The sequence below is a fragment of the Dyella tabacisoli genome (genome assembly GCF_003350925.1).
Classification (GTDB): domain Bacteria; phylum Pseudomonadota; class Gammaproteobacteria; order Xanthomonadales; family Rhodanobacteraceae; genus Dyella_C; species Dyella_C tabacisoli.
The window spans coordinates 70689-182996 of sequence record NZ_KZ857177.1; the positions used below are offsets into that span (position 1 = coordinate 70689).

Below are 112308 nucleotides of genomic sequence, written 5' to 3' on the forward strand. Positions count from 1 at the left end.
GTTCCCCGTTCCCCGTTCCCCGTTCCCCGTTCCCCGTTCCCCGTTCCCCGTTTACAGCCTCGCCGGGTGGTCAGATGCAAGATAAAGGCTGGGCGGTGCGCCAAGTACGCGCCGAAAGGCAGCGGTAAATGCGCTGGGGTTGCCGTAGCCGAGATCCAGGGCCACCTGGGTGATCGATGCGCCATTGCCCAGCCGGGTCAGCGCGGCGAGCAGGCAGGCCTGCTGGCGCCAATGGATGAAGCTCATGCCCGTCTGTGCCCGAAACAGTCGTGTGAAATTACGACGGCTCATGCCGGCGTGCGTCGCCATGTTGTCGATGGTTATTTCCAGTGACGGCGTTTCGAGCAATTGGCGGCACAGGCTGGCCAGACGCCGGTCGTGCGGTAATGGTGTACTCAGGGCGAGTGTGGGCATGCGTCTTATCTCGTCCAGCAACAAGGCCATCACGCGCCCATCGCGGCCGTCCAATTCGTATTCGGCAGGCAGATCCACCGCTTCCAGTAATAGCTCATGCAGCAGCGGCGAAACCGCGATGACCTGGCAATGCGCGGGCAGGCCGGCGGCCTCGACGGCTTCGCGCCGAACATAGGCACTGCGAGTGGATACCGGGCCGCTCATATGCACTTCGTGAGTGACGCCGGGGGGAATCCACAGTGCGCGCCGTGGTGGGACGACCCAGCTACCGGCGTTAGTGATGACGGTAACGACGCCAGTCGCTGCATAAAGTAGCTGGCCGCGCCGATGCGAGTGACCGGGCAACACGTAGTGCGGCGGGAATTCGTTGCCGGTAGCCACCACGTCACGTGGAGTGTCTTCGTAGCGGTCGACACGGGTGTTACGCACGATATGGCCCAAATTCGATAATTATTGACCCACTGATGCGAGCAGGCCGATGCCGCTCACTTTATGGTGACATCCCCACGGACGCAACGGCATGGCTCCGTTCCCCGCCCCCTCTAGCTCAAGGTAGCTCGTCAAACCGTCATGCAAACGCGCGTCGAAGAAGTGTCCTTGCCCGGAATAGCTCCACCCGAAGTCATTCAACCTGACACCGCTCAAGCTTCGCCGAGTGCGCCATCGGCCAAGGCCGATACCGAATTCGGCATTATCGGAGCGATCAGTTTTTCGCACTTGCTCAACGACATGATCCAGTCCTTGATCCTGGCGATTTATCCGATTCTCAAAGGCGATTTTTCGTTGAGCTTCGGTCAGGTCGGCTTGATTACGCTGACCTATCAGTTGACCGCTTCGCTCCTGCAACCATTGGTCGGTATGTATACCGACCGCAAGCCGATGCCGTTCTCGCTGCCGGTGGGTATGGGCTTTACCTTGTGCGGCTTGTTGCTGCTGGCTACGGCACAGACTTTTCCCGAGCTACTGTTCGCCGCGGCGCTGGTGGGTACGGGATCGTCGATATTCCATCCGGAATCTTCACGCGTAGCACGGCTGGCCTCGGGCGGACGACACGGATTGGCGCAGTCGCTATTTCAGGTCGGCGGCAATACCGGCGCTTCGCTAGGGCCCTTGCTGGCGGCCTGGATCATCGTGCCGCACGGGCGCGGCAGCGTGGCGTGGTTCGCGTTGGCGGCTTTGTTGGCGATGGTGGTGCTGCTGCACGTCAGTCGTTGGTACAAAGAGCATCACGTAAGTCGTAGCAAGAGCCGCGCGCATGGGGCGCCGCATACGTTGACTCGGCAGCAGGTGATTGGCGCCGTGTCGATTCTCGGCTTGCTGATTTTCTCCAAATACTTTTACCTGGCCAGTCTGAGCAGTTATTACACCTTCTACTTGATTCACAAGTTTGGTGTGTCGGTGCCGAATGCGCAGACCCATTTGTTTGTATTTCTGTTTGCGGTGGCGGCCGGTTCGCTGATCGGTGGCCCGATAGGCGACCGCATCGGGCGCAAGTGGGTGATCTGGGCATCGATTCTTGGTGTTGCGCCGTTCACCTTGTTGCTGCCGCATGCCAACTTGTTCTGGACCGGCGTGTTGACGGTGATTATCGGCCTGATCTTGTCGTCGGCGTTTTCGGCGATCTTGGTCTACGCACAAGAGTTGATCCCCGGACGAGTAGGCATGATCTCCGGTTTATTCTTCGGCTTCGCCTTCGGCATGGGCGGCATCGGTGCGGCGGTACTCGGTCATATCGCCGATGCCCGCGGTATCGAGTACGTGTATGGGCTATGTGCGTACTTGCCGTTGCTGGGGATGATTACGGTGTTGCTACCGAACCTGGAGCGGGCCTCCATCGCACGCTGATGAAGGGCCGTGCGCGGTGCATGTCGCCGCTCCGCGCACGGCGCCGGTCAATGCCAGATACCTTTGATTTGCGACAAGGTAAGGCCATTGATAACGCAATGATTGGGATTGTTGGTTTGAGGGTCGATCACGACTTTGCCGCCCAGATTGACGACCGTGGTTACTCCGCCAACGTTGCGCGCGGCGCCCCATACGCGAGTGGCATCAGTGGCGATCAGGGCATTCACGGTTACTGGAGTGTCGGCAATGTTCTTGCACAGAACAGATACGCCAGTGAGTCGACCGTTGATGTCGCTGTCTTCGTTGGCGTAGTTGGCGTTGGTGTTGGCAGCGCCGTCACGCACCATCAGCCAGCCTTTCGGGGCGTCGGCGGCATACACGGTGATGGCGAATGCCAACAGGCAGGACGTCACGGCGGTTATTCGAACCATATTTTTCACGGGATCACCTCGATCTCTCATTGCGCGACACAGGAGAGCGACGGCAGCCGGCGCCCGAGCTGCGGTCGGTCTAGCGCAACGGCCGGCAGCCCGAAACCAGCGTCACCGATGTCGATGGCGCGGCGTATCGGGCGAATGCTGATATCGAGGGTGGATAAAACGGAGCGGCTATCGAGATAGTTCAGATGACCAGCGGCTCGGCTTCCAGGGTGACGCCGAAGCGTGCGTGTACACCTTTGACTACCCGTTGCGCCAACGCCCACAACTCGGCGCCGGTGGCCTTGCCGTGATTGACCAGCACCAAGGCGTGCCGGTTGGAAATACCGGCATCGCCTTCGCGCAGTCCCTTGAAGCCGGCGGTTTCGATAAGCCACGCGGCCGAGAGCTTCCAGCGGCCGTCGGCACCGGGCCAGGCGACCAATGCCGGGTGTTCGCGCTTGAGCGCTTCACCTTGCGCGGCATCGATCATCGGATTCTTGAAGAAGCTGCCGGCGTTGCCGATCACCGCAGGATCGGGCAATTTGCGTGTGCGTAAATGCACGACGGCTTCAGCGACATGGAACGGGGCGGGTTTATCCACGCCCATTCGCGCCAACTCTTCGCGAATGCCGGCGTAGTCGAGCCGCAGTGCGTGCATGCGCGGCAGTACAAAGCGCACGGCGGTGACGATGTAACGGCCTGGCTCGCGTTTGAATACGGAGTCGCGATAAGCAAAGGCGCAGGCTTCGTGATCGAGAATAGCCACACGGCGTTCAACCGTGTCCCATGCCTCCACACTCTCGATAAATTCAGCGACCTCGGTGCCATAGGCGCCGATGTTCTGGATCGGCGCGGCGCCAACCGTGCCGGGAATCAGAATCAGGTTTTCCAGGCCGGCGAAGCCTTGGCCCAGTGCCCAGCGCACGAAGTCGTCCCAGCGCTCGCCGGCGGCTACCGCGATGCGGGCGTGATCGCCATCGTTCTCGATATGCACGCCGCGGGTGGCCATCGCCAGTACGGTGCCGTCGAAGTCGCCGGTGAACAGCATATTGCTGCCCTCGCCGAGTACCAGCAGCTTGTTTTGACGCACGGCTGGGAAATCGAGCAGTTCGGCCAGCCTGCTGGCATCGTGGACTTCGGCCAGCAGCTTCGCCTGCGCCGCAACGCGCAGCGTATTGCGGGTTGCCAGCGAGGCGTTTTCGATCAGCGTATAGCCGCCCATATCAATGCGTTCAGCCGGCATGAGTGTCCTCGCGCTGGCGACGAATCTCGTCGACGCATTCGCCGATCAGTTGTGGGCCGCGATACACCATGCCCGAATATAGCTGCACCAGCGAGGCGCCGGCATCGATCTTTTCGGCGGCATCGCTGCCATCGAGAATGCCGCCCACGCCGATAATCCCTATCCGCCCCTTCAGTCGTACGTGCATGCCACGCTGCACCGCGGTGGAGCGTGCAAACAAGGGCTTGCCGGAAAGACCGCCCATTTCGTTGCTTTGCGGGTCGCTGGCTACGGCGCTGCGGTCGATGGTGGTGTTGGTGCAGATCACCCCATCCACCTGCGCACTCAGCAGCACCTCGGCGATGGCGTCCAGCTCGGTCTCGGCCAGGTCAGGGGCGATCTTCAACAGCATGGGCTTGCGTGCGCCTTGCTGTGAGCCGAGCCGCTCTTGAGCTTCGCGCAGGGTTTCGATAAAGCGGCGCAGGGTGGCCTCCTCTTGCAAGTCGCGCAGGCCCTGCGTGTTCGGCGAAGAGATGTTTACCGTGATGTAGTGGGCGTGTGCATAGACGCGCTCAAGGCAGAACAGATAATCGTCCACCGAGCGTTCGTTCGGGGTGTCCTTGTTCTTGCCGATGTTGATACCGAGCACGCCGCGATAGCTGGAGTTCTGCACATTGCGAACCAAGGCATCGACACCATCGTTGTTAAAACCAAAGCGATTGATGATGGCCTCGTGGTTGGGCAGGCGAAACATGCGCGGCTTGTCGTTGCCCGGTTGCGGGCGCGGTGTGACCGTACCCACTTCGACAAAGCCAAAGCCCAGTGCGCCGAGCGCATCGAGATGATCGGCGTTTTTATCCAGCCCGGCTGCAAGGCCAACCGGATTCGGAAAGCGGATACCAAACGCGGTCACCGGCAACTCGGCTGGTGGCTTGGCAATGTATTGACTCAGATGGCTGCGATGAGCGACATCGAGCCCATACAGGGTGACGCGATGTGCTGTCTCGGGAGACAGCGCGAATAGCAACGGGCGAAGCCATTCATACATAGTTAGATCGCCTTATCCGGGTTGACGCAGCCGACGTAGATGCAAGTGTCATAGTCAAAGCTGATGCGGTCATGCTCGGCGCAGGCATCGAATAGTTCGCGCAAGCTGCGCAGCATGGGTTCGTGATTGATGTGGCCGGCTTGCGGCGCATACGACGAAGACATCAGCCGCCCGCGCAAGGCATCGAAATCCAGGCGCTGAGCATGCTCGAAACGGGCCGTGCCACGAAAGCCTGTGCCAAACCATTCACGCATTTGTGCTTCGTCAGGGTAGTGCTCGGCGACGCGGGCGTAATCGCTGCTGTAGTTGCGCAGCAGGGCTTCGTAACCTTCCAGGAAGGGCGTGCCGAGCAGGCGGCGCGAGTTCCAGTAGATCGCCGCGAGCCCCTTCGGCCGCAGGATGCGATGAAACTCGCATCGGCTGGCGACGGGGTCGAACCAATGAAAGGCCTGCGCCACTGAGATCAGATCGACACTGTGATCGTCGAGCCCGCTGGCGTCGGCGCGGCCGTCGATTGCACGAAAGTCAGGGTAATCGGCCAGCCAACGTTCGGCAGCGGCACGCATCGGTGTATTCGGCTCAACGGCGATCACCTGATGGCCGGCATCGAGAAACAGCTTGCTGGAAATACCCGTGCCGGCGCCGATATCGGCGACCTGCCAGCGAGCGCTTACGCCGTGTTCGCGATGTAGCCATTGGAGCAGGGCAGGCGGGTAATCGGGCCGGTAACGGACATAGTCCTCGACACGGTCGCTGAAGCGCTGGGTGGATTGAAGATCAGACATGGCAGTTCAGCCCGAAAATCGTTGGCCGCGCGCAAACCGGCACCGACGTGTGCCGATGCCGCACATTGGCAGTTAACGGATCACCGGCGGCTAGCCGGTGATCCGTCGGTATTACAGGTCGAACTTGATGCCCTGCGCCAGCGGCAACGCGTTCGAATAGTTGATGGTGTTGGTCTGGCGGCGCATATAGACCTTCCATGCATCCGAGCCCGATTCGCGACCACCGCCGGTTTCTTTTTCACCGCCAAAGGCGCCGCCGATCTCGGCGCCGGAGGTGCCGATGTTGACGTTGGCGATACCGCAGTCCGAACCGGCTGCCGAGAGGTACTGCTCGGCCACCTTCAGGTTCTGCGTAAAGATCGCCGAGGACAGGCCCTGCGGCACGCTGTTTTGCAGTTCGATCGCGTCGTCCAGGGTCTTGAACGGCATCACATAGAGAATTGGCGCGAAGGTTTCGGTCTGCACGACTTCGTCGCTGTTCTTCAGTCCGGTAACAATGGTCGGCAGCACGAAATTGCCCGGACGGTCGGAGAGTGCCTTGCCGCCGGTGCGCACGTTGCCACCGTTGGCTTTGGCTTTTTCGACCGCAGCAAGATAAGCGCTTACCGCGTCTTTGCTATTGAGCGGGCCCATCAGCGTGGTGGCCTGGGTCGGATCGCCGATCTTGCTTTCCACCTGAGCGTAAGCCTTGACCAGGGTCTCGACCACTTCGTCGTGAATCGATTCATGTACAAACAAGCGGCGCGTCGATGTACAGCGCTGGCCGGCCGTGCCGACGGCGCCGAACACGATGGCCGGAATCGCCAGTTTCAGGTCCGCGCTGTCGTCCACGATGATTGCGTTATTGCCACCCAGCTCCAGCAGCGAGCGGCCCATGCGCTGTGCCACACGCTCGCCTACCATGCGGCCGACCTTGGTCGAGCCGGTAAAGCTGATAAGCGGGATCCGCTTGTCGTCGACAAAGCCCTGCGACAAGTCAGTGCCGGCGTCGTTGAACATAAAGAACAGATCCGGGAAGCCCGCGGCACGCAATGCTTCGTTGCAAGCCTTCATGCTTGCGATAGCCGATAGTGGGGTCTTCGGCGACGGCTTCCAAATGCAGATATCGCCACAGACCGTGGCCAGGAACGCATTCCATGCCCACACTGCCACCGGGAAATTGAACGCGCTGATGATGCCGACCAGGCCCAGCGGCTGGTACTGCTCATACATGCGATGACCCGGACGCTCCGAGTGCATGGTGTAGCCATAGAGCATGCGGCTCTGGCCCACTGCGAAGTCGGCGATATCGATCATCTCCTGCACTTCGCCGTCGCCTTCGGGCTTGATCTTGCCCATCTCCAGCGCCACCAGCGAACCCAGGGCATCCTTGTGCTTGCGCAGTGCCTCGCCACACAAGCGAACCGCTTCGCCGCGCTGCGGTGCCGGCGTGCTGCGCCACACTTTAAAGGCTTCCTGCGCACGCTTGACGATGATTTCGTAGTCAGCCGCGCTGGATGCATGCACGGTAGCAATCACTTCGCCGGTGGCCGGATTCACCGGCTGCAAGGCACCCGCATCGGTGGTCTTGGACCACTCGCCCTGGCCGAGATAGGTACCGGACTGCTCACTACCAAGGCCGAGCGCCTTGAGGATTTCGTGGGACATGCTTGGCTCCTGCGCCTGGCGCCAGAGGCGCCGTGGGGAAAACGCCAATTCTAGCAGGCCGTGCGTTACTACCGGATCGGGCGAAATGGCGATCCATGCAGAAATTCCATAGCTGCCCTCACAGCTCGGTTGGATCGAGTGTTTCCCTCTTGAACATGGGGCGCAAGGCGTGGCGGCCTTACAAATCAATAGATTGTGATGGTCGGGTTGATCTGTCACTTGCAGATCAGGTCGTCGGCGCGCCTGGGCGATCTTCAACGAATCGTTCGCGATAGCCGAGGGCCATTCGTTTAGGTTGGATCGTTGGCAAGCACAGTGCTGGCGCTGGCTACTCGTCAGACATCATGTCGAATTTGCCGCTGCGTTCCTTCGCAGCGGCATTTGATGGCTATTAGCTGCCGATCAGGCCATGCGTTTTGAGATCTGCGATAAGTGCAGCGAGGGTTTGCGCGACTTTCAGCAGCGATACTGTATTTGGATCGAAACCGTCACGTGAAACCGAGTTTGGGTTGAGGCTTTCGCCCCAGCCGCTTTGACGAGAGGTGATGACCTGCTGTCCAAAAATTTGATACGCGCCAGTAATGCTTAATGTGCCGTCATCGTTGAAGTCGAAAACATGACTGTTAGGAGCCTCATAGCGGAGGCGGGTGGCAGACTGGATGTATTGCAGCGTGCGCGTGTTGTTGCCGTTGAAGGCGATGCTGTGATCGTGCTGAAGGAGAATGGCCGCGCCACCGGTATCGAAAACCGCATTCGTCGTATCAATGCAGTAGTCAAACGCGGTCGTATTTCCGATACGGCCGAAGGAAATGCCACGGCTAAATCTTGAATTAGCCTGGCCGCTGCTGTCGCCGGTGAGCGCCATGCCAATGCCTAGCGTCATCCCCGGGCCTGCCGGATTCTCCAGCTTGCCCATTATTGCGATACCTATGCGCTGAAGATGGGCATCCGTTCCATTCGCAAAGATATCCAACTCATATCCCAGCGTTCCAGTGGCTGGATCGGCGCTTGCGGACTTTTCATGCGTCTCCGTAACGAGGCCCCAGACAGGGCCGGTGCTGTATTTGTTTGCCTGTGAGCCCATCGCAAAATTTTGACCACCGGTGCTGTGGTTGTCCTGGATGACGAACAGGCCGGACTCGAATGGGTTGATGCTCGATTGAACATTGGATGTAACGAGTAAGGCCGAGTTGAGAAAGCCGGCACTGCCACCTTGATAACTGACGTCGCGCCGCACACTGAACGAATAAACGTCAGTCGCCGCTGCCATGCCATCATAAAAAATGGTTCTGTTGGTATTAATTGCAGGTCGGCCGGTGCCGCCGAGGTCATAAAACTGTGGAATCTTTCCAACTGCTGCCGTATTCGATACCTCGCTGCTATCAATAGGCGTCATGGGTAGCGACTGATAAGTATTCATGCTTCGATCCTTGGATTGCTTGACGTCGGTTGATTGCGGACGACCGGGAGACTGGGTGTACGTTGGGGCCTGCAGGAGACTCCTGCAGGCCAAGGAGGTTGGGATACTGCTGTCTCAAATGACGCGATCACCTATACTCTTGCCCCTTCGGCAAGGCTCGGGTTTGTACCGGCCTTTTGCAGAACCACAATCTGGCCCCCGTAGCTCAGTTGGATAGAGCGTCCCCCTCCTAAGGGGAAGGTCGTACGTTCGAATCGTATCGGGGGCACCATTCTTTCTCGCCTTGCAGGTTCAGGGCGCGCAGATATTTATCTGTAACAACAGGCTCCGGCGCCAAGTGTTGCCGATGGGTTGCCGTCAAAGTGCCTCTCATAGACTAGCTTCGTGATATATCCGGGTTCACCAGATAGCCACGACCGATGGAGAGCGTCATGACCCTTACCTCGCGATCAGGCCCTTTGCTGTGGACGACGGCCGTGCTGTTTTTCCTGCTTGGTCTGGCTATGGCTATGGGCGGCGTTTGGTTGGCCCTGCTGGGTGGTTCGTTCTATTACCTGATCGCCGGTGCGGGTGTGATCGCGACGGCGTGGCTGGTGTTGCGCCAGCGTCGTGCGGCGCTGTGGTTTTACGCGCTGGTATTGACTGGCACGGTGGTGTGGTCGTTGTTCGAGGTTCGTTTTGACTGGTGGCAGCTAGTGCCGCGCATAGCCGTATGGCTGGCGCTGGGCGTGTGGTTGCTGCTGCCTTGGCTGCATCGGCGTTTGTTGATTGGCTCGGCACGCACGGCTTCTTACGGCCAGGCCTCGTTGCCACTGTGGCTTGCGGTGGTGCTTGCCGTGGTTGTTGGGGGCGTCGGCTTCTTTACGGATTACTACACCATGGCCGGTGCGGTGCCTGAGGCGAGCATGGCTGCAAGCACGGCGGCCGACGCGCCCGGTGTGGCTCCGAATGACTGGGTGGCTTACGGCCGCTCCGCCTATGGCGATCGTTACGCGCCGGCGAAACAGATTACGCCGGCGAACGTCGCCCAACTGCAGGTGGCCTGGACGTTTCACACCGGTGATTTGAAAGGGGCGGGTGACCCCACTGAAATAGCCAATGAGGTCACTCCGCTCAAGGCCAATGGCAAGCTGTATATCTGCACGCCGCACAATATCGTCATTGCGCTCGATCCCGATACGGGCAAAGAGCTTTGGCGCTATGACCCGAAGATCAACCGCGACGCCAAGACCTATCAGCACATGATTTGTCGTGGCGTGGCCTATTACGACTCCAGCATTTATCCGGCATCGTCAACGGCTGCGGTGGCACCCAAGCCGACACCCAAGGGCGCGGTGGCGATGGAGGCGATTCATTTCGACAGTTGCCCGCGGCGTATTTTTGCGCCGACCGCCGATGCCACCATCGTCTCGATCAATGCCGATAACGGCCAGCCATGCACCGATTTCGGCGAGCGCGGCGTGATTGGCTTGTATCAAGGCATGTCGATGACTCAGCGCGGCTTTCTCAACCCGACCTCGCCGCCGCTGGTGACGCAGCATGTGTTGATCGTCTCGGCCAGCGTGACCGATAACGATTCCACCAACGAACCCTCGGGAGTGATTCGCGGCTACGACATCGATACCGGCCGCCTATTGTGGAACTGGGATGCCGCCAACCCCGAGGAAACCGCGCCGCTGCAGCCGGGACAAACCTACAAGCGCAACTCGCCTAATTCGTGGAGCGTGTCCAGCGCCGACGAAAAGCTGGGTCTGGTCTATATCCCGATGGGTAATCAGACGCCGGACATGTGGGGCGGTGATCGCTACCCGGAGGGTGAGCGTTTCAATAGCGCGATCGTCGCGCTGGATATCGCCACCGGCAAATTGCGTTGGGTTTATCAAACCGTGCACCACGATTTATGGGACATGGATATCGGCGGCCAGCCGAGTCTGGTCGACCTGGACCGGCCCGAGGGCAAAGTGCCGGCGCTGATCGCATCGACCAAGCGCGGCGACCTTTACGTGCTCGATCGCCGGGACGGCAAACTGATTGTGCCGGCACCTGAGCAAGCGGCGCCGCAAGGGGCTGCCGAAGGCGATCACAGCGCAGCGACTCAGCCGTTCTCGCAGTTGTCGTTCAAGCCTGAGCGCGCGTTGCGCGAGAGCGACATGTGGGGCACCAATCCCTTCGATCAATTGGTTTGCCGGATCAAGTTCAAGCAGTTGCGCTATGACGGCATATTTACCCCGCCATCGGAGCGCGGCTCGCTGGTTTATCCGGGTAACTACGGGGTATTTGATTGGGGCGGCATCACGATTGATCCGGTGCGGCAAGTGTTGGTCGGCAACCCCAATTACATGGCCTTCGTGTCCAAGCTGTATCGCCGCGATCAGGTCGATGCCAAGGGCGGTACGGGTATTGAGCATGGTCTGCAACCGATGACAGGCACACCTTTCGCCGTGGATTTGCAGCCGCTGTTGTCCCCGCTGGGCATTCCCTGCCAGGCGCCACCCTGGGGCTATGTCGCGGCGGTGGATCTGAAGACGATGCAGAAGGTATGGATGCACAAGAACGGTACGGTGGTCGACAACGCGCCCTTGCCGATTCCATTGCCATTGGGTGTACCCAGTCTTGGCGGCGCCATAATCACTGGCGGTGGCGTGGCCTTTATGAGCGCATCGCTGGATTACTACCTGCGCGCCTACGATGTGCGTACCGGCAAAACGTTGTGGGAGTCGCGTCTGCCTGCCGGTGGTCAGGCCACGCCGATGAGTTATGTATCGGATCAAAGCGGGCGTCAGTATGTGGTCATCATGGCGGGCGGGCATGGTTCGCTCGGCACCAAGATGGGCGATACGTTGATTGCCTACGCTTTGCCGCAAACAGCGGCTCCAGCCAAGTAGCTGTGCTATTTGCCGGTGGCCATGGATATGGCGTGTGCATTTCTGGATGCACCGCCGGCACGACCGGTTTTGTCAGACGCTAATCGTAAGAGATGCCATGTCGAATATCACCTCACCGAAACAAGTCGCCGCATCGCTCACCGAGCTTTGGTCTCCACGTGTGGTGGCCGAAGTGGACGATGCCTATATCAAAGTCGCCAAGGTTCATGGTTCGCTGGCGTGGCATAGCCATGAGAATGAAGACGAATTATTTCTGATACTCAAAGGCCATCTGCGTATCGAAATGGAAGAGGGGGCGGTGGAGCTCAAGGAGGGCGAAATGTTCGTTGTGCCGAAGGGAGTGCGGCATAATCCGGTCGCTGAGCAGGAATGCCACCTTATGCTGATTGAGCGTAAAACGACACTTCATACGGGCGACGTTGTTACTGAAAAGACGCGCTCGCTTGACGAGCAACTGCGTCCGTTGGAGCGGCTGGTCAACCCTGTGGACTGACGGCCAAAGCCGGCCTGCGGCATCCGGGCCGATCACCTGCGCCCGTGCAGGTTGAGAACTCGATCAAGCACGCGAACTGGCCCGTATTTGGGGTAGGGGTGCCAGCCACGCTGCTTTGTAACTAACGGGGGTATCTGCGCCCTCGCTGCGGCTTGCCTAAGACCACAACGGGCATTCACTGGATGGTTTTAGATCGAGTATCGCCGAAGATAGTCGGCCTTGGCTCGGCAAGATAATCATTTTGATCCCGTTTCGCAGTCTCTTGCTGCTGGAAAATGGGTTTTCTGCACATGTTCTTCACTTAATACAAGTTATGGATAAGGGCGGTGATACTGCATATCAATAATTTATTTATGTAGTGCGCATGAATTATGCATCTGGTCAATAAATGTCGTCACCTGATAGACGAGTAATGGCCTGGATCCTGTTCGTGTCTTTCGGTCGCAAGTGATATTTACGCTAAACGAATTGTCTGCACATCCGAGCGTTGACGGTATTAAGTGTCGATCAGATGAGGAATCAGCGCTCGCTTTGCCAATGGCGTCACGTCTTTATCATTTTCGGCTGCTTGGGGGCGCAGTCGAAACTCATTGCCTCTTCGCCCCTCTACAAGGAGAAGTGAGTATGAGCAAGCTGACTAATCAGTGCGCCTTGTGCTTCGCGGTGGCTGTATCGCTGATGGGGATATCGTCGGTAAGTTCCGCTGCTGAAGGTAAACCTTCGCCGGTTGATAATACTGCGGCAGTAAATCCCGGTGAGCCGATTGTGAATCAGGTCGACGCCAAGGACAGAACATCGGTTCCCCGCGGGAGTAAGGTGGCCTGTATGACGGGCCCGAATTCACCGCGGCCGGACGGGGAAAGTACTACATGCCCTGTCGTTGCGTACGACAACATACAGTTTTGGCCGCTAAGTTATGTCGATAATCGATTCGATATGAATCTCGTTGGATATAACGCTGATGGACGTATCGTTAGCCAGAGGCCGCTGGACGGAGCCCGTTATATCTGGAAAGTCACGGTCGATTCTACGGCACGAACTGTCACGTTCTGGGGGCAGAGCAACCATACCGTGGTTCTGCCGTGGGGTAGGTTGGAATAACCGGGATCAGCACAGCGGTGATCTTCGTGTAACGACGGAAGGGGAGTCGAAGATTCCCCTTCCGATGCAGGTCGGTCATTGATATTGGCCCAGTGCGTCAGGGTTGCTCCTGAGCATGGCAGGGCAGTGCGGAGTTTGGCTTCGGGCAACAAAAAGCCCCGGAAACAAGAGTTTCCGGGGCTTTTTGTTTGAATGACTTGGTGGAGCGGAGGAGGATCGAACTCCCGACCTCTGCATTGCGAACGCAGCGCTCTCCCAGCTGAGCTACCGCCCCACGCGAGCGGCAAATACTAGCAGCGGTATTTGCTTGTCGCCAGTACCTGCCCGGTGGTGAAAGTCAGCCTGGCAGCAGGTTGGTCAGGCGGTCGTAAAGGAGCCCGCGGCGCCAGCCGTCGAGCAGGTCCGGCCACTCGGTGGTGACTACGTATTCCTCAAGTGCTTTGCGTGGACATAGCAAGCCGGGCGGCAGGTCCAGTTCCACGGCAAGGGTATCGATCAGTGGCTTCATCGCCGCCAAGGCCTTTTTCGCCTCGCCCTGGGGGTGTCCGGGAATGATCGTGGTGGCGTCTATTTCATCGTCCGTGACCGGGGGCACGAGTAGTTCGAACAATTCTGTGCGCTGCGGTGAGCGTAGGGCGCGTTGTCCACGGCTGCGTTGCTCCAAGTCACTCGCCGTGGTTGGTGGCTGCAGGGCCAGGCTCATGGCCAGCGCATCTTCGATCAGCCAGGGGCGTGGCCGGTCGAGGGTGCGAGCGGTGCGATCGCGCCATAGCAGGATGCGCCGGAGACGGGCTTGCTGGGCTAGCGGCCATTCGGCGGCACCGCGGAAGTTGCGCTGTGGTTGCGGGTCGCCTTCGCGAAAGCACGAGCGCTGCTTAAGGCGTTCACAGTCTTCTGCATGCCATGCACTGCGCTCACGTTGAGCCAGGCGCTCGGTGAGTTGTTCGTGAATGGGCTTCAGGTGGACGACATCGAGCGTGGCGTAAATGCACTGCGACTCGGTGAGGGGGCGCTGCAGCCAATCGGAGCGGGTTTCGCCTTTGTCTAATTCCACGCCGACCAGTTCGGCGACCAGGGCGCGGTAACTGAGGCCTAAGCCCATGCCAACGAAGGCGGCGGCGATCTGGGTATCGAACAGCAGCTTCGGGCCGTTCGGTAGTAGCGGCGACAGCGTTTCAAGATCTTCACTGGCGCTGTGCATCACTGTCATGGCGGCGCTTTCGCCGACCAGCGGGCGCAACGCATCGCCGATATCGAAGGCCAGTGGGTCGATCAGGGCGTAGCGTTCGTTCCAGCCCAGTTGCAGCAAGGCGAGCTGTGGATAGAACGTATTGCGGCGCATGAATTCGGTATCTAAGCCGATGGAGGCGTCGCCGGGCACGCCCTCAAGCCAGTGCTCTAAAGCGTCGCGGGTGCTGATCCAGTCGGCGGCCGGGGTCATAGGGGGCATTTATGTTCCTTCAGAAGCGGAGCAACAGGCTCACTCACGGAGCTGTCATCGGCTATGGTAAGCGCCGCACCATAGCAGGCTTAAAGGAAGCCACCTCATGCCGAGCAAGGAAACCGTACATCGTCAGCGCACTCTTGGCGGGGCTGTCGGTGTGGCTGTGCTTGGCATGGCATTGGTCTATCACTTCTTTCCGCGGGTGTTTCACGTCGATCCATCGCAGGTTGCGCCTGGTCGGGCGATGAATCTAGGCCCCGCCTCGACGACGGCGTTCGGCAAGGCGGCCTTCAGTGCGACCAATACATCGGAGATCGACGCCGGGCCGCCGCTGATGCTGGCGCCGACCGAGGTCATTGCGGCGCGTCTGGATCACAAGAACACCCATCTGCCGGAACAGATCAGTGCCGATACGCCTGAGATACAGGCCTTATTGGAGCGCGCCGGCAAGGCTTTGCACGCCGGGCAACTGGTGGGTGACAGCGGCAGTGCCGCCGCTTTGTACGCGCAGGCCTTAAAGGACAAGCCCGATAGCCGCCGTGCTGCGCAGGGGCTTTATGAAGTCCGCGCTCGGCTGGTGGCCGAAATCGGCCAGGACATCGCGGTGGGGGATGCCGAATCGGCCAGCGATTTACTGACAGCGCTCAAGACCTTGCCGCATGCCGAGGAAGACGTCACCACACTTACGGCGCAACTGAAAACATTGAATCAGGCGCGTCCCTTGTTGGCGAAGGCTGCCAGCCTGCTGCAACAAGGCAAGGCCGATCAGCCCAAGGGCAATAATGCGCTGGAGCTTTACCGCGAAGTGCAGAAGCTTGATCCAGACAATGCGGTGGCGCAGCAGGGCGTCATGCAGGTTCAGCGCGCCGTGCTGGACCGTGCATTGGCCGCCGTGGCACAGAACGACTTCAGCGGCGCCGATCAGGCGCTGGCCGATGCCGAGGCGGTGCTGCCCGGATCGCTGCCATTGCATGATGTGCATACGCGTGTCGAAGGTATCCGTAATCAGCGCGCCAATGGCGTACTGGCCCAGGCACGTTCGGCTTTGGATGGCGGCAACCTGACCTTGGCGCAGCAGCTAGCCGGACAGGCGCAGGCGATCAGCCCGGAGCTGGCCGGGCTCGACGAGTTTCAGGTGCGCCTGACCAATGCCCGGCTCTACGCCAGCTACAAGCCTGGGCAAGTGTTCAATGACCATTATGTGGATATGCCTGGGCAGACTCCGGGCATGGTGGTGATCCCTACCGGCAGCTTCAAAATGGGCGCGCCCGATAATGAAGAGGGCCGTAGCGATACCGAGATTCCGCAGCGGGACGTGACGATGGACAAAGGTTTTGCGCTCGCTCGTTCGGCGATCACGGTGGGTCAGTTTCGCGAATTCGTACGCGCGAGCGGCTATCAGCCCGACTCGGTGAAATTAGGCGGCGCCAGCGTGTATGACGAGCGTAGCGGTGCGTTACGCGATGACCCCAATGCGAATTGGCAGGATGACTATGCGGGGCGTCCTGCCGACGACAAGCTGCCGGTGGTCAACATCTCCTGGAACGATGCCAAAGCGTATGCCGATTGGCTCACCGAGCGCACCGGCAAGCATTACCGGCTACCCAGCGAGGCCGAGTTCGAGTACGCCCTGCGCGGCGGTACGACGACGCGGTACTGGTGGGGCGGCGGTACTCCGAGCAGCAAGGTCGAAAACCTCACTGGCAGTGGCGATCGTTCACAAAGCGGACGGCGTTGGAGCAATGCCTTTGCCGGTTATCGCGACGGTTACTGGGGGCCGGCGCCGGTCATGAGCTTTGCCGCCAACCCGTTTGGCCTGTATGACATCAACGGCAATGTCTCCAGTTGGGTACAAGACTGCTGGCACGACAATTACATCCGAGCACCCCATAGCAGCAGTGCCTGGGTCAACCCAGGCTGTGCGGTGCGGGTGGTGCGTGGCGGCTCCTGGGGCAGTTCACCCGATCAGGTGCGCTCGGCGTATCGGCAAGGCGCCGATGCCAGCGTGCGCAGCGGCCGGGTCGGTTTTCGCGTTGTCCGCGAGCTGTAGCTTTAATGACGCCAAGCTGACACCAGCGATACCCTCTCTTGCCACAGTCTGTGGTGAAAATATGCCGAACCACACCGCGATGCGGTTGCTTCGAGCCGTGACTGTTCTTGTTTGACCTATGGTTGGCTTGACATGACCGTCTCCGCTTATGACGTTCTAAGGTGCGCCATGATTCCGGAAACTGTACGTTTGTTCGTGCCCTACAGCGCAAGCGCCATGTGGGTCGTCCGTGGCGAAGTGGCACGCATGGGAACCTACCCCAGCCGCACCGAAGCGGTATCCGCCGCGCTGGCCATGCGCTCAAGGCTCGCCCGCGCCTACGGCCGTCGGCACCCGCCGATACAGGTTCAGGAAAGCGATGGCAGTTGGCGTGACGTCTTAGAGCCTGCTGGCGATCTCTAAGTGGCTCGCGTTGAGGTAACGCAACGGCAAAGGCGTACAAGCTTTGTAGGCATCTGCCTACAGAACATTGATGCGAAAACGCGCGTAATAGCCCTGCTCGGGAACCATCCTGACTTGCATCCTTTGACGATGCACTCATCCGGAAGGCTCTGGCCCCGAGCATGCCCCCTGGGTGGTCGCCCCCGATCACCCAACTTTGGCGCCTCCTATGGGGCGCTTTTTTTTGTGCGGTGATTTTTCAGTTGCACCACCAAATTTTTACGAAACAACCTGCGGCCATATTCATTGGGCAGTAATCACGGCGGCAGCATGCTTCGACCTCCAATCAACGTAGAGGTCGTCATGGGAATTCTGGATACCTTGGGTGAAGTCGTAGGTGCAGTGGCTGCTGTCGAGGCTGCTGAAAAGCTTGATCCGAACGCCGGCCTGCTGACCAAAGGCCTTGCTGCTGTTGCCGGGTTCAAGGGCGCTGGCGCGCTTGAGTCATTAGTCGAAAAGAAGGAAGAGGGCGAGGCCGAGTCGAACAACGCCGATTCGCAAGCTACCGATTCGCAAGCCTGATCTTCTCAAACCTGATCTTCTCGATCGTCTAGGGCCAGCCATCTATCGGGGCTGGCCCTTTTGTTTATGGATATCGCCGGAAATACCGCCAAATACCGTTAGCTTCAGACATGAAAAAGCCCGCGGTTAGGCGGGCTTTTGTGTTTTCACGGGTCTGGCTGGTACGGCCGACCCTTACTTGGTACCGGTGATAGGACTCGAACCTACACGACATCGCTGCCAGTGGATTTTGAGTCCACCGCGTCTACCATTCCGCCACACCGGCATTCAAGCCGCGCATTATGCACGGTTCAATGGATCGGGTCGAGACCTAATTTGCGTTCTTGGCGTTCATAGCAAAGATTTTCTTCCAGCGGCTTGAACACGGCGCATTGGGTCATCTGGCCCGAGTAAATATGCAGGCTGACGGCGATCGCGTCGGTGCTGGGATTGCGGATGGTGTGATATTCGTGCGGCGGGATCAGGCTGCCGGCCGAGCCGGGGCCGGCCTGGATCGAGCCGACCGGTTGGAAGCGCCACTGTCCGTCTTTGTCGTTGAGCTGCTGGTACTGCACCACCTCAAGCTCGCCGCTCCAGACGCCTTCGACGCACCACATGCCCGAATGGTCGTGGATAGGGGTGCCTTGGCCTGGCCCCCAGGTCATCGCTACCACGCAATAACCGTGTTCTTCGCTGTGATATAGCTCGCGTCGGGCGTAGTGATCGGCAGCGGCTTCGAACACGCAGTCGGGCAAGAGCACCTCTTTACTGCGAATCAACTGGCACAGGCCATGACGCAGGCTATCGGTAATGGCGTGGGTGGAGCCTTCGGCTACCGCGGCGTCGATGGTGTCGATCAGCTTGCGATAACCGGGAAATTCGAGAGTAGACATGGTGTTCTCGTGTGCTTATTGCTGATGCATCTTAGCAGTGTGGTCGTGAGGGGGATGTCTGCTGCTCAAAGGCGATTCAGAAAGCCGCCGATGGCACGGCTGTAGTTGTCGATATCGACCAGGAAGGCGTCGTGTCCCTGTGGTGAATTGAGGGCGACGAATTCAACGGCCGCTCCGGCAGCCCGCAAGCCCTCGGCGATCTGCTCCTGCTGCTCCAGCGGAAACAAAATGTCGGTGCTGACGCCGATCACCATGGCTTGCTCGATGTGGATGAGCTTTAGGCCTTCGAGCACGCTGCCGTGGCCGTATTCGGCGATATCGAACCAATCGCTGGCACGTGACAGGTAGAGGTAGCTGTTGGGGTCGAAATTGCGCACAAAGCGTTGCGCGTGGCCTTCCAGATAGGACTCGACCTCGAACTCGCGCCCGAAGGGCCCTTCGTCGCGTTCTTCGGCATCGAGGCGGATGCGCGCGAAGCGGCCATTCCATTCCATGGCCGAGCGGTAAGTGATGACGCCCAATTTGCGCGCAATGCTCATGCCGGTGTCGGGATAGCGCGTGTTGTCGTAGTGGCCTTCGTTCCAGTGTGGATCGAGCCGGATCGCCTCACGTTGCAGCGAGCGGATCGCGATGGCGAACGGCTGCGCCTGCGGCGCGGTATCCACGCTGATATGCGTGCGAACGCTGCCGGGGTGCAGCAGCATATAAGCCAGCGCGCTCATGCCACCCATGGAGCAGCCGATCAGGCAGGCCAGTCGTTCGATACCCAGGCTGGTGACGGCAATATGGGCAGCGTTGGCGACATCTTCGAGCGCCAGCTCGGGAAAGCTCAGTCGATACGCTTCGCCGGTGGCGGGATCGATCGAGGCGGGGCACGTCGAGCCTTTGTCGCTGCCCAATGAGTTCACGCAGATGACGAACCAGCGCTGGGTGTCGATGGCCTTGCCTGGGCCGATCATCGCCTCCCACCAGCCCGGAGCGGGATCGTCCGCGCTCGACGTGGCATGCGCGCTCGGTGACAGGCCGGTAAGGATGAGGACCGCATTGTCGCGCGCGCCGCTCAATTCGCCCCAGGTTTCGTAGGCGACGTGGGCGCCGCGCAGATCGCCGCCGCGCTTCATCGCAAAGGGGGACGGCAGGGGGCAGTAGCGGCGGGCGTCGTTCATCAATGAACCTTGTCGATACTGATCTTGATGGGAGTCTTGCTGTTCACGTCGATCACCCCGGCATTGCCTTCCAGGTCGCCGGGTTGGGCGATCGGTTGGCCGCTCTTGCTGATACGCGCGCCGACGAAGACACGCGGTACCGACGAGAGCTTGAGTTGGGGTGTCATTGCCATTGCATCTGTCAGCGTAACGGTGGCTGGCAGTGCGTCGGCCTGCATCCGCACAACGGCTAGTGGCATCGGCGGGCCTTGTTCGGCACGCGCGTAGATAAACAGGGTATCGCCTGCGCCGAGCTTGTCCTTGAGTGCGGGGGCGAGTGCCACCTGTACTTGCAAGGCAGGCGTTGCCATCGCGGTTTGCGTGGCTTCGGCGGGGGCCGCAGTCGCGCCTGCGCGCGCATCGGCAAGGGCGATTTGCTGGGCGACCGATTTGGCGACGTTAGAGCCAGGTTCCAATAGCGGTAGTAGACGCCGCCAGGTAGCTGCGGCATCCGCGAAGTGCTCTTGTTGAAAATCGCTGATACCGAGCAGCCACAGGGCGCGTTGACTATTGGGCTCCAGCTTTACGGCTTGCTCCAATAATTCGCGCGAACGGCCATCAATGCGATGGTCATCGCGCTTCATCGAATCGGCCTCGGCCCAGCCGATCATCGCGGTCGTGTTGTTGGCATCGAGGCGCAATGCCTGGTCATAGGCATCGCGAGCATCGCCGGGGCGCCGCATAGCGCCATAGGTCTGTGCGAGCAACATCCAGCCTTGCAGGTCATCGGGCTTTTGCGCCAAGTGGTCGCGCATTTCAGCCACCGCCTGATCGATATCGAACGGTGACTCCTGCGGCGGTGAGATCACGCCGTTAAGAGCTACCGGCGTACCGATCTTGAGGTACAGGCCTACCGTCGCCAGCGGCAAGGCGAAGGCAACCAGCAGGGCGATCACGAACACACTGCGCGGCCGGCCAAGTCGACGGCCATGGCGTATCAGCGGTAGCAACAGCAGTGCCAGCGCCGTGGCGATCATCGCCGCGGCAGCAAGATAAAAAGCAAGCTTCACCAGTCGTCCTCTTCATTGATCGACGCGCTGTCCGTCGATTCGGCAGGTGCACCGGCACGGCTGCGTTTGCGCACGGTAATGACTACGACCGTGGCGCCGGCGAGCAGAATCAGCAGTGGGCCAAACCACAGCAGCCACGTGCCGGGTTTTACCGGCGGGTCGTACAGTACGAAATCGGAATAGCGGTCGACCAGATATTGCTTGATCTGAGCGTCGTTCTTGCCCGCCTGCATTTGCTCGAACACTTCGCGGCGAAGGTCGCGAGCAAGATCGGCATTAGAGTCGGCCAGATTCTCGTTCTGGCAGACCAGACAGCGTAATTCGCGGGTCAGATGCTGGAAGCGAACCTCTTCAGTGTGATTCTTGAACGGCAGCGGTTCGATCGCCTGAGCAAACAGCGCGCCGGCAAATAACATCAATAACAGGAGAAGCGCGCTCTGCGTGCGAAAAGCCAGCAGCGTTTTCCGGCCGGTCACGGCTGCACCTCTTTGGCCAGCACGGCAATGGCTGGCTTCAGCTCTTTTTCGATCACGGCGGGCGTCAGCGGGCCAATGCGCTTGTAGCGGATCACGCCTTTGCTATCGACCAGAAAGCTTTCCGGTGCGCCGTAAACCCCGAAGTCGATCGCGGTGCGCCCTTCGCGGTCGACAATAATCAGGCTGTATGGATTGCCGTGTTTTTCCAGCCAGGCCTTGGCCTCGTCCGGCGCATCTTTGTAGTTGTAGCCGACCAGGGGCACACCCAGTTGCGATGCTTCGCTCATCAAGACGGGATGCTCTTCGCCGCAGGCGACGCACCAGCTAGCGAACACATTGATGAGATACGGTTTGCCCAGCATGGATGCTTTGCTCACCGTATTGTCGGGAGCATCCAGGGTGGGTAGCGCGAAGGCCGGCGCTGGTTTGTTGATGAGCGGCGAGGGTACTTCGCGTTGGTCGTGCTGGGTGTTCCACCAAATGCCGAAACCGAGCAGTGCGACCAACAACAGAAAACCAAAGAACGGCAACAGCCGGTTCATGCGTGCGCCTCCTGCGTGGCGATCGCAGGTATCGCTTGGGTCGTGGCCTTCTCATCGACGCGGCTGGCGCGAAAGCGACGTTCGCCCGCGCTAACAAAGCCACCCAGCATCATCAGCAGGCCACCGCCCCAGATCCAGCGCACAAACGGTTTGTGATAAAGCCGTAGCGCCCAGGCGCCTTCGACGTTTTTCGGATCCATCGGCTCGCCCAAGGCCACGTACAGATCGCGGGTGAACCCTGCATCGATCGCCGATGCGGTTTGTACCTGGCCGCGTGTGTAGGTGCGCTTCTGCGGGTGCATCACCGCGATCTTGCGACCGTGTTTGGAGACCGTCACGACACCTTGATCGGCGCTCCAGTTGGGACCCGCTGCTTCATGCACGCCGTCGAAGCGGAAATCGTAACCGCCGACGTTTTCGGTCTGGCCGGGCGCCAGACGCACGTCGCGCTCGACACTCAGCGATTCGGTCAACAACACGCCGGCGAGAAACACGCCGAGGCCGAAATGCGCCAGCAACATGCCAGCCATTTCAGCCGGGTAGCGACGACCGCGCGGCATTTCGCGCCAGCGCTTGAATACATAGAGCAGGGTGCCGAAGCCGCACCAAACGGCCGCAGCTACCCCAGCGATGGCCTTGCCCTGGCCATCGGTCACAAAGGCCGCGACGATCGCGCACGCCACAGCCGCGATGCCGGCGCGTAGCAAGACACGCTTCAGCGGCGGCGAGTCGCTTTTGCCCCAGCGCAGGAACGGGCCGAACGGCATCAGCAACACTACCGGCAGCATCAGCAAGGTGAATAGAAAACCGAAATAGGGTGGGCCGACTGAAATCTTGCCCAGGTTGAGCGCATCACCAATCAACGGAAACAAGGTGCCGAGCAGCACCATCGCCGCCGCAACAGTGAACATCAGGTTGCCGATCAGGATGGCGGTTTCGCGCGAAACGACAGCGAATGGTTTGCCACCCGCGACTTTGGGTGCACGCAGCGCATAGAGCAGCAGCGAGCCGCCCACCACGATGACCAGGAAGCACAGAATGAACACGCCGCGTCTCGGGTCAGAGGCGAAGGCATGTACCGAAGTGAGCACGCCTGAGCGCACCAGGAAGGTGCCCAGCAGCGATAGCGAAAAAGCAAAAATCGACAGCAAGATAGTCCACGCGCGTAATGAACCGCGCTTTTCGGTCACGGCCTGTGCATGTACCAGGGCGGCGCCGACCAGCCAGGGCATAAAGCTGGCGTTTTCTACCGGATCCCAGAACCACCAGCCACCCCAGCCCAGCTCCGCATAGGCCCACCAGCTACCTGCGACGATGCCGGCCGAGAGAAAACCCCAGGCGATATTGGTCCAAGGCCGCGCCCAGCGTACCCAGGCCAGCTCCAGCTCGCCGCCGAGCAGGGCGGCGATGGAGAACGCGAACGCTACCGAGAAGCCGACATAGCCCATGTACAGCACGGGCGGATGGAAGGTCATGCCGGGATCTTGCAACACCGGGTTCAAATCGCCACCGTCCGGCGGCATCGGCAACAGACGGCCAAACGGATTGGAGGTGAAGATGATGAAGGCGAGAAAACCGACCGCAACCAGGCCTAAAACACCCAATACACGCGCTACGAATACCTCGGGCAGGTGCCTGCTGAATGCAGCCAGGGCAACCGTCCATAGATTGAGAATGAAGATCCACAGCAGCAGCGAACCTTCGTGCGCGCCCCATACCGCCGCGACGCGGTAATACCAGGGCAAGGCCAGATTGGAGTTGTCGGCGACGTAGCGCACCGAGAAGTCGAACTGCACAAAGGCCCAGGTGAGAATGCCGAAAGCCAACGCCACGAACACCGCCTGGCCGGCTGCCGCCGGGCGCGCCACCGCCATCAACGCGCGGTTGTCGCGCCAGGCGCCGAGCAGCGGCAAGACGCTCTGCGTCATAGCCAGGAGCAGGGCGAGAATGAGGGCGAGTTGGCCGAGTTCGGGGATCATTGGGCGGGAATCGGGAAGAGGGACGTGAAAATAGCGAGTCTGCTTGCGATGGGCATGGCAGATGCGTTCGGCTGAGACGACAGGCGATGGGACATGGCGGTTTTATCGACTCCCCATGTCGGCGGCTGCATGCTCGGCTTCATCGACTTTTTTGCCCTCATGCGCCTTGGCCATCGCGTCTTTCAGCTCTTTCGGCATATAGGTTTCGTCATGCTTGGCCAGCACTTCGGTGGCGATGAAACGGGCGCTGTCCATATGGCCGGCGGCGATCACCGATTGGTTATCGCGAAACAGGTCGGGAAGGATGCCGGTGTATTCGACCGGCATCTTGCCGTTGGCATCGATCACGGTGAAGGTGACCTTGAGCGAGTCACTGCTGCGCTGGATCGAGCCGGCCTTGACCATGCCGCCAAGACGAAAGGTCTTGTAACTGTTGGCTGCGCCGGCTTGGATCTGGCTCGGCGTGAACAAGTAATTCATGTTCTGCTGCAGCGCGAACACCGTCAGGCCGATCGCCACGGCCGCCGCCGCGAGAATCAAAAGTACGATGGTGAGTCGGCGTTTACGGGTGGGGTTCATGGTTTGCTCGTTGCGGCCGGCTTCAAGGCGAAGCTGGCGGAGTGCGGGTGGCGCGTGCGGCTTGACGGGCCAGGCGTGTGCGTAGTTCGCACAGATTGCGGCGACGGCGTAGCGAGGGCGCGATGAAGTCGGCGATCAACACGATAAAGAACACCGCGTAGGCAGGCCAGATATAGGCGGCGTAACCGCCCATCGCAAAGAACCCGCTCAAAGACAGCCCGCTCATTGGCGCCCCTCGCGCTCGGCGATCTGGCGCACCCAGTCTTTGCCGCTTTCCATCGCCAGCAGGTCAACGCGCACGCGGCTGAACAGGCTGGCGAGGTAATAGAACTTGGTAGCCGCCATCATCGTCAGCAATGGCCACAACATGTCGCCGCTCATCTTGGATGGGCCCAGAATGCGCACGGTCGAACCCTGATGCAGGGTGTTCCACCAGTTGACCGAAAAATGCACGATCGGCACGTTGATGATGCCGATAATGGCGAGAAACGCCGCTGCGCGCGCGCCTTGGCGGCGATCCTCGAACGAGTGATACAGGCCGATCACGCCCAGATACAGAAACAGCAGCACCAATTCCGAGGTGAGCCGGGCGTCCCAAGTCCACCAGGTCCCCCACATCGGTTTGCCCCATAGCGAACCGGTCACCAGGGTGATAAAGGTGAAGGCCGCACCGATCGGCGCCGATTCCATTGCCACCACTTCGGCCAGCTTGATTCGCCACACCAGGGCGATAAACGAGGCGACGGCCATCACGCCATAGATGAACAAGCTCATCCAGGCGCTGGGTACGTGGATAAAGATGATTCGATAAGCGTCGCTTTGCTGGTAGTCGGGCGGTGCCAGCACCAGGCCGCCGTACAGTGCGACGGCGCCAAGCAGTACGGCAAGCGCTAGCATCCAAGGGCGCAAGACGCCGGCAAAGCGATAAAAGATCGGCGGTGAGCCGAGCTTGTGCAACCAGAGTGGTATCCAGTTAGCCATGGGGCCTCATGCGTCCAGAGCAATACGAAGGGCGGCGGCGCAAGCCAACGGGGCAAGCACCAGGGCCAGTGCGAGTGCGGCACCCAGCCAAGCGATCGGTGCAAGCCATGGCAACCCCTGTTGAGCCGCTGCGACCGCACCGGCGGCGAAGATCACCACTGGCACGCATAGGGGCAGCAGCATCAAGGCCAGCAGCATACCAGAGCGCCGAGTGCCGGCCGTGAGGGCCACCAGCACGGCGCCAAGCAGGCTTAGTAGCGGTGTGGCCAACAGGAGCGCCAGCAGCAACACCGGCATCACTGGCGCGGGCAGGTGCAACATGCCGGCCAATAGCGGCGCAGCCAGAATCAACGGCAACGCGGTAGCCAGCCAATGCGCAAGAATTTTCATGCCGAGCATCAGCGCCAGCGGCTGCGGCGCCAGTACCAGTTGTTCCAGCGAACCGTCTTCGATATCGCTGCGGAACATGGCATCAAGGGCCAGCAGCATCGCCAGCAGCACCGTAACCAGTACCACGCCACCGGCGATTCGCTGCAGCAGTGCGTCTTCCGGCCCCAGTGCGAAGGGAAACAAGGTGGTGACGATCAATGCGTACAACACCGGCATGGCGATATCGCCGCGGCGGCGCCAGGCCAGGGTCAGGTCGCGGCGGAGCAAGGCAGCACAGGCGATGGAGAGCGGTGCGCTGCTCATGCTGCTATCCACTCCCTAGTTTGCCGGGGAGGGATAGAGAGGGGTTTATGTGCATGAAGTGCGAGCTTAGCCATGCATTCGAATCCGCTTGGGCTCGCCACTGAGAAAACTCACCGCACCATGGCTGGTGACCAGGGCCGCGCCGCCGCGCGCCGTATGTTGTTCGAGCAGGTGGTTCACCAGTTCGATGCCGGTGCGGTCGAGATTGGCATAGGGCTCATCGAGCAGCCATAGGGTGGCCGGCAGCAAAAGCAGGCGGGTCAGCGCGGCGCGTTTTTTCTGCCCGGCGGAAAGCCTGCGTACCGGTTCGTCTTCGTAGCCGCTCAGGCCGATTTCCGCCAAGACACGCGCGATATTGCCGCCAGCGCGTTGACCATAGAGGCCGATGGCTACGGCCAGATTCTCACGAGTGCTGAGATCAGCCTTCAAGCCCAGGTGGTGACCGAGGAAGAGGATGTCTCCGCTGTAGCTGTCGCGTTGCCAAGACGAGCCGCGCCAACGCAGCTCACCTTCGTCCAGATGCAGCAAGCCGGCCAGTACGCGCAGCAACGTGGTTTTGCCGCTGCCGTTGTCGCCCTCGACCAAGGCCACTTCGCCGGCATGCAGGCGAAAGTCCAACGGACCGAACACGGGTTCGTCCTGGCGATAAAAAGACAGAGCCCGCGCTTCGAGCAGAAGCGGAGCCGTTGCGGTGGCGGCAGTCATCCGGGCGATTGTCCGCAATGCTTGCCAGGCTTGTCCATGCGGCGCACTGCCGCCGGTAGGGGGGATCGATCATGGGTGGGCCGGGACGCAGCGAGCGGGGGTTTATCCATTTCGCAAGTTGGGCAGCGGCGGCAAAGTGGATTGCACGGTGGCGATGGCGGCATCCAGATCGACGCTACTGGCGTCGGTCGATCCTTGCAGCAACTGCTGCAGCAATTGATCCTGCGCGCGGCCGCGCTCCAGCGCATAGGCGTAGGGCAGATGGGTGAAGGTGACCATGCGGTAGCGCGCCATGAAATGTTGCGGCACCCGCTCGGCCAGCAGGGCACCGAGTTCACGTTTGGCCAGATAATGCGGATCGGCCACCGAGTCGCGCATTTCGACATAGTTCTCCAGCGCCATGGTCGCGATCGCATAGGCATTGGGCTGGCGGATGCGCTGGAACTCGGCGAATACCTCGGCGGTATCTTGCGGCGACTCGGCCAGCAAGGCAGCCAATGTCACGGTGTCTTCGAAGCCGCAATTCATGCCTTGGCCGTGGAATGGCACGATGGCATGCGCCGCGTCGCCGATCAGCAAGGCACGGCCGTCGAGGTGCCAGCGATCCAGATAGAGCGTAGACAGACTACCGACCGGGTGACTGTCGTAATCCTCGGCGAAGCGCGGGATCAGCGGCAGCAGATCGGGAAATTCCTCACGGAAGAAGGCCGCCGCATGGGCGGCGTCCGGTAGTTGGGCGAAGCTCGGCGGCGCCCCCTGCGCAGGCAGAAACAGAGTGACGGTGAAGCTGCCCTCGGTATTGGGTAGCGCAATGCACATATAACCGCCGCGCGGCCAGATATGCAGCGCATGCGGCTCCAACGCGAACTGGTCGTGACCGCCGCTATCGTGCAGGCGGTCGCTTGATAGTTCGCCGGCAGGGGGTATTTCCAGCTCCTTGTACGCATGGCCGAGCGATTCGACCCGCTCACCCAGTGGCGCGTAGGCATTCATCGCCGCGCGTAGTGCCGAGCCGGCACCGTCGGCACCGATCAAGACCTTGGCGTCGATGCTGCGCTCTATCCCATGTTCATCGGCCAGCCGGATGCGCCGCGCATTGAAATCCGCGTCGACCAGCGATTGGCCGAAATGAAAGCGCACACCGGCGGTCTCGGCGGCGTCCAGCAGCAACATGTTCAAGGCGCCGCGGGAGACCGACCAGATCACCTCGCTGTCGTCCACGCCATAGCGCTGCAGGCCGGAGCGGCCGTCCGGGGTATGCACCATGCGGCCACGCATCATCACCGCGCGTTGCAATACGTCTTGCGCCAGTCCAGCGGTGCGTAATGCTTGCAGGCCGCGTTCGGCCAGGGCCAGATTGATCGAGCGACCGCCGCTGAATCCGGCGTGGCGCGGATCGGGGCGCTTCTCGTAGACGTCGACGATAAAGCCGCGTTGAGCCAGTTGCTGGGCAAGCAGGGCGCCGACCAGGCCGCCACCAATGAGAGTGATCGTTTGCTGCGTCTGCTGCGACATCAGGTGTTCCGTCGATTACATCGGAGCACTGTTCCGCATGCGCGGGGATTTGCGCAAGGGGGAAACCCAAACTATTTACCGGCTTGGTCGCACGCTGACCCCAGCGCTATGCAGCAGAATGGCTTACGCGATCCTGCCGCACGGCAGCACATGTTGTACTGCAATGTTTAGACAAGCTCTTGGCGTGCTTGAAAGTGTTGCTCAGCCGGGTTTTTTGCCGCCGCGAGGGGGCGTTGGGATAGCCTGCGTGGCGGTATCGAGCAAGCCACGCTGCATCGACTTCCAGGCTTCCATGTTGCGCTCGGTCAGCTCATTGAGCATCGACCACGGGGTCTGCCCAAGCATGGTATTGAGCTGGGTGCGGAACTGCTGCTGCTGATCCAGGAACACTTGCAGGCTGCGCTCCAGATACGGCCCCATGAAGCCCTGCAGCGAGTCGCCATAAAAGCGGATGATCTGGCTGAGCAGTTGCGGGGACAGCATCGGCTGCCCTTTTTCCTCGTGCTCAGAGATGATCTGCAGCAATACGGAGCGAGTGAGATCTTCGCCGCTCTTGGCGTCGCGGACCTCGAAGTTTTCGTTGTCCAGCACCAATTGACGGACCTCCTCCAGGGTGATGTAGCTGGAGATTTCCGTGTCATAAAGGCGACGGTTCGGATACTTCTTGATAGTGCGCTTAGTTTGTGCCATGCGACACAAACTAGCAGAAGGTATTGCGCTGCACCAGCCGCCTAGCGCAAATTTTGCTGCACCGAGGGGTGCAGCAATCTGGTGCCGACTTTAATGGCCGACTTTAATGCCCGGTCGCGCCACCGGCGCTGCCGAACGGCGGCCTGGCCAGCCACAGCATCGGAATCAGCAGCAGGAACAGCACCGCGCAAACCCAGAACACATCGTTTACCGCCAGGGTCAGTGCTTCTCGCGTAAGCAATTGATCGACCATGCTCAGCGCCTGCTTCGATGACATGCCCGAATGGGTGAGTTGTTGCAGGAAGCTGGTCGCGGCGGGTTGGGCCGGGCTGATGTTTTCGGTAAGCGTTGCATGGTGATATTCGCCACGGTGCTGCCACAGTGTCACCGTGGCGGCGGTCGATACGCTGGAGCCCAGGGTGCGGCAGAAATTGGCCAGGCCGGAGGCGCTGGCGATTTCCGATGCCGGCAGCCCCGACAAGTAGATCTGGTTAAGCGGAATGAAGAAGCAGGCGATGCCGATGCCCATGATGAAGCGCGGCAACACCAGGGTGGCGAACGAGGCCGAGCTGTCGAAACTGGCGAACCAGAACGAGGTGCCAGCGAAAATCATGAAAGCGAAGGTAACGACGGCGCGCAATTCCAGTCGCTGAATATTCGCGCCGATCACCGGCGCCATCAGAAAGGCGAGTACGCCTACCGGGGCACTGGCCAGGCCGGCCCAGGTCGCGGTGTAGCCCAGGGTGGTTTGCAGCCACAGCGGGAACACCACATTGATGCCGAAGAACGCCATCATGCCTAGCGATAACGCGGTGACGCCGATGGTGAAGTTACGTTGTTTGAATAGCGAGAGATCCACTACCGGGTGTTTGGCGTGTATTTCCCACACGATAAGAAAGGTCAGGCAGATCAGGGCGGTGATGCCGAGTACGGTAATCATCGGCGAGGCGAACCAATCGTGGTCGTTGCCATTGTCCAGCATGAACTGCAGCGCGCCTACGCCTACCACCAGCAAGGTCAGCCCGATGATGTCGATCGGCGTCTTGAACGTCTTGGTCTCGCGTTTGTGCAGAAGTCCCCAGGTAATGACCCCAGCCAGTGCACCGACTGGCACGTTGATATAGAAAATCCACGGCCAGGAGAGGTTGTCCGTCAGCACGCCGCCGAGGATCGGGCCGAAGATGGGCGCCACCACCACCGTCATTGCCCAAAGCGCCAGGGCGATACCTTGTTTGGCCTTGGGATAGCTCGATAGCAGCAGGGTCAGTGACAGCGCCACCATCGGACCGGAGCCGGCGCCTTGCAGCAGGCGGCAGAGCACCAGCATCGGCATGCTGCTGGCCAGGCCGCACAGCATCGAGAAAACCACGAACAGAAAGACCGAGGCGACAAAGGTGCGTACCTCGCCGAAGCGCCGCGCCAGCCAGCCGGTGAGCGGCTGCATGATGGCGCTGGCCAAAGCGTAGGAGCTGATCGTCCAGGTGCCTTCACTCGGGCTTACGCCCAGGCTGCCGGCGATATGCGGCACCGCCACGTTGACGATGGTCATGTCCAGCACTTCCATGAAGGTGCTGAATGCAACGGCGATGGTCAGCAGTACCAGCGCACCGCCTTGCAGCGGCTTTAGCGGTACGGCGTCGTTAGGCGTGGTGGCCATGGATGGGATCCGGTGATGGCAGGCGATGCAAAGCGGGAATGGAGCTGAAGTGAGGCGGGGCGTTGGATTGGTGGCTGTACGTTTGCCATTTCCCGCCGCCAACGCCCCGTCGTGTCACTTCTCGCTGCGACCGCCGTTTAAATTCGCTTGAATGATCTGCTCGGCTTCCGCATCCGCCTTGCTCGCCATTTGCTCGTACACCGTGGTCTCGGCTGCGGGCTGCTGGGTGGAATTGGGTGCCAATACCGGCCCTTTGTCGTCAGTGATGTCGACAGTGACCTCGGTGGACAGGCCGATGCGCAGCGGATGCTGGTCCAGATCCTTGTTGTCCAGGGCAATGCGCACCGGTACACGCTGCACGACCTTGATCCAGTTGCCGGTGGCGTTTTGCGCCGGCAGCAACGAGAAAACACTGCCGGTACCGGCGCCAAGGCCGATGACCTTGCCGTGATATTCGGCGCCACTGCCGTAGACGTCGGTGACAATCTTTGCCGGCTGGCCGATGCGGATATGGCGAAGCTGGTTCTCTTTGAAGTTGGCGTCGATCCACAGATCATGCAGCGGCACCACCGTCATCAGTTGCTGGCCGGGTTGCACGCTATTGCCGAGCTGCACGCTGCGTTGGGCGACGTAGCCCGAAACCGGCGCATAGATCGCATTGCGTTGCGCTGCCACCCAGGCGGCACGGAAGTTGGCGCGAGCCTGTTCCACCGCCGGATTGGTGGCGATCTCGGTGCCTTCGATCGAAGCATGTGCGGCAGCGGCTTGCGCCTCGGCGGCAGCAACGGCGGCACGGGCTTGCTCCACGCCATCGCGCAGATGCTGCACAATTTCCGGTGATTCGGCCTGCTCGGCAATCAACGGCAGGCGGCGCTGCAGATCGGCCTCGGATTTTTTCAGCTCCAGACGTGTCGAGACCACCTGCGCATCGGCACCGCTGGCCGAACTGGTCTGCTGACGAACTTGACGCACGGCCTGGGCAAGTGCGCTGCGCGCCTGGCGCAGACGTACATCAGCATCGGTGCTATCGAGTTTCACCAAGACCTGGCCGGCCTCGACGCGTTGGGTGTCGTCAGTAAGGATCGCCACCACCGTGCCGGGAACCTGGGCCGAGATGGCCACCTGGTTGCCACCCACATAGGCGTTGTCGGTCTTTTCGCGTAGCGATAATACAAACCACCACAGCAGCAGCCACACCAGGCCGGCCGCGAGGAAGAGCAGGGTCACCAGCAACAGGGCGCGGCGGCGCTTGGGTGGATCTTTGGCGGCCAGGCCGCTGTCGTTCCCGTTCTGCGATGGAAGGGTGGATTCAGTGGCGCTCATGGTCGGCGTCTCCGGTGGTGCTTGAATGCGTGGAAGAGGAATCGACGGCTTCAGAGGACAGGCGATAGCCGCCACCCAAGGCCTTAATCAGAGAGAGGTCGGTAGACAGCGCCTGTGCATGCAAGCTGACCGCATTGTCTTTTTGCTGCAGCCATTGCGCAGTGGCTGCCAGCCCTTCACGGGCGTCGCGCACGCCTTGGCGCGAACGGGCCTGCGCGCTTGCCAACAAGCGTTCATTGGCGGCGAGCTGCAGGGCTTGTTCCTTGCGTTGCGCAACAAGTTGTTCGGCCCCTAGCGCCTGGCTCGAAACCTCGCGCGCCGCATTCACCACCGTGCCGTTGTATTGAGCCACCGCGGCATCGAGTTGCGCGCGGCTGACGCCGTAGTTCGCTTGCAGTCGGCCGCTTTCAAAAATCGGCAGATGCAAGGCCGGAGTCAGCGACAAGACCCGGCTGCCGCTGGAGAACAGATTGCCAAGATCACCGCCGCCACCGCCTGCCGACAGGCCGGGCAACGAGGGCGCGCCCTGGTTGGTACTGGACAGGCCGACCAGGGCAGTGATGCTGATGTCAGGAAAGAACTGCGCGCGTGCGGCGTCGGTCTGCCGTAGCGCTGACTCCACTTGCCAGCGGCTTGCTGCGATATCGGGGCGGCGGGCGATCAGGTCCAATCGCGCATCGGCAGGTATGCCGCTGCGAACCTCGGGCAATGCGCGCGGTTGCAACGGAGGTAATTGATCCGGCGCTATGCCGAGCAGGGCGGCCAGCGCTACCTTGCGAATTTGTCCTGAGCTGTCGATGGTGACCTGCAACTGCCGCGTCGCGGCCAACTGGGCTTTGGCCTGCTGCGTGGTATCGGCCAGATCGACGCCTTGACGCACCCGTAGTTCGGCGATGCGCACCAGTTTTTCTTGATTGGCGACGGCTTGCGCTGCGAGCGTCAGGCGCGACTGATCGGCCTGCCAGCCGAAATAGGTGTCGGCGACGGCGTTCTGAATGGTCAGTGCGGCGGCGCTGCGCTGTGCTTCAGCGGAGCGCGCTTGATCCAGTGCGGCCTCGATCGAGGCACGCTTCTTGCCCCACCAGTCAAAGTCATATTGAAACTGCACACCGAGGTCGGCCTGGTTGTACCAGGTGAAACCAAGGAACGCTGGCGGCATCAAGCCGTGTTCGCTCAAGCGCTGGCGCGTCACCTGTGCGCTGCCGTTGATACTCAAGCCCATTTGCGCCGAAGTCAGGCGCACACTTTGCTCGGCATTCAATACGCGGCTATGCGCTTGAGCAAGATCGGGCGACTGCTTCATCGCCAGCGCTATGAGCGTATCGAGCTGCGGATCCTGGTAGATACGCCACCATTCGGCGTCCGGCCAGCCGGCACGCGCTGATGTTTGCAAGCCGGCCAGCGGCACATCGTCGCGTAGCTGTGCCCGTTCCAGTTTGGTAGGGATCGAGCAGCCGATCAGTGCAACGGCGAGTGCTGCGACCAAGGTCCAGCGGCCATAGTGCGGGGCATGCTTCATGGGGACTTCTTTCATGGGGATGTCTTCATGATTGAACGTCGGCGTTCAATTGATCGAGATTGACGGCAACCTTGCGCAGCAGCCGATCGAGGTTGCGTTTATCCGCATCGCTGAAGCCGATATATGCGGCGCTTACGCGGGGGAACATGGGCGGCAGCATCTTTCGTACAAAGCGGCGGCCATCGGGTGTGATTCGAATCACCACGCGGCGCCGATCTTCTGCGCTGGTGCCGCGCGTAATCAATCCGCGCTTGACCAGGGCGTTGGTAATGCGCGTCATGTTGGTCGCGCCTTGCGCGGTGAAATCGCAAAGCTCCCCAGGTGTCGAGCTGCCGTCGGCGCGGCTGAAAAGAATCACCAGGGTACGGAAGTCGCTGTCGTTGAGCTTGTACGGCTTGAGTTTGCGCTCTACCTCTTCCTGCAGGCAGCCGCTGACCATCAGCAATAGACGTGTGAGTACGACATCGGCTGCGGGAAGCTCGGGCACGACCGCTTTAACGCGGCCGATACCCTCATCCATCATGTCGATACAGGCGGTCAGGCGAGTCATTTCATCAGCGCATATTTCACCAGTGAAATAAAACGATAACGATTTAACTCGAACTGGGCAAGTGCCCGAAGATGAAATATTTCTTGCAGATACTTCGGGCTTCAGCCCAAGCCAAAGAGCTTACGGGCATTGGCGGTTGTCGCGTCTGCCAGCGCGTGCGGGTCCTCGTTGCGCAATTGGGCGACGCTTTGCAGCACCTCGACGATGCGCGCCGGCTCATTGCGTTGACCGCGATGTGCGGCATCGGGCTGATCCGGCGCGTCGGTTTCCAGCAGCAAAAATTGCAGCGGCATCTGCGCGACGATTTGGCGTAGCCGCTGCGCCCGCTCGTAGGTCACCGGGCCGCCGATGCCAAGATGGAAGCCTAGCTGCCAAAGCTGGCGCGCCTGTTCGGCGCTACCTGAAAAGCTGTGCACGACCCCGCGCAGCCCGCCGATGCGCCGCAACATCAGGGTGACTTCTTCAAGTGCCCGGCGCGCATGGACAATCACCGGTAAGTCGAACTCGCGCGCCAGTTCGAGCTGGCGTGAAAAATAATGCCGTTGCGGTTCGGCCGGCAGATCTTCGATATAGAAATCCAGGCCGATCTCGCCAAGGGCGACCGGGCGGTGACTGCGCAATCGATCCGCGAGCATGTCGAGGTGTTCGGGGCGATGTTGCGCAATAAACATCGGATGCAGCCCGTAGGCCGGGTAGAGGTCGCGGTGGGTTTCGCAGCATTGCTGAATGCGTGGCCAGCTTGCGGCATCGACTCCGGGCAGGATCTGGGCGATCACGCCCGCCGCCCTCCCGCGCGCCAAAACGGCGTCGCGATCGACCTCAAAGCTCAGGTCGTCCAGGTGTACATGACTGTCAACTAACGCATACATATCGGGTTGCCTGGTGGTCATGAGGCGTACATGGCGGTCGATAGCGGATTCTCATCACATCCTGAGATGTTGGTATTTATCGTTAATGATCGATGCTGGATTGGTCTGGCTCTTATTCAGTTTGATCCATGTTCAATAGCGCTCAGACGGTTCGCGCAAAAGGGGGCCTCACTGTGTAGAGCATGCAGTGGCCGGCGCGATCGCAAACTAGCAGAGGAGGTCCGTGATGAATAAGTCCGCGATGAATAAGTTGATGGTCAATGCGCTTTATGTGGGAATCGCGGCGACGCTGGCGATGGGCTTGTCGGCCTGCAACCGGGAAGCCAGTGCTGGCGCCGGTGCATCGCCCACTGCCGGCGCTGCGCCTACGTCGATGCCCGGCGACAACGGGGCGAAGTACGGCCGCGTGGTTAGTGTTGATCCTGTGCGCGGGAGCGCCAGTGACCCGCAGCGGGTTTGTCGGGACGAGGTAGTCAATCACACAGCGCCTCCGGCTGACCAGCACCAGATCGCGGGTATGGCGATCGGCGCGGTGGCGGGCGGCTTGCTTGGTAACCAGGTCGGTGGCGGCAAGGGACGCACCTTGGCGACCGTGGCCGGCGCACTAGGCGGCGGCTATGCGGGCAAGAAGATCGAGGAGAGCCATCAGCAGGGCCGGGTCACCTCGACCGTGGAGCACCATTGCAGCACGGTGAACAAGGGCGACCCCAACAAGATCGTCGCCTATGACGTGCGCTACGAATACAACGGCGTCACCCGTACCGTGCGGATGGATCATGATCCGGGTGATCGCGTGCAGGTGCAGGAAGGTGTGGTCTCGGTTTCCGACGCGCGCTGAGGTTTCTCAATGAACAAGCTAAGCAACAAGCTCGCACTGGCTGCCTTGGTCGCAGGCAGTATGAGTCTGGTCGGATGCGCCACACCTTATGAGCGCGGTCGCGACTACGGCAATCAGGGCCGCTATCAGAACTCGTCTCAAGGTGGCTATGGTCAAGGTGGCTATGGCGATCGTTATCGTTGTCAGAGTTGCGGCGTGGTGCAGGACGTGCAGCAAGTGGAGACGCAGGGCGGCAACGACGGCACCCTGGGCACGGTCATCGGTGCAGTGGCCGGTGGTTTGCTCGGCAATCAGGTCGGCAGAGGCAATGGCCGCAAGGCGGCGACTGTCGCCGGTGCCGTCGTCGGTGGCGTGGTGGGTAACCAGGTCGGCAAGGGCGGTGGCGGTGTTGCCTATCGGGTAAGCGTGCGGCTGGACAACGGCCAGTACGTCAACGTGACGCAGCGCGATGACCCGCGCGTTCGGCAAGGCGATTACGTCGAGGTGAGCGGCGACCAGGTAATCCTTCGCTGATAAGTCGTTTATTCAATAGACGTCTAGATGTCCAAAAAAAAGCCCCTCGAAAGAGGGGCTTTTTCGTTTTGATGATGCGATCAGTTTACGCGATAGAACGTGTGTTCGCCGATCGTGGTGCCTGGTCGGTTGCGCGACCAGTTGGGTGCGACGTCAACGGTGGCGAAGTGATCGGCATTGGGTACCAGCAAGCGACGCTCTGCAATCGGCAGTGACCAATTGTTGATCGACTCGCCGGCGATTTTCCAAGCCTTGTTAAAAGCATCCAAATTCGTGATGTCGAAACTGTGCGGTGCTGTAGTGATGGCGAACTGGCGCGGCGACTTGACCACCTCACATACGGTGTCGCCCCATAGGCCACGTTCGCGACGACGGAGAGCAACCTCGGCTACGGCAAATTGCCCGTTAGCTGGTTCACTGCGTGCCTCAAGATATACCGTCGTTGCCAGGCAGGTCTGGTCAGCGAGGGGTTGCGGGAGCACGGATGCCAGCCACATCAACATAGAAAGCTTCATTTTTGATCTGCCTCCAACTTGCAGTACGCGTCAGGCAAATAGCTGGCCTTATGCGCAGTTGCGGCGGACGGGCGGGCAGGCCGTTCCACCTGGATGGAGCGTTTGGCCCAAACGGCGGCTGAACGCTTTGCCACGGGATCGTGGCTACTGAACGGCGATCCGGCGCCGCTCAATTTTTTTGTTGCGGCGCTATCTCAAGTCGACTCGACTCATGGCCTGCAACGATGACTCCGCATGGCTGCGGCTACTCCGGTGATCTCTCACCGGGTCGCGCTGATCCGGACCCTTCCGGTTCGTCGCGTAGTTCAGCACCCGGTTTGGGTGCCTCCAAATTGGATCGGCGAAGGCTAGTGGTGCTTTTCGTAACTGGCAAGTGCCGGGTCGCTCAAATTCATTTCACACTCACATTCGTTTACGTGGTGCACGTGATGAAATGATGAATGCAAAATCATGCGGGCCAGCTTTCGCGCAGTTGTAAGTGCATGCCGTCGCTGGTGATTTGGAAGTTTTTGCTGCTTTGTGCATTCACGCTTTCATCGGCGATAACGGCAAGCGCTTCGAAGCTGTCGTCAATTTTTACGACGTCGAGCAAGCGCGCAATTTCGCGTTCGTCGCGACGAAGCGCAGTGCCTGCAAGCGCCTCCTGCGACAAAACGACACAATGCAAATGTCGCTTGTTACCGCCGCGGTAGTGCAGTCGCGCAACGATTTCTTGTCCTGGATAACACCCTTTGTCCAAGGCCACTGCGTGCAGTCGCAACAGCGACAAAGCGGGCGGCAATAGCTCATTCAATACTTCTGCCGGCAGCCATGGCCAGCCCGCGCGTAGTTGCGCCAAGCGCCAGTGGTTATCGTTAGCGGCTCCAACGATCAAGCTATGCGTATCGCAACCTAAGGTAAGTGTCGCTTCATCGTGAAGAACAGTATGCATAGCTAACACCGGGCCGGTGCCCAGCGTGCGCGGCTCAAGCGCGCGCAGCGTCACTTTCGAGCGAAAGACGAAGCGTCGCAGGGCATCGGCCATATCGGCGGCAACCCCTCCGCGCAGCAAGAGCAGCAGGCTATCGTCGGCAAGACGTGCCAGATGAAACAATGCACGCACCCTGCCTTGTGCATCGAGCCAGGCGCTGAATTGCCATTGGCCGACAGCTAGTGCAGTAACGTCGCTACTGAACTGCGCGTGCGCGAAGGCGACGGCATCGGCGCCCTCGATCGAGAGTGTTTGGGCAGAGTGATGTGTAGTCATACCGGGTCGAAGTTGGGGTGCCGGAGGCCAAGTACAAGCGAGCCGAGTGTGTCATGCATGCAGACCGGGCGGCAGTCGTCAAGGTTGTGCTGCTTTGCCGCAGGTATTACGCTTCGGCGGCTTTCAAAAATCATGTCCGATACGTCCTCGCAGCCTGAATCCAAACCTGCTTCCGTTCCAGCGGAGCAAGTCGTCGTGCCTAAAGGTCCGGCGAGTCAGATTCCGGTTGAGCGGCCGGCACCCGACCCCACGCGCTACGGCGACTGGGAGAAAAATGGGCGCTGTATCGACTTCTGAGTAGCCGCGCGCCGACGTTTAAGCGTCGGCAGTGTGCAAGGCAGGGGCGAGACGGTTCGGGCATCAGCGATTCCACTCAGGATAGCCGCCATGGCAGACACGCGACGACCACTCTCTCCACATCTACAGATATATAAGTGGCAAGTGCAGATGGTGACTTCCATCCTGCATCGCGCTACGGGCGTGGCCTTGGCCGTAGGTACCTTGATGGTGCTGTGGGGCCTGCTTGCCCTTGCCGGCGGCGAGGCAAGTTTTAATCAGTTCAAGGTCTGCGTGGGTAGTCCGGTCGGGCTGGTCTTGCTGTTCGGCTGGAGCTGGGCGTTGTTCTATCACCTATGTAACGGTATCCGGCATTTGATCCAGGACACCGGCGCCGGTTACGCCATTCCGCAATTCGTGCGTTCGAGCTGGCTGTCGATCATCGTCAGCGTGTTGCTCACGGCGATCGTCTGGGCCTATGTGTTGACCATGGGAGGTGCCGCATGAGCGCACCCGACTTTCAAAACCCGTTGAAGCGCGCCCGTGGCTTGGGCTCGTCGCAGTCGGGTGTCGGCCACTGGTGGACTCAGCGCGTCACCGCCGCCGCCCTGGTGGTGCTTGGCGTGTGGTTTGTCGCGACCGTACTCTGCTTACTGCATGCTGATTACGCCACGGCGAAGGCCGCCATCGCCAAGCCGTGGAACGCGGTCCTGCTGATTGCCTTCTCAATCGCGGTGTTCTGGCATGCCGCGCTCGGCCTGCAGGTGGTCATTGAAGATTACGTACACACCCGCTGGAAGGAAGTGGTTTCGCTGGTGCTTATCAAGTTTCTCGCAGTGCTCGGCGCGCTGGCGAGCGTGCTGGCCGTGTTGCGCGTGGCGCTGGGAGCCTGAGATCGATGGAAAGCTACAAGATCCAACAGCATAAATACGACGTGATCGTGGTCGGTGCCGGTGGCGCAGGTCTGCGCGCGACCTTCGGTCTGGCCGAAAAGGGCCTCAAGGCCGCCTGTATTACCAAAGTGTTCCCGACCCGTTCGCATACCGTCGCGGCGCAGGGCGGTATCTCCGCCGCGCTCGGCAATATGGGCGAAGACGATTGGCGCTTCCATTTCTACGACACGATCAAGGGTTCCGACTGGCTCGGCGACCAAGACGCGATCGAGTACATGTGTCGCGAAGCGATCCCGGCGATTGTCGAGTTGGAGCACTACGGCGTGCCGTTCTCGCGGACCGAGGAAGGCAAGATCTATCAGCGTCCGTTTGGCGGCATGACGACGCATTACGGTAAAGGCACTGCGCAGCGCACCTGCGCCGCCGCCGACCGTACCGGCCATGCCATTCTGCATACGCTGTACCAGCAGGCGCTGGCGCATGACGCCACGTTCTTTATCGAGTACTTCGCGATCGACCTGATCTTCGATCAAGAAGGCGTTTGCCGTGGCGTGCTTGCCATGGATATGAACGAAGGCACCCTGCATTTCTTCCGTGGTCACGCGGTAGTGATGGCTACCGGCGGCTACGGCCGTGCCTATTTCAGCGCTACTTCGGCACATACCTGCACCGGCGATGGTGGCGGCATGGTGTTGCGCGCTGGCCTTGCGTTGCAGGATATGGAGTTCGTGCAGTTCCACCCGACCGGCATCTACGGCGCGGGTTGCCTGATTACCGAAGGCGTGCGCGGCGAGGGTGGTTACCTCACCAACTCGAACGGCGAACGCTTTATGGAGCGCTATGCACCGAATGCGAAGGATCTCGCTTCGCGTGACGTGGTCAGCCGCTCGATGACGATGGAGATCCGCGAGGGCCGCGGCGTCGGCGAACACAAGGATCATATCCACATCAACTTGATGCATCTGGGCGCTGACGTGATTCACGAGCGCTTGCCGGGCATTGCCGAATCGGCGCGTATTTTTGCCGGTGTGGATGTGACCAAGGAGCCGATTCCGGTCATTCCGACGGTGCACTACAACATGGGCGGCATCCCGACCAATTACCACGGCGAAGTCGTGCAGAAACGCGGCGATAACGTCGATGCGGTGGTGCCGGGCCTGTTCGCTATCGGCGAGGCCGCTTGCGTATCGGTGCACGGCGCGAACCGCTTGGGCTCCAACTCGCTACTCGATCTGGTGGTGTTCGGCCGTGCGGTATCGCATCGCTGCGCTGAAATCATCAAGCCGAATACGCCGCACAAAGATTTGCCGGTCAGCGTGCTGGATCAGGCACTGGGTCGCTTTGACGGTCTGCGTTTCGCCAAGGGTAGCCTGCCGACGGCGAAGATCCGTGCCGAAATGCAGCGCACGATGCAGTCTGATGCCGCCGTGTTCCGTACGGGCGAGTCGCTCAAGGAAGGCTGTCAGAAAATTTCCGCCGTGCACGAATCATTCAAAGACGTGGGCGTCAGCGACCGCTCGATGGTGTGGAACTCCGACTTGATCGAAACGCTGGAGCTGTCCAACCTGCTCGATCAGGCGGTCGCCACGATGTATTCGGCTGAGCAGCGCCCGGAGAGTCGCGGCGCGCATGCGCGCGAAGATTTCCCTGACCGCAACGACGTCGATTGGCAGAAGCACACCCTGGTTTCGGTAGATGCCGCAGGCAAGGCGAGCTTCGACTATCGTCCGGTGCATATGTACACCATGACCGATGAGGTTGAGGTGGTGCCGCCGAAGAAGCGTGTGTATTGATGTATGGGTGTTGGCTGGGGTTTTGAGGCTTTGAGTTTCTTTGGTGTTGTATTGGCGCCGTTAGAGCTTTAAACCCTAAGTTCTTTCAATGTTGTATTGGCGCTGTCAGAGCTTTAAAACCCTAAGTTCCTTCAATGTTGTACCGGCGCTCGCCAGACGAGTATGTACGGCTAGCACGATAGAGTGAGGCAAACGTGGCTGAATTTACGTTACCCAAGAATTCCAAGGTCCAGCAGGGCAAGCACTACCCTGCGAAGGACGCGAAAAAACCGCGTACCTTCCGCATCTATCGCTGGACGCCGGACGACGGTCAGAACCCGCGCATCGACAGCTATGAGGTCGATATGGCCGCATGCGGTCCGATGGTTCTGGACGCCTTGTTGAAGATCAAGAACGAGATCGATCCGACATTGACCTTGCGGCGCTCTTGCCGCGAAGGCATCTGCGGCTCGTGCGCGATGAATATCGACGGCACCAATACGCTGGCCTGCACACGTGCGATTGAAGAGTGCGGTTCGGGCGACGTGAAGATTTATCCGCTGCCGCATATGCCGGTGGTGAAAGATCTGGTGCCTGATCTGACTCACTTCTATGCTCAGTTCGCCTCGATCAAGCCGTGGCTGCGTACGCAGAGCCCGGCACCGGCCGATAAAGAGCGTCTGCAGTCCCCCGAGGACCGCAAGAAGCTCGACGGCCTGTACGAGTGCATCCTGTGCGCCTGTTGCTCGACCAGTTGCCCAAGCTATTGGTGGAACGGCGACAAGTACCTCGGTCCGGCCATTCTGCTGCAGGCTTATCGCTGGATTGTCGACAGTCGCGATGAAGATACCGGTGCGCGTCTGGACGATCTGGAAGACCCGTTCAAGCTCTACCGTTGCCACACCATCATGAACTGCGCGCGTACCTGTCCGAAAGGTCTAAACCCGGCCAAGGCGATCGCGGAGATCAAAAAGCTGATTGTCGAACGGCGCGCCGCATAAGTGTCGTTCTTCTTCTCCCTTGGCTTAAAAGGGTCAGGGGAGAGGATGCATAAGGAGGCGCTATCTCGATGGACGAAACCCGCATAAAGCGCTTGCGCTGGCGTACCCGCCGCGGTACGCGTGAACTCGATGCGCTGTTTGGCGGTTGGTTGGATGAGCGCTTCGCCAAGGCCGATGAATCACAGCGGCAGGCATTCGACGAATTACTCGACGTGCAAGACCCCGATCTGTGGGATTGGGTCATGGGGCATGCGCGCGCGCCACGCACGGACTGGCAGGCGATCATCGATGACATCCGCGCCCGCCATCGGCTTTGAATACCGTCCCTCACGATGGTTTTTGCGTCTATTGAGCGTAGTAGCTTTGTTGGCGGCACTGGCGATTGCTCTGTGTGGTCTGCCGTGGTGGTCAAAATGCCTGTTGTTGATAGCTACCTTTGTCGTGGCGCTGCGGGCGATACGTCGTACGCTGACCCGGCGTGTGATCGCCGCAGGCTGGGCCGGAGATGGCGGCTGGAGCTTGCGTATGGCCGAAGGCGCGGATGCTACGGCGACCCTCGCTTCGTTTCGGGCCATGGGCGTCTTCATATTGCTGCGCCTGGTTTTGCCCGGACAGCGGCCCATCGTTTTGGTGCTCGCGCCGGATAATTGCGATGCCGATACGCGCCGGCGGTTGCGTATGCGGCTGGCGGCGATCAAGCCTGGTGAGGCTTTGCCGCGGCTATGAGGGGGCGGACAGGCCTCAATGCCGCACTAACGTCCCGGTTCGCTGTCTGATGGCTGCTTGCCTGATAATCTGCATGCTTGGGCGGCCTGCCCACTGACTCTTACAAGCGACCCGTCCATGTTTCGACCGCTCGAACTTTTTATCGGCTTGCGTTATACCCGCGCCAAACGGCGCAACCAGTTCATCTCTTTCATCTCTGCGGTTTCCATCATCTGCATTGCGATCAGCGTGACCGCGCTGATTACAGTGATGTCAGTGATGAACGGTTTCGACAACGAACTGCGTTCGCGCATTCTCGGCGCGATCTCGCACGCCACGGTTTCGAGCTTGTCCGGCGAGGGCATGCAGGACTGGCAGCAGACGGTAAAAGTCGCCGAGAGCAATCCGCATGTACAAGGCGCCGCACCTTACGTCGAAGGGCAGGCGATGTTGCTGGCGCGGCGCTCCAATGGCGCGATTGTGCGGGGCATCGAGCCAGAGCAAGAGCCCAAAGTATCCGAGCTGGGCAGCCACATGGTCGAAGGGACTCTGTCCGATCTCACGCCCAATAGCTGGAATATCGTGCTTGGCAAGGAGCTGGCGCTGACTCTGGGTGTCAACGTCGGTGACAAAGTCATCATGGTGGTGCCGCAATTTCGCGGCACGCCGATGGGTAGCGTGCCGCGTCAACGGGCTTTCAAGATCACCGGCATCTTCGAGCTGGGCATGCAGGAGTTCGATTCCGGTCTTGCGCTGGTCAATATGAGCGATGCTGAAAAGCTCAACGATCTCACCGGGCCGAACGGTATCCGCTTGCGCCTGGATGACCTGTTCAATGCGAATCCCGTAGCGCGAGAGCTGGCCGATAAGTTCGGGCAGGTCTATCGAGTCCAGACCTGGATGGACAGCCACGCAAACTTCTTCTCGGCGATCTCGATGGAGAAGAAGGTGATGTTCATCATTCTGTCGCTGATTATCCTGGTGGCGGTGATTAACCTGATCTCGATGCTGATGATGCTGGTAACGGACAAGCAGGCCGACATCGCCATTTTGCGCACCCTCGGTTCGACCCCGCGCAGCATCATGGGCATGTTTATGGTGCAAGGCGTACTGGTGGGCTTTGTCGGTATTGGCTGTGGCGTCGGCCTGGGCTCGCTGCTGTCATGGCGATTGCCGCAGATCGTGAAGGTCATCGAGCAGGTTTTCCATGTGACTTTTCTGTCGCCGGATATTTATTACATCAGCGAATTGCCCAGCAAGCTGCTGGCCAGCGATGTGGGCTGGGTGGCGCTGACTACGTTCCTGTTCTCCTTGCTGGCCACTCTGTATCCCGCCTGGCGTGCTTCGCGTACACAGCCGGCGCAGGCGCTGCGCTATGAGTGATTCCCTGATGAAAGCCACTATGACTCCTGCACCTATATCTGCTCCATCCAAACATGCTGCCGATGGCCTCGTACTGCGCGCCAGTCATGTCGCCAAGACCTATCAAGAGGGCGATCTCAAGACCGATGTATTGAGCGATGTGAGCTTCAGCCTGAAGCGTGGCGAAACGCTGGCCATCGTTGGTGCATCGGGCTCGGGTAAAAGCACGTTGCTGCACATCATTGGTGGGCTGGATACGCTGACCGGCGGCGAAGTGGAGGTGGACGGGCGCATATTGTCGACACTGTCCGATGCCGAACGTGGCCGGGTGCGCAACCGCTCGCTGGGTTTCATCTACCAATTTCATCATCTGCTGCCCGAGTTCACCGCCTTGGAGAACGTATGCATGCCGCTATTGATTCGGGGCGTCTCGATCGTCGAGGCGCAGCGCGAAGCCGCTGCATTGTTGGAGCGGGTTGGCCTGGGGCAGCGCCTGGCGCACAAGCCATCGGAGCTGTCCGGTGGCGAGCGGCAACGTTGTGCCGTGGCGCGCGCATTAGTAACCAAGCCGGCCTGTGTGCTTGGCGATGAGCCTACCGGCAATCTCGATGAAGGCAATGCGGCGCAGGTGTACGCGTTGATGCTTGAGCTCAATCGCGAAGTCGGCACCAGTTTTATCCTGGTGACTCACGACAGCCGGTTGGCGGCGAAGATGGATCGCACGCTTGAGCTGCATAACGGGGAGTTGAGATAAGAGCAGGGAACGGGGAATAGGGAACGGGGAACATGCAGCTTGAGTGGTGGCTGTGATGTCGCGTTCTTTTTTGATTTTTCTTTGTTTTTTCTCTTGCTTTTCAGCTCCTGCTTTTTAGGCTTTTCCCCGTTCCCCGTTCCCCGTTCCCCGTTCCCCGTTCCCCGTTCCCCGTTCCCCGTTCCCCGTTCCCCGTTCCCCGTTCCCCGTTCCCCAGATTTCCCCTACACGTTTTTCATCCTCGCGCCGTGACGTATCGCGTTAGGCTGGGTACTCCAGGGAATGGAGTGGGTGATGGGGCGTATCAGTAGTGCAGTCGGGGCCGGGTTGGCGTTATTGCTTGGCGTGCTTGCGGTGCAATGGCTGCCGGTCTTGCCTTCGCGCTGGTGGTGTCTGTTCGGCGTCATTTTGCTGGTTGTGCCGTGCTGGCGTTGGCCATGTTGGCGTGGGTGCGCCTGCGTGCTGTTCGGATTCGCCTGGGCGGTTTGGCGTGCCAGTGCGGCGATGGACGCGCGTTTGCCGCGCGAGCTTGAGGGCCGTGATTTCAGCGTCATCGGCACTATCGCCGACCTGCCACAATCGGGTGCCGACGCGACCCGATTTCGCCTGACGATCGAGCAGGCCACGCTGGATGGCGAGCCGATCGCCTTGCATGGCCAGCTACGGCTGGCCTGGTACCGAACCGCGCCGGTGTTGGAGCCATGCTCGCGTTGGCGACTCACATTACGCTTGAAGCGTCCGCGCGGCCTGGTCAATCCCGGTAGTGCCGATAGTGAGCGGAGTTCGTTGGAGCGCGGCGTCATCGCCACCGGTTACGTGCGCGAGGACGATGCCAACGCGATGCTCGACTCGTCCCGCTTCTGCATCGATGGCGTGCGTGATGCGATCGCCAAGGGCATCGCGGCACGTGTACGCGATCCACACGATGTAGCGCTATTACAGGCATTTTCAGTCGGCGATATACGCGGGCTGAGCCAGCGCGATTGGGAGGTCGCGCGAGCCAACGGCATCCCGCATTTGATTGCGATCTCCGGTTTCCATGTCGGTGTCGCCGCCATATTCGGCATCTGGCTGGCACGTTTTGCTTATTTGATATGGCCAGGCCTGGCGTTACGTTTGCCCCGTATGCAGGCGCAGGCCACGCTGGCCTTGCTGATGGCGGGGATCTATAGCGCGTTGGCTGGCTTCGGTTTACCTACGGTGCGCACGCTGCTGATGATTGCGGTGGTTGCGTGGGCGCGTTGTAGTCGGCGCCAAAGCAGCGGCGCGCAATCGTTGGCGCTGGCGTTGATCGCCATTCTGCTGGTCGATCCATTGGCGGTGCTGGCGGCGGGGTTCTGGTTGTCCTTTGTCGGGGTGGCTTTTCTGATCTTTGGCCTGACCGCCAGTGGTCGTGGCTTGCGTGGGTTTGTGCGCGAGTTGTCCGCCGGACAATTATTGATGACGGTGTCTTTGCTGCCGCTGACCATGTGGTTCTTTGGTGAGTCCTCGTTGGTCGGTGTCTTATCCAATCTGATCGCCGTGCCCTTCGTCAGCTTTGTGATCGTGCCTGGCGCACTACTTGGCATGTTGCTGCTGGGCTTGTGTCCACCCCTGGCAACCCCCGTGTTGTGGCTGACGGGTTGGCTGGCGCATGCGCAATGGTGGTTGCTACAACGCATGGCGACCTGGCCGGGTGCGCATTGGTACCTGCCGGAGGTGGCGCCGTGGGCGCTCTGGCTGGCGACGTTGGGTGCCTGGTGGCTGTTCATGCCGCGCGGAGTGCCACTGCGCGGATTGGGTTTTTTGCTGTTTCTGCCGCTGGTCTGGCCGCCGTCATCGGTGCCGCAGCAAGGCGCATTCCAGCTATGGGTGCTGGACGTAGGGCAGGGTTTGTCGGTGTTGCTGCGCACTGAGCGTCATACCCTGGTCTACGACACGGGTGCGCGCTATCCGTCGGATTTCGATATGGGCGAGGCTGCGGTATTGCCATCCATGCGCGCCTTGGGCATCAGCCAGCTCGACATGCTGATGGTGAGCCATGCGGACAACGATCATGCGGGCGGGGCACCGGCGGTTGCGGCGGCTTTCCCGTTGGCACGGCGTTACGCCGGTGAGCCCGAGCACATGTCGCTGCCGATGGAGCCTTGTCAGGCCGGCCAGGAGTGGACATGGGACGGGGTGCGTTTTCGCGTATTGCATCCTGAGGTTGGGCGCAGCGGCAAGGGAAATGATCGCTCCTGCGTGCTCTTGATCGAGGGCATCGGTGGACGCGTCTTACTTACGGGTGACATCAGCAGCAAGGTCGAGTTACGGGTGGCCGCCGCGATGGGCGAGGGAGCTGCGCCAGTGTTGCTGGTGCCGCATCACGGTAGCCGCAGCTCGTCGAGTGCAGCCTTTATTGGCCGTCTGCAGCCACCATTGGCGATCGTTTCGGCAGGCTGGCGCAGCCGCTTCGGCCATCCGCATCCGCACGTGGTACAGCGCTATGCGGCGGCTGGCGTGCCCTTGCTGAATACGGCTGAATATGGGGCCATTCAGCTAGATGTGCCGGTCCATACGTCCCCGGTAATCAGCGCCACGTGGCGGCAGCGGCGTATGCGTTATTGGCGCGAATGAGCGTATTGCCACCGGCGCCACGGAACCGGGAAGTGGGGCTGCTATGATGCGCGCTCTTTAAACGACTGCGGATAGTAGGTGTTGTCGTGCTTGAACTCCTGATGGCTGGCGGATGGGCGATGTTGCCTATCCTGATCTGTTCGGCGGTCGCCGTAGCGATCGTATTAGAGCGTTGTTGGACCTTGCGCCGCTCGTCGGTATTGCCGACTGGCTTGGGTAACGAAGTGCTCAATTGGGCACGTTCGGGCCAGCTCGACCCCGCGCATTTGACCACTTTGGCCAATGGCTCGCCCTTGGGCGAATTGCTGGCATCGGCATTGGCCGTACGTAATCGGCCACGCGAACTCATCAAAGAGCGTATCGAGGACACCGGTCGCCATGTGGTGCATCGCATGGAGCGTTATCTCAACACGCTCGGCACGATCGCCTTGATTGGTCCATTGCTGGGTTTGCTCGGTACGGTCATCGGCCTTATCCGCATGTTTCTCGATGTGATGAAGGGCGGTGTCGGCGATCCGATGAAAATGGCAGGCGGCATTGGCGAGGCATTGATCTGCACCGCGACCGGCTTGGTCGTGGCGATTCCCGCTTATGTACTGCATCGCTATTTTCGTTCCAAGGTTGCGGGCTATTGCGTCGATATGGAAAAGCAGGCGACCGCGCTGCTCGACGAGTTGACCATCGCCGCACCGGCTGCCGCGCGCCCGCGTCGTGCGGCAAGTGCGAGCACCGAACCGAGCGCAGGCTAAGCACCGATGCGTATCGGCAATGACCGGAGGCAGGACGATTTCGAGATCAACGTGATCTCGCTGATCGATGTGCTGCTCACCTTGTTGATGTTCTTCGTGCTTACCACCACCTTTATTCAGCATTCGCGGATGCAGGTGACGTTGCCCAAGGCTAGCGCCGAAGAACGCGATATGCAGGCCCCCGCGCTCACCGTGGTAGTGGATCGCGATGGCCATTATTTCGTCGGCAGCGACGAGGTGCGGGGTGAAGGCATCGAGCCGCTGAAGCGCACGATTGCCCAAGTGGCCGGCGATGATCGCGAACGCCAAGTCACCATTCGCGCCGACGCTATGACGGCGCACCAGAATGTGGTGATGGTGATGGATGCATTGGGCCAGTTGGGCTTTACCAAACTGTCTATCGCCACGACGCCGAGTCAAGAGAGCACGGGCCGGTGAGTAAAGAGAAAGCCAGCGTATGGGGGGCTGAAACCTGGCGAACCTATAGACGTTTGCTGGGCTATACCCAACGCTACTGGGCTATCGGTCTTATCGCGCTGGTGGGCATGGTGATCGAAAGCGGCTGCCTGGCGGGCTTCACCAAGCTGCTGCGACCGCTGATCGACGATTTGTTTGCGAAGAAAGACGCGTATCTGATCTTCTGGATGCCGATCTGGATCATCGGCATTTTCCTGTTACGTGGCATCGGCATTTTTCTCAGCGACTACGGCATCGCCTATATCGGCCGCCACGTCGTGCAAAGCATGCGGCGGGACGTGTTTAGTGCTTATCTGCGGTTACCGGCGGCATTTTTCGGTGCCGAACATTCCGGTCAGCAGGTTTCCCGCATCACCTATACCAGCGAGCAAGTGGCGCAGGCCTCAACCGATGCCTTGAAAGTGGCGGTTACCGAGGGGCTGATGGTAATCGGCATGTTGTGGGTCATGCTCAGCAACAGTGCTTACCTCACCTTGGCTTTGTTTGTGATGGTGCCGGCGATTGTGCTGATCGTTACCGTGGTCAGCCGCCGCTATCGCACCATCAGCAAACGCATTCAAGGCACCATGGGATCGGTGACGGGCACCGTCGAAGAATCGGTCGGGGCGCATCGAGAGGTGCGCATCTACGGCGGGCAGGGGCACGAGGCGAAGCGCTTCGAGCAGATCACCAACCATAGCCTGCGGCTCAATCTCAAAGTGGTCACCACCAGCGCATTGTCCAGCGCCACCGTGCAGACGGCGGCGGCGTTTGCGCTGGCTTTGCTGGTATACCTTGGTACGCGGCCGGGGGTTATCGATCAGATTTCGCCGGGTGTGTTCATCAGCGTGCTTACCGCTATGGGCGGCATGCTGCCTTCGTTGAAACGGCTCACCGGTGTGCAGGCGACGATTCAACGTGGCATGGCTGCTTGCGATGATTTATTCGAGATCATCGATATGCCGCCGGAGATCGATAACGGCACCCGTGTCATCGAACGATCGCGCGGCGATTTGCAGTTTAACGATGTGCGCCTGGTGTATCCGCGCAACAGCTATGAAGCATTGCGCGGCATCGATCTGCATTGTCGGCCGGGTACGGTGACTGCGCTGGTCGGCCGCTCCGGTAGCGGCAAGAGCAGCCTGGTCAGCTTGTTGCCGCGATTCTACGAACCCAGCGCCGGCACCATTACGCTGGATAACGAGAACTGCGCGAATTACACCTTGGCCTCGCTGCGTGAGCAGATCGCCTGGGTGGGGCAGAGCGTGGTGTTGTTCGACGGCACCGTTGCCGACAACATTGCCTACGGTGAGTTGGCCGGCGCCAGCGAAGCGGCGATTGTCGCCGCCGCCGAAGCGGCCAATGCAATGGAGTTCATCAGTCGCATGCCTGAGGGAATCCACAGTTCGATCGGGCAAGGCGGCAACATGCTCTCCGGCGGCCAGCGCCAGCGCATCGCCATCGCCCGCGCCATTCTCAAGAACGCGCCGATTCTGGTGCTGGACGAGGCGACCAGCGCACTCGATACCGAGTCCGAACGCTTGATCCAGCAGGCGTTGCAGCGGCTGATGCGCGATCGCACTACCGTGGTGATCGCGCATCGCCTGTCCACCATTGAGGGTGCCGATCAGATCGCAGTGATGGATCAAGGACGCATTGTCGAGCGTGGCACACATGCTCAATTGCTCGCGCTGGGCGGTCATTACGCCGCGTTGCATCGCATGCAGTTTCACGATCAGCAAGCGAGCGACTGAGGCCTGCATGGCGCTGGCCGATACGCTCGAAGCGGCTTGGTACGGCCACCGTCCTTCACCCTGGTGGAGCTTTCCGTTGGCCTGGTTTTATGGCGGGGTGATTTATCTGCGCCGCGCCTTGTACCGGCGTGGTTGGCTACGCAGCGAGCGCTTGCCGGTACCGGTGGTCGTGATCGGCAATCTCAGCGTAGGCGGCACCGGCAAGACCCCGCTGACCATTGCGGTCGTAGACGCTTTACGCCAACGCGGTTTTCGTCCTGGGGTGGTGAGTCGCGGTTATGGCGGTAGCCATCGGCAGCCTATGCTGCTCGATGCGGCGCCGGATCCCGCGATCGTCGGCGACGAGCCCTGCTTGATCCGTGCCAGCGGTGTACCTGTAGCAGTAGGGCGAGATCGTCCCGCAGCGGCATGCTTGTTGATTGCCGCGGGCTGCGATGTGGTCATTGCCGATGACGGGCTGCAGCACTATCGGCTGGCGCGTGATGTTGAAATTTGTGTAATCGATGGCGTACGTCGCTTTGGCAATCAGCGATTGTTGCCTGCCGGGCCTTTACGTGAACCATTGAGTCGCTTGAGTAAGGTGGATTTTCGAGTATGCAACGGCGGTAAGGCGCAGGCCGGCGATATTTCCATGCAGCTCGAAGGGAGTAGCGCCAGCGCGCTTGTCGATGGTCACCAGCAGCCGTTGGCGAGTTTTGTCGGGCAGTCGGTGCATGCGGTGGCGGCCATTGGCCATCCGCGGCGCTTCTTCGACAGCTTGCGCGCACACGGGCTGGAGGTGATCGAGCATGCCTTTCCCGATCACCATACCTTTTCCGCAAGCGACCTGGATTTTCGCGACGAACTGCCGCTGTTGATGACCGAGAAAGACGCCGTCAAATGCCGGCACTTTGCACGGCCGCATGAGTGGTCGGTACCGGTGCGTGCCGTTTTACCGCAGGATTTTCTCGATGCGTTGAGCAATCGCGTCGATGCCTGCCGAGACGAGCGCCTGCCGAAATAGAAAGGCCGGCATAAATGCCGGCCTTTTTGCTTTATGCGCTGGCGTTTACTGCACGCGAGTCACATTGCCATTGTTATCGATTTGCACGATATCGCCTTCGCGAATCGAGCTGGCATCCGGTACGGTGACGTTGCTGATGCCGCCATCGCCCATTTTCAGGCGCAGGGTATAGCTTTCGCCGCCGCCGCCCGTACCGATCTTGTTGCCGACGACACCGCCGCCGACGGCGCCGGCGATGGTGGCAAGCGTATTGCCCTTGCCTTTGCCGACCTGATTGCCAAGTACGCCGCCGGCAACACCGCCGATGACCGTGCCTAGGGTGCCGTGATCGCGGCCCTGGGTGATATTGCGCTCGATCGACTGCACCGTACCGCACTGGCTGCAGCGGACGAAGATGCCATCGTTACGGATCAATACATTGCCGGTAGAGCTGATGTAGCCGGTGTTGCCGGCCGGTGCTTTGCTGGGGCCCGCGGCATGCGCGGTGACCGCAGTGAGAGCAAGCGCCGCAGCGAGGGCAAAGACGTTGAGATGACGAATTTTCATGGGCTCTCCTTGGTGGTTCATAGTGACGATGCCGACTCGATCGCTACGGACAGGGGCGATTCAAGATTCCGGTGTTGCCTTGCGTCGGCATGGTAGTTCGATTTTTGTTGCGGCGGAGCGCCGAAAACGCCGGTATGTCCGTATGGGACAGCGCTTGTTTATTATGTGAGGCTGTCGGCCGTGGATGTCTTACGGTCACCTGACGGTTTCGATTCACTGTTTTCGGAGTTTCTATGAGCCTTATTCAAGTACCGGTCTCGTACGGCGAGTTGATCGACAAGATCACTATTTTAGAGATCAAGTCGCAGCAGATCACCGATCCGGCCAAGCTGGTCAACGTGCGCAACGAACTGGATCTGCTGAACGCGACCTGGGCCAGCGCCCCCGCTTCACAAACCGATATCAGCGACGAGCGCGCCCGGCTGCTGGCCGTAAACCAGGTGCTTTGGGTCATCGAAGACGATATTCGCCTGAAGGAAAAGGCTCAGGCGTTCGATCAGGCCTTCATCGAGTTGGCCCGTTCGGTGTATTTCCGTAACGATGAACGTGCCGCCGTGAAGCGCGAGATCAATCTCAAGCTTGGCTCGCAACTGGTCGAGGAAAAGTCGTATCAGGATTACCGCGCCTAAGCGCTCGTTACCGCCGTTCCATCGCTTGATAACACCTACTCGGCCAGTGCCGGCTGAGTAGGTGGTCCCCCTGCCTTGCCCAGGCATATGTGTTCACCCGGCTGTGACGTATGGCCGATGCACTATGGCTGGGGTTTATTCATTGGGGGGAACTGATGAACCAGGACGACACGCAAGCGGCGGCCTTGCAGGCCCAGGCCTATCCGATCGCCCAGCCGCCGAAGGGCCCCTATCCCGAACAATCGATCCCGCGCTACAACGCGGCAAAAGGCATGTGGGCGGCCTGTTTCTCAGGTGGCGGGCCACGTGCATTTGCGGCATCGCTGGGGCAGATGCGGGGGCTTCAGGCGGCCGGTGTAGTGCCTTTGCTCGGCGCGATCTCCTGCGTATCGGGCGGTAGCTGGTTCGGCGGGCTGTTTTCTTATGCACCTTCGTCTTATAGCGACCAGCAATTGCTGGGGCCGGTGGTCGCTCCCGGCGATCTCACAGTGGCCATGCTCGATCAACTGCCGTCCGGTTATCTGGGTTCGGCCTTAGGTCATCTCAGTAATGAAGAGCTGGCAGCATGGCTGGCCCTTTATCTGTTGGAGTACAAATGGGGCACGATACCGTTCGACAAGATCTGGGGGCGCTTGCTCAATGCGACGCTGCTGTCGCCGTTCGGGCTGGGTGATCTCAATACCTCGCTGACCTTGAACCAGCAGACGCTCGCTGCCATTGAGGCCCGCAACCCCTCGCTGAATGCGAATTTCTTTACCCTGCGCAAGGACCGTCCCTTCTTTATTGCCGGGGCCACGCTGGTCTATCCCCAGAACACGCTGTCGCCCCAGGGTGATTTCGTGCGCAGCTATCCCGCCCGCGATCATGCTTTGCTGCGCACGCAGCCCAGGCTTGAGCCCGGCGATCTACCGGGGCAGACCTATCGGCCGTTCGAATACACACCCGGCTACAGCGGCACGCCGCAGTTGTTCGCCGGCGCAGGTGTTAACGGTGTCGATATCGGCAATGGCTATGTCGAGAACTTCGCGTTTGATACGCCGACACCGCGAGGCGTGAATTCCAGCGATATCGTGACCGTGGCCGCAGGGCAGTTTCCGTTCCTGTTGTCCGATGTCATCGGTAGCAGCAGCGCAGCGCTGGCTTCGCTGATAGATCTGTCCGGTTATTCGGGCGGCTTCCCTTATTTCCAGTATTGGCCGATCCGCAAGATCGGTCAGCAGGCATCGGCGAGTTATAGCTTCGGCGATGGCGGCATCCTGGAGAACATCGGCATTGTCCCGCTGCTGCGGCGCAAGTACCGGGTGATTTTCGCCTTCGTCAATTCGCCGTTTCCGATCAATGCCACCGACAAGGGGTGTGTCGATGGCATCGACGGTCAGATCAGCCGGTTGTTCGGTTTCATCCCTGCCAACGACTATGGCAGCAACCAGAATACGCAGATCTTCGATAAAACGGAGTTCGCCGGATTGGCCGCCGGTTTGAAATCTGCGCGCGCGGCCGGTGAGGCGGTGGTGCATGCCGGGTACTACGCCGTGCTGCCCAACAATCCGTTTGCACTGGAATCGTACACACCCTTGATCTTCTGGCTGTACAACGATTTGAACGAATCATGGCGCCATCGGTTGCCACCTGCGGTCAGTGCCTTGCTCAATGACACTGATCCACAGGATTTCCTGGCCAACTTTCCGAATTACGCCACCGTCGGGCAGAACTACGAGGAATTGCTCTACCTCACGCCGAGGCAGATTAATCTGCTCGCCCATATGTGGTGCGACACCATGGTGCAGGGCTTCGCCGCGCAGGGACAGGCGTTTGGCATGGATTTGCCCGGACCGGCTGGCTAGCTGGTTTGGGCATGGCGCTGATGTGCGGCGCAAGCCTCGAAGCGCTCGATAACCGCGTCGACCTCGATCAGATCCATCACTCCGGGTCGTTCGATCTTGCTGCCCCAGGGAATCTCGCTGGCTGGTTTGCCCAGGTATTTTCGGGCGGCCGCATCGTATTGGTTCACGCACCAGCGACGATCGGAATAGGGGCCGGAGCGGTCGGGGTTACTTGCCGCATGCAAGCCCAGCACTTTGCAGCCGACGGTATTGGCCATATGCATGGGGCCGGAGTCGGGTGTCAGTAGCATCTGTGCGCGGGAAAGCGTCGCCATCAGCCGTTTGAGCGTGTCCTTGCCGGTGAGGTCGAGCGGCGTGCTACGGCAGGCTGCGAGTACGGCATCGGCCGCGCTGCGTTCGGCTGGCGAAGGGCCGCCTACCAAGGCTACCCGCCAGCCGCGCGCGGCGGCATGATCCATCACGGCGGCATAACGTTCGGCGCGCCAGTTGCGTAGCTGGTGGCTGGAGGTTGGGCTGACCAGCAGTGTCGGCGTTTCGCCAGATAGTTGTTCGGCCGCCCAGGCATGTGCCTCGTCGGGTATGGGGATATCCCAGCGCACGTGGGTCTGTTTGAGGCCCAGAGGCTCGCAAAAGCTACCGATGGCGTCGAGTACGTGTTCGCCGGTGCGGGCCGGAATCCGCTCGTTGACGACCAGTCCATGCAGATCTTTCGCACGGGCATGGTCATAGCCGACACGGCGCTTTGCATGAATCCCGAGGCTGAGCAGGTTGGAGCGAAGCGCCACTTGCATCTGCAGCAACGCGTCAAAGCGATGGCTGCGCAAAGCTTCGCGCACCGCTCGCATACCAGCCCAGCCGGCGCTCTTGTCGAACGTGATGAACTCCACCCCAGGCAGGTCACCGACCAGTCGACGCTCCAACTTACCGACGATCCAGCTCAGCGTGGTTTGCGGCCATGCCTGCTGCAGAGTGCGAACCAGCGGCACGACATGGGTGACATCACCGATGGCGGATGTGCGAAGCAGGCAGATGGAGGCGGGGATCGAGTTTGGGGGCATGGGGCTTGAGCTAGAATCGCACGACTAGAGCCGGGCATGATGATGCAAGAACGAGTCCGAGAGGACGCTACCAGCGCGATTCTGTTTGATGCTGCCGTGGCGCCACAAGTCGATGAGTGCTGGTTTACGCCAGCCTACTGGCGCGATCGCGGCGCCTTGCGTACGCAGGCAGGCGGGCGCGGCGGCGTCGCCATTGTCGATACACCGGCAGGCGAGTGCGTGCTGCGTCATTATCGTCGCGGGGGCCGCGTGGCGAATGTGCTGGGTGATCGCTACCTGTGGACCGGCGCCGCATATACGCGTTGCTTCTCCGAGTTGCGTTTGTTGGGCGCCATTGCCGCGCTTGGCCTGCCCGGACCGCAACCGGTGGCTGCCCGCTATCAACGGCATGGGCTGTTTTACACCGCCGACCTGATGACCCGCCGTATCGCCGAAGCGCAGACTTTGGCGGAGTGCCTGGCGCTGCAGCGGCTCAATACTGAATTGGCCGAGTCGACCGGCGCCCTGGTGGCGCGTTTTCATCGCGCCGGCATCTGGCATGCCGATCTGAATGCGCATAACGTGCTGGTGACTCCGAGCGAGCTGTATCTGATCGATTTCGATCGCGGTCAGCAACGTCGGCCCGCCTTGAGTTGGCAGCAAGCTAATCTGCAACGCCTGCGGCGCTCGCTAATCAAGCTGGGCGCGGCCGAACTCGGCGAGGCCGCTTTTGAAGAAATGCTCTGGAAGCCTTTGCTCAGCCGCTACAGGCAGGTTCTAAACGCATGAACTGGACGTTACATTTTCTCGGTGTCGGCGCGGCGCATGCGGTCGAGCTTGGCTCGTCGGCGGCTGTGTTGGAGCGCGATGGCGAGCCGGTGCTGCTGATCGATTGCGGCCCGGACACGCTCGACCGCTATCTCGCCGCCTACGGCGTGCCGCCGCGAGCGCTGTATATCACCCATACCCACATGGATCATGTTGCCGGGTTGGAGCGGTTGTTTTTCCGGCTTTGGTTTGATGAGCGGCTGCGGGGGCAGACCCGTCTTTTCGCGCATGCCGGATTGATATCTTTGCTGCAAGGGCGGGTTGCCGACTACCCCAATGTCCTGGCCGAAGGGGGCGTCAACTTCTGGGAAGCTTTTCGGTTGATCCCATGTCATCGCGGTTTTTGGCTGGATGAGCTGTGGTTCGATGTGTTTGCCACTCGCCATCACATGCCGGGTACCTCTTACGGCATCGCGCTGGCCGGTAGTTTTGCCTACACCGGAGATACCCGCCCGATCCCGGAGATGCTGGCTCGCCATGCTGGCGGCACCGAAGTCATTGCCCATGATTGCGGCCTGGTCGGCAACCCTTCGCATACGGGTATTGACGACGTCGAACGCGAATATCCCGCGCCGCTGCGTTCGCGCCTGCGGCTATATCACTATGGCAGTGCCGCCGACGGTGCGGCGCTAGCTGCGCGTGGCTACTCGATCGCCACGGCCAATGTCCGCATATCGCTGGCTGCGCCATCACCTCTTCGCCCCGATGCCGGGTGACTGGAATTTATGAGCACTAAGCAACTTCGGATGCTGGCGCGCTACAAGGCGTGGGCCAATCAGCTTATTTTCGACGCTGTTTCAGGCCTGCCAGCGATTGAAACGTCAAGGCCACGGCAGACTGTATTCGGCAATATGCTGCGGACGCTCAGCCACAGTTATGCGATTGACCGGATTTTCCAGGCGCATCTGCAGGGCGGCGAACATGGCTTCACCTCGCGCAATACACCCGAGCCGCTGCCGCTTGACCAGTTATGGCCGCTGCAACAGGCGGTAGATCAGTGGTACGTCGCCTGGAGCGATGCCCAGGATGCGCAGAGTATCGACGAGAGCGTGCCTTTCAGCTTTATTGGTGGCGGGCAGGGGGTCATGACGCGCGCCGAGATGCTGCTGCACGTGGTCAATCACACGACTTATCACCGGGGTTTCGTGGCCGATATGTTCTATCAGGTGCAGGCCAAACCGCCGACCACCGATCTGCCGGTGTTCCTGCGCGATGTGGCGCAAAACCAGGGTTGAGTCCGGCGGCTGAATGGCATCTCTTGTCACTGCGCGAGGCTCCGGTTATTCTTCCGCTTCTTTGTTGGGCTCAACGGCCCGGCAACGAGGTTTCACCATCGCGGAGAGGTGTCCGAGTGGTTGAAGGAGCACGCCTGGAAAGTGTGTATACGGCTAAACCCCGTATCGAGGGTTCGAATCCCTCTCTCTCCGCCAGTGAGTGAAACCGAGCGCCAACCTGCTGGTTGACGCCAAAAGCAACGTCTATGGTGGCCCTGTCGGTCCCTCCGCGACGATAGTTCGTAAACTCCGCCAGGCCCGGAAGGGAGCAACGGTAGCGAATGATTCGGGTGCCGGAGTGTGGCTGGCAGGGCCGCCGCCTTTTCGGGGGTGCTCGCCTTGCCGAGGGTGACTTGGCACAATCGTCTTTCGCCCCATATCGGTCGTGTATCGACATACACTCTTTCGTTCTTCCTGGTCCCGTGCGCAATCTGTTCCCGGTGCGGGCTACCGGATGTCATGAGTAGGCTCTAACGCATGTCTTATCAGGTATTAGCGCGCAAATGGCGCCCTCGCAAGTTCGCCGAACTCGTCGGGCAGGAGCACGTCGTGCGTGCGCTCACCAATGCGCTCGACACCGGGCGCATGCATCACGCTTACCTGTTCACCGGCACGCGTGGTGTCGGCAAAACCACCATCGCACGCATTTTCGCCAAGTCGCTCAATTGCGAGCGCGGCGAGTCGGCCGACCCCTGCGGCGAGTGCGCCGTGTGCACCGCAGTGGATGCTGGCCGCTTCGTGGATCTGTTGGAGATCGATGCGGCCAGCAATACCGGCGTGGACGACGTGCGCGAGGTGATTGAAAACGCGCAATACGCACCGGCGCGCGGCCGCTTCAAGGTGTACCTGATCGACGAGGTGCACATGCTCTCCAAGCCGGCGTTCAACGCGCTGCTGAAAACACTGGAAGAGCCGCCACCGCATGTGAAGTTTCTACTGGCCACCACCGACCCGCAAAAGCTGCCGGTCACGGTGTTGTCGCGCTGCCTGAAGTTCAATCTGAAGCGACTATTGCCCGACCAGATCTCCGGCCAGATGCGGCACATTCTCGGTGCCGAGAATATCGCCTATGAAGAGCCCGCTATCGGTGAGCTGGCGCGCGGCGCCGATGGCTCCATGCGCGACGGCTTGTCTTTGCTCGATCAGGCCATCGCCTACGGTGGCGGTGCCCTGCATCTGGACGATGTGCACGCGATGCTGGGCAGTGTGGCGCGCGGGCAGGTGCTCGGCGTGCTCGATGCGTTGGCTGCGGGTGACGGCCAGCAGTTGATGGCCGAGTGCACGCGCATTGCTTCGTTTTCGCCGGATTTTGGTGGCGTACTGGATGATCTGGCCAGCGTGCTGCACCGAATCCAGTTGATTCAACTGGTGCCCGGCTATCGACCCGAGGACGGCGACGCCGATGACAGCACGATCATCGCGTTAGCCGAGCGCCTTGCGCCCGAAGATGTGCAGTTGTATTACCAGATCGCCACTGCCGGCCGTCGCGATCTCGCACTGGCGCCGGATGCGCGTACCGGTTTCGAGATGGCCTTGCTGCGCATGCTGGCGTTCCGCCCGCTCGATGGCGGCGGTGAGGCGCCGCGTAGCGAGCGGGCAGCGAGTGCGCCGCCGCCGCGCACGGCCCCTTCGTCGACAGCGGCGGCATCGCCGGCGCCCACGCGCGCCGCGCCGCCGCCGATGGTCGAGCGTTCAGTGCCGGCGAGCCGCCCCGATCCCGTACCGCCGCGCGCCGAATCGCTTGCCGCACCGGCGGCCGAGCCTCCGGTACGGGCTGCGATTCCGCGCGATGCATCCGGCTTGCCGCATTGGGAGACCTTGATTGAGCAGGCAGGCTTGCGCGGGCCGCTGGGTCAACTGGCGCAAAATGCCGCTTTACGGGAGCGTGATGGTCAGACCCTGGTCATGGCGCTGCAGGCGGCCCATATGCACTTGGCGGTCGAGCCGATGGTGAGTCAGATGGAAGACCGCATTAGTCAGGCCCTGGGTGAGCGCATTCGTTTGCGTTTCGTCGGCGATCAACAGATTGCCGGGCACACGCCGGCTGCACGCGCGGCGAATGCTCGCGAGGCAGCGCAATCGGCGGCCGAACAATCGATTGAGGGTGATCCGCTGGTGCAGTCGCTTAAGCGCGAGTTTGGCGCGCGGGTGTTGCCGCAGTCGGTTAAACCCTTCGAATCCTGAAGCGAAATTTTTAAACTCGTCACTTGAACTATCTGAACCTGGAGTCAAGCTCATGAAAGGACAAATCGGCCAACTGATGCAGCAAGCTCAGCGCATGCAGGAAGACATGAAGCGTGCGCAGGAAGAGATTGCCAGATTGGAAGTTACCGGCAGCTCAGGCGGTGGCCTGGTCACCGTGCTGATGACCGGTGCGCACGAGGTGCGGCGCGTGCAGATCGATCGCAAGCTGTTTGCCGACGATCCTGAGATGGCCGAGGATCTAGTCGCCGCCGCTGTCAACGACGCGGTGAACAAAGTGGCTGAGGTGAGCAAGGGCAAGCTCGGTGGCGTTACCGCCGGGATGAATCTGCCGCCCGGCTTCAAGATGCCGTTTTGATCTTTAGCGGGGCGTACCGAGGTGCGCGAGAGCAACGAAGCGGCCATGCCGTGATCGCGCATTTCGGTGCGCTCCTGCCATCCACGATGGACCTATGAGCAAGCTCCTCTCTGATCTGATCGAAGCCTTGCGCTGCCTGCCTGGAGTGGGCAATAAGAGTGCGCAGCGGATGGCTTTTCATTTGCTGGAGCGCGAACGCGAGCGTGGTCTCAAGCTGGCCAGCACGCTGGAGCAGGCCATGCGCCGCATTGGCCATTGCAGTCGCTGCCGCAATTTCAGTGAGGAGTCGGTGTGCGCTTTATGCGCTAACAGTAGCCGTGACCGGCAAGCGCTATGCGTGGTCGAGTCTCCGACCGACCTGGCGGCGATCGAGCAGGCGACCGGCTATCGGGGGCAATATTTCGTATTGCTCGGCCGACTATCGCCACTCGATGGCTTAGGCCCCGAGGAGCTGGGTCTAGCTCAACTGAGTGAGCGCCTGGCCGAGGGCGAGATCGAAGAGATGATTATCGCCACCAATCCCACCGTAGAAGGTGAGGCCACCGCGCATTATCTGGCCCAACTGGCGCACGCTGCCGGTGTGAGGCCCAGCCGCCTGGCGCATGGCGTACCGTTGGGCGGCGAACTTGAGTACGTCGATCGCAGCACGCTGGCGCATGCTTTCGGCAGCCGGCATACGCTGAGCTGACTTCGGACAGAGTCTATTTACATGCAAAGGAGCAAGGCATGAGCGACACCATTTTTGGCAAGATCGTCCGCCGCGAGATTCCAGCCGATATCGTTTATGAGGACGATGATGTACTTGCTTTTCGCGACTTGAATCCGCAAGCGCCGGTGCACGTTTTGTTTATCCCCAAGCGCGCGATTGCCACGCTTAATGATGCCCATGCCACAGATGCCGAATTGCTGGGCAAGCTGCTACTTGCCGCTGCGGGCTATGCCAGACGCGAGGGCTTGGCCGAGCAGGGCTACCGCACCGTCGTCAACTGTAACGAGCATGGCGGCCAGACGGTGTTTCATCTGCATGTGCATCTATTGGCTGGCCGCCGGATGCATTGGCCGCCGGGCTGAGTGAGTTGAGACCACATGAAAACGCCGGCATAAAGCCGGCGTTTTCATGTCGCAGATTATCTGCGCGGTGGCGGCGGCAATGGCCGCGGTACCACGATGACTCGCGGCTGGTACCAGAATGGGTCGCCCCATGGGCCCCAGTACGGTCCAAAACCCGGACCCCAGAATGGGTCGTAATAGCCCTGCGGGTAGCGCACGGCGACGCGCTTGGGCCACAGGTAAACCACGTCGGCTTCGACGCGGGGATAGGCGTAGTCGTATTCACCGACTTTCTGCGACACCGTGCCGTGCAACGTGCCGGTGATGGTGACCTCGCGTCCGCGGGCGAACACTTCGGGATCGTAGAAGCCACTGCGGCAGGCGACGAAACGGCCCTGATTTTCCGCTGTATTGCCTGAGGTCGGTCGTGCTTCGCTATCGAGCGGACGCGACAGCAGGTAGAAGCAGGTCTCTTGTTGGCCGGGCTCGGTCTTGATGATCTCGCCGCCCCAGCGCACCTTGGCGCCACCTGCGCCACCTTGTTGGGCCGCGGTACTGGTGATGTCGGTATAGGTACCTTGCAGCGGCTGGGGAATCGTCACGCAGGCGGCCAGGGACGCAGTGACGGCTGCCAGGGCAAGGGGTTTGTACATGGACATGAAAGCTTTCTCCATCGTGGGGCGGATGTAGGCGTGTCCGCGGTTCAGCGTCGTTTGACCATACGTTGCGGTCAGAAATTCCGTACAGCTTGCTTATGTTAGAGGCGGCAATTTTGAAGGAGGTTCATCATGCACGTAACGCAGGTCGAGGTAAGTCTCCAGCAGTCTTTCAGGTTCGTCCTGGCGGCCCAGCTCAGGTGAAACTGCCATCCCTCGCTATGCCTGCGAGCTATTCCAGGCGGGCCAGTTCCGTTCAAGCACACGCATCGCAGTGTACCGCGCATCTGTACGGCAACCGAGCCGGCGCGTCTAAACCAAATCGGCTGCCGCAAGTTGCCGCTATGCGTCGGTCCTGGTAACGCCTTTGCGCCGCTAATGGTTGACGATGTCCCATCGGCGCCACCGTTCTGGAATCGATTATTTGGGTATCAGACAGATTGCTCACGGAGCGCTGCCGTGGATCGGCTCCGCCCGCGCCGCTGCGAATGAGTCAGGTGGATGTGCGTCGTGGACGGAAATTCCTGGCGGCTTTTTGAAAGGCTTTCAGCGGTTCAGTAGGAGGCTCGTCATGGGCGTAACGCAGGCTGAGATAGGCATCCATCAGCCTTTCGAGTTCGCGGCGCTGATGCGGCAGCGCCCTGGCAGCTCGGCTCAGGTAGTGCTGCGGTCCTTCGCTAAGTCGGCGAATCACCTTGACGCGGGCGAGTTTCCGTTCAAGCGTGCGCATCGCCGTGGATAACGCGTCCTGGCGGCGTCGACGCCATAGGGCCCAGGCCAAGCCGACGGCCGCGAACAGCACGCAGGTCACCGTCAGTAGCAGGCTTAGTGTGGTCGTATCGGTGTCGCGGATACCGAAGGGGACAAGTAATCCACGCTGGCGCAGTGCGTCGAAACCGATGATGCCTTCGTTCCACCAGTGGTTGACGATGTCCCATCGATTGCGCAAGTTTTGTAGCCACTGATTGCGGTACCAGCTCGCTTGATCTCCGGTCGCGGCGGCCGCACCCAGGCTGACTCGTTCGGGTCGTACGGCTGCGGTGGGATCCATGCGCACCCAACCTCGGCCAGCCAGCCAAACTTCACTCCATGCATGGGCATCGGATTGGCGTACCAATAGATAGTTGCCGAGTGAGTTCCAATAACCGCCCTGGTACCCGGTAACGATACGGGCAGGGATGCCGGCGGCGCGCATCAGTACGGTGAACGCCGATGCGTAGTGTTCGCAGAACCCTTCGCGCGTAGTGAACAGAAAGTCGTCCATCGCGTCGCGCCCTAACGGTGCGGGCGACAGCGTATAGCGGAAGTTATCGTTGTGAAACATCGTCAGCGCCTGCTGCACGATGGCTGCGTCGTTCTTGCCGAATTGTTGCCGCCATTGAGCTGCCAGGGCGCGCGTACGCGGATTGAAGTCTGCGGGTAGTTGCAGGCCGCGTCGTTGCTCGCGGTCGTCCAGCTCTGCTTGCAAGCGATAGTGCAGGGCTGAACGCAGGGAGTAATTGAGCGCCTCGTTGACGGGCTTGTCGGCAATCAGCTCGCGATCGGCACTTAGCCTGGCCTGGGCAGGCGCGGCGAGCGGCACATCGAGTGCGGGCAGCACGCGTTGGTTGCTGGCCTCCAGGCTGATGCGGTAGGCGATCGAATCGGCACTTTCGACGGTGGCGGGCGGGCGCGGGTCTCCCATGTAATCCCAGCGGCGACCGTCGTAGCGCCACATGACATAAGCACGGAAATAGCGTTGTGCGGGTGCTGGTTGTGCGTCATCGAAACTTACCCGCAACGCGGGTCGGTCGTCGGTAAGCAACTCGGCAAAGTCGCCGGGTGACATCTGCTCGCTGAGGCCGGTGCGTGCCTGCGGGGTCGGCGGCGTAGCCCACAGCGGCGAGTTCAGCCGCGGAACCAATACGAAGGCGAACAGCGTCAATGGCAGCGATGCCGCCAACAATCCGAAGGCCGGCAGCAGTTCGCGCGGCATCGTAGTAGCCATGCGCGCAGGTTGTAGCGCGCGCAGGGCGGCTAATGCCGGCAGCAGGCCTAGTGCGACCCCTGCGGTGACCAGCATGCTTTGATTGAACAGCAGTGCCGCCATCAAGGCGAAGCAGGCGAATGCCATGCTGACCTGTGCATCGCGCGGTGTTTCGGTCTCCAGCAGCTTGAGTACCAGCAGCCCCACCGCAAGCGCCGTGCCGGGCTCGCGGCCGAAGATGCTGTGGTACTGAAAAATCACCGCCATGGTCAGCAAGCCAAGCAAGGGCAGTTTGAGATAGGCCGGCGCGCGGCCTGGCCATCGTCGCCGTTGCCACCAGCGCAGGCCGAGTATCAGTGCCAGCGCACTACTCAGCCATATAGGCAACTGCGGCATGTGCAGGGCCAGCACCACCGCCATGGTCAGGCAGATGAGATCGAATGCGCGGATATCGATAGTGGTCTCGCCAAGGCGTGAGCGACTGAGCATGCGTGGCCACTTCATATGGACACAATCATGGCAGTCGCGCCAATGCGTTCATGCAGCAGGTGTAATGCGCCTGCCCAATGCCGGAGGCGATCTCTTCCTCGGGCAGCCAAAGGCTGCTGCGCCGGCCTTTGGCCTCGGCTTCGCCGAGCCAGCGTGCCAGGCGGGCGATACGCGCTTCGTGATCCAGCGCAGACAGTTGGCGCCAATCCAGGCGCCACGCCTCATGGCCTTCCGGTTGTTCGAAATCCTTCACCAACAGGCTGTGATGACGGGCGCTGACCTTCCAGGCGATATGTCGCAATGGATCACCTGGACGATAGTCGCGTAGTGCCGCTAGATCTTCGCCGTGATGCAGGCGCCGGCGATGTAGGTCATCGGGGGGTTGTGACGGTGGCGGGCCATGGGCTTCGGGTCGCGGCCACACTAGCGATGACTGTTGCGGATACAGCCAGCTCCAGGATCGAAACAGGCCGAGCGGCCAACTCGTCCATAACTTGATGCGCGGCAATGGTTGCCATCCGCGTTGTGTGGTGGCGAGCGAAAACACCACGCGCGTGCTGTCGCCGGGAGCGATCGCGAAAGCCTGGGTTTGGCCGTCCACCTCAAGGTAGACCGCTTGATGCATGCGTCCGGCACTTTGCATATGAAATTGCAGTGTCAGCGGCTGACCGGCGATAGCGTGGCCAGCTTGAATCGTGGTCAGGCGCAGGCCATCGAGGTTGCGAAAGGCGATCAGCATGCTTGCCGTGCTGGCGGCGCCGAGCAGGCAGGTGAGCAATAGCGCCGCGTTGTTGGCATAGTTCAGCGCACCCACCAGCATCACCGTCAGCAGTACAGTGAAGCCCAGGCCAAAGCCGGTCGGCACGATATAGATGCGGCGACGATGCAGCTCGATCGGCAGGCTTTCAGGGCGGCGATAGCGAGTGAGTGCAGGCAGCCGGCGTTCGGCCCAGGACTGCATGCGGCGGATAGCGTCCACGCCCAGGTCCATCAACCGCCCCCCATCAATCTACCGCGACCTCGGCTAACAGGTTGCGCGCTAGCGTGTCGCCGCTGGCGCCCCGTGCCGGCACCAGTCGGTGCGCAGCCAGTGGTACGAACAGCGCCTGGATGTCTTCCGGCAGCACATGAGTACGGTTGCTCAGTAGTGCCCACGCGCGCGCGGCGCCAAGTAGAGCCAGGCCGGCACGAGGCGACAGGCCCACGCGGATATCGCCATGGCGACGGCTGGCAGCGAGCAGGGCTTGTAAGTAATCAAGCAGAGCCGAGCTCGCGGTGATGGTCTGTGCTTGTTGATGCAGCGCGGCCAGCCCGGCGCCGTCCAGTTGAGGGTGCAACTGCGCCAGTAGATCGCGGCGGTCGCTGCCGGTGAGCAGGGCGCGCTCGGCGGTGCTATCTGGGTAGTCCAGCGAAAGTCGCAGCATGAAGCGATCGAGCTGGGAATCGGGCAATGAAAACGTGCCGTTCAAGTCGAGCGGGTTTTGCGTGGCGACGACGAAGAACGGTTGCGATAGCACATGCGTCTGGCCATCGACGGTGACCTGGCCTTCGGCCATGGCCTCCAACAAGGCACTTTGTGTTTTCGGGGTGGCGCGATTGATTTCGTCGGCCAGCAGCAAGCCGGTAAAGATCGGGCCTGGGTGAAAACGGAACGTACCGGTCTCGCGCTCGTAGACACTGACTCCGATAATGTCCGACGGCAGCAGATCGCTGGTGAATTGCACGCGCTGGAAATCCAACGCGAAACTGGCCGCCAGTGCATGCGCCAGAGTGGTTTTGCCCACGCCCGGTACATCTTCCAGAAGCAAATGACCGCCGGCGATCAGGCAGGTGAAGGCGAGCTTGATCTGGCGCGGCTTGCCAAGCAGCACGCGATTGACCTGCTCCATCGCGGCGTGCAGGCGTGCATGTAGGGTTTCATCGCGGAGGGCAGTGATGGCGGACATAGTGGGTGGTAGCCGTTGGTGGCGCAGTGAACGCTTTCCATGCGTGATGAGGTCAGTGTAGCGAGCGCCGCAGTGCGCTGGCGAGACGCCATTATCGTTGTGCCAGTTGCGCTACTGCCTCATTGTTTTTTGTGCCCCGTTCCCCGCTTCAGGGCAGTGCGATACCCACCTGTCGCAGCAGCCGCGCAAGGGCGATCAGCGGCAGGCCGATCAATGCACTGGGATCTTCGTTGTCGACGCGTTCGAACAAGCTGATGCCGAGCCCCTCGCACTTAAAGCTGCCGGCGCAATCGAGCGGTTGCTCGCGCTCGACATAACGGGCGATTTCATCGGCATCCAATGGACGAAAACGCACGCGCGTGTGGTCGACGTGGGTATGGCGTTGACCGTCGCGGGTGTCGAGCAAGCACAGCGCCGTATGGAAATGCACCTCGCGACCGGAGCTGGCGGCAAGTTGAGCGCGGGCGCGTTCGATCGAACCTGGTTTGTCCAGCATGTGGCCATCGAATTCGGCGACCTGATCGGAGCCGATGACCAATGCGTTGTGCTGACCTGCAGCTACCACCTCAGTTTTGGCGATGGCCAGGCGCAAGGCTCGCGCAGGCGGAGTTTCGCCTGGCAGCGGTGTTTCATCCGTGCCGGGTGCGTATTGTTCGAAGTCGGGCAGTAACCGGCGCAGCAGTTCAGCGCGATAAGGCGAGGTGGAGCCGAGGATCAGGCGTGGGGGAGTCGGGCTTGGAGTCGGCATGGCCTAGGGTTCGCGTCGGATATGTTCGCGCACGGCGTTATCAAGCGCGTGTTGGGCTTGGTTCAGTCCGGTGAGCAAGGGTTGCAGGCGTTGGCGTGCCGCACTCATGGTTATAGCGGCCTCGTCCAGCTCTTGCTGGGTCGCGCGGGGGGCCTTGTCCCGAATCCAGATCCGCTGCTGTAGCAGGGAGCGCAGGCCAGCATCGATGGCGTGCCGCGCCTCCTGCTCGCCGGTCGTGGGCAGGTCTGGGTTGAGCGACATCACGGCATGCGCCTGCTGCAGTCCGGCGCGGCAGGTTTTCAGGTCGCTTTCCAGCCGATCGGCCAGTTCCAGCAGTTGTCGCACGCTGCCAGCCCGGCGATATGTGCGTTGACGGTAAAACAGGGTTAGGCTTGCCAGGGCTGCCAGTAAGATGAACAGTAGAGCCAGGCCGAGTGTCAGATGGGTATTCACGGAGGACATGTCGGCTCAAGGGCGTAGGGCGGCAGTCTGCCGCATGCGCTCGAATCAGGCAAAATACCAACCTTTGTGGCATGTGAAGGCCCGCGGTAGTTGACTTAAGGCGGCCACAAACCTAGAATTTCTCGATTATGTCCGTGACACTGCCAGAGTCCGTGGACGCTTGGCGCATGGTTTCGGCGCAGCGTTCGTTCCAAGGGGTATTACCCATCACCACCTTCCAGCGATTGGGCGAGGTGTTGGCGGGTACCGATGGCACGGCTCAGTTCGAGTTGGATTTTGGCCGCGATGAGTTCGGTACGGCGTATCTTGACGTTCGCGTCCAGGTGCCGCTGACGCTGATTTGCCAGCGTACGCTAGAGCCATTCGTGCTGCCGACAACGGTAGAGAGCCGTCTCGGGCTGATTAAGTCCGAGCGTGAGGAGTCGGCCTTGCCGCCGGGTTGCGAGCCTTTGCTGGTCGCCGAAGATGGCAGGTTGAATCTAGCGGATGTGATCGAAGACGAATTGCTGTTGGCGCTGCCGCTGATTCCGGTTAATCCGGACAGTACGTTGCCTGACGAAGTAGTGGGTCCTGGCCCGGAGGAAGAGCTCCCCAGCGAGGATCGTTCCGATAACCCGTTCGCGGTTTTGCGCGAACTCAAGAAACAATGATTTAGCTGGAGACCCGCCATGGCCGTTGCCAAGAGCCGCAAGACCCCGTCCACCCGCGGCATGCGTCGTTCGCACGATGCGTTGAAGACCGTGCAACTGTCCACCGACCCGACCAGTGGCGAGGTGCATCTGCGCCATCACGTCACCGCCGACGGTTACTACCGTGGCAAGAAAGTCATCGAAACCAAGACCTCGGTGGTCGAAGAAGATTAATCGTTCCCGTAAGGGATACGGTTCCGCAAAACGGCGCGGCAACGCGCCGTTTTGCGTTTAAGCGTTCATAGAACGTAACTTTGCAGCTTCGGCGAGAACGGCCATCAGGGGTGATGGGTGGTGCGTTTGCTTCGCCAACCCTCAGATGGATCGTTCATGGCTCAGATTTATGCCCGCATTACCGGCACTGGCAGTGCGCTCCCAGAGAAGGTGCTGACCAACGCTGACCTTGAGCAGTTTGTCGAGACCAGTGACGAATGGATTCGTACCCGCACAGGCATCCGTCAGCGCCATGTTGTCGCTGAGGGCGAGACTACCGGCGATTTATCCTACCGGGCGGCGCAGATCGCGCTGGAGGCGGCCGGGGTAAAGGCTTCCGAGCTGGATCTGATTGTGCTCGGTACGACGACGCCCGACATCATTTTTCCGTCCACCGCGTGCCTGGTACAACACCGGCTTGGCGCCAACGGCTGCGCTGCGTTTGACGTCAATGCCGCTTGCTCGGGTTTCGTCTACGCGCTCGGTATCGCCGACAAATTCATTCGTAGCGGTCATTCGAAGAAAGTGCTGGTGATCGGTGCCGAGACCTTGACTCGCATGGTCGATTGGACCGAGCGCGAAACCTGCGTGCTGTTCGGCGATGGCGCCGGCGCAGTTGTCCTTGAGGCATCCAGCGAGCCGGGCATCTATGCCACGTGCTTACACGCCGATGGGGCTTACAAAGATCTGCTGTACAACCCCGTGGGCGTGTCGGCGGGCTTCAACGATGAACCGAATCACGGTGTGCGCATCCATATGTCCGGCCGTGAAGTCTTCAAGGTCGCTGTAAAAACGCTGGACTCCCTGGTTGAAGAAACATTGCAGGCCGCCGGTATGGAGGCTTCGCAAATCGACTGGTTGATTCCCCATCAGGCGAATTTGCGCATCATCGAAGCCACCGCCAAGCGGCTGAACATGCCGATGGAGCAGGTGATCGTGACGGTGGACAAGCACGCGAATACATCGTCGGGTTCGGTGCCGCTGGCGTTGGATTATGCGGTGCGCTCGGGTAAGGTGCAGCGCGGTCAGAACCTGTTGCTCGAAGCTTTCGGTGGCGGGTTTACCTGGGCTTCGGCGCTATTGCGCTATTGAGCCGAGATGGCAGAAAGTAGCCGAGCTTGCCCTTGGCATGACATACAGGAAAGCCGTGCAAATGCGCGGCTTTCTTCGTTTGAAAGCAGGTGTGCGATGTCTCGTTCACCTGCATAAGAGCCTGTCTAAAGTCGCGTAACAGCCGCCGATGGGTCCAATACGGCTGCGTACGGCTGCGGATGCTGGCACCATTCCCGCTTTAGCTTACGGAAATCTCGTCTCCATGACTCAAGTCGCCGCATCGCTCGCTTTCGTTTTTCCGGGCCAGGGCTCGCAAGCCGTTGGCATGCTCGCCGAATTGGCCACGGTCCATACCGAGGTGAGGGCGGCTTTTGACGAGGCTTCGGCTGGCGCAGGCGCTGACCTGTGGACGCTTTCGCAGCAGGGTCCAGAGGTCGAGCTCAATGCGACACAAAACACCCAGCCAGCTTTGCTGGCGGCGAGCGTTGCCGTGTGGCGCGTATGGCGCAAACTCGGCGGTGCCATGCCCGCACAGTTTTCTGGCCACAGCCTGGGCGAATACAGCGCATTGGTTTGTGCCGACGCGTTGTCGTTGCATGATGCGGCGGCCCTGGTTGCCGAGCGTGGCCGCTTGATGCAGGCCGCCGTGCCCGCCGGTGTTGGTGCGATGGCGGCGATACTTGGTGGCGACGATGCACAGATCGCACAGGTCTGTGCCGAGATGGCCCAGGGGCAAGTAGTGGCGCCTGCGAATTACAATTCACCGGGTCAGTTGGTGATTGCCGGTAACGCCGAGGCGGTGGATCGCACGCTGGCTCGCTTGGCCGAATTAGGCGTCAAGAAGGCCATCAAGCTGGCCGTGTCGGTGCCTTCGCATTGTGCATTGATGCGCGATGCTGCCGAGCTTTTGGGCGAGCGCATGGCATCGATCGCCTGGCAGCAGCCGACTGTGCCGGTGGTGCAGAACGCCGAAGCCAAGGCTTACGGCAGCGTAGACGATATTCGCGCCGCATTGCAGCGCCAGTTGTATCTGCCGGTGCGTTGGACCGAATGTGTCCAGGCACTTGCCGCGGCCGGTGCCACCCGTGTCGCCGAGGCTGGCCCCGGCAAAGTGCTGACTGGCTTAATCAAGCGTATCGATAAGAGTGTCGAGGCGCGTGCCATCGGTACACCGGCAGAACTGGATGCAGTTCGTGCTGAATGGGTTTGACCCGCCGTACTCCCATCCGATTCCCGATTCCCGATTCCCGATTCCCGCTTTCCTGAGGAAACCAACGAATGAGTAAACCATTGCAGGGTGAGATCGCCTTGGTCACCGGCGCCAGCCGCGGTATCGGTGCGGCTATCGCAGACGAACTGGCTGAGCAGGGCGCGACCGTCATCGGTACGGCCACCAGTGAATCGGGGGCCGCGGCAATCGGTGCACGGCTTGCCGGGCAGGGTGGTCATGGTCGTGTCTTGAACGTCACCGACGGCGCGGCTGTCGATGCGTTGATCGACTCGATCGGCAAAGAGTTTGGGCCGGTCTCGATCTTGGTCAACAACGCGGGTATCACTCGCGACCAGCTACTGATGCGTATGAAAGACGACGATTGGCAGGCCATTATCGATACCAACCTCACTTCGGTATACCGCACCTCCAAAGCCGTTATGCGCGGCATGATGAAGGCGCGTAAAGGCCGCATCATTTCGATCGCCTCCGTAGTAGGCGTTACCGGTAACCCGGGACAGGCCAACTATGCCGCGGCAAAGGCCGGCATCATCGCGTTTTCAAAGTCACTCGCACGCGAAATCGGCAGTCGTGGCATTACGGTGAACGTGGTCGCGCCCGGCTTTATCGATACCGATATGACGCGCGCGTTGCCTGAAGAGTCGAAACAGGCGCTGCTGGGGCAGATTGCCTTGGGCCACCTGGGCCAAGCCCACGACATCGCCAAGGCGGTGGGTTTCCTGGCATCGCCCGCGGCGGCCTACATCACCGGCGAGACGCTGCACGTTAACGGCGGCATGTACATGCCGTAACGAGGGCTTTCAAGGGGGCGATGTTTTGTGGGAGATGCCTGTAACTGAGGTCGCTCCCGCAGCATCGCTGCCTTTCACATTTTGAGCAGGCTCAGCGGGGTAGGTTCGGTAAGATTTTGTCATATGGCTTTTGTAGAGTTGCGCGCTCTTAAACCTAAGTACGGCCGCTGAAACTTCATCTATGAACGCCCTGGACCGATTGCGTGCCGGCCTGAGTAGTTCCCCCTGGCTGGCTATATGGCTGCTGTTGCCTCTACTAGGCATCCTTCCCCCGGTGCCAGTGGACGAGACCCGTTATCTCAGCATCGCCTGGGAAATGCGCCAATCGGCTGAGCTGATCGCCCTGCATCTCAATGGGTTTCCCTATTTCGACAAGCCGCCGCTGCTGTTCTGGTTGTTGAACTTGAGCTGGAGCCTGTTTGGCGCATCGCTATGGACCTCACGTGCCATGGTGGTGTTATTTGGTGCCGGTTGCATTCGCCTACTGACCTTGATCGAGCGGCGTCTTGCCGGTGTTGAGGCACAACAGGCAGGGTGGCTATTGCTTGGATGTGTTTATTTTTTGTTGTTCTGCGGGGCGGTGATGTTCGACATCGTCTTGTGTTTCTTTGTGCTGTTGGCGTTTCTTGCGGTGATCCAGTGGGTGCAAGGCGGCGATTGGCGTGCGTTGGTACTGCTGTTTGTGGCCAGCGGCCTGGGCATGTTGACCAAGGGGCCGGTGTTGTTACTGCACTTGGCCGGTCCGATGCTGCTGGCGCGTTGGTGGGCGCCGGTAGCGTCAAAGCCTGGTTGGCAGCGCATCGGAGCGATGCTCGCGATCACCCTGCTTTCAGGTCTGCCAGTGCTGTTTTGGGCGTTGGCGGAGGTGCGTCACCTTGGTGCCTCCGATGCGCATGAATTGTTGGTGACGCAAACAGCGGGGCGGGTACTCGACAGCTTTGCGCATAATCGAGCGTTCTGGTGGTATTTGATGTGGTTGCCGTTGATTGTGCTTCCTTGGCCGCTGGTTCTGCGTTGGAAGCACGTGCGCGGCGCCGCCAGCGAGAGTTTGCATTCAAGTGCCGGCCGCTTTGGATTCTGTGCGGTCGTGCCGGCATTGATCGGTTTTAGTTTTGTCAGTGGCAAACAGTTGCACTACCTGTTGCCGCTATTTCCGGGTGCGGCGTTGCTGCTTGGCGCGATGTCGCGAGCTGAGCCCAGCTTGCTTTCACCACTGCGGCTGCTGGGCCTGATGGTGCTGATCGCTGGCTGGCTGGCCTGGACGATTCTTCGCCCTGAAGGCATGCATCAGAACTTATCCATGCCATGGGGGATGATCGCGTTGGCTCTGTGCATGCTTGGGTTGGCCGTGCTGTTGTTGCGACAGGTTAGAGGGGGCACGGAGCAGCGCGCGGCACTGGTTTCTTTGCTGCTGACGATGGCTTTGTTGCCGGTGATGCGTATACAACTGGCCGATGGCGCGGACGTGCGCGAACTTGCGCAACAAGTCGTCGCTCTGCGCCAGCAGGGCGTGCCGCTTGCCCGCGTCGGCGATGAGCCGGGGTTACTCACTTTTTTTGCGCGCTTACCAGAGCCGCTGCCCACCGCGGGCGATCCGCGGCAATGGGCGCAGCAACATCCGCAAGGCTTTTTGCTCATGTGGTCCGCGCACACCGCACCACCGCCCGATCTCCAGGGCCGAGTGTGGGTGGCTAAGGGATGGGTGGGTTTACGGCCGGCTACGGCCTGGCTGCCACGAGCCGTCAGTACGCGCTGATTGGCCTTTGGCTACGCCACTTCTGGGGGGTTGTCGCCAGCGGCCGCTTTTTAGGCGACAATTAGCCCTTCGCGCCGGCTCGATAGGCTGCGCTTAACCAGGACCATGGCGGCCTCAGAGCTTAGCCATTACAATCCGCCGGCCTTGCCGGGCACAGAACCGGCGTAGATAAGCAATTTTCCCCTTGGGAGGTATTGGCAACATGAGCACCATCGAAGAGCGCGTCAAGAAAATCGTCGTCGAGCAGTTGGGCGTGAAGGAAGATGAAGTCAATGCGAACTCTTCGTTCGTGGACGATCTGGGCGCAGACTCGCTGGATACTGTTGAGCTGGTGATGGCTCTCGAAGAAGAATTCGAGTGCGAGATCCCCGACGAAGAAGCCGAGAAGATCACCACGGTGCAGCAGGCTGTCGATTACATCAAGGCTCACACCGAGAAAGCATGATCGATCCGCAAGTGAGCTGGCGCTTGATGCGTGGCGCTCACTACGAAACGATACCGAAAGCTGCGCCGCCTTGGCGCAGTTTTCGTTTCTGCATTTCGCAACGTCCGACCCCGTATGGTTCGCAGGATGCGAGCCGTAGAGGGCACGATGACGTGGCCGCGACAAGCGTGGAACGGTTGCCGCTTAAGGCAGCGCCACGGAACCATGAAGGAAGAACAGCATGAGCAAACGACGTGTGGTAGTGACCGGCATGGGCATCATTTCGCCGGTCGGTAACGACATTGCCAGCGCTTGGGAGAACATTCTCAAAGGCGTCAGCGGTATCGGTCAGGTCACCCATTTCGACGCCACCGCGTATGCCACCCGCATTGCGGGTCAGGTGCGTGATTTCGAGCCGGGGCAGTGGATGGCCGCGAAAGATATCAAGAAGATGGATCCGTTCATCCATTACGGCATCGCTGCCGGCACCCAGGCTTTACGCGACTCCGGGCTGGAAGTGACCGAAGCGAATGCTCCACGCATCGGCGTGGCGGTTGCCGCAGGTATCGGCGGTTTGCACACTATCGAACACACCGCCATTGAGCTGCACGATAAGGGTCCTCGTCGGGTGTCGCCGTTCTTCGTGCCGAGCTCGATCATCAACATGGTGTCGGGCCATCTTTCGATCATGTTCGGCCTGAAGGGCCCCAATATCGCTTGCGTTACCGCCTGTACCACAGCCACGCACAATATCGGCCTGGCGGCGCGAATGATTCAGTACGGCGATGCCGATGTGATGGTGGCCGGCGGTGCCGAGTTCGCCACGACCGGCACGGCGATGGCGGGCTTCTGTTCGGCCAAGGCCATGTCTACCCGCAACGACGAGCCGACCAAGGCTAGCCGCCCATGGGATAAGAACCGCGATGGTTTCGTGCTGTCCGATGGCGCCGGCGTCTTGGTGCTGGAGGAGTACGAGCACGCTAAGGCGCGCGGCGCGCGCATTTATGCCGAGCTGGCCGGTTTTGGCATGAGCGGCGATGCGTACCACATCACCGCACCAAGTGAGGGCGGCGAAGGTGCTGCGCGTTGCATGGAGAATGCATTGCGCGATGGTGCTATCAACCCGACCGACGTGCAGTACGTTAATGCGCACGGTACGTCAACGCAGCTTGGCGATCTAGGTGAAGTGCTCGCTGCCAAGCGTGTATTTGGTGACCACGCTTACAAGCTGGCGATAAGCTCGACCAAGTCGATCACAGGTCACTTGCTCGGTGCTGCCGGCGGTATCGAGGCGATTTTCTCGATCCTTGCCTTGCGTGACCAAGTGATGCCGCCGACTATCAATCTGGACGAGCCCGGCGAGGGCTGCGATTTGGACTTTGTGCCGCATACTGCGCGCCAGGCCAAGATCGATGTGGCGGTTTCCAACTCGTTCGGCTTCGGCGGCACCAACGGTACCCTGGTTTTCCGTCGCATTTGAGCGACGCATGACCTGCATGGTTCGTACGTTACCCGGCCGGCGCGATTTACTCGCGCCGGCCGCTGTATATCCAGAGCGCTACCCGTGCCTGCTCGAAAGCGTAGTGCGCGGTACGCCGCAAGCGCGTTTCGACATTCTGTTCGCCTTTCCGCAAGGTAGCCTGACGCTTCATGCGGATGGCCGCCTGCTTGACGAGAAAGGCGTTCCGCAAAAAGGGCGCTTTCTCGACGCGCTTGACCTGGCCTGGCAAGCCGAGCGCTTGCCACAGGGCACCGATGACGATGGCCTGCCTTTTCACGGTGGCTGGGTATTGTTATTGGCCTACGAATTGGCCGGTGAGATCGAGCCGCGTCTGCATTTGCGTCAGCCGCAGTCATTACCCGTGGCGCTGGCGTTGCGTTGTCCGGCGGCAGTGATCGTCGATCACCAACGTGAGCGGACGGTGTTGATCGCTGAGGCTGGCAGTGAAGCCCTGCTCGATACGCTGGAGGCGGACCTTAGCGCCGCATGGGCGAATGAGCCTCTGCCGGCGGCCGATGCGGTGCAGGAAGACACACCGTCATTGTTTCTCGATGGCGTTGCGCGTATTCACCGGCATTTGCATGCGGGCGACATCTTTCAAGTGAATCTGTCGCGCGCCTGGCGCGCGCACTATGCACAGCCACCTTCGGCGGCATCGCTATACGCCGCACTTCGGCAGGCTAACCCGGCACCGTTTGCCGGTTTGCTGCAGCAGCCCGAATGGTCGGTGGCCAGTTCTTCACCGGAGCGTTTGGTCGAGGTGCGGCGCGGTACGGCGCAGACCCGTCCGATCGCCGGTACCCGGCCGCGCGTGCCCGGTGACGACGAGCTGGCGCGCATTCGCGAATTGAGCACGCATCCCAAAGAGCGCGCCGAACACGTGATGCTGATCGACCTGGAACGTAACGATCTAGGGCGGGTGTGTGTACCCGGCACGATCGTGGTCGATGAGCTGATGGTGGTGGAAAGCTATACGCATGTTCATCACATTGTTTCCAATGTGCGCGGCCAGTTGCGTGACGGCGTGACGCCGGGCGAGGTGATTGCGGCGACTTTTCCGGGTGGCACCATTACCGGTTGCCCCAAGGTGCGCTGTATGGAAATTATCGGGGCATTGGAAGATGCGCCTCGTGGCGCCTATACCGGTGCCATGGGTTACCTGGACCGCAACGGCGATCTCGATTTGAATATCTTGATCCGCACGCTGACGCTTGCTGGCGCCGAATCTGCCGGTGCTGAAGTCACGCTTCGCGCGGGAGCCGGCATCGTCGCCGACTCGGTGGCAGAGAAGGAGCTGGACGAGACTCGCGCCAAGGCACGTGGATTGCTGCATGCGCTGGGTGTGGTCGCCTGATGTCGTCGCCGAATCGAATTCTGGTCAATGGTCGCCCGGATGGAATGATCGATCCGCTCGATCGTGGCCTTGCCTATGGCGACGGCGTGTTTGAAACGATTCGCTTCGTCGGTCGGATGTCGCCGCTGTGGTCGCGTCATATGCAACGCTTGCAAGACAGTTGCACGCGACTTCGCATCCCTTGTCCCGAGCCTGAGCGATTGTGGCAAGAGGCACTGGTTGTCACGCAAGGTCTGGGGCAAGCCGTCGTGCGCATCACCATGACTCGCGGCGCGGGTGAGCGCGGCTATGCGCTGCCGGCAGCACCCCAGCCTACCCGAGTGCTTGCTGCATTCCCGGCGCCGATACGAGCGGTCGATGACTATCGGCATGGTTTGCGCGTACGACTTTGCGAGACCCGACTGGCAATACAGCCGCGCCTGGCCGGTATCAAACATCTGAACCGGCTGGAACAGGTCCTGGCGCGCGCAGAATGGGACGACCCGGCAATAGCCGAAGGTTTGCTGTGCGATGAGGCCGGACGCGTTATTTCAGCGGTCATGGCTAATCTATTCGCCGTGATCGATGGTGTGCTGATAACGCCGTCGTTGGAGCGCTGCGGTGTGAATGGTGTGGCCCGTGCCGAGGTGCAGGCGGTGCGTGAAGTTCAGGTTTGCGATCTGTCGCTAGGCGAACTGTGGCAGGCTAGTGAGCTGTTTCTCAGTTCCAGCGTGCACGGCATGCTTCCGGTGCGGAGCGTAGACGATAAGGTGTTTGTCCCCGGTCCGGTCACTCGCGCGCTGCAGCAACATTGGTGTGAACTGGGGTTTCCAACGGAGTTGGCATGAACCGCAACAAGATTTATGGGCGAGCGCTGTGGCGCGTATTGATGTTGTTGGCGCTGTTGGCTATCGCCGGCGGTCTGGTTTATGGCTGGCTTGATTTCGCCCGCTTTAGCCGTACGCCGCTCAATGTGACGGCGACGACCACAAGTATCGACATTGCTCGCGGCAGCAGCCTCAAAGACATCGTCAATACCGTGCGTGAGCAGGGCTTGAGCAGCGCTTCGCCGCTGTATTGGCGCCTGCTTACCGAGCAGATGCACGCCAGCGGCAAGCTGCACGCTGGCGAGTACGCGCTCAGCGCAGGCATGACGCCGCGCGACCTGATCGCCAATATGGCGGCCGGCAAGGTGATGCAGCGTAATTTCACCATCGTCGATGGCTGGAATATGCGTGACCTGCGCCAGGCATTGACCCACGCCGAGCATCTACGACAAGACGCTGCCGAGCTGGACGACGAAGCCTTGATGCAGAAAATCGGCGCGCCAGGCGAGGCGCCCGAAGGACGGTTTCTGCCTGAGACCTACGCCTATGTAAAAGGCGATAGCGATCTGGATATTCTCAAGCGCGCGCACGTGGCCATGAGTAAGACACTGGATACCCTGTGGCAGGACCGCGACAAAGATTTGCCGTTAGCCACACCGTATGAGGCACTGATCCTCGCCTCGATCGTTGAGAAGGAAACCGGCCGCGCCGACGAGCGCGCGCGCATCGCGGGTGTCTTTGTGCGGCGTTTGAATATGCGCATGCTGCTGCAGACCGACCCCACCGTGATCTATGGCATGGGTGAGCGCTACGCCGGCAATATCCACCGATCTGATCTCACCACCGATACGCCGTTCAACACCTATACCCGTGTCGGACTGCCGCCGACGCCGATCGCGTTGCCCGGCAAGCCCGCCTTGGTCGCGGCCCTGCATCCGGCCGCCGGCAACGAGCTGTATTTCGTCGCCCGCGGCGATGGCGGGCATGTATTCTCGCGCAGCTTGGACGAGCACAATCGCAACGTTGCCTGCTACCAGTTGAAGCGCTGCCAATGAGTACGTTACGCATGAGTGCCGCACGCGGAAAATTCATTTCGTTGGAAGGCGGCGAAGGGGCTGGCAAGAGTACTTTGCTGGCGGGTTTGCATGAGCACATCACGGCACAGCATGTGGCTTTAGTGCAGACCCGCGAGCCTGGCGGCACACCATTGGGCGAGGCCGTGCGCGCGATCGTACTCGATCCCGCCCGACGCGATATGGTGGCTGAGGCCGAATTGCTGTTGATGTTCGCCTCGCGCGCTCAACTCGTGCGCGAAGTGATCGAGCCGGCACTGGCTGCGGGGCAATGGGTATTGTGCGATCGCTTTACCGATGCCAGCTATGCCTATCAAGGCGGCGGTCGCGGTCAACCACTTGAGCGGATCGCTGAGTTGGAGCGCTGGGCGGCTGACGGGTTGCAGCCTGACCTGACTCTATTACTGGATCTTCCGGTATCGACCGGGCGCGCACGTGCTGCGGGGCGTGGCGAGGCGGATCGGATCGAAGTCGAGGCCGATGCCTTTTTCGAGCGCGTGCGTTCGGCTTATCGCACCCGCGCGGCCGCCGAGCCGGCGCGCTTTCGCGTGATCGATGCCAGTCAGCCAGCAGTCGCAGTATTGCAATCGGCGATTGCCGCGCTCACGCCGCTGCTCGCGGAGCATGCATTGTGATCGCCTTGCCCTGGCATGCCGAGCATTGGGCGCGATTGCAGGCGCGTCGCCAGCGCGATGCCATGCCGCATGCGTTGTTATTGGTCGGGCCGGCCGGCCTGGGCAAGCGTGATTTCTTGCAGCGTTTCGTCCATGGATTGCTGTGTTTGCAGCCGCAGGACGGCGAAGCCTGCGGGCAGTGCCGCAGTTGCCTGCTGCTTGCCGCCGGTACGCATCCCGATTATGTCTCGCTGAGTTTCGGGCTGCGCAAGGACGGTGTTCAGCGCAGCGAGATCGTGGTCGACCAGATCCGCGAGTTGTCGGCTCGCCTGTCCATGTCCAGCCAATTCGGCGGCTGGCAGGTGGTGTCGATCGATCCGGCCGACGCCATGAATGCGGCTGCCGCGAATGCCTTGCTGAAAACACTCGAAGAACCGTCGCAGCAAACCTTGCTATTGCTGGTGGCCGATGCACCGTGGCGATTGCCGCAGACTATCCGCAGCCGCTGCCAGCGTATTGAGTTTCAACTGCCGTCGCATGCCGAGGCTTTAGCGTGGTTGCAGGCCGAAGGCGTGAAAGATGCCGCGGCGGCGCTTGACGCAGCGGGCGGCAACCCCGGTCTGGCCCGTGCCTGGGGCGAGCAGGGCGCGCTCGCGCGTCGGCAAGAGGTACGCAAAGATCTGGCCGCACTGGCTGCCGGTCGTGGCGAAGCCATGGAAGTGGTGAAGCGCTGGCTCGACAACGAGCCTGCGCAACGCCTGTGGTTCGCCGCCCAGGCTGCGGCCGATGAGGCAAAGGCGCAAGCGGCGACCTCGCCGGGGCCATTGACCAGCGCATTGACCAGCGAAGCGCTAGGTGATTGGTATATGGCGGCAAATCGCACGCGCGATGCTTTGCGCGGCCCCTTGCGTGCAGATCTGTTGTTATTGGAACTGCTCGCGCGCTGGCGTTGATGCGTGCTGCATTATTCAAGCAAGCACGATGCAAGCCCCCGTTCGCCAGGGAAGAAGTTCATGTCGAGGCTCCGATATGCCATTGAGCTTGAACCCGCAAACCCGTCTGCTGGTGATCGCGCCGCATCCCGATGATGAAACGATCGGTACCGGCGGCTTGATTCAACAAGTGCGCGCGGCCGGTGGTGAGGTGCGGATCCTGTTGCTGACAGACGGTGATAACAACCCCTGGCCGCAGCGTTGGCTGGAGCGGCGGTTGTGGATCGGTGCGGCTGAGCGCGCACGTTGGGGACGGCGCAGGCGGGGCGAGGTCGAACGGGCTTTGCGCAAGCTCGATGTTCCGGCCCAGGCGCTGCATGCGTTCGGCTGGCCGGATATGGGCATCAGCGTATCTTTACGGCAAGACTTTGCGCCGCTGCTGAGCGCCATGACACAACAGGTGCAGGCATACCGGCCGAATGTGATTGCGCTGCCCGCCTTGGGCGACCGTCATCCCGACCACAGTGCGGCACATGTGTTGTTGCGTCTGGCGCTGACCGGGCAGGCCGAGTTGCCGACCCTGCTGACGTATCTGGTCCATGGCCATGCCGCTGAACAGCCATCGGAGCGCATGCTTATCGACAGTACGGCGGTACAACAATCCACGAAATTGTCCGCCATGGCAGAGCATCACAGTCAGATGGCGCTGAGTGCCGCCCGGATGTTGCGACTGGCTGGTCGCCAGGAGCGCTATGAACGAGTCGAGCCGGTAAAACGGCAAGGCTTGCTGTGTTCGCTGCCATGGCAACCCTCACCACTATGGCTGCCCTGGTTGCGCCTGACATTGGCTGGACACGCCGGGGTACGGGTTTGGAGCTGGAATGAGGCGCCACGGGTTCGCGATGCCGCCGGCCGACACGCCTTGCAGTTGCCGCCGGAGATGGACGGGCAGGGCACGTTATTTATCAAGCTGCACCTTGATCTGCCGTCGCCCTGGATCTTCGATCGTTGGGGCTGGTGGGAGGTTTGAGGGGGGGAGGGAAAGGGAACGGGGAACGGGGAACATGTAGTTCGAGTGGCGATTGTGGTGCCGCGTTCTTTTTTGACCTTTCTTTGTTTTTTCTCTTGCTTTTTTGCTCCTGCTTTTTAGGCTTTTCCCCGTTCCCCGTTCCCCGTTCCCCGTTCCCCGTTCCCCGTTCCCCGTTCCCCGTTCCCCGTTCCCCGTTCCCCGTTCCCCGTTCCCCGTTCCCCGTTTCGTTCCCCGTGAAATTCATCCCACCGCCAGGTGGACGCCTGCGCTAGGATGACTGTCATATTTCGATGCTTGTTGGGGGCAACGCATGAATCCTGTGGTCAACGCCCGTCAGGGCATTTTGTCGCTGAAGATCAAGGATAAGGCGGCGCTTTATAACGCCTATATGCCGTTCCTCAAGTCCGGCGGGCTGTTTACGCCTACGGCTCAGCGCTATGAGTTGGGTGACGAGGTGGTGTTGCTGGTCAACTTCACCGATGAGGGTGAGCGCTTGTCGGTAGCCGGCAAAGTAGTGTGGATTTCACCGATTGGCGCCCAAGGTAATCGCACTGCCGGTATCGGCGTGCAGTTCAGTGATTCGTCCGATGGCGAGGCGGCGCGTATCCGAATCGAGAACATGTTGGCCGGCATGGTCGAGTTGGAGCGCCCCACTCACACCATGTAACGCGCTAGCTATCTGCGAATCGCTCTCATCTTGTGCGGCTTAAGAGCAAGTCTAAGGCTCACAACAGGCTTGTTGTTGTTAGGCGCGCTGATACAATGTCGCGATTCCCGAATTCGATCGTGGAAAGTCGGACGCTCGCGGCCTGAACGCGGCGATCGTGGCTGGATAGCCCATGGCCTTAACCGGCCTACCGAACTCAAGTTGCCCGGACCGTTCCCCGACGGTCACTGATGCGCCTTGTTGGCGCGGAGGTACGTTCCACCGTGCTTGCCGAATATTGGCCCATCCTGCTGTTCATCGGCGTCGCCACTGGCCTGGGCCTGGCGTTGCTGGCTATTGGTTTGTTGGCGGGTCCGCGTCGACCCGAGGCGCACAAGCTCTCGCCTTACGAGTGCGGCTTTGAAGCGTTTGAAGACGCGCGCATGCGCTTCGACGTGCGCTACTACCTGCTCGCCATCCTGTTCATCATTTTCGATCTGGAAATCGCCTTCCTGTTTCCGTGGGCGGTGGTGTTCAACAAGATCGGCATCGTCGCGCTGATCGAAATGGCGCTGTTCCTGCTGCTCTTGGTGATCGGTTTCGCTTACGTGTGGAAAAAGGGAGCACTGGAATGGGAGTGATCTCATCTCTCGACCGGGTGATGCACAACCCGCAGCCGTTGAATCTGGTCGACGACATTCTGCGGCCGGCGGGCGATAACCCGATCATCCAGCGCGGTTTCGCCACCACCAGTGTCGATGTGCTGATGAATTGGGCGCGCACCGGTTCCATGTGGCCGATGACCTTTGGCCTGGCCTGTTGCGCGGTAGAGATGATGCACGCCGGCGCCGCGCGACTGGATCTGGATCGCTATGGCGTGATCTTCCGTCCCAGCCCGCGCCAGTCCGATGTGATGATCGTGGCCGGCACCCTGGTCAACAAAATGGCCCCGGCGCTGCGCAAGGTCTACGACCAGATGCCCGATCCCAAGTGGGTGATCTCGATGGGTAGCTGCGCCAATGGCGGCGGTTACTATCACTATTCCTATTCTGTGGTGCGCGGTTGCGACCGCATTGTGCCGGTGGACATTTATGTGCCGGGCTGCCCGCCGACGGCTGAAGCATTGATCCACGGCATTCTGCAGCTACAGAAGAAAATCCGTCGTACCAGCACCATCGCGCGTTCCTGAGGCGCCGCCCATGACCGACACCCCATCGAACTCGCTGGTCGAGCGTTTATCCGCGCGATTCGGCGGCACCTTGACTATCAGCATTGCCCGCAACGAGGTCACGGCCGAGCTGTCCGCCGCGGATCTGATCGCGGTGACCACCGCATTGCGCGACGAGGCACCATTCCGTTTCAGCGAAATGATCGACCTCTGCGGCGTGGATTACCTCGGCTATGGCCAGACCGAGTGGGATACCGAGACCGTTTCCGGCACCGGTTTTTCACGTGGTGTGGAAGGCGAGGCCATGGGTCGTTTCACCTGGGCCGACCGCCCGCGTGATGTCACCCAGCCACGCCGTTTCGCCGCCGTCGTCCATTTGCTGTCGATCGAGCACAACCAGCGCATACGTTTGCGGGTTTTCTGCGAAGACGATTCGCTGCCGGTGGTGCCGTCGCTGACCACGGTATGGCCCGGCGCCAACTGGTTCGAGCGCGAGGCGTTCGATCTCTACGGCATCATTTTCGAAGGCCATCCCGATTTGCGTCGCATCCTGACCGACTACGGTTTCGTCGGTCATCCGTTCCGCAAAGACTTCCCGTTGATCGGCAATGTCGAGGTTCGTTACGACCCCGAGCAGAAGCGCGTGGTGTACGAACCCGTGTCGATCGAGCCCCGCGTATTGGTGCCGCGCGTGATCCGTGACAACGCCGACCTGATGCAGGCCAAGGCCGAAGCCGCCGACAACTGGCGGGAGAATTGAGCATGCAGGAAATTCGCAATTACACGATGAACTTCGGCCCGCAGCATCCGGCCGCCCATGGCGTGTTGCGCCTGGTGCTGGAGATGGACGGCGAGACCATTGTTCGCGCCGATCCGCACGTGGGTCTGCTTCATCGCGGCACTGAAAAGCTGGCTGAGTCCAAGCCGTTCAATCAGTCGATCGGCTATATGGATCGCCTCGATTACGTGTCGATGATGTGCAACGAGCATGCCTATGTGAAGGCCATCGAGAACCTGATGGGGATCGAGGCGCCGGAGCGTGCGCAATACATCCGCACCATGTTCGACGAGATCACCCGCATCCTGAATCACCTGATGTGGATTGGCTCGAACGCGCTCGATCTAGGCGCCATGGCCGTCTTCCTCTACGCGTTCCGCGAACGCGAAGAGTTGATGGACGTTTATGAGGCCGTATCCGGCGCGCGCATGCATGCGACGTACTACCGCCCCGGCGGCGTGTACCGCGATCTGCCCGCGCAGATGTCGCAGTACCGCGAGTCGCCGTGGCACAAGGGCAAGGATCTCAAGCGGCTGAATAGCTGGCGCGAAGGTTCGATGCTCGACTTCCTCGACGCGTTCACCGCTGATTTCCCCGCGCGCGTGGACGAGTACGAAGAGCTGCTGACTAATAACCGCATCTGGAAGCAGCGTACTGTCGGCATCGGCGTGATTTCGCCGGAGCTGGCCCAGCAATGGGGCATGACCGGCGCGATGCTGCGCGGCTCTGGCATCGCCTGGGATCTGCGTAAAAAACAGCCTTACGCGAAGTACGCCGAGATGGATTTCGATATCCCGATAGGCGTCAACGGCGATTGCTACGACCGTTACCTGGTGCGCGTCGAAGAGATGCGCCAGTCCAATCGCATCATCAAGCAGTGCATTGACTGGCTGCGCGTCAACTCCGGCCCGGTGATGCTGAAAAACTTCAAGGTCTCGCCGCCGTCCCGCGAGGAAATGAAGGAGGACATGGAAGCCCTCATCCATCACTTCAAGTTGTTCACCGAAGGCTACGGCGTGCCGGCCGGTGAAACGTATGCGGCCGTCGAAGCGCCCAAGGGCGAGTTCGGTTGCTATTTGGTTTCCGATGGTGCCAACAAGCCGTTCCGCGTGCATCTGCGCGCGCCGGGTTTTGCCCATCTGTCGTCGATGGATCCCATCGTGCGCGGTCACATGCTGGCCGACGTGGTCGCGATGATCGGCACCTATGACCTCGTGTTCGGCGAAGTCGATCGCTGAGCCGGAGGAAAAATACTTATGAAAGCCACCGGACAATACGAGCAGGTCAAGCATGTCGACCCGCTCACCGCACTCACCGAGCACACCCGCCATCACATCGATGAGTGGGTGGCGAAGTTTCCGCCCGATCGCAAGCGCTCGGCCGTCATCCAGGCGCTGTTTGCCGCTCAGGAGCAGAACCAGGGGTTTCTTACCGACGAGCTGATTACCGCCGTCGCCAAGTATCTCGATCTGCCCGCGGTGTGGGCCTACGAGGTCGCCAGCTTCTATTCGATGCTGGAAACCAAGCCGGTCGGTCGTAACAACGTGGCGATCTGCACCAATATTTCCTGCTGGCTCAATGGCGCCGAGGATCTGGTGCGGCATTGCGAGAAAAAACTCGGCGTGAAACTCGGCGAAAGTACGCCGGACGGCCGCGTCTATCTCAAGCGCGAAGAAGAATGCATCGCCGCCTGCTCCTGCGCGCCGGCGATGACTGTCAACGGGCATTACCACGAGCGTCTCTCGGTCGAAAAGATCGACGAGATTCTCGATGGCTTGAAGTAAGGCGAGGCTAGGTCAATGGCAGTCGGACCCGCACCCCAAGAACATCAAGTCGTCTTCACCACGCTGCATTTCGACAAGCCGTGGGCGATGGACAGCTACACCCAGGTGGGTGGCTATGAAGCGTGGAAGAAAATTCTCGCCGAGAAGCCCGATCCGACGACGTTGATCGATGAAATCAAGAAGAGCAATCTGCGCGGCCGTGGCGGCGCTGGCTTTCCCACCGGCTTGAAGTGGTCCTTCATGCCCAAGGGCACTATGCAGAAGTACATCCTGTGCAATTCGGACGAGTCCGAGCCGGGTACCTGCAAAGACCGCGACATTCTGCGCTACAACCCGCATGCGGTGATCGAAGGCATGGCGATTGCGTGCTATTGCACCGGCTCCAGCGTGGCTTACAACTATTTGCGCGGTGAGTTTCATCATGAGCCCTTCGAGCATTTCGAAGAGGCGCTGAAGGAGGCTTACGCGGCAGGCTTGCTCGGCAAGAACATCCAGGGCACCGGTCTCGACATCGATATCTACGGTGCGCTCGGCGCCGGCGCTTACATCTGCGGCGAAGAAACCGCCTTGATGGAGTCGTTGGAAGGCAAGAAAGGCCAGCCGCGCTTCAAGCCGCCGTTCCCGGCCAACTTTGGTCTGTACGGCAAGCCGAGCACGATCAACAACACCGAGACCTATGCTTCGGTGCCGTCGATTTTGCGTAAGGGCGCCGATTGGTTCCTGGCTCAGAGCAAGACCAAGAACGGTGGCCCGAAGGTGTTCTCGGTGTCCGGTTGCGTGCAGAAAGGCGGCAACTTCGAAGTGCCGCTCGGCACCACGTTCGACGAATTGCTGGAGATGGCCGGTGGCCTGCGTCCCGGCCGTACCCTGAAGGGCGCGGTGCCCGGCGGTGTCTCGATGCCGGTGCTGACCGCCGAGCAACTGAAAGGCCTGCCGATGGATTACGACACCTTGCGCGATCTCAAGACCGGTCTCGGCTCGGGCGCGATCGTGGTGCTCGACGACAGCGTGTGCACAGTGCGTTTCACCCGCCGCATCTCGCAGTTCTTCCATAAAGAATCCTGCGGTCAGTGCACGCCGTGCCGCGAAGGTACCGGCTGGATGCACCGCGTGCTGGATCGCATCGTCGAAGGGAAGGGCACGATGGACGACTTGCACCGCCTCAAGGCGATTGCCGGCCAGATCGAAGGCCATACCATTTGTGCGTTCGGTGAAGCCGCCGCGTGGCCGGTGCAGGGCTTCCTGCGCCAGTTCTGGCATGAATTCGAGTACTACATCGAAAACGGTCGCTCGATTGTCGACGATAAGCTTGGAGCCGCCGCATGAGTGCGCAGCCCGCCAACCAGACCGCCCCCGATCTGCTGAATATCGAGATCGACGGTAAGCCGACCCAGATCCGCAAGGGCGCCATGATCATCGAGGCGGCGGACGCCATCGGTGTGGCGATTCCGCGCTTCTGCTATCACCGCAAACTGCCGATCGCCGCGAACTGCCGTATGTGCCTGGTCGAGGTGGAGATGGGCGGCAAGCCCATGCCCAAGCCGCAGCCGGCCTGCGCCACGCCGGTGGCTGAAGGCATGAGGGTACAGACCCGTTCCGGTGTCGCGCTGAAGTATCAGCGTGACGTGATGGAGTTCTTGCTCATCAATCATCCGCTGGACTGCCCGATCTGCGATCAGGGCGGCGAGTGCGAGCTGCAAGACGTTGCGCTCGGCTACGGCCGCAGCGTGTCGCGCTACACCGAGCGCAAGCGCACCATCGCCGATGAAAACATCGGGCCGCTGGTAGCTACCGAGATGACCCGCTGCATTCAGTGCACCCGTTGTGTGCGCTTTACCAGCGAGATCGCCGGCACCTACGAATTGGGTGGCATGAGCCGTGGCGACAATCTGCAGATCGGTACCTACATCGGCAAAACGATCGAGACCGAGCTGTCCGGCAATATCATCGACGTTTGCCCGGTCGGTGCGCTGACCAATAAGCCCTTCCAGTTCCAGGCGCGCGCCTGGGAGCTGATCGCCAAGCCGTCGATCGGCTACCACGATGCGCTGGGTTCCAACCTGTGGCTGCATTCCCGCCGCGGCGAAGTGCTGCGCACCGTGCCGCGCGACAACGAGGCCGTCAACGAATGTTGGTTGTCCGACCGTGACCGCTACAGCCACCAAGGTCTGTATGCAGCCGATCGCATCAACGCGCCGCAAGTGAAGCGCAATGGCCAATGGCAGACCACGACCTGGGAAGACGCGCTGAACGTCGCTGCCGAAGCACTGAAGAAAGTATCCGGCGACGAGTTGGGCCTGCTGCTGCATCCGGCAACCTCGAACGAAGAGGGTGATCTGCTGGTGCGTCTGGCGCGCGGTCTCGGCAGTGCGCACATCGACCATCGTCTGCGTCAGCTCGATTTCGCCGACAACGCGACCGCGCAGGCTTTCGCGCTGCCGGTGGCCGAGCTCGATCATGCGCATGCGCTGTTGCTGGTCGGTTCCGACTTGCGTCATGAACTGCCGCTGCTCAATCACCGTGTGCATCAGGCGGTGAAGAAGGGCGCCAAAGTTTTTGCGGTTAATCCCGCCGAATTCGATTTCAACTACCCCCTGGCGCACGAAGCTGTGGTCGCGCCGCAGTATCTGGTCGATGCCATGCTGGTCTTGGCCAAGGCCGCGGCCGAGTCTGGCGCCGCTGTGCCGGTGCTTCTTGCCGACTCGTTGGCCAGCGTGCAGGCTACCGACGAAGCGCGTGCAGCGATCGGCGCTCTCAAGTCGGGCCGCGCGGCGGTGATTGTCGGCGAAGCCGCCGTCACTCATCCGCAGGCTTCCTGGTTGCGTGCGATTGCTCGCTTTATCGCCGAGGCGACGGGTGCCGGCTATAACGAACTTCCCGTTGGCGCGAATGCGCTGGGTCTGGCCCGTGTCGGCGCCGTTCCTGGCGCTGCTGGCCTGGACGCACAAGCGATGCTGGCGCAGCCGCGTAAGGCCTATGTGTTGTTTGGTGTTGAGCCGCCGCATGATTTCGCCGATGGCACAGCTACGCTGAAAGCACTGCGCGCCGCCGAGCATGTGGTGGCGTTCAGCGCCTATGCCAGCGCGGCCTTGCGTGAAGTCGCCGAGGTGATTTTGCCGATCGCGCTGTTGCCGGAAAACGACGCCAGTCTGGTGAACGTCGATGGCATGCTGCAAAACGTAGCCGCCGGTGCATCCGCACCGGGCGAAGCGCGGCCGGGCTGGAAAGTGCTGCGTGCATTGGGCGGTGAGCTGAAGTTGGCCGGTTTTGAGTTCGACGATCTCGCCGGTTTACGTGCTGGCATCGTCGAACGCGCTTCAGCACCGCGTGCAGCACTGGCTACACGTGCGGCGAGCAGCGGCTTGAGCCGCCTGGCGACGTGGCCGATCTATCGCACCGATGCTGTGCTGCGTCGGGCCAAGGCACTCGGCGAGCACCCGCTTAACCGCGCGGCAGCGGTGCGCTTGAACGCTGACGAAGCTCAGCGCCAAGGGCTGACCGGCGCTGCACAGGCGCGCATCGCCGACTCGGTACTGCCGGTGGTGATCGATGCATCGGTACCCGATGGCGCTGTGTGGATCGAAGCCGCGCATGACTTGACCGCCACGCTGCCGCCTTACGGCGCAGCCATCACCCTGAGCAAGGCATAAGCACATGGGCGAACAGATCTTCAATCAGTTGCTGGTGCCGATCTTCTACATCGTGTGCATCGCACTGCCGCTGATTATCGCGGTGGCGATGTTTGTGTACTGGGAGCGCAAGGTCATCGGTTGGATGCACGTGCGCATGGGGCCGAACAAAATCGGTCCACTGGGCTTGCTGCAGGCCTTTGCCGACGTGTTCAAGTTGTTGTTCAAGGAAGTGATTCTGCCGACCAAGGCGAACCGTTTCCTTTATTACCTGGCACCCTTGCTGGCGTTGATCCCCGCGCTTGCCGCATGGGCGGTGATCCCGTTCAGCGAAAAGATGGTGCTGGCCAATGTCAACGCGGGTTTGTTGTACTTGCTGGCGATGACCTCGTTGGGCGTGTACGGCATCATCCTGGCCGGCTGGGCTTCCAACTCGCGTTACGCGCTGCTCGGCGCCATGCGTTCGGCCGCGCAGGTGATTTCCTATGAACTGGCGATGGGCCTGTGCCTGGTTTGCGTGCTGGTGCTGGCGGGTTCCTTGAACCTCACCGATATCGTGCATGCGCAGACGGGTAGCAAAGGCATTTTCGACTGGTTCTGGTGGCCGTTGTTGCCGGTGTTCGTGATCTATTTCATCTCCGGCGTGGCAGAAACCAACCGCGCACCGTTCGACGTGGCAGAAGGCGAGTCGGAGATTGTCGCCGGCTTCCATGTGGAATATTCGGGTTCGGCGTTCGCGATCTTCTTCTTGGCCGAATACGCCAACATGATCTTGATAAGCTTTCTGGCGCCGATTTTGTTTTGCGGCGGCTGGCTCTCGCCGTTCCCGGTGAGCTGGGGCTTGATCGGGCAGGGCGGCTTCTATTGGTTGTTCATCAAGGCCTTTCTGTTCGCCTTCTTGTTCTTGTGGTTCCGCGCCAGCTTTCCCCGCTATCGCTATGACCAGATCATGCGTCTGGGCTGGAAAGTGTTTATTCCCATTGCTATCGCATGGGTTCTCGTCGCCGGCTGCATGAAGTATTTCGGCTGGGTCAGCATCGGCACGGGAGGCTGAAGACTATGTCTCGCATTACTCACTATTTTAAAAGTCTGTTGTTGATCGAGTTGGCCAAGGGCATGTGGTTAACCTTGCGCTACATGTTCAAGCCGAAGTACACGATGCGCTATCCGATGGAGCACATCCCCAAATCGAACCGTTTCCGTGGCCTGCATGCGCTGCGTCGGTATGCGAACGGTGAGGAGCGTTGCATCGCCTGCAAATTGTGCGAAGCGGTATGTCCGGCACTGGCGATTACCATCGATTCGGCGCCGCGCGAAAGCGACGGTCAGCGCCGCACCACGCGTTACGACATCGACCTGTTCAAGTGCATCTTCTGCGGCTTTTGCGAAGAAAGCTGCCCGGTCGATTCGATCGTGGAAACCCATATTCACGAATATCACTTCGAACATCGCGGTGAAAACATTGTGACTAAGCCGCAGTTGCTAGCAATTGGCGACCGCTTCGAGCAGGACATCGCCGCCGCTCGCGCTCAAGACGCGGCGTACCGCTGAGGTCCATGAATCATGATTGATCCGCAGCTATTCCAACTCATTTGCTTCTACGCCTTCGGTGCGGTCACCGTCGGTGCTGCACTAGGCGTCATCAGCTTGCGCAATACGGTGCATGCCGTGCTGTCGCTGGTGCTGACCTTTTTCAGCACGGCTTGCATCTGGCTGCTGGCCGAAGCCGAATTTCTCGCTATCGCCCTGATCGTGGTCTACGTCGGTGCGGTGATGGTGCTGTTCCTGTTCGTGGTGATGATGCTCGACATCGAACAGGAGAAGGTGCGCGAAGGTTTCATTCGCTATCTGCCGGTCGGCATCATTGTTGCCCTCATCATGCTCGGTGAAATGGTGGCGCTGATCGGTGTGCGCGCCATGCATGCGCAGACCATGGGCGAAAATCCGGCCACGGCGATGGGCGTATCCAATACCGAATGGCTGGGCAATGCGTTGTATACGCAATTCCTGCTGCCCTTCGAAATCGCTGCCTTGATTCTTACCGTGGGCGTGGTTGCTGCGGTTGCATTGACCTTGCGTCACCGCGGCGGCGCGCGTCACCAGAGCGCCAGCCAACAGGTCAGCGTCAATCCGCGCGATCGCGTGCGGTTGGTCAAGATGGCGACCGAATATCCCGCATCGGTGCAGCCCGCCCCGGCGCAGCCGTCTGCCGGCGATCAGGAGACCAAGCCATGATTACGCTTTCGCATTTCATCGTGCTCGGCGCGGTGCTGTTCTGTATCGCCGTCGCCAGTTTGTTCATCAACCGCAAAAACGTCATCGTGCTGCTGATGTCGATCGAGCTGATGCTGTTGGCGGTGAACATCAATTTCGTGGCGTTCTCGCGCTTTCACGGCGATCCGGCAGGGCAGGTGTTTGTGTTCTTCATTCTTACCGTAGCGGCGGCGGAAACCGCGATCGGCCTGGCGATTCTGGTGCTGCTGTTCCGTAATCGCAGCACGATCAATATCGCGCAAATCGACAGCATGAAGGGTTGAGCTGATGGAACTTTCTACCTCCATTCTGCTGACCATTGCGCTGGCGCCGCTGGTCGGCTGCGTATTGGCTGGCTTCCTGGGTCGCTTTCTCGGTCGCGCCGGTTCGCATAGTGCGACCATTCTTGGCGTGGCGATTTCCTGCGGATTGTCGTTTTACGTGCTGTATCAGCTCACCACGGGCGCGGCGACGAACTACAACCACAATCTCTATACCTGGTTCGAGATCGGCAAGTTCAGTGCCAGCGTCGGCTTTTTGATCGACCGCCTCACCGCGATGATGATGGTGGTAGTGACCTTTGTATCGCTGCTGGTGCATATCTACACCATCGGCTACATGAAGGACGATCCGGGCTACCAGCGTTTCTTCAGCTATATCTCGCTGTTCACCTTTTCGATGTTGATGCTCGTGATGAGCAACAACTTCATGCAGCTTTTCTTTGGCTGGGAGGCGGTGGGTCTGGTGTCCTACCTGTTGATCGGCTTCTGGTACAAAAAGCCGACGGCGATCTACGCCAACCTCAAGGCGTTCGTGGTCAATCGCGTGGGCGATTTCGGCTTTTTGCTTGGTATTGCGGCCGTGCTGTTTTTCCTCAATACATTGGATTACGCCACGGCGTTCCATAACGCCGATACCTTGATTGGCAAAACTCTGCACATTACCTCGACCGTGCAGTGGGATGCCGCCACCGTCATCGGGATACTGCTATTTATCGGCGCCATGGGTAAGTCGGCCCAGGTGCCATTGCATGTGTGGCTGCCCGATTCCATGGAAGGCCCGACCCCGATTTCGGCGTTGATCCACGCCGCGACCATGGTCACGGCCGGTATCTTCATGGTCGCGCGCATGTCGCCGATCTTCGAGTTGTCCGAAGGCGCACTCAGCTTTGTGATGGTTATTGGTGCCACCGGTGCCTTGTTCACCGGCCTGATCGGCATTGTGCAGAACGACATCAAGCGCGTGGTGGCGTATTCCACGCTGTCGCAGCTCGGTTATATGACCGTCGCGCTTGGCGCGTCGGCCTACGCCGGCGCGGTGTTCCACCTGATGACCCATGCTTTCTTCAAGGCGCTGCTATTCCTTGGTGCGGGTTCGGTGATTATCGCCATGCATCATGAGCAGGACATGCGCTACATGGGCGGCTTGCGCAAGTACATGCCGATTACCTGGATCACCATGTGGATCGGTTCGCTGGCACTTTGCGGTGTGCCGTTCTTCGCTGGCTTCTACTCCAAAGACGCCATTATCGAGGCGGTTGGCGAATCTCATCGCTGGGGTGCTGGCTACGCTTACTTCTGTGTCCTGGCTGGCGCTTTCGTTACCGCTACTTATACGTTCCGCCAGATGTATCTGACGTTCCACGGCAAGGAGCGCTTCAAGGTGGTCGAGCAGCACGGCCATGGTCATCACGATGAACATCATGACGACGAGCATCATGAGCCGGGTGTGCTGCACCATGCGCCGAAGGAGTCGCCGTGGGTGGTGACGCTGCCGCTGATCTTGCTGGCCATTCCTTCGCTGCTGATCGGTTACTTCGCGATCCAGCCGATGTTGTATGGCGACTGGTTCGGTGGCTCGATCCAGGTGCATGAAATCAATAACGTGCTGGGCAAGCTAGGCGAAGAGTTCCATGGCTCGCTCGCGATGGCGTTGCATGGTTTCGGACAACCGCCGTTCTGGCTCGTGGCTGCGGCCTTCGCCATCACCACCTATATCTATCTGTTCAATCCGTCGGTAGCCGACAAGATCAAGAGTGCGCTCAAGCCGCTGTGGACCATGCTCGATCGCAAGTACTGGATCGACGACGTCTACTACGCGGTGTTCGCCAAGGGCGGTGTCATGCTGGGTCGGGCGCTGTGGAAGGGCGGCGATGCGGCGGTGATCGATGGTGCGCTGGTCGATGGTTCGGCCAATCTGGTTCAACGGATCGCAAGTGGTGTGCGTCGCTTGCAGTCCGGTTATCTCTATCACTATGCATTCGCGATGATTCTCGGCCTGATCCTGCTGCTTGGCGGGTATTGGCTGGTCGGGCAATAAGGGAAGCGCGCTCATATGTTCAATCACTTCTTGCTCAGCCTACTGATCTGGCTACCCGTCGTCGGCGCCATACCGGTGCTGCTTGCCGGCTCGGCACGACCCAACCTGGCACGCTGGACTGCGCTACTGATGGCGGTGCTGACCTTTGCGGTCAGCCTGGTGCTGCTGATGCAGTTCAATGCCGATAGCCCGCTCAAGCAGTTCACCGAAGACTATCAATGGATCTCGGCGCTGAATGTTCATTACGGCCTGGCCGTGGATGGCATTTCGGTCGCGCTGATTCTGTTGACCAGCTTTGTCGGCATCCTGGTCATCATTGGCGCCTGGGATGTTATTCAGGACAAACCGCATCAATACATGGCAGCCATGTTGGTGTTGGAAGGCCTGATGATCGGCGTGTTTTGCGCGACCGATGCGTTGCTGTTCTACGCCTTCTTCGAGGCGATGCTGATCCCGATGTTTATCTTGATCGGTGTCTGGGGTGGTCCGCGCCGCGTCTACGCGACGTTGAAGTTCTTCATCTACACCTTCCTCGGCTCGATCTTCATGTTGATCGGCCTGATTTATCTGTACAACAAGGCTGGCGGCTCATTCGACTTGAATACGCTGGCTGGCCTGCGCCTGTCGATGAAGGAGCAGAGCTGGCTGTTCTTCGCCTTCCTGTTCGCTTTCGCCGTCAAGGTGCCGATGGTGCCGGTGCATACCTGGTTACCGGATGCCCACGTGGAGGCGCCCACCGGTGGTTCGGTGGTGCTGGCGGCAGTGATGCTGAAAATCGGCGGTTACGGTTTCCTGCGCTTCTCGTTGCCGATCGTGCCGGATGCGTCCGAAGCTTATGCCTGGCTGGTGATCGGCCTGAGCCTGCTTGCTGTGGTCTACATCGGCTATATCGCGCTGGTGCAGGAGGACATGAAGAAGCTGGTGGCGTATTCGTCCGTGGCGCATATGGGCTTCGTCACCCTGGGTATCTTTATTGCGTTCATGCTGGTGCGTAGCGATAACAATCTCGATGCCGCCAAGCTCGGTATGCAGGGCGCCATGGTGCAGATGATTTCGCACGGATTCATATCGGGCGCGATGTTCTCTTGCATCGGCGTGCTGTACGACCGCCTGCATTCGCGTCAGATCAAGGACTACGGCGGTGTCATCAATGTGATGCCGTGGTTCGGTTTCTTTTACTTGTTCTTCGCGATGGCCAACAGCGGCCTGCCGGGTACTAGCGGTTTCGTCGGCGAATTCATGGTGATCCTGGCCAGTTTCAGCGCCAATCCGTGGATTGCCTTGTTCGCCGCCTTTACGTTAATCATCGGCGCGGCTTATACGCTGTGGATGGTCAAGCGAGTGATGTGGGGTGAGATCACCAATCCGCACGTCGCTGAAATGAAGGACATCAATGGTCGCGAAGCTTTCGTGCTGATTGCTTTCGCCGCCGCCGTGCTGGTGCTGGGCGTATGGCCGCAGCCGTTGATCCATCTGATGGATGCTTCGGTGACGCAGTTGGTGCAGCAGCTTGGCAACCACAAGATTTAAGCAGGACACATCATGCCGAATATGAATGACATTCTGATCCTGCTGCCGGAGTTGTACTTGGTAGTGGCGGCGTGCGTGCTGTTGTTGCTGGACGCCTTCATGACGCCAGCGCGACGAGGGGTACTGCATTGGCTCTCGATCGGTGTCCTGCTGATCGCGATGTACCTCGTCGTTGCCGGTCAGCCCGAGCAAACCGTGACGGCCTTCAACGGCATGTTCGTGCGTGATCGCGTGGCCGAGATCCTCAAGGTCTTTGCGTTGCTGAGTACCGCATTGGTATTTGTCTACGCTCGCCCGTATCTGATCGACCGCAAGCTGTACGTCGGCGAGTTCTACACGCTGACGATCTTTGCGGTGATCGGCATCATGTTGCTGGTGTCCGCCGGTAACCTGCTGACGGTGTATCTGGGGCTGGAGCTATTGACGCTGTCCTCATACGCCTTGGTCGCGCTGAACCGCGATTCGAGTTTGTCGTCCGAGGCGGCGATCAAGTACTTCGTGTTGGGTGCGCTGGCTTCGGGCATGCTGCTGTACGGCATGTCGATGGTCTATGGCGCCACTGGCACGCTGGACCTGGTTCAGTTGCATACCGCCGCAGTTCACAACACGATGCCGAACCTGCTGTTGTTCGGTTTGATCTTCATGATTGTCGGCATCGGTTTCAAGCTGGGTGCGGCGCCGTTCCATATGTGGATACCGGACGTCTATCAGGGCTCGCCGACAGCCGTAACCATTTTCATCGGTTCGGCGCCGAAGCTGGCTGCGTTCGGTATGGCGTATCGTTTGCTGGAATCGGGCATGGGCGATCCGTCGATCGCACATCATTGGCAACAAATGTTGGCGGTGCTGGCGGTGCTGTCGCTGGCGATCGGTAACCTGGTTGCCATCGTGCAGACCAACCTCAAACGCGTGCTGGCCTATTCGACCATTTCGCATATGGGTTATTTGCTGCTGGGTCTGGCCAGCGCCAATAGCGAAGGCTATGCCGCCGCGATGTTCTATGCGATCAGCTATGCGCTGATGGGTACCGCAGCTTTCGGTGTGATCCTGGCCTTGGCGCGTGCCGGCTTCGAATGCGAAGAAGTCGACGATTTGAAAGGGCTTAACCAGCGTTCGCCGTGGCTGGCTTTCCTGATGTTGTTGGTGATGTTCTCGTTGGCCGGCGTGCCGCCGATGTTTGGCTTCTTCGCCAAGCTGATGGTGCTGCAGGCCGCTGTGAATGCCGGCATGTTGTGGCTGGCCATTGTGGGCGCGGTGTTCGCGATCATCGGCCTGTACTACTACCTGCGTGTAGTGAAGGTGATGTATTTCGACAAGCCGGTGGAAGGCACCGAGCACAAGCCGCAGGCTGATGTTTCGCTGCGCTTCGTGCTCTCGCTCAATGCATTCGCACTGTTGGTGATGGGCTTTTGCTGGGGGCCGTTGCTGGAGTGGTGCAAGAGTGCATTTGCCGCTTGATCGCAGCGTTATTGATGTTTAGTAAAAACGGCTGCCAATGGCAGCCGTTTTCACTTTAGATATGCGGCATGCGCTTGGCACTTGGACTCATCGCTTGAGCTAAGTGCGCGCGCTGATGACGGCGAGTGAATCTTGAACATGCTCGTTGCGACCACACAATGCATAACGATGATCGGTCTTCAATGCGCAGTGCACATGGGTTTGTCGCATTGTTTTGAAAAAAAGTCAGAAATGTTTCCAGTTAAATTTCAAAAACCCTTGCAAGACCCCTGCCACATCGTTAAACTTCTCGAACTCTGATGCGGGGTGGAGCAGTCTGGCAGCTCGTCGGGCTCATAACCCGAAGGTCGTAGGTTCGAATCCTACCCCCGCTACCAGATCTTTCTTAGAGCAAGAAAGCCTCCTCGTGAGGCTTTTTTGTTGGGCGCAAGGATGCGTTGTGCGATGCTTTGCCAGCCGAGATGTTGGCGGTTCGCACCCGGAAAGAGTCTGGAGGGGTCGGAACAACGGCGAGATAAGGGAATGGGCCGTTTGAGCCCATTTTTTGTTTCTGGCGACGGAAGAATAGTCATGGATACACACGCACTCGCAACACGTTTTACCGAGGTTCTGGCCGATCTTGGGCTGGAATGCCTTGGCGTGGAGTTTCTCCCGTCGCATGGGCAGAGTACGCTTCGCGTTTATCTGGAGGTACTCAACAAGGCCACTGAGGCACGCGAAGTCAATGTAGATGACTGCGAGGCAGCTAGCCGCGAATTGTCGGCCTTGCTCGACGTGGAAGACCCGATTCCCGGCCATTACGTGCTGGAAGTCTCCTCACCGGGTATCGATCGGCCGCTGTTCACCGCGGCGCAATTCGGCAAGTTTGTCGGTGGGGAAGTGAAGTTGTTGTTGAAAGCGCCACTGGAAGGGCGTCGCCGTTTACGCGGCAAGGTGATTTCGGTGGAGGGCGAGCGTATTTCGCTGGAAGCCGAGGGTAAGACGTTCGAATTCGATCACTCGGCGGTGGAAAGCGCGCGAGTGGTGCCGGATTGGGTGGCGCTCGGTTACGTGCCGCAGCCCAAGCACGGTGGAAAAAAACCGGCCAGCAAGGCCACGAAGTAATTAATCAATAGTGCGATCGGGCGCCGCGAGGCGTCTACGGAGTTGCTGCAATGAGCAAAGAGCTTTTGCTGGTGGTAGACGCGGTTGCCAACGAGAAAGGCGTGCCGCGCGACGTGATTTTCGAAGCGATGGAGGCCGCGTTGGCCTCTGCCGCGAAGAAGCGCTATCCGGATGAGGATCCAGATGTCCGCGTTTCTATCGATCGCAATAGCGGCGAATACGAAACCTTTCGTCGCTGGGAAATCATTGCCGACGATGGCGAGATGGAGTCGCCGTACCACCAGCTACGTTTGATGGATGCCACCGATGAGCGCGAAGACGCGCAGATCGGCGAGTTCATCGAGCAGCAGGTTGAGAACGCCGAATTCGGTCGTATCGCCGCGCAGGCCGCCAAGCAGGTGATCGTGCAGCGAGTGCGCGAAGCCGAGCGCCAGCAGGTGGTCGATGCATTCAAGGACCGCGTTGGCGAGCTGATTACCGGTATCGTCAAGCGCGTCGAGCGCGGCAACGTGTATCTGGATCTGGGCAGCAATGCCGAGGCGTTCATTCCGCGCGACAAGACTATTCCGCGCGAATCGGCTCGTGTCGGCGACCGCGTGCGCGGTTACCTGTTCGAGGTGCGCTCCGAAGTCCGTGGCCCGCAGTTGTTTGTTTCACGCGCGGCGCCGGAATTCATGATCGAGCTGTTCAAGCTCGAAGTGCCGGAAGTCGGCCAGGGCCTGGTCGAGATCAAAGGTTGCGCACGCGATCCGGGTGATCGCGCGAAGATCGCCGTGGTCGCGCACGACAGCCGCACCGATCCTATCGGTGCCTGCATCGGCATGCGCGGCTCGCGTGTGCAGGCTGTGTCCAACGAGCTCAACGGTGAGCGCGTGGACATCATCCTGTGGCACGAAAATCAGGCGCAGTACGTCATCAATGCGATGGCGCCGGCGGAGGTGCAGTCCATCATCATGGACGAAGAGAAGCACTCCATGGACATCGCCGTCGCTGAGGAGAAACTGTCCCAGGCGATCGGCCGCGGCGGCCAGAACGTGCGCCTTGCCAGCAAGCTCACCGGCTGGCAGCTCAACGTGATGACTCAGGACCAGGTCACTGCCAAGAGCGAAGCCGAGCAGGAAACCGCACGCCAGTTGTTCATGGACAAGCTGGAAGTGGATCAAGAAATTGCCAATATCCTGGTGCAGGAAGGCTTTTCCAGCGTCGAAGAAATCGCCTACGTACCCAGTGCCGAGTTGCTGGCAGTGGAAGGTTTCGACGAAGACATCGTGGAGGAGCTGCGCGCACGTGCCCGCGATGCGCTGCTGACCGAGGCGCTGGCGGTGGAAGAGGGCATTGACGAGCATCAGCCTTCGGAAGAGCTGCTGGCCTTGCCGGGTATGGACGAGGCCACTGCTTATGCATTGGCTTCACGTGAAGTAGTGACAGTGGACGATCTGGCCGACCTCGCGGTGGACGAGCTGATCGATATTGAAGGCATGGACGAAGAACGCGCTGCGGCGCTGATCCTTGCGGCGCGTGCGCCGATGATCGAGCGACTGGAGAAGGGCGGCTAACCGCGAACGGCAGCGCCCCGGATGGGCGCGCCGAGAGAGGCCTTACGGGGCTTCTCACCAGGGACGGAGGTGGCTGTGCAGGCGAGGCCGCACGGACGATAAGCGCGGGAACGGCGGAGAAAGAACACGATGTCGGATGTCACGATTAAACAACTTGCCAAGTTACTTGGCATGCCAGTCGACAAGCTGCTTGGGCAGCTCGGCGAGGCTGGTATGAAATTCTCCGATCCGGAGCAGGTCATCAACAGCACCGAAAAGGTGAAGTTGCTTGGCTTCCTGCGCCGTACTCATGGCAAGGGCGAGGTCGCGGTCGAGGCCGAGGACAGCTCCCCGCGCCAGATCACCCTCAAACGCCGCAAAGTCAGCGAGCTGACGGTGGCGACACCGGGTGCGCGTGGCGCCGCAGGCGCCAAGACGGTGAACGTCGAAGTGCGCGCCAAGCGAACCTACGTCAAGCGCAGCGTTATCGCCGAAGAGGCTGGCGCGGATGTCGAGCGTGAAGATGCCGTGCGCAAGCTGCATGAATCTCAACAGCAGCGCGAACACGAAGAAAACGAGCGCATTGAGGCCGATCTCCGTCGCCAGCAAGAAGCTTTGCAACAAGCCGAGGAAGAGCAGCGCCGGCAGGATGAAGCCGCCGAGCAGCGCCGTCTCAAGGCTGAAGCCGAAGCTCTGAAGCAGGCCGAAACCGTCCGTGTGGAAACTCCTGTGACCGAAGTCAGCGCCCCCGTCGAAACCGCGGTCGTGGCTGAAGTGCCCGCCGAGAAGTCAGTGGCGCAGCCTGCTGCGCCGCAATCGACCGTACAAAAAATAGATCCGCGCGAACTGGGCATGATCCTGCCGCGTATTCACGAACCGCGCCGACGCGAGATCAAGCCGGTGGCTCCGCCGGCCCCGCCGCCGGCCCCGGCTCCCGCGCCTGCGCCCGCTGCGGCTCCAGTCGCTGCCGCGCCAGCTTCTGCACGGGCTCCAGCCCCGGCGGCGGCTGCGCCTGCCAACGCCGATGCCAATCGCAACAAGCCGCCGCGTCATGGCGGTGGTGGCGGTGGTCGCGACCGTGACGATAGTCCGGGCGGCAAGCGTTTCGCCGGTGGCGAACTGCACCTGTCCGATGCCGATCGGGCGAAGCGCTCCAACAAGCGCGGCAAGCCGGGTCGCGGCTCGGTTCGTGAGGCGTCGCGCGGTAATAACAACAACGCTAACGCCGGTCCGCACGGTTTCACCCGTCCCACCGCGGCTGTGGTGCGCGAAGTGGTCGTGGGCGACGCCAATGTGGTCGCCGAGCTTGCGCAGAAGATGGCGGTCAAGGGTTCGGAAGTGGTCAAGGCCCTGTTCAAGATGGGCGTAATGGCCACGATCAACCAGACCATCGATCACGATACGGCGGTACTGGTGATTGAAGAGCTGGGGCATACCCCGGTTGCGGCCAGCGAAGACAATGCCGAGGCGACACTCGCCGCGCACACCCAGAATGCCGAGCTTGAAGGCGAGAAGAAGCCGCGTCCGCCGGTGGTCACCATCATGGGCCACGTCGATCACGGCAAGACCTCGCTGCTCGATTACATCCGCCGCGCCAAGGTCGCTTCTGGCGAGGCTGGTGGCATCACCCAGCACATCGGTGCGTATCACGTGGAAACGCCCAAGGGCGTTATTACCTTCCTCGATACCCCAGGCCATGCTGCCTTTACCTCGATGCGCGCGCGCGGTGCGCAGTCCACCGATATCGTGGTGCTGGTGGTGGCGGCCGACGATGGCGTGATGCCGCAGACGGCCGAGGCCGTGCAGCATGCGCGTGCGGCCAAGGTGCCGATCATCGTCGCCGTTAACAAAATGGATAAGTCCGACGCCAATCCGGACAACGTCAAGCAAGGCCTGGTGACGTTGGAAGTGGTCCCGGAAGATTGGGGTGGCGACACCATGTTCGTACCTGTTTCGGCCAAGGCCGGTACCGGTATCGACGAATTGCTTGAAGCGATTTCGGTACAGGCCGAAGTGATGGAGCTGACTGCCGTTGAAGACGGCGCCGCTTCTGGCGTGGTGATCGAATCGAGCCTGGATCGCGGTCGTGGTCCGGTGGCTACCGTGCTGGTGCAGCAAGGCACGCTCAAGCGCGGCGACTTCGTCGTCTGCGGTATTGAGTATGGCCGTATGCGTGCGCTGATCGACGAGAACGGCAAGCAGGTGCAATCTGCCGGCCCGTCGATCCCGGTGCAGGTGCTGGGCTTGTCCGGAGTGCCGGAATCAGGCGACGACTTTGTCGTGGTGGCCGACGAGCGGTTGGCCCGTGAAGTGGCCGCCGAGCGTAATTTGAAGCGCCGCGAAACGCGCATGGTCAGCAAGGCCAACCGCCTTGAAGACATCATCGCGCAGATGGGTCAGGGTGCCGAGCAGCAGACGCTCAACATCCTGGTCAAGGCCGATGTGCAGGGTTCGGTGCAGGCCTTGCGTGAATCGCTCAGCCAGATCGGCAACGAGAATGTAAAGGTCAACGTGATCGCGGCCGGCGTCGGCGGCATCACCGAGTCCGATGCCACGTTGGCGGCGGCTTCCAAGGCGCTGATTATCGGCTTCAACGTGCGTGCCGACGCTTCGGCGCGCAAGGTGGTCGATACCGCGGGTCTGGACATGCGTTACTTCTCGATCATCTATGACGTGATCGATCAGGTGAAGCAGGCCGCCTCGGGTCTGCTGGGCATGGAAGTGCGCGAAGAAATCATCGGTACCGCCCAGGTGCGCGAGGTGTTCCGCAGCTCCAAGTTCGGTGCCGTGGCCGGTTGCATGGTGATCGAAGGTACGGTCAAGCGCAGCAAGCCTATCCGCGTGCTACGCGACAACACTGTGATCTTCCAGGGCGAGTTGGAGTCGCTGCGCCGCTTCAAGGATCTGGTGGACGAAGTGCGTAACGGCATGGAATGCGGTATTGCCGTGAAGCAGTACAACGACGTCAAGCCTGGCGATCAAATCGAGTGCTTCGAGCGTCACGAGGTAGCGAGGACGCTGTAAGTAACTCAACTTCCTCTCCCTCGTCTCGGGGGAGGGGAGATTAGGCCATCGTCGCTTGGCGACGATGTGCCGTTATTGGATTTTGGAGTGCCCCATGCCCTCACGTGATTTCAAACGTACCGACCGCGTAGGTGCTGAATTGCGCCGCGAAATCAGCTTGCTGGTGCATGCCGCCGTCCGCGACCATGGCCTGCCATCGGTCAGCGTGTCGGACGTGGAGGTTACGCGTGATCTGGACTGGGCCACCGTATGGGTGACTGCTTTGTTGCCCGAACAGTCGGCTACGGCGGTGAAGGCGCTTAAGGAGCTGGCGATTGAGTTCCGTCGCGAGCTGTCGCGCAGCATGCGCTTGCGCCGGGTGCCGGAATTGCGTTTCAAATACGACGAATCGGTTGATACAGGTGAGCGCATCGAGCGCTTGTTGCGCGAGCAAGCGCATGACCTGTCGCCAAAAAAAGACGACAACGAAGACTGAGTCACGCGTATCAATAAACGTTCAGCCAAAAATCGTATCCGTTTTCGCGACTTGCACGGCATTGTGCTGCTCGACAAGCCGCTGGGCTTGAGTTCCAACCAGGCCTTGCAGGCCGCACGGAAATTGTTGCGAGCCGCTAAAGGCGGCCATACAGGGGCGTTGGACCCGCTGGCAACCGGGCTTTTACCGCTGTGTTTCGGTGAAGGCACCAAGATTGCAGGCACCTTGCTGGGCTCGTGCAAGGCCTATATCGCTGAATGCCGGCTGGGAATCACCACCACCACGGCGGATCTGGAAGGTGAGATCGCCCTGCAGCGGCCGGTGCCGGTGCTGGATGACGCCGCTATCGAGCGTGCGCTGGCCAAGCTTCGTGGTCGTATCGTTCAGGTTCCACCGGTCTATTCGGCGATCAAGCAGGATGGCGAGCCGCTGTATTTGAAGGCCCGTCGCGGCGAGGCGATCGAAGTGCCGTCGCGCGAGGTTGAGATTTATCGCCTTGATCTGCTATCGCGCAGCGGAGACAGTTTGCAGCTATACGTGGAGTGCGGTTCAGGCACCTACGTGCGCAGTTTGGCCGTGGATTTAGGCGAAGATCTCGGCTGCGGCGCCCATTTGACCGCCTTGCGACGGCTGTGGGTCGAGCCGTTCCGCGAACCGGTCATGGTGACGCTGGAGCAGCTTCAGCAGGCCGCAGAGCAGAGCGATCAGGCCCTGGACACCTATGTGCTGCCAGTGGAGGCAGGGCTGGCCGAGCTGCCGACATTGAGGCTGGATGCGGCTCAGAGCCTGGCTGTCTCACAGGGGCGTCAGATTCCGACCGACGTGCTGAATGGGGTTCCGCGCTGTGCCGTTTATGCCGACGACGGCCGTTTGCTGGCCTTGGGCGAAGTCGACCAGGAGGGGCGTTTACACATCCTGCGGGGCTTCAACCTGCCTCAGATAAATCCGCCTGTTTAACCGCAAACTATGACGCCCTTGTTGTGATGCGGTCTCAATCGTTAGAATACCCTGCTTGTTCCATAGCTTTCATTCATCAAGGCGAAGCTTGCGCAACGTCATCTTCGTGACGTTGCGCAAGCTTCGCATCGCCTTTTAAGGAAGAGATACCATGTCCCTCACTGCAGAACAGACCGGCAAGATCATTGCTGACTTCGGCCGCGTACCTAACGACACCGGTTCGCCGGAAGTCCAGGTGGCCTTGTTGTCCGCCCGCATCACTCACCTCACTGGCCACTTCCAGACGCACAAGCAGGATCACCATTCCCGCCGCGGCCTGTTGAAGCTGGTCAACCAGCGCAAGAGCCTCCTGGGCTACTTGAAGAAAAACGATCTGGCCCGTTACCAGACCCTGATTGAACGCCTCGGCCTGCGCCGTTAATCGGACAAGGACATTATCAAAGTGGCGAAAGTAACCAAGTCATTCCAGTACGGTAATCACGAAGTCACACTGGAGACGGGCGAAATTGCCCGCCAGGCGTCTGGTGCCGTCATGGTCAGCATGGGCGGCACCGTGGTGCTGGTCACCGCTGTGGCCGCGACCAAGGCGCGCGAGGGGCAGGATTTCTTCCCGCTCACCGTCGATTACCAGGAAAAGTTCTACGCTGCCGGCCGTATCCCGGGCGGCTTCTTCAAGCGTGAAGGCCGGCCGACCGAGAAAGAAACACTGACCTCGCGTCTGATCGATCGTCCGATCCGTCCGTTGTTCCCGGAAGAGTTCAAGAACGAAATTCAGGTCATCGCCCAAGTGGTGTCGCTGAACCCGGAAGTCGACGGCGACATGCTGGCGATGCTCGGTGCTTCTGCCGCGCTGGTCCTGGCCGGCGTCCCGTTCAAGGGCCCGATCGGTGCTGCCCGCGTGGGTTATGCCAACGGCAAGTACCTGCTCAACCCGACCGTCACCGAACTGAAGACCTCCGATCTTGATCTGGTCGTCGCCGGTACCGCCAATGCGGTGTTGATGGTGGAGTCGGAAGCCAAGCTGCTCAGCGAAGAAGTGATGCTCGGCGCGGTGGTCTTCGGTCACCAGCAGATGCAGGCCGCGGTCAATGCGATCAACGAGTTCGTTGCCGAAGCTGGCCGCAAGACCTTCAAGTGGGAAGCCCCGGCACGTAACGACGCGCTGTTCGCTGCCCTTGAGGCTGCTATCGGCAATCGTCTGGTCGAGGCCTTCCAGGTCCGCGACAAGATGGAGCGCCGCGACGTCATTTCGGCGATCAAGAGCGACGTCAAGAGCAAGATTGCCGAGCAGGCCACCGCGGCCGGCTGGAGCGATGGCGATATCGGTACCGCTTTCGGCGAAGTCGAATATCACACCATGCGCAATGGCGTGCTGAAGACCAAGGTGCGTATCGACGGCCGCAAGCTGGACGATGTCCGCCCGATCACCGTGCGCGTCGGCGTGTTGCCGCGTACCCACGGTTCGGCACTGTTCACTCGCGGCGAAACCCAGGCGCTGGTCGTTGCCACGCTCGGTACCACCCGTGACGCGCAGCTCATCGATGCGCCGGAAGGCGAGTCGAAAGATCCGTTCCTGTTCCATTACAACTTCCCGCCATTCTCGGTGGGCGAGACCGGCCGCGTCGGCAGCCCGAAGCGTCGCGAGATCGGCCACGGCCGCCTTGCCAAGCGCGGCGTGCAGGCCGTCAAGCCGAGCATCGAAGAGTTCCCGTACGTGATTCGCGTGGTCTCGGAGATCACCGAGTCGAACGGCTCCTCGTCGATGGCGTCGGTGTGCGGTTCTTCGCTGGCCATGATGGACGCGGGCGTGCCGCTGAAGTCGCCGGTGGCGGGTATCGCCATGGGTCTGGTCAAGGAAGGTAGCGACTTTGTCGTGCTGTCGGACATCCTGGGTGACGAAGATCACCTGGGCGACATGGACTTCAAAGTGGCCGGTACCGCCGAAGGCGTTTCCGCGCTGCAGATGGACATCAAGATCGACGGCATCACCGAAGAGATCATGAAGGTCGCGCTGGAGCAGGCTACCCGTGGTCGTCTGCATATCCTCGGCGAAATGGCCAAGGTCATCAGCACGCCGCGTTCGGAGATGAGCGAGTTCGCCCCGCGTCTGCTCACCATCAAGATCCATCCCGACAAGATCCGCGAAGTCATCGGCAAGGGCGGCGCCACCATCCGCTCGATCACCGAAGAGACCGGCACCACGATCGACATCAGCGATGACGGCACGGTGATTATCGCTTCGGTGAACCGCCTCGCCGCCGATGAGGCGAAGAAGCGCATCGAGCAGATCACTTCCGACGTCGAGCCGGGCCGCATCTACGAGGGCAAGGTCGCCAAGCTGATGGATTTCGGCGCATTCGTCACGATCATGCCGGGCAAGGATGGTCTGGTGCACGTTTCGCAGATCTCCAGCGAGCGCGTGGAAAAGGTCTCCGACAAGCTCAAGGAAGGCGACATCGTCAAGGTCAAGGTACTCGAAGTGGATAAGCAGGGCCGTATCCGCCTGTCCATGAAAGCCGTGCTCGAAGACGAAAACGTCAACGCCTAAGCGTTATCGGTCGTAACAAGAAAAGCCCGGCACTGGTTGCCGGGCTTTTTCGTTTCCGGTAACAGGCTTTTGTCAGGGCTTTTGCTAGGATGCTCTGACGTATTCAACCTGATGTACTCACGAGGAGGCAGGCATGGCCACCGATTTCCTGAAGGACTATCAGGCACAAGCACAGCAGTCCTGGGATGCTTGGACCCGTTATATGCAACAGCAGCCGGCTGGTGGTTCGGCCTTCTTTAATCCAGCGGGCTTTAATCCTGCGGCTTTCGCTGCGCCTGGCATGCCACCGCAAGGCGGTCCTGCAGGTGATCTGCTGGCGCGCAGCATGGCCGGTTTGAAAAGCTACACAGAGTGGCTGCAAGGTGCGGCGTCCAGCGGCATCGGACAGGGCGGCGACTGGCAGCGTCAGTTGCAAGATCTGTTCGCGGGCGCCGGTGGGCAACCGTTTGCGCAAGCCTTCGCCGGTATCGATACAGCAGGTGCGCAGGGTTTCGCGCAGTCATGGCAATCGTGGCTGCAGGCTGCGCAGTCCGGTGGTTTGGGCGGCTTGCCGGGCATGGGGCCCATGCCGGCTTTCGGCTACACGCGTGAGCAGCAGATGCAGCAGCAGGCATTGGCCGCTGCGGTACGCGAGTATCTGGAAACCCAGGGTCGTTACCAGGCGTTGATCCAGCGAGCCAATACCGAGGGCTTCGAGCGCTTGCAGAGCCAGTTGTCGCAGCTTACCGAGCGTGGTCAACAGCTCGACTCGCTCAAGGCGCTTTACGACCAATGGGTCGACGCCTCCGAGGCGGCTTATGCGGAGATCGCCTTATCGGACGAGTTTCGCGTTGCCTATGGCGACATGGTCAATGCGCAGATGCGGGTACGTCATTTGCAGCAGCAACAGTTGGAGGCTTATTGCCGCGAGCTGGGCATGCCGACGCGTAGCGAAGTAACTGCGCTGAGCAAACAAATGCATGAGCTGCGTCGTGAACTACGCACCGGTAGCAAGCAGGCCGGTGTAAAACCGGCCAATGCTGCGAGTGACGAGGCGGCCGACTTGCGTGCTGAAATCGCCGCGCTCAAACGCAAGCTGGCAGAAAACACGTCCAAGGCGAGTGCGCCTAAAGAAAGCCGTCCGGCCTCGGCGACGCCGATCAGAAAGGCGGCTACCTCGTCGGCCAAGAGTCAGGCCAGCAAGAGCGCACCCAGCAAGACGCCTGCGCGCAAAGCTTCAGCCAGCCGTAAACCGGTCGCCAAGACGGCCACACGCCGCAAGTAAGGAGACGCCATGTACGCACCGTTGAGTATGGACCCGGCGAAGATCCTCGCCGAAATCACCACCTTTCAACGCAAACTTGCTGCTGGCGTAGGCAATCTGCGCGGCCTGCGTGAGCCGGAGTACGCCAATACGCCGCGCGAGGCGGTTTATCGCGAAGACAAGCTCACCGTCTGGCATTTCAAAGGTTCGCAGAAGCCGACGTCGAAGACGCCGATCCTGATCGTCTATGCACTGGTCAATACGGCCTGGATGACCGATCTGCAGGCCGATCGCTCGTTGGTGCGTAACCTGTTGGCGCAAGGCGAAGACGTTTATTTGCTCGACTGGGGCTATCCCGATGGCGCTGACCGCTGGCTGGGTCTGGACGACTACATCAACGGTTACCTCGATCGTTGTGTCGATGCCGTACGTGAGCGGCACGGCCTGAAAGCGATCAATCTGCTCGGCATTTGCCAGGGTGGTGCATTCTCGCTGTGCTACACCGCGCTGCAGCCGGGCAAGGTGAAAAACCTCATCACCATGGTTACGCCGGTGGATTTCCATACTCCAGACAATATGCTTTCGCATTGGACGCGCAATCTGGACGTGGATCTGTTCGTCGATACGCTGGGCAATATCCCGGCCGAGCTGATGAACTGGGTGTATCTCACGCTGAAGCCGCTGCGTCTGAATCAGCAAAAATATATCGGTCTGGTCGACATTCTCGATAACCCTGCCGAGCTGGAAAGTTTCCTGCGCATGGAACGCTGGATTTTCGACTCGCCGGATCAGGCAGGCGAGGCGTTCCGCGAATTCATCAAGGACTTCTACCAGGGCAACAAACTGGTCGACGGCACGCTCACGATCGGCGGCAAGCCGGTCGATCTAGGCATGATTACTCAGCCGGTGTTGAATATTTTCGCTGAGCAAGATCATCTGGTGCCGCCGGATGCATCGCGAGCGTTGGGCAAGCACGTGGGCACCACCGATTACACCCAACTGGCGTTCAAGGGCGGGCACATCGGTATTTATGTGTCCAGCCGTGCTCAGCGCGAAGTGCCGCCGGCAATCCATCAATGGCTCAATACGCGAAACTAGGCGACTTTCAGGGAGGGACTGGTGATGGAAAAGCGCCTGCATCGATCGCTCAATGACAGAAAGGTTGCCGGCGTCTGCGGCGGCATCGCTGAGTATCTCGGCTGGGACCCGACGCTGGTGCGACTGCTTTGGGTGGTGCTCACCCTGCTGGGCGGTTCGGGTGTCCTGATCTACGCGATCCTCTGGATCGTTATGCCCGACTCGCCTTGAGTGACCGCGCGGGATATGCTCCCGCCGCTTTCCGTTTAGACCCAGCAGCAAACAAGCGAGTAGCAAACAAGTTTATGGATTACGACCGTTACGACCGCATCCGTGCCGTGCAGTGGCAAGGCGATCATTTGCGCTTGCTCGACCAGCGTCTGCTTCCGCAGGAGGAGCGCTGGATCGATTGCGCCACCGCTGCCCAGGTTACTCTGGCCATCAAGGATCTCGCCGTTCGCGGTGCGCCGGCCATTGGCATCGCAGCCGCCTGGGGTGTAGTGCTTGCGGCCAAGCAGGGCGAATCGCTCGATTCTGCACTGGCCATGCTGCGTGCCGCCCGCCCTACCGCAGTAAACCTGATGTGGGCGCTGGATCGCATGAAGGCGCGCATCACCGCCGGCGCCGATGCGGCGGCGTTGGAGCGCGAGGCGCAGGCGATTCAGGACGAAGATCTCATCGCCAATCGGCATATGGGCGAACTGGGCGCATCGCTGATTGCGCCGCATTCGGGTGTGCTCACCCATTGCAATACAGGGTCGCTCGCGACCGCTGGCTACGGCACGGCGCTGGGTGTAATCCGTGCCGGCGTGGCTTCCGGTCGTATCGAACAGGTCTTTGCCGGCGAAACCCGGCCGTGGCAGCAGGGCGCTCGATTGACCATGTGGGAACTGGTCCGCGATGGCATTCCGGCCAAGTTGATCGCTGATTCGGCCGCGGCGCATCTGATGAAATCCGGTGTGGTGCAATGGGTGATCGTCGGCGCCGACCGCATCGCTGCGAATGGGGATACCGCCAACAAGATCGGCACTTATCAGCTAGCTATTGCCGCGCGTCATCACGGCGTGAAGTTCATGGTGGTGGCGCCTTCGTCCACGGTGGATATGGCGACCGCCACGGGCGATGACATCGAGATCGAGTTGCGCGATCCGGCCGAGCTGCTTGCGGTGGCCGGCCAACGCACCGTAGTCGACGGCGCCGATGCCTGGAATCCGGTGTTTGATGTCACTCCGGCGGCATTGATCGACGCCATCGTGACGGAGCGTGGCGTGATCGAGCGGCCGACCGCGAGTGTCATGCAACTGATGTTTCCGGCTTGATGCCAGCGATCCGAAACGCCTGCATGAAACGCCCGCGATGAAATTCAAGCCATGAGACTTCGCCACGAAGTCGCCTTGTTCGCGATAGGTGGCCTGATCGGGCTGGTGGTCGATGCCGGTATCGTGCAGTTGCTGGTCAGTGTGTTGCACTGGAATCCTTACTACGCGCGCATCGTCTCGTTTCTATCGGCGGCTACCGCGACCTGGTGGTGGAATCGCCAGCGCACATTTGCCAGTCGCGACAGCGGACGCTCGCTGCTGTCCGAATGGGGACACTGGATGGTGTTGATGGCGGGTGGGGCGGTCGTCAACTACGCGGTTTATGTGATCTTTCTAAGCGTGTTCCCGTGGTCGCAGCGCTGGCCTGCGCTGGCTGTGGCGGTGGGTTCGGCGATGGCCGCCGGGGTGAATTTCGGCAGTGCTCGCCTACTGCTTTTCAAACGCACCAAGACGGGGCTGTAAGTCATTGATTTGAAAAAGTCTATGGCCGGCTTTTTACACGCGGCTGTGCTATGATTCTGAGCTTGCGTTAGGCCCTCGTCATAAGCGCGCGAAGTGCGTGCAGCGCGGCCTTTTTTCGTTACTAGGGAACCTGATTGATGGCAGAACTCGCCAAAGAAATCATTCGCGTCAGCATCGAAGACGAAATGCGTCAGAGCTATCTCGATTACGCCATGAGCGTCATCGTTGGCCGCGCGCTTCCAGATGTACGTGATGGTCTGAAGCCCGTACATCGCCGTGTTTTATTTGCGATGAACGAATTGGGCAACGTCTGGAACAAGCCCTATAAAAAATCCGCCCGCGTGGTCGGTGACGTCATCGGTAAATACCATCCGCATGGTGATGCCTCGGTCTATGACGCGATCGTGCGTATGGCGCAGCCGTTTTCCTTGCGCTACATGCTGGTCGACGGCCAGGGTAACTTCGGTTCGGTCGATGGTGATAACCCCGCCGCGATGCGTTACACCGAGGTGCGCATGGCGCGCCTCACGCACGAGTTGCTTGCCGACATCGATAAAGAAACGGTCGATTTCGGCCCGAACTACGATGAGAGCGAACACGAGCCCTTAGTACTGCCCACTCGCGTACCGAACCTGCTGATAAACGGTTCAGCCGGTATCGCGGTAGGCATGGCGACCAACGTGCCGCCGCATAACCTCAACGAAGTCATCGCGGCGACCATTGCACTGATCGACGATCCGTCGTTGTCGATCGAAGATTTGATGCAGCATATTCCGGGGCCGGATTTTCCGACCTACGGCATCATCAACGGCTCATCCGGCATCGTCGAGGCCTACCGTACCGGCCGTGGCCGCATCCTTGTGCGCTCAAGGGCGGAGATCGAAACCGAGTCGAACGGCCGCGAGACGATCATCGTTCGAGAGCTGCCGTACCAGGTAAACAAGGCGCGGTTGATCGAGAAGATCGCCGAGCTGGTGAAAGAAAAGAAGCTCGAAGGCATCAGCGAGCTGCGTGACGAATCCGACAAGGACGGCATGCGCATCGTGATCGAGATCCGTCGCGATTCGATGGGCGACGTGGTGCTGAACAATCTGTTCCAGCAAACCCAGATGCAGGTCACTTTCGGCATCAATATGGTGGCCTTGCTGGATGGGCAGCCGCGTCTGCTCAACCTCAAAGACATTCTGGAGGCGTTCATTCGCCACCGTCGTGAGGTGGTCACCCGCCGCACTATCTTTGAACTGCGTAAAGCCCGTGCCCGCGCGCATATCCTCGAAGGCCTCACTGTTGCGCTGGCCAATATTGAAGAGATGATCGAATTGATTCGCAGCTCGGCCTCACCGGCTGAAGCACGCGAACGCATGTTGGCGCGTAAGTGGCAGCCGGGCTTGGTCAATACCTTGCTGGCCGCCGCTGGTGCCGAGTCCTCGCGTCCCGAAGACATGGATCCGCGCGAAGGGCTGAAGGGCGACGGCTATCAGTTGTCCGAAGTACAAGCGTCGGAAATCCTGGCGATGCGTCTGCATCGCTTGACCGGCCTGGAGCAAGAAAAACTCTCCGACGAATATCGTCAGATTCTGCAAGTCATCCGTGGCCTGATCGAGATCCTGGAAGATCCGGTACGTCTGCTTGCGGTGATTCGCGGTGAGCTGGAAGTGATCCTGACCGAGTTCGGCGACAAGCGCCGCACCGAGATTCAGCATTCGCAGGAAGACCTCAACGTTCTCGATCTGATCGCACCGGAAGACGTCGTCGTTACGCTGTCGCACACCGGTTACGTGAAGCGTCAGCCGGCCAGCACGTACCGCGCGCAGCGCCGTGGCGGCAAGGGTCGCTCGGCTTCTGCATTGAAAGACGAGGATTTCGTCGAGCAGCTCTGGGTGGTCAACACGCATGACACCTTGCTCGCATTCACCAGCACTGGCCGCGTCTACTGGCTCAAGGTTTATCAGATGCCGGAGTCTGGCCCCAATGCACGCGGCAAGCCGATGGTCAATCTGCTGCCGCTGGGTGCGGGCGAGAAAGTGCAGGCGGTATTGCCGGTACGCGAGTACAGCGAGGGTCGTTTCGTGTTCTTTGCGACCAAGCAAGGCACGGTAAAGAAGACGCCGCTTACCGAGTTCGCTTTCCAACTGCAGAAAGGCAAGATCGCGATTAACCTCGA

General features: G+C 60.4%; 110 protein-coding genes, 5 tRNA genes and 1 other RNA gene (1 of these 116 cut by a window edge). 78 read left to right on the top strand and 38 right to left on the bottom strand.

Going from position 1 to position 112308, the window contains the following annotated elements; translation table 11 throughout:
* Positions 1-51: 51 nt before the first annotated feature.
* On the bottom strand, positions 52-843 hold the full coding sequence (locus tag DVJ77_RS12175) for an AraC family transcriptional regulator (RefSeq protein ID WP_114846092.1): 792 nt from the start codon (positions 841-843) through the stop codon (positions 52-54).
* A gap of 141 nt (positions 844-984) precedes the next feature.
* Between DVJ77_RS12175 and DVJ77_RS12180 the strand changes: the two genes are divergently transcribed.
* The gene (locus DVJ77_RS12180) at positions 985-2259 is read left to right on the top strand and encodes an MFS transporter (RefSeq protein WP_114845799.1); all 1275 of its coding nucleotides are present in this window, start codon (positions 985-987) and stop codon (positions 2257-2259) included.
* A 47-nt stretch (positions 2260-2306) separates the two neighbouring features.
* Here the strand turns inward: DVJ77_RS12180 and DVJ77_RS12185 are convergent, their stop codons facing one another.
* The 6 genes from DVJ77_RS12185 to DVJ77_RS12210 form a co-directional block, all read right to left on the bottom strand.
* Complete coding sequence (locus DVJ77_RS12185; RefSeq protein ID WP_162791473.1) at positions 2307-2699, bottom strand: hypothetical protein; 393 nt, start codon at positions 2697-2699, stop codon at positions 2307-2309.
* Positions 2700-2880: 181 nt separating this feature from the next.
* Positions 2881-3900: a UDP-N-acetylmuramate dehydrogenase gene (gene murB, locus DVJ77_RS12190; protein ID WP_114846093.1), complete on the bottom strand. Its 1020-nt coding sequence runs from the start codon at positions 3898-3900 to the stop codon at positions 2881-2883.
* A gap of 10 nt (positions 3901-3910) precedes the next feature.
* Positions 3911-4948: a quinone-dependent dihydroorotate dehydrogenase gene (locus DVJ77_RS12195; RefSeq protein WP_114845801.1), complete on the bottom strand. Its 1038-nt coding sequence runs from the start codon at positions 4946-4948 to the stop codon at positions 3911-3913.
* 2 nt (positions 4949-4950) lie between these two features.
* Entirely contained in the window at positions 4951-5733 is a 783-nt protein-coding gene (locus DVJ77_RS12200) for a class I SAM-dependent methyltransferase (protein ID WP_114845802.1), read from the bottom strand.
* A gap of 111 nt (positions 5734-5844) precedes the next feature.
* Positions 5845-7380 carry an L-piperidine-6-carboxylate dehydrogenase gene (gene amaB / locus DVJ77_RS12205; RefSeq protein ID WP_114845803.1) on the bottom strand — a complete coding sequence of 512 codons (1536 nt, stop codon included), beginning with the start codon at positions 7378-7380 and terminating at the stop codon, positions 5845-5847.
* Positions 7381-7771: 391 nt separating this feature from the next.
* Entirely contained in the window at positions 7772-8800 is a 1029-nt protein-coding gene (locus DVJ77_RS12210) for a hypothetical protein (RefSeq protein ID WP_114845804.1), read from the bottom strand.
* 194 nt (positions 8801-8994) lie between these two features.
* Between DVJ77_RS12210 and DVJ77_RS12215 the strand changes: the two genes are divergently transcribed.
* From DVJ77_RS12215 to DVJ77_RS21120, 4 genes are all read left to right on the top strand, one after another.
* Positions 8995-9071 (top strand) — tRNA-Arg (locus DVJ77_RS12215).
* A gap of 160 nt (positions 9072-9231) precedes the next feature.
* Entirely contained in the window at positions 9232-11685 is a 2454-nt protein-coding gene (locus DVJ77_RS12220; protein ID WP_114845805.1) for a glucose/quinate/shikimate family membrane-bound PQQ-dependent dehydrogenase, read from the top strand.
* 97 nt (positions 11686-11782) lie between these two features.
* Entirely contained in the window at positions 11783-12178 is a 396-nt protein-coding gene (locus DVJ77_RS12225) for a cupin domain-containing protein (protein ID WP_114845806.1), read from the top strand.
* Positions 12179-12802: 624 nt separating this feature from the next.
* Positions 12803-13279: a hypothetical protein gene (locus tag DVJ77_RS21120; RefSeq protein WP_162791474.1), complete on the top strand. Its 477-nt coding sequence runs from the start codon at positions 12803-12805 to the stop codon at positions 13277-13279.
* 198 nt (positions 13280-13477) lie between these two features.
* On the opposite strand, the gene DVJ77_RS12230 is transcribed toward DVJ77_RS21120, so the two are convergent.
* A tRNA-Ala gene (locus tag DVJ77_RS12230) sits at positions 13478-13553 on the bottom strand.
* 63 nt (positions 13554-13616) lie between these two features.
* Entirely contained in the window at positions 13617-14729 is a 1113-nt protein-coding gene (locus DVJ77_RS12235; protein WP_114845807.1) for a ribonuclease D, read from the bottom strand.
* Between the two features lie 97 nt (positions 14730-14826).
* Between DVJ77_RS12235 and DVJ77_RS12240 the strand changes: the two genes are divergently transcribed.
* From DVJ77_RS12240 to DVJ77_RS12250, 3 genes are all read left to right on the top strand, one after another.
* Complete coding sequence (locus tag DVJ77_RS12240; RefSeq protein ID WP_114845808.1) at positions 14827-16773, top strand: formylglycine-generating enzyme family protein; 1947 nt, start codon at positions 14827-14829, stop codon at positions 16771-16773.
* A 168-nt stretch (positions 16774-16941) separates the two neighbouring features.
* Complete coding sequence (locus tag DVJ77_RS12245; protein ID WP_114845809.1) at positions 16942-17175, top strand: hypothetical protein; 234 nt, start codon at positions 16942-16944, stop codon at positions 17173-17175.
* Positions 17176-17484: 309 nt separating this feature from the next.
* Positions 17485-17736 carry a hypothetical protein gene (locus tag DVJ77_RS12250; RefSeq protein WP_225427974.1) on the top strand — a complete coding sequence of 84 codons (252 nt, stop codon included), beginning with the start codon at positions 17485-17487 and terminating at the stop codon, positions 17734-17736.
* A 179-nt stretch (positions 17737-17915) separates the two neighbouring features.
* On the opposite strand, the gene DVJ77_RS12255 is transcribed toward DVJ77_RS12250, so the two are convergent.
* The 19 genes from DVJ77_RS12255 to DVJ77_RS12345 all read right to left on the bottom strand — a co-directional run bounded on the left by DVJ77_RS12255 (position 17916) and on the right by DVJ77_RS12345 (position 34922).
* Positions 17916-18001: transfer RNA gene (locus tag DVJ77_RS12255), tRNA-Leu, on the bottom strand.
* Between the two features lie 25 nt (positions 18002-18026).
* Positions 18027-18608, bottom strand: coding sequence for a cysteine dioxygenase family protein (locus DVJ77_RS12260; RefSeq protein WP_114845811.1), 582 nt, complete (start codon positions 18606-18608; stop codon positions 18027-18029).
* Between the two features lie 65 nt (positions 18609-18673).
* Positions 18674-19774 (bottom strand): homoserine O-acetyltransferase MetX, encoded by a 1101-nt coding sequence (metX, locus tag DVJ77_RS12265; RefSeq protein ID WP_114845812.1) that lies wholly within the window; start codon positions 19772-19774, stop codon positions 18674-18676.
* The gene (locus tag DVJ77_RS12270) at positions 19774-20823 is read right to left on the bottom strand and encodes a tetratricopeptide repeat protein (RefSeq protein WP_114845813.1); all 1050 of its coding nucleotides are present in this window, start codon (positions 20821-20823) and stop codon (positions 19774-19776) included. Before DVJ77_RS12270 ends, metX begins: the two co-directional genes overlap by 1 nt.
* Complete coding sequence (locus tag DVJ77_RS12275) at positions 20820-21239, bottom strand: cytochrome c-type biogenesis protein (protein WP_114846094.1); 420 nt, start codon at positions 21237-21239, stop codon at positions 20820-20822. The genes DVJ77_RS12270 and DVJ77_RS12275 overlap by 4 nt, the downstream gene beginning before the upstream one ends.
* A 56-nt stretch (positions 21240-21295) precedes the next feature.
* Entirely contained in the window at positions 21296-21841 is a 546-nt protein-coding gene (locus DVJ77_RS12280) for a DsbE family thiol:disulfide interchange protein (protein WP_114845814.1), read from the bottom strand.
* On the bottom strand, positions 21838-23820 hold the full coding sequence (locus tag DVJ77_RS12285; RefSeq protein ID WP_114845815.1) for a heme lyase CcmF/NrfE family subunit: 1983 nt from the start codon (positions 23818-23820) through the stop codon (positions 21838-21840). The genes DVJ77_RS12280 and DVJ77_RS12285 overlap by 4 nt, the downstream gene beginning before the upstream one ends.
* Before the next feature lie 102 nt (positions 23821-23922).
* Entirely contained in the window at positions 23923-24399 is a 477-nt protein-coding gene (ccmE, locus tag DVJ77_RS12290) for a cytochrome c maturation protein CcmE (protein WP_114845816.1), read from the bottom strand.
* Positions 24400-24421: 22 nt separating this feature from the next.
* A complete protein-coding gene (ccmD, locus tag DVJ77_RS12295) occupies positions 24422-24625 on the bottom strand; it encodes a heme exporter protein CcmD (protein WP_114845817.1) in 204 nt (67 codons plus the stop codon).
* Positions 24622-25380, bottom strand: coding sequence for a heme ABC transporter permease (locus DVJ77_RS12300; protein WP_114845818.1), 759 nt, complete (start codon positions 25378-25380; stop codon positions 24622-24624). Before DVJ77_RS12300 ends, ccmD begins: the two co-directional genes overlap by 4 nt.
* 6 nt (positions 25381-25386) lie before the next feature.
* On the bottom strand, positions 25387-26073 hold the full coding sequence (gene ccmB, locus DVJ77_RS12305; protein WP_114845819.1) for a heme exporter protein CcmB: 687 nt from the start codon (positions 26071-26073) through the stop codon (positions 25387-25389).
* Positions 26074-26139: 66 nt separating this feature from the next.
* Positions 26140-26778, bottom strand: a complete 639-nt coding sequence (gene ccmA / locus DVJ77_RS12310; protein WP_114845820.1) for a cytochrome c biogenesis heme-transporting ATPase CcmA — start codon at positions 26776-26778, stop codon at positions 26140-26142.
* Positions 26779-26880: 102 nt separating this feature from the next.
* The gene (locus tag DVJ77_RS12315) at positions 26881-28293 is read right to left on the bottom strand and encodes an FAD-dependent oxidoreductase (RefSeq protein WP_114845821.1); all 1413 of its coding nucleotides are present in this window, start codon (positions 28291-28293) and stop codon (positions 26881-26883) included.
* A gap of 201 nt (positions 28294-28494) precedes the next feature.
* Positions 28495-28983 (bottom strand): polyhydroxyalkanoate synthesis repressor PhaR, encoded by a 489-nt coding sequence (gene phaR, locus DVJ77_RS12320; RefSeq protein ID WP_114845822.1) that lies wholly within the window; start codon positions 28981-28983, stop codon positions 28495-28497.
* 103 nt (positions 28984-29086) lie between these two features.
* On the bottom strand, positions 29087-30640 hold the full coding sequence (locus tag DVJ77_RS12325; protein WP_114845823.1) for a DHA2 family efflux MFS transporter permease subunit: 1554 nt from the start codon (positions 30638-30640) through the stop codon (positions 29087-29089).
* Positions 30641-30754: 114 nt separating this feature from the next.
* Complete coding sequence (locus DVJ77_RS12330; RefSeq protein ID WP_114845824.1) at positions 30755-31963, bottom strand: HlyD/EmrA/EmrK family protein; 1209 nt, start codon at positions 31961-31963, stop codon at positions 30755-30757.
* The gene (locus DVJ77_RS12335; protein ID WP_225427975.1) at positions 31950-33497 is read right to left on the bottom strand and encodes an efflux transporter outer membrane subunit; all 1548 of its coding nucleotides are present in this window, start codon (positions 33495-33497) and stop codon (positions 31950-31952) included. The genes DVJ77_RS12330 and DVJ77_RS12335 overlap by 14 nt, the downstream gene beginning before the upstream one ends.
* A gap of 10 nt (positions 33498-33507) precedes the next feature.
* On the bottom strand, positions 33508-34032 hold the full coding sequence (locus DVJ77_RS12340; RefSeq protein WP_114845826.1) for a MarR family winged helix-turn-helix transcriptional regulator: 525 nt from the start codon (positions 34030-34032) through the stop codon (positions 33508-33510).
* Between the two features lie 101 nt (positions 34033-34133).
* Positions 34134-34922 (bottom strand): TatD family hydrolase, encoded by a 789-nt coding sequence (locus DVJ77_RS12345; protein WP_225427976.1) that lies wholly within the window; start codon positions 34920-34922, stop codon positions 34134-34136.
* Positions 34923-35142: 220 nt separating this feature from the next.
* Here DVJ77_RS12345 and DVJ77_RS12350 point away from each other — a divergent pair, with 220 nt between their 5' ends.
* Entirely contained in the window at positions 35143-35739 is a 597-nt protein-coding gene (locus DVJ77_RS12350; RefSeq protein ID WP_114846095.1) for a glycine zipper 2TM domain-containing protein, read from the top strand.
* A 9-nt stretch (positions 35740-35748) separates the two neighbouring features.
* A complete protein-coding gene (locus DVJ77_RS12355) occupies positions 35749-36252 on the top strand; it encodes an outer membrane lipoprotein (RefSeq protein ID WP_114845828.1) in 504 nt (167 codons plus the stop codon).
* A gap of 80 nt (positions 36253-36332) precedes the next feature.
* Here DVJ77_RS12355 and DVJ77_RS12360 read toward each other — a convergent pair whose 3' ends face one another.
* Both DVJ77_RS12360 and ygfZ read right to left on the bottom strand, forming a co-directional pair.
* Entirely contained in the window at positions 36333-36767 is a 435-nt protein-coding gene (locus DVJ77_RS12360; protein WP_114845829.1) for a cell wall hydrolase, read from the bottom strand.
* 448 nt (positions 36768-37215) lie between these two features.
* A complete protein-coding gene (gene ygfZ, locus DVJ77_RS12365) occupies positions 37216-38013 on the bottom strand; it encodes a CAF17-like 4Fe-4S cluster assembly/insertion protein YgfZ (RefSeq protein ID WP_114845830.1) in 798 nt (265 codons plus the stop codon).
* Between the two features lie 132 nt (positions 38014-38145).
* Here ygfZ and DVJ77_RS12370 point away from each other — a divergent pair, with 132 nt between their 5' ends.
* From DVJ77_RS12370 to lpxK, 14 genes are all read left to right on the top strand, one after another.
* Positions 38146-38310, top strand: a complete 165-nt coding sequence (locus DVJ77_RS12370) for a DUF1674 domain-containing protein (RefSeq protein WP_114846096.1) — start codon at positions 38146-38148, stop codon at positions 38308-38310.
* A 90-nt stretch (positions 38311-38400) separates the two neighbouring features.
* Entirely contained in the window at positions 38401-38796 is a 396-nt protein-coding gene (gene sdhC, locus DVJ77_RS12375) for a succinate dehydrogenase, cytochrome b556 subunit (protein WP_114845831.1), read from the top strand.
* A complete protein-coding gene (gene sdhD, locus DVJ77_RS12380) occupies positions 38793-39182 on the top strand; it encodes a succinate dehydrogenase, hydrophobic membrane anchor protein (RefSeq protein WP_114845832.1) in 390 nt (129 codons plus the stop codon). Before sdhC ends, sdhD begins: the two co-directional genes overlap by 4 nt.
* Positions 39183-39187: 5 nt before the next feature.
* On the top strand, positions 39188-40975 hold the full coding sequence (gene sdhA, locus DVJ77_RS12385; protein WP_114845833.1) for a succinate dehydrogenase flavoprotein subunit: 1788 nt from the start codon (positions 39188-39190) through the stop codon (positions 40973-40975).
* A 194-nt stretch (positions 40976-41169) separates the two neighbouring features.
* Positions 41170-41955 carry a succinate dehydrogenase iron-sulfur subunit gene (locus DVJ77_RS12390; RefSeq protein WP_114845834.1) on the top strand — a complete coding sequence of 262 codons (786 nt, stop codon included), beginning with the start codon at positions 41170-41172 and terminating at the stop codon, positions 41953-41955.
* A 68-nt stretch (positions 41956-42023) separates the two neighbouring features.
* The gene (locus DVJ77_RS12395) at positions 42024-42272 is read left to right on the top strand and encodes an FAD assembly factor SdhE (RefSeq protein WP_114845835.1); all 249 of its coding nucleotides are present in this window, start codon (positions 42024-42026) and stop codon (positions 42270-42272) included.
* A complete protein-coding gene (locus DVJ77_RS12400) occupies positions 42244-42681 on the top strand; it encodes a protein YgfX (protein ID WP_114845836.1) in 438 nt (145 codons plus the stop codon). Before DVJ77_RS12395 ends, DVJ77_RS12400 begins: the two co-directional genes overlap by 29 nt.
* A 117-nt stretch (positions 42682-42798) precedes the next feature.
* The gene (locus DVJ77_RS12405) at positions 42799-44043 is read left to right on the top strand and encodes a lipoprotein-releasing ABC transporter permease subunit (RefSeq protein WP_114845837.1); all 1245 of its coding nucleotides are present in this window, start codon (positions 42799-42801) and stop codon (positions 44041-44043) included.
* 19 nt (positions 44044-44062) lie between these two features.
* Positions 44063-44776 carry a lipoprotein-releasing ABC transporter ATP-binding protein LolD gene (gene lolD, locus DVJ77_RS12410; RefSeq protein WP_114845838.1) on the top strand — a complete coding sequence of 238 codons (714 nt, stop codon included), beginning with the start codon at positions 44063-44065 and terminating at the stop codon, positions 44774-44776.
* Between the two features lie 291 nt (positions 44777-45067).
* Entirely contained in the window at positions 45068-47371 is a 2304-nt protein-coding gene (locus DVJ77_RS12415) for a DNA internalization-related competence protein ComEC/Rec2 (protein ID WP_114845839.1), read from the top strand.
* 101 nt (positions 47372-47472) lie between these two features.
* The gene (locus DVJ77_RS12420) at positions 47473-48120 is read left to right on the top strand and encodes a MotA/TolQ/ExbB proton channel family protein (RefSeq protein WP_114845840.1); all 648 of its coding nucleotides are present in this window, start codon (positions 47473-47475) and stop codon (positions 48118-48120) included.
* Positions 48121-48126: 6 nt separating this feature from the next.
* A complete protein-coding gene (locus tag DVJ77_RS12425; protein WP_114845841.1) occupies positions 48127-48558 on the top strand; it encodes an ExbD/TolR family protein in 432 nt (143 codons plus the stop codon).
* Positions 48555-50330 (top strand): lipid A export permease/ATP-binding protein MsbA, encoded by a 1776-nt coding sequence (gene msbA / locus DVJ77_RS12430; protein WP_114845842.1) that lies wholly within the window; start codon positions 48555-48557, stop codon positions 50328-50330. Before DVJ77_RS12425 ends, msbA begins: the two co-directional genes overlap by 4 nt.
* 7 nt (positions 50331-50337) lie before the next feature.
* Positions 50338-51333: a tetraacyldisaccharide 4'-kinase gene (lpxK, locus tag DVJ77_RS12435; protein WP_114845843.1), complete on the top strand. Its 996-nt coding sequence runs from the start codon at positions 50338-50340 to the stop codon at positions 51331-51333.
* A gap of 45 nt (positions 51334-51378) precedes the next feature.
* Here the strand turns inward: lpxK and DVJ77_RS12440 are convergent, their stop codons facing one another.
* Positions 51379-51879 (bottom strand): outer membrane lipoprotein, encoded by a 501-nt coding sequence (locus DVJ77_RS12440; protein WP_114845844.1) that lies wholly within the window; start codon positions 51877-51879, stop codon positions 51379-51381.
* A 233-nt stretch (positions 51880-52112) separates the two neighbouring features.
* Between DVJ77_RS12440 and DVJ77_RS12445 the strand changes: the two genes are divergently transcribed.
* The gene (locus DVJ77_RS12445) at positions 52113-52508 is read left to right on the top strand and encodes a DUF6165 family protein (RefSeq protein ID WP_114845845.1); all 396 of its coding nucleotides are present in this window, start codon (positions 52113-52115) and stop codon (positions 52506-52508) included.
* A 155-nt stretch (positions 52509-52663) separates the two neighbouring features.
* Positions 52664-54352: a hypothetical protein gene (locus tag DVJ77_RS12450; RefSeq protein WP_162791475.1), complete on the top strand. Its 1689-nt coding sequence runs from the start codon at positions 52664-52666 to the stop codon at positions 54350-54352.
* Here the strand turns inward: DVJ77_RS12450 and DVJ77_RS12455 are convergent.
* Positions 54349-55410 carry a glycosyltransferase family 9 protein gene (locus DVJ77_RS12455; RefSeq protein WP_114845847.1) on the bottom strand — a complete coding sequence of 354 codons (1062 nt, stop codon included), beginning with the start codon at positions 55408-55410 and terminating at the stop codon, positions 54349-54351. The two genes, DVJ77_RS12450 and DVJ77_RS12455, sit on opposite strands and share 4 nt — an antisense overlap.
* A 36-nt stretch (positions 55411-55446) precedes the next feature.
* Between DVJ77_RS12455 and DVJ77_RS12460 the strand changes: the two genes are divergently transcribed.
* The 9 genes from DVJ77_RS12460 (at position 55447) to DVJ77_RS12500 (ending at position 61122) form a co-directional block, all read left to right on the top strand.
* Positions 55447-56178 (top strand): 3-deoxy-D-manno-octulosonic acid kinase, encoded by a 732-nt coding sequence (locus tag DVJ77_RS12460; RefSeq protein ID WP_114845848.1) that lies wholly within the window; start codon positions 55447-55449, stop codon positions 56176-56178.
* Positions 56175-56933 (top strand): MBL fold metallo-hydrolase, encoded by a 759-nt coding sequence (locus tag DVJ77_RS12465; RefSeq protein WP_114845849.1) that lies wholly within the window; start codon positions 56175-56177, stop codon positions 56931-56933. Before DVJ77_RS12460 ends, DVJ77_RS12465 begins: the two co-directional genes overlap by 4 nt.
* 9 nt (positions 56934-56942) lie before the next feature.
* Positions 56943-57452: a DinB family protein gene (locus tag DVJ77_RS12470; protein ID WP_114845850.1), complete on the top strand. Its 510-nt coding sequence runs from the start codon at positions 56943-56945 to the stop codon at positions 57450-57452.
* A gap of 102 nt (positions 57453-57554) precedes the next feature.
* Positions 57555-57647 (top strand) — tRNA-Ser (locus DVJ77_RS12475).
* A 60-nt stretch (positions 57648-57707) separates the two neighbouring features.
* Positions 57708-57804, top strand: an RNA gene (ffs, locus tag DVJ77_RS12480) — signal recognition particle sRNA small type.
* 164 nt (positions 57805-57968) lie between these two features.
* The gene (dnaX, locus tag DVJ77_RS12485; RefSeq protein WP_114845851.1) at positions 57969-59675 is read left to right on the top strand and encodes a DNA polymerase III subunit gamma/tau; all 1707 of its coding nucleotides are present in this window, start codon (positions 57969-57971) and stop codon (positions 59673-59675) included.
* A gap of 52 nt (positions 59676-59727) precedes the next feature.
* Positions 59728-60051, top strand: a complete 324-nt coding sequence (locus tag DVJ77_RS12490) for a YbaB/EbfC family nucleoid-associated protein (protein WP_114845852.1) — start codon at positions 59728-59730, stop codon at positions 60049-60051.
* A 94-nt stretch (positions 60052-60145) separates the two neighbouring features.
* On the top strand, positions 60146-60739 hold the full coding sequence (recR, locus tag DVJ77_RS12495) for a recombination mediator RecR (RefSeq protein WP_114845853.1): 594 nt from the start codon (positions 60146-60148) through the stop codon (positions 60737-60739).
* 38 nt (positions 60740-60777) lie between these two features.
* Positions 60778-61122 (top strand): histidine triad nucleotide-binding protein, encoded by a 345-nt coding sequence (locus DVJ77_RS12500; protein WP_114845854.1) that lies wholly within the window; start codon positions 60778-60780, stop codon positions 61120-61122.
* A 56-nt stretch (positions 61123-61178) separates the two neighbouring features.
* Here the strand turns inward: DVJ77_RS12500 and DVJ77_RS12505 are convergent, their stop codons facing one another.
* The 6 genes from DVJ77_RS12505 to DVJ77_RS12530 all read right to left on the bottom strand — a co-directional run bounded on the left by DVJ77_RS12505 (position 61179) and on the right by DVJ77_RS12530 (position 67368).
* Positions 61179-61760: a Slp family lipoprotein gene (locus tag DVJ77_RS12505; protein WP_114845855.1), complete on the bottom strand. Its 582-nt coding sequence runs from the start codon at positions 61758-61760 to the stop codon at positions 61179-61181.
* Positions 61761-62250: 490 nt separating this feature from the next.
* Positions 62251-64227: a transglutaminase TgpA family protein gene (locus DVJ77_RS12510; protein ID WP_114845856.1), complete on the bottom strand. Its 1977-nt coding sequence runs from the start codon at positions 64225-64227 to the stop codon at positions 62251-62253.
* A gap of 10 nt (positions 64228-64237) precedes the next feature.
* A complete protein-coding gene (locus DVJ77_RS12515; RefSeq protein WP_225427998.1) occupies positions 64238-65173 on the bottom strand; it encodes a DUF58 domain-containing protein in 936 nt (311 codons plus the stop codon).
* A gap of 43 nt (positions 65174-65216) precedes the next feature.
* Positions 65217-66158, bottom strand: a complete 942-nt coding sequence (locus DVJ77_RS12520) for an AAA family ATPase (RefSeq protein ID WP_114845858.1) — start codon at positions 66156-66158, stop codon at positions 65217-65219.
* Between the two features lie 148 nt (positions 66159-66306).
* Positions 66307-66906 carry a Maf family protein gene (locus DVJ77_RS12525; protein WP_114845859.1) on the bottom strand — a complete coding sequence of 200 codons (600 nt, stop codon included), beginning with the start codon at positions 66904-66906 and terminating at the stop codon, positions 66307-66309.
* 3 nt (positions 66907-66909) lie between these two features.
* Positions 66910-67368, bottom strand: coding sequence for a hypothetical protein (locus DVJ77_RS12530; RefSeq protein WP_318530920.1), 459 nt, complete (start codon positions 67366-67368; stop codon positions 66910-66912).
* Between the two features lie 167 nt (positions 67369-67535).
* Here DVJ77_RS12530 and DVJ77_RS12535 point away from each other — a divergent pair, with 167 nt between their 5' ends.
* The 43 genes from DVJ77_RS12535 to gyrA form a co-directional block, all read left to right on the top strand.
* On the top strand, positions 67536-68018 hold the full coding sequence (locus DVJ77_RS12535; protein ID WP_114846098.1) for a YceD family protein: 483 nt from the start codon (positions 67536-67538) through the stop codon (positions 68016-68018).
* A gap of 18 nt (positions 68019-68036) precedes the next feature.
* The gene (gene rpmF, locus DVJ77_RS12540) at positions 68037-68231 is read left to right on the top strand and encodes a 50S ribosomal protein L32 (RefSeq protein WP_114845860.1); all 195 of its coding nucleotides are present in this window, start codon (positions 68037-68039) and stop codon (positions 68229-68231) included.
* Positions 68232-68387: 156 nt separating this feature from the next.
* Positions 68388-69362, top strand: a complete 975-nt coding sequence (locus tag DVJ77_RS12545) for a beta-ketoacyl-ACP synthase III (protein ID WP_114845861.1) — start codon at positions 68388-68390, stop codon at positions 69360-69362.
* Positions 69363-69585: 223 nt separating this feature from the next.
* On the top strand, positions 69586-70533 hold the full coding sequence (fabD, locus tag DVJ77_RS12550) for an ACP S-malonyltransferase (protein ID WP_114845862.1): 948 nt from the start codon (positions 69586-69588) through the stop codon (positions 70531-70533).
* A 68-nt stretch (positions 70534-70601) separates the two neighbouring features.
* Positions 70602-71345: a 3-oxoacyl-ACP reductase FabG gene (fabG, locus tag DVJ77_RS12555; protein ID WP_114845863.1), complete on the top strand. Its 744-nt coding sequence runs from the start codon at positions 70602-70604 to the stop codon at positions 71343-71345.
* Positions 71346-71526: 181 nt separating this feature from the next.
* The gene (locus tag DVJ77_RS12560) at positions 71527-73101 is read left to right on the top strand and encodes an ArnT family glycosyltransferase (RefSeq protein ID WP_114845864.1); all 1575 of its coding nucleotides are present in this window, start codon (positions 71527-71529) and stop codon (positions 73099-73101) included.
* Between the two features lie 202 nt (positions 73102-73303).
* Entirely contained in the window at positions 73304-73546 is a 243-nt protein-coding gene (gene acpP, locus DVJ77_RS12565) for an acyl carrier protein (RefSeq protein ID WP_114845865.1), read from the top strand.
* Positions 73547-73766: 220 nt separating this feature from the next.
* Positions 73767-75005 (top strand): beta-ketoacyl-ACP synthase II, encoded by a 1239-nt coding sequence (fabF, locus tag DVJ77_RS12570; protein WP_114845866.1) that lies wholly within the window; start codon positions 73767-73769, stop codon positions 75003-75005.
* Positions 75006-75012: 7 nt separating this feature from the next.
* The gene (locus DVJ77_RS12575) at positions 75013-76380 is read left to right on the top strand and encodes an aminodeoxychorismate synthase component I (protein ID WP_114845867.1); all 1368 of its coding nucleotides are present in this window, start codon (positions 75013-75015) and stop codon (positions 76378-76380) included.
* On the top strand, positions 76380-77207 hold the full coding sequence (gene pabC, locus DVJ77_RS12580; protein ID WP_114845868.1) for an aminodeoxychorismate lyase: 828 nt from the start codon (positions 76380-76382) through the stop codon (positions 77205-77207). Before DVJ77_RS12575 ends, pabC begins: the two co-directional genes overlap by 1 nt.
* Positions 77204-78241, top strand: coding sequence for an endolytic transglycosylase MltG (gene mltG / locus DVJ77_RS12585; protein ID WP_114845869.1), 1038 nt, complete (start codon positions 77204-77206; stop codon positions 78239-78241). Before pabC ends, mltG begins: the two co-directional genes overlap by 4 nt.
* Positions 78242-78252: 11 nt before the next feature.
* Positions 78253-78894: a dTMP kinase gene (gene tmk / locus DVJ77_RS12590; RefSeq protein WP_114845870.1), complete on the top strand. Its 642-nt coding sequence runs from the start codon at positions 78253-78255 to the stop codon at positions 78892-78894.
* Complete coding sequence (holB, locus tag DVJ77_RS12595; protein WP_114845871.1) at positions 78891-79826, top strand: DNA polymerase III subunit delta'; 936 nt, start codon at positions 78891-78893, stop codon at positions 79824-79826. The genes tmk and holB overlap by 4 nt, the downstream gene beginning before the upstream one ends.
* A gap of 76 nt (positions 79827-79902) precedes the next feature.
* The gene (locus DVJ77_RS12600; protein WP_225427978.1) at positions 79903-80835 is read left to right on the top strand and encodes a PIG-L deacetylase family protein; all 933 of its coding nucleotides are present in this window, start codon (positions 79903-79905) and stop codon (positions 80833-80835) included.
* A gap of 310 nt (positions 80836-81145) precedes the next feature.
* Positions 81146-81502, top strand: coding sequence for a PilZ domain-containing protein (locus DVJ77_RS12610; protein ID WP_114845874.1), 357 nt, complete (start codon positions 81146-81148; stop codon positions 81500-81502).
* 263 nt (positions 81503-81765) lie between these two features.
* Entirely contained in the window at positions 81766-82122 is a 357-nt protein-coding gene (locus DVJ77_RS12615; RefSeq protein WP_114846099.1) for an NADH-quinone oxidoreductase subunit A, read from the top strand.
* Entirely contained in the window at positions 82113-82670 is a 558-nt protein-coding gene (locus DVJ77_RS12620; RefSeq protein WP_114845875.1) for a NuoB/complex I 20 kDa subunit family protein, read from the top strand. Before DVJ77_RS12615 ends, DVJ77_RS12620 begins: the two co-directional genes overlap by 10 nt.
* Positions 82671-82680: 10 nt before the next feature.
* On the top strand, positions 82681-83409 hold the full coding sequence (locus DVJ77_RS12625) for an NADH-quinone oxidoreductase subunit C (RefSeq protein ID WP_114845876.1): 729 nt from the start codon (positions 82681-82683) through the stop codon (positions 83407-83409).
* 2 nt (positions 83410-83411) lie between these two features.
* On the top strand, positions 83412-84665 hold the full coding sequence (locus DVJ77_RS12630; protein WP_114845877.1) for an NADH-quinone oxidoreductase subunit D: 1254 nt from the start codon (positions 83412-83414) through the stop codon (positions 84663-84665).
* Between the two features lie 18 nt (positions 84666-84683).
* Entirely contained in the window at positions 84684-85211 is a 528-nt protein-coding gene (gene nuoE, locus DVJ77_RS12635; protein WP_114845878.1) for an NADH-quinone oxidoreductase subunit NuoE, read from the top strand.
* A gap of 15 nt (positions 85212-85226) precedes the next feature.
* Positions 85227-86537 (top strand): NADH-quinone oxidoreductase subunit NuoF, encoded by a 1311-nt coding sequence (gene nuoF / locus DVJ77_RS12640; protein ID WP_114845879.1) that lies wholly within the window; start codon positions 85227-85229, stop codon positions 86535-86537.
* Positions 86534-88861 (top strand): NADH-quinone oxidoreductase subunit NuoG, encoded by a 2328-nt coding sequence (nuoG, locus tag DVJ77_RS12645; protein WP_114845880.1) that lies wholly within the window; start codon positions 86534-86536, stop codon positions 88859-88861. Before nuoF ends, nuoG begins: the two co-directional genes overlap by 4 nt.
* A gap of 4 nt (positions 88862-88865) precedes the next feature.
* Positions 88866-89894: an NADH-quinone oxidoreductase subunit NuoH gene (gene nuoH, locus DVJ77_RS12650; RefSeq protein WP_114845881.1), complete on the top strand. Its 1029-nt coding sequence runs from the start codon at positions 88866-88868 to the stop codon at positions 89892-89894.
* Positions 89895-89899: 5 nt separating this feature from the next.
* Entirely contained in the window at positions 89900-90391 is a 492-nt protein-coding gene (gene nuoI, locus DVJ77_RS12655; protein ID WP_114845882.1) for an NADH-quinone oxidoreductase subunit NuoI, read from the top strand.
* A gap of 12 nt (positions 90392-90403) precedes the next feature.
* Complete coding sequence (locus DVJ77_RS12660) at positions 90404-91075, top strand: NADH-quinone oxidoreductase subunit J (protein ID WP_191983693.1); 672 nt, start codon at positions 90404-90406, stop codon at positions 91073-91075.
* On the top strand, positions 91072-91377 hold the full coding sequence (gene nuoK, locus DVJ77_RS12665; RefSeq protein WP_114845883.1) for an NADH-quinone oxidoreductase subunit NuoK: 306 nt from the start codon (positions 91072-91074) through the stop codon (positions 91375-91377). The genes DVJ77_RS12660 and nuoK overlap by 4 nt, the downstream gene beginning before the upstream one ends.
* A 4-nt stretch (positions 91378-91381) precedes the next feature.
* Positions 91382-93412, top strand: coding sequence for an NADH-quinone oxidoreductase subunit L (gene nuoL, locus DVJ77_RS12670; RefSeq protein WP_114845884.1), 2031 nt, complete (start codon positions 91382-91384; stop codon positions 93410-93412).
* A gap of 15 nt (positions 93413-93427) precedes the next feature.
* On the top strand, positions 93428-94942 hold the full coding sequence (locus DVJ77_RS12675; RefSeq protein WP_114845885.1) for an NADH-quinone oxidoreductase subunit M: 1515 nt from the start codon (positions 93428-93430) through the stop codon (positions 94940-94942).
* Positions 94943-94954: 12 nt separating this feature from the next.
* The gene (gene nuoN / locus DVJ77_RS12680; protein ID WP_114845886.1) at positions 94955-96400 is read left to right on the top strand and encodes an NADH-quinone oxidoreductase subunit NuoN; all 1446 of its coding nucleotides are present in this window, start codon (positions 94955-94957) and stop codon (positions 96398-96400) included.
* A gap of 300 nt (positions 96401-96700) precedes the next feature.
* A tRNA-Met gene (locus tag DVJ77_RS12685) sits at positions 96701-96777 on the top strand.
* Positions 96778-96970: 193 nt separating this feature from the next.
* Positions 96971-97504: a ribosome maturation factor RimP gene (locus DVJ77_RS12690; protein WP_114845887.1), complete on the top strand. Its 534-nt coding sequence runs from the start codon at positions 96971-96973 to the stop codon at positions 97502-97504.
* A gap of 50 nt (positions 97505-97554) precedes the next feature.
* Entirely contained in the window at positions 97555-99060 is a 1506-nt protein-coding gene (gene nusA, locus DVJ77_RS12695) for a transcription termination factor NusA (RefSeq protein ID WP_114845888.1), read from the top strand.
* A gap of 129 nt (positions 99061-99189) precedes the next feature.
* Positions 99190-102063, top strand: coding sequence for a translation initiation factor IF-2 (gene infB, locus DVJ77_RS12700; RefSeq protein WP_114845889.1), 2874 nt, complete (start codon positions 99190-99192; stop codon positions 102061-102063).
* 94 nt (positions 102064-102157) lie between these two features.
* Positions 102158-102538, top strand: a complete 381-nt coding sequence (rbfA, locus tag DVJ77_RS12705) for a 30S ribosome-binding factor RbfA (RefSeq protein WP_114845890.1) — start codon at positions 102158-102160, stop codon at positions 102536-102538.
* Between the two features lie 51 nt (positions 102539-102589).
* The gene (gene truB, locus DVJ77_RS12710) at positions 102590-103495 is read left to right on the top strand and encodes a tRNA pseudouridine(55) synthase TruB (RefSeq protein WP_114845891.1); all 906 of its coding nucleotides are present in this window, start codon (positions 102590-102592) and stop codon (positions 103493-103495) included.
* A gap of 151 nt (positions 103496-103646) precedes the next feature.
* Positions 103647-103916: a 30S ribosomal protein S15 gene (gene rpsO / locus DVJ77_RS12715; RefSeq protein ID WP_114845892.1), complete on the top strand. Its 270-nt coding sequence runs from the start codon at positions 103647-103649 to the stop codon at positions 103914-103916.
* Positions 103917-103937: 21 nt separating this feature from the next.
* On the top strand, positions 103938-106043 hold the full coding sequence (gene pnp / locus DVJ77_RS12720) for a polyribonucleotide nucleotidyltransferase (RefSeq protein WP_114845893.1): 2106 nt from the start codon (positions 103938-103940) through the stop codon (positions 106041-106043).
* A 133-nt stretch (positions 106044-106176) separates the two neighbouring features.
* A complete protein-coding gene (locus tag DVJ77_RS12725; RefSeq protein WP_114845894.1) occupies positions 106177-107307 on the top strand; it encodes a poly(R)-hydroxyalkanoic acid synthase subunit PhaE in 1131 nt (376 codons plus the stop codon).
* A 9-nt stretch (positions 107308-107316) separates the two neighbouring features.
* Positions 107317-108384, top strand: coding sequence for a class III poly(R)-hydroxyalkanoic acid synthase subunit PhaC (locus DVJ77_RS12730; protein WP_114845895.1), 1068 nt, complete (start codon positions 107317-107319; stop codon positions 108382-108384).
* Between the two features lie 24 nt (positions 108385-108408).
* Entirely contained in the window at positions 108409-108594 is a 186-nt protein-coding gene (locus tag DVJ77_RS12735) for a PspC domain-containing protein (RefSeq protein WP_114845896.1), read from the top strand.
* A 74-nt stretch (positions 108595-108668) separates the two neighbouring features.
* Positions 108669-109682, top strand: a complete 1014-nt coding sequence (mtnA, locus tag DVJ77_RS12740; RefSeq protein WP_114845897.1) for an S-methyl-5-thioribose-1-phosphate isomerase — start codon at positions 108669-108671, stop codon at positions 109680-109682.
* 51 nt (positions 109683-109733) lie between these two features.
* Positions 109734-110144 carry a GtrA family protein gene (locus DVJ77_RS12745; protein ID WP_114845898.1) on the top strand — a complete coding sequence of 137 codons (411 nt, stop codon included), beginning with the start codon at positions 109734-109736 and terminating at the stop codon, positions 110142-110144.
* A gap of 137 nt (positions 110145-110281) precedes the next feature.
* Positions 110282-112308 carry the 5' portion of a DNA gyrase subunit A gene (gene gyrA / locus DVJ77_RS12750; protein ID WP_114845899.1) on the top strand. It continues 607 nt past the right edge of the window, so only the first 2027 of its 2634 coding nucleotides appear in the window; it begins with the start codon at positions 110282-110284; its stop codon lies off the right edge, out of view.

Excerpts from the sequence above, each read along its gene's own strand:
- recR (WP_114845853.1), top strand. The coding sequence starts at position 60,146 with ATGAGCAAGCTCCTCTCTGATCTGATCGAAGCCTTGCGCTGCCTGCCT.
- lpxK (WP_114845843.1), top strand. The coding sequence starts at position 50,338 with ATGGCGCTGGCCGATACGCTCGAAGCGGCTTGGTACGGCCACCGTCCT.
- DVJ77_RS12575 (WP_114845867.1), top strand. The coding sequence starts at position 75,013 with ATGACCTGCATGGTTCGTACGTTACCCGGCCGGCGCGATTTACTCGCG.
- DVJ77_RS12490 (WP_114845852.1), top strand. The coding sequence starts at position 59,728 with ATGAAAGGACAAATCGGCCAACTGATGCAGCAAGCTCAGCGCATGCAG.
- DVJ77_RS12195 (WP_114845801.1), bottom strand. The coding sequence starts at position 4,948 with ATGTATGAATGGCTTCGCCCGTTGCTATTCGCGCTGTCTCCCGAGACA.
- nusA (WP_114845888.1), top strand. The coding sequence starts at position 97,555 with ATGAGCAAAGAGCTTTTGCTGGTGGTAGACGCGGTTGCCAACGAGAAA.
- DVJ77_RS12345 (WP_225427976.1), bottom strand. The coding sequence starts at position 34,922 with ATGACCACCAGGCAACCCGATATGTATGCGTTAGTTGACAGTCATGTA.
- DVJ77_RS12510 (WP_114845856.1), bottom strand. The coding sequence starts at position 64,227 with ATGAAGTGGCCACGCATGCTCAGTCGCTCACGCCTTGGCGAGACCACT.
- fabD (WP_114845862.1), top strand. The coding sequence starts at position 69,586 with ATGACTCAAGTCGCCGCATCGCTCGCTTTCGTTTTTCCGGGCCAGGGC.
- rpmF (WP_114845860.1), top strand. The coding sequence starts at position 68,037 with ATGGCCGTTGCCAAGAGCCGCAAGACCCCGTCCACCCGCGGCATGCGT.
- DVJ77_RS12400 (WP_114845836.1), top strand. The coding sequence starts at position 42,244 with ATGACATCCGCGCCCGCCATCGGCTTTGAATACCGTCCCTCACGATGG.
- DVJ77_RS12660 (WP_191983693.1), top strand. The coding sequence starts at position 90,404 with ATGATTGATCCGCAGCTATTCCAACTCATTTGCTTCTACGCCTTCGGT.
- DVJ77_RS12240 (WP_114845808.1), top strand. The coding sequence starts at position 14,827 with ATGCCGAGCAAGGAAACCGTACATCGTCAGCGCACTCTTGGCGGGGCT.
- rbfA (WP_114845890.1), top strand. The coding sequence starts at position 102,158 with ATGCCCTCACGTGATTTCAAACGTACCGACCGCGTAGGTGCTGAATTG.
- nuoI (WP_114845882.1), top strand. The coding sequence starts at position 89,900 with ATGTCTCGCATTACTCACTATTTTAAAAGTCTGTTGTTGATCGAGTTG.
- DVJ77_RS12325 (WP_114845823.1), bottom strand. The coding sequence starts at position 30,640 with ATGGCCACCACGCCTAACGACGCCGTACCGCTAAAGCCGCTGCAAGGC.
- DVJ77_RS12560 (WP_114845864.1), top strand. The coding sequence starts at position 71,527 with ATGAACGCCCTGGACCGATTGCGTGCCGGCCTGAGTAGTTCCCCCTGG.
- nuoN (WP_114845886.1), top strand. The coding sequence starts at position 94,955 with ATGCCGAATATGAATGACATTCTGATCCTGCTGCCGGAGTTGTACTTG.
- DVJ77_RS12245 (WP_114845809.1), top strand. The coding sequence starts at position 16,942 with ATGATTCCGGAAACTGTACGTTTGTTCGTGCCCTACAGCGCAAGCGCC.
- sdhC (WP_114845831.1), top strand. The coding sequence starts at position 38,401 with ATGGCAGACACGCGACGACCACTCTCTCCACATCTACAGATATATAAG.
- nuoH (WP_114845881.1), top strand. The coding sequence starts at position 88,866 with ATGGGCGAACAGATCTTCAATCAGTTGCTGGTGCCGATCTTCTACATC.
- DVJ77_RS12530 (WP_318530920.1), bottom strand. The coding sequence starts at position 67,368 with ATGTCCTCCGTGAATACCCATCTGACACTCGGCCTGGCTCTACTGTTC.
- ygfZ (WP_114845830.1), bottom strand. The coding sequence starts at position 38,013 with ATGACTACACATCACTCTGCCCAAACACTCTCGATCGAGGGCGCCGAT.
- nuoK (WP_114845883.1), top strand. The coding sequence starts at position 91,072 with ATGATTACGCTTTCGCATTTCATCGTGCTCGGCGCGGTGCTGTTCTGT.
- nuoG (WP_114845880.1), top strand. The coding sequence starts at position 86,534 with ATGAGTGCGCAGCCCGCCAACCAGACCGCCCCCGATCTGCTGAATATC.
- acpP (WP_114845865.1), top strand. The coding sequence starts at position 73,304 with ATGAGCACCATCGAAGAGCGCGTCAAGAAAATCGTCGTCGAGCAGTTG.
- DVJ77_RS12335 (WP_225427975.1), bottom strand. The coding sequence starts at position 33,497 with ATGAAAGAAGTCCCCATGAAGCATGCCCCGCACTATGGCCGCTGGACC.
- fabF (WP_114845866.1), top strand. The coding sequence starts at position 73,767 with ATGAGCAAACGACGTGTGGTAGTGACCGGCATGGGCATCATTTCGCCG.
- DVJ77_RS12280 (WP_114845814.1), bottom strand. The coding sequence starts at position 21,841 with ATGAACCGGCTGTTGCCGTTCTTTGGTTTTCTGTTGTTGGTCGCACTG.
- DVJ77_RS12415 (WP_114845839.1), top strand. The coding sequence starts at position 45,068 with ATGGGGCGTATCAGTAGTGCAGTCGGGGCCGGGTTGGCGTTATTGCTT.
- DVJ77_RS12180 (WP_114845799.1), top strand. The coding sequence starts at position 985 with ATGCAAACGCGCGTCGAAGAAGTGTCCTTGCCCGGAATAGCTCCACCC.
- DVJ77_RS12235 (WP_114845807.1), bottom strand. The coding sequence starts at position 14,729 with ATGCCCCCTATGACCCCGGCCGCCGACTGGATCAGCACCCGCGACGCT.
- DVJ77_RS12450 (WP_162791475.1), top strand. The coding sequence starts at position 52,664 with ATGAACCAGGACGACACGCAAGCGGCGGCCTTGCAGGCCCAGGCCTAT.
- ccmB (WP_114845819.1), bottom strand. The coding sequence starts at position 26,073 with ATGAGCAGCGCACCGCTCTCCATCGCCTGTGCTGCCTTGCTCCGCCGC.
- DVJ77_RS12440 (WP_114845844.1), bottom strand. The coding sequence starts at position 51,879 with ATGAAAATTCGTCATCTCAACGTCTTTGCCCTCGCTGCGGCGCTTGCT.
- DVJ77_RS12745 (WP_114845898.1), top strand. The coding sequence starts at position 109,734 with ATGAGACTTCGCCACGAAGTCGCCTTGTTCGCGATAGGTGGCCTGATC.
- DVJ77_RS12725 (WP_114845894.1), top strand. The coding sequence starts at position 106,177 with ATGGCCACCGATTTCCTGAAGGACTATCAGGCACAAGCACAGCAGTCC.
- DVJ77_RS12405 (WP_114845837.1), top strand. The coding sequence starts at position 42,799 with ATGTTTCGACCGCTCGAACTTTTTATCGGCTTGCGTTATACCCGCGCC.
- DVJ77_RS12505 (WP_114845855.1), bottom strand. The coding sequence starts at position 61,760 with ATGTCCATGTACAAACCCCTTGCCCTGGCAGCCGTCACTGCGTCCCTG.
- DVJ77_RS12520 (WP_114845858.1), bottom strand. The coding sequence starts at position 66,158 with ATGTCCGCCATCACTGCCCTCCGCGATGAAACCCTACATGCACGCCTG.
- DVJ77_RS12460 (WP_114845848.1), top strand. The coding sequence starts at position 55,447 with ATGATGATGCAAGAACGAGTCCGAGAGGACGCTACCAGCGCGATTCTG.
- murB (WP_114846093.1), bottom strand. The coding sequence starts at position 3,900 with ATGGGCGGCTATACGCTGATCGAAAACGCCTCGCTGGCAACCCGCAAT.
- mltG (WP_114845869.1), top strand. The coding sequence starts at position 77,204 with ATGAACCGCAACAAGATTTATGGGCGAGCGCTGTGGCGCGTATTGATG.
- amaB (WP_114845803.1), bottom strand. The coding sequence starts at position 7,380 with ATGTCCCACGAAATCCTCAAGGCGCTCGGCCTTGGTAGTGAGCAGTCC.
- fabG (WP_114845863.1), top strand. The coding sequence starts at position 70,602 with ATGAGTAAACCATTGCAGGGTGAGATCGCCTTGGTCACCGGCGCCAGC.
- ccmA (WP_114845820.1), bottom strand. The coding sequence starts at position 26,778 with ATGACTGCCGCCACCGCAACGGCTCCGCTTCTGCTCGAAGCGCGGGCT.
- DVJ77_RS12340 (WP_114845826.1), bottom strand. The coding sequence starts at position 34,032 with ATGACTCGCCTGACCGCCTGTATCGACATGATGGATGAGGGTATCGGC.
- DVJ77_RS12210 (WP_114845804.1), bottom strand. The coding sequence starts at position 8,800 with ATGAATACTTATCAGTCGCTACCCATGACGCCTATTGATAGCAGCGAG.
- DVJ77_RS12500 (WP_114845854.1), top strand. The coding sequence starts at position 60,778 with ATGAGCGACACCATTTTTGGCAAGATCGTCCGCCGCGAGATTCCAGCC.
- tmk (WP_114845870.1), top strand. The coding sequence starts at position 78,253 with ATGAGTGCCGCACGCGGAAAATTCATTTCGTTGGAAGGCGGCGAAGGG.
- nuoF (WP_114845879.1), top strand. The coding sequence starts at position 85,227 with ATGGCAGTCGGACCCGCACCCCAAGAACATCAAGTCGTCTTCACCACG.
- ccmE (WP_114845816.1), bottom strand. The coding sequence starts at position 24,399 with ATGAACCCCACCCGTAAACGCCGACTCACCATCGTACTTTTGATTCTC.
- DVJ77_RS12395 (WP_114845835.1), top strand. The coding sequence starts at position 42,024 with ATGGACGAAACCCGCATAAAGCGCTTGCGCTGGCGTACCCGCCGCGGT.
- lolD (WP_114845838.1), top strand. The coding sequence starts at position 44,063 with ATGACTCCTGCACCTATATCTGCTCCATCCAAACATGCTGCCGATGGC.
- rpsO (WP_114845892.1), top strand. The coding sequence starts at position 103,647 with ATGTCCCTCACTGCAGAACAGACCGGCAAGATCATTGCTGACTTCGGC.
- DVJ77_RS12515 (WP_225427998.1), bottom strand. The coding sequence starts at position 65,173 with ATGCAGTCCTGGGCCGAACGCCGGCTGCCTGCACTCACTCGCTATCGC.
- DVJ77_RS12630 (WP_114845877.1), top strand. The coding sequence starts at position 83,412 with ATGCAGGAAATTCGCAATTACACGATGAACTTCGGCCCGCAGCATCCG.
- DVJ77_RS12220 (WP_114845805.1), top strand. The coding sequence starts at position 9,232 with ATGACCCTTACCTCGCGATCAGGCCCTTTGCTGTGGACGACGGCCGTG.
- DVJ77_RS12690 (WP_114845887.1), top strand. The coding sequence starts at position 96,971 with ATGGATACACACGCACTCGCAACACGTTTTACCGAGGTTCTGGCCGAT.
- DVJ77_RS12350 (WP_114846095.1), top strand. The coding sequence starts at position 35,143 with ATGAATAAGTTGATGGTCAATGCGCTTTATGTGGGAATCGCGGCGACG.
- DVJ77_RS12620 (WP_114845875.1), top strand. The coding sequence starts at position 82,113 with ATGGGAGTGATCTCATCTCTCGACCGGGTGATGCACAACCCGCAGCCG.
- DVJ77_RS12360 (WP_114845829.1), bottom strand. The coding sequence starts at position 36,767 with ATGAAGCTTTCTATGTTGATGTGGCTGGCATCCGTGCTCCCGCAACCC.
- infB (WP_114845889.1), top strand. The coding sequence starts at position 99,190 with ATGTCGGATGTCACGATTAAACAACTTGCCAAGTTACTTGGCATGCCA.
- metX (WP_114845812.1), bottom strand. The coding sequence starts at position 19,774 with ATGAACGACGCCCGCCGCTACTGCCCCCTGCCGTCCCCCTTTGCGATG.
- dnaX (WP_114845851.1), top strand. The coding sequence starts at position 57,969 with ATGTCTTATCAGGTATTAGCGCGCAAATGGCGCCCTCGCAAGTTCGCC.
- DVJ77_RS12300 (WP_114845818.1), bottom strand. The coding sequence starts at position 25,380 with ATGGCTAACTGGATACCACTCTGGTTGCACAAGCTCGGCTCACCGCCG.
- phaR (WP_114845822.1), bottom strand. The coding sequence starts at position 28,983 with ATGGCACAAACTAAGCGCACTATCAAGAAGTATCCGAACCGTCGCCTT.
- pabC (WP_114845868.1), top strand. The coding sequence starts at position 76,380 with ATGTCGTCGCCGAATCGAATTCTGGTCAATGGTCGCCCGGATGGAATG.
- DVJ77_RS12470 (WP_114845850.1), top strand. The coding sequence starts at position 56,943 with ATGAGCACTAAGCAACTTCGGATGCTGGCGCGCTACAAGGCGTGGGCC.
- sdhD (WP_114845832.1), top strand. The coding sequence starts at position 38,793 with ATGAGCGCACCCGACTTTCAAAACCCGTTGAAGCGCGCCCGTGGCTTG.
- DVJ77_RS12625 (WP_114845876.1), top strand. The coding sequence starts at position 82,681 with ATGACCGACACCCCATCGAACTCGCTGGTCGAGCGTTTATCCGCGCGA.
- DVJ77_RS12525 (WP_114845859.1), bottom strand. The coding sequence starts at position 66,906 with ATGCCGACTCCAAGCCCGACTCCCCCACGCCTGATCCTCGGCTCCACC.
- DVJ77_RS12370 (WP_114846096.1), top strand. The coding sequence starts at position 38,146 with ATGTCCGATACGTCCTCGCAGCCTGAATCCAAACCTGCTTCCGTTCCA.
- DVJ77_RS12445 (WP_114845845.1), top strand. The coding sequence starts at position 52,113 with ATGAGCCTTATTCAAGTACCGGTCTCGTACGGCGAGTTGATCGACAAG.
- DVJ77_RS12330 (WP_114845824.1), bottom strand. The coding sequence starts at position 31,963 with ATGAGCGCCACTGAATCCACCCTTCCATCGCAGAACGGGAACGACAGC.
- DVJ77_RS12225 (WP_114845806.1), top strand. The coding sequence starts at position 11,783 with ATGTCGAATATCACCTCACCGAAACAAGTCGCCGCATCGCTCACCGAG.
- DVJ77_RS21120 (WP_162791474.1), top strand. The coding sequence starts at position 12,803 with ATGAGCAAGCTGACTAATCAGTGCGCCTTGTGCTTCGCGGTGGCTGTA.
- mtnA (WP_114845897.1), top strand. The coding sequence starts at position 108,669 with ATGGATTACGACCGTTACGACCGCATCCGTGCCGTGCAGTGGCAAGGC.
- DVJ77_RS12545 (WP_114845861.1), top strand. The coding sequence starts at position 68,388 with ATGGCTCAGATTTATGCCCGCATTACCGGCACTGGCAGTGCGCTCCCA.
- DVJ77_RS12465 (WP_114845849.1), top strand. The coding sequence starts at position 56,175 with ATGAACTGGACGTTACATTTTCTCGGTGTCGGCGCGGCGCATGCGGTC.
- ccmD (WP_114845817.1), bottom strand. The coding sequence starts at position 24,625 with ATGAGCGGGCTGTCTTTGAGCGGGTTCTTTGCGATGGGCGGTTACGCC.
- DVJ77_RS12735 (WP_114845896.1), top strand. The coding sequence starts at position 108,409 with ATGGAAAAGCGCCTGCATCGATCGCTCAATGACAGAAAGGTTGCCGGC.
- DVJ77_RS12610 (WP_114845874.1), top strand. The coding sequence starts at position 81,146 with ATGAATCCTGTGGTCAACGCCCGTCAGGGCATTTTGTCGCTGAAGATC.
- DVJ77_RS12730 (WP_114845895.1), top strand. The coding sequence starts at position 107,317 with ATGTACGCACCGTTGAGTATGGACCCGGCGAAGATCCTCGCCGAAATC.
- DVJ77_RS12285 (WP_114845815.1), bottom strand. The coding sequence starts at position 23,820 with ATGATCCCCGAACTCGGCCAACTCGCCCTCATTCTCGCCCTGCTCCTG.
- DVJ77_RS12275 (WP_114846094.1), bottom strand. The coding sequence starts at position 21,239 with ATGTTATTTGCCGGCGCGCTGTTTGCTCAGGCGATCGAACCGCTGCCG.
- nuoL (WP_114845884.1), top strand. The coding sequence starts at position 91,382 with ATGGAACTTTCTACCTCCATTCTGCTGACCATTGCGCTGGCGCCGCTG.
- DVJ77_RS12600 (WP_225427978.1), top strand. The coding sequence starts at position 79,903 with ATGCCATTGAGCTTGAACCCGCAAACCCGTCTGCTGGTGATCGCGCCG.
- DVJ77_RS12420 (WP_114845840.1), top strand. The coding sequence starts at position 47,473 with ATGGCTGGCGGATGGGCGATGTTGCCTATCCTGATCTGTTCGGCGGTC.
- DVJ77_RS12455 (WP_114845847.1), bottom strand. The coding sequence starts at position 55,410 with ATGCCCCCAAACTCGATCCCCGCCTCCATCTGCCTGCTTCGCACATCC.
- DVJ77_RS12425 (WP_114845841.1), top strand. The coding sequence starts at position 48,127 with ATGCGTATCGGCAATGACCGGAGGCAGGACGATTTCGAGATCAACGTG.
- DVJ77_RS12535 (WP_114846098.1), top strand. The coding sequence starts at position 67,536 with ATGGTTTCGGCGCAGCGTTCGTTCCAAGGGGTATTACCCATCACCACC.
- nuoE (WP_114845878.1), top strand. The coding sequence starts at position 84,684 with ATGAAAGCCACCGGACAATACGAGCAGGTCAAGCATGTCGACCCGCTC.
- sdhA (WP_114845833.1), top strand. The coding sequence starts at position 39,188 with ATGGAAAGCTACAAGATCCAACAGCATAAATACGACGTGATCGTGGTC.
- DVJ77_RS12260 (WP_114845811.1), bottom strand. The coding sequence starts at position 18,608 with ATGTCTACTCTCGAATTTCCCGGTTATCGCAAGCTGATCGACACCATC.
- DVJ77_RS12675 (WP_114845885.1), top strand. The coding sequence starts at position 93,428 with ATGTTCAATCACTTCTTGCTCAGCCTACTGATCTGGCTACCCGTCGTC.
- DVJ77_RS12200 (WP_114845802.1), bottom strand. The coding sequence starts at position 5,733 with ATGTCTGATCTTCAATCCACCCAGCGCTTCAGCGACCGTGTCGAGGAC.
- DVJ77_RS12250 (WP_225427974.1), top strand. The coding sequence starts at position 17,485 with ATGCTTCGACCTCCAATCAACGTAGAGGTCGTCATGGGAATTCTGGAT.
- DVJ77_RS12355 (WP_114845828.1), top strand. The coding sequence starts at position 35,749 with ATGAACAAGCTAAGCAACAAGCTCGCACTGGCTGCCTTGGTCGCAGGC.
- DVJ77_RS12315 (WP_114845821.1), bottom strand. The coding sequence starts at position 28,293 with ATGTCGCAGCAGACGCAGCAAACGATCACTCTCATTGGTGGCGGCCTG.